Source organism: Rhodococcus kronopolitis (assembly GCF_042654025.1).
In the GTDB taxonomy this organism is placed as follows: Bacteria; Actinomycetota; Actinomycetes; order Mycobacteriales; family Mycobacteriaceae; genus Rhodococcus_G; species Rhodococcus_G kronopolitis.
Genome location: NZ_JBHSFO010000008.1, coordinates 57,291 through 166,598, shown reverse-complemented (window position 1 = coordinate 166,598; position 109,308 = coordinate 57,291). Strand labels below are relative to the sequence as shown.

109 protein-coding genes and 1 riboswitch (1 of these 110 cut by a window edge) are annotated in these 109,308 nt (G+C 71.0%); of the genes, 68 read left to right on the top strand and 41 right to left on the bottom strand.

From position 1 onward, the window contains the following. Window positions 1-531: 531 nt before the first annotated feature. Window positions 532-1,101, bottom strand: a complete 570-nt coding sequence (locus tag ACFO6S_RS14680; protein WP_378418145.1) for a hypothetical protein — start codon at window positions 1,099-1,101, stop codon at window positions 532-534. Window positions 1,102-1,420: 319 nt separating this feature from the next. Between ACFO6S_RS14680 and dnaK the strand changes: the two genes are divergently transcribed. From dnaK to ACFO6S_RS14625, 11 genes are all read left to right on the top strand, one after another. Continuing rightward, on the top strand, window positions 1,421-3,265 hold the full coding sequence (gene dnaK / locus ACFO6S_RS14675; protein WP_378418143.1) for a molecular chaperone DnaK: 1,845 nt from the start codon (window positions 1,421-1,423) through the stop codon (window positions 3,263-3,265). Next, window positions 3,262-3,825: a nucleotide exchange factor GrpE gene (grpE, locus tag ACFO6S_RS14670; protein WP_378418142.1), complete on the top strand. Its 564-nt coding sequence runs from the start codon at window positions 3,262-3,264 to the stop codon at window positions 3,823-3,825. Before dnaK ends, grpE begins: the two co-directional genes overlap by 4 nt. 35 nt (window positions 3,826-3,860) lie before the next feature. Then, entirely contained in the window at window positions 3,861-5,048 is a 1,188-nt protein-coding gene (dnaJ, locus tag ACFO6S_RS14665) for a molecular chaperone DnaJ (protein ID WP_378418140.1), read from the top strand. A gap of 42 nt (window positions 5,049-5,090) precedes the next feature. Next, a complete protein-coding gene (locus ACFO6S_RS14660) occupies window positions 5,091-5,495 on the top strand; it encodes a heat shock protein transcriptional repressor HspR (RefSeq protein ID WP_378418138.1) in 405 nt (134 codons plus the stop codon). Between the two features lie 316 nt (window positions 5,496-5,811). Continuing rightward, entirely contained in the window at window positions 5,812-6,975 is a 1,164-nt protein-coding gene (locus ACFO6S_RS14655) for an FAD-binding oxidoreductase (protein ID WP_378418137.1), read from the top strand. Between the two features lie 176 nt (window positions 6,976-7,151). Continuing rightward, window positions 7,152-8,756, top strand: coding sequence for a flavin-containing monooxygenase (locus ACFO6S_RS14650; RefSeq protein WP_378418135.1), 1,605 nt, complete (start codon window positions 7,152-7,154; stop codon window positions 8,754-8,756). Between the two features lie 4 nt (window positions 8,757-8,760). Then, the gene (locus tag ACFO6S_RS14645; RefSeq protein ID WP_378418133.1) at window positions 8,761-9,561 is read left to right on the top strand and encodes a mycofactocin-coupled SDR family oxidoreductase; all 801 of its coding nucleotides are present in this window, start codon (window positions 8,761-8,763) and stop codon (window positions 9,559-9,561) included. A 2-nt stretch (window positions 9,562-9,563) separates the two neighbouring features. After that, entirely contained in the window at window positions 9,564-10,397 is an 834-nt protein-coding gene (locus tag ACFO6S_RS14640) for a mycofactocin-coupled SDR family oxidoreductase (RefSeq protein WP_378418132.1), read from the top strand. A gap of 5 nt (window positions 10,398-10,402) precedes the next feature. Then, window positions 10,403-10,750 carry a hypothetical protein gene (locus tag ACFO6S_RS14635; protein ID WP_378418130.1) on the top strand — a complete coding sequence of 116 codons (348 nt, stop codon included), beginning with the start codon at window positions 10,403-10,405 and terminating at the stop codon, window positions 10,748-10,750. Next, a complete protein-coding gene (locus tag ACFO6S_RS14630) occupies window positions 10,743-11,378 on the top strand; it encodes a Dabb family protein (protein ID WP_378418128.1) in 636 nt (211 codons plus the stop codon). The genes ACFO6S_RS14635 and ACFO6S_RS14630 overlap by 8 nt, the downstream gene beginning before the upstream one ends. A 78-nt stretch (window positions 11,379-11,456) precedes the next feature. Continuing rightward, a complete protein-coding gene (locus ACFO6S_RS14625; RefSeq protein ID WP_378418126.1) occupies window positions 11,457-11,918 on the top strand; it encodes a DUF1801 domain-containing protein in 462 nt (153 codons plus the stop codon). A 27-nt stretch (window positions 11,919-11,945) separates the two neighbouring features. Here the strand turns inward: ACFO6S_RS14625 and ACFO6S_RS14620 are convergent, their stop codons facing one another. Next, a complete protein-coding gene (locus ACFO6S_RS14620) occupies window positions 11,946-12,701 on the bottom strand; it encodes an FAD-binding oxidoreductase (protein WP_378418124.1) in 756 nt (251 codons plus the stop codon). 160 nt (window positions 12,702-12,861) lie between these two features. Here ACFO6S_RS14620 and ACFO6S_RS14615 point away from each other — a divergent pair, with 160 nt between their 5' ends. Continuing rightward, window positions 12,862-14,439, top strand: a complete 1,578-nt coding sequence (locus tag ACFO6S_RS14615) for an AMP-binding protein (RefSeq protein ID WP_378418122.1) — start codon at window positions 12,862-12,864, stop codon at window positions 14,437-14,439. A 154-nt stretch (window positions 14,440-14,593) separates the two neighbouring features. On the opposite strand, the gene ACFO6S_RS14610 is transcribed toward ACFO6S_RS14615, so the two are convergent. After that, complete coding sequence (locus ACFO6S_RS14610; protein ID WP_378418120.1) at window positions 14,594-16,831, bottom strand: NADP-dependent isocitrate dehydrogenase; 2,238 nt, start codon at window positions 16,829-16,831, stop codon at window positions 14,594-14,596. 702 nt (window positions 16,832-17,533) lie between these two features. Between ACFO6S_RS14610 and ACFO6S_RS14605 the strand changes: the two genes are divergently transcribed. Further along, window positions 17,534-17,881: a hypothetical protein gene (locus tag ACFO6S_RS14605; RefSeq protein WP_378418118.1), complete on the top strand. Its 348-nt coding sequence runs from the start codon at window positions 17,534-17,536 to the stop codon at window positions 17,879-17,881. A gap of 34 nt (window positions 17,882-17,915) precedes the next feature. On the opposite strand, the gene ACFO6S_RS14600 is transcribed toward ACFO6S_RS14605, so the two are convergent. From ACFO6S_RS14600 to ACFO6S_RS14580, 5 genes are all read right to left on the bottom strand, one after another. Beyond that, on the bottom strand, window positions 17,916-18,338 hold the full coding sequence (locus tag ACFO6S_RS14600) for a hypothetical protein (protein WP_378418116.1): 423 nt from the start codon (window positions 18,336-18,338) through the stop codon (window positions 17,916-17,918). A 387-nt stretch (window positions 18,339-18,725) separates the two neighbouring features. Continuing rightward, window positions 18,726-19,520 carry a DUF1295 domain-containing protein gene (locus ACFO6S_RS14595; protein ID WP_378418114.1) on the bottom strand — a complete coding sequence of 265 codons (795 nt, stop codon included), beginning with the start codon at window positions 19,518-19,520 and terminating at the stop codon, window positions 18,726-18,728. Continuing rightward, on the bottom strand, window positions 19,517-20,800 hold the full coding sequence (locus tag ACFO6S_RS14590; protein ID WP_378418112.1) for a class I SAM-dependent methyltransferase: 1,284 nt from the start codon (window positions 20,798-20,800) through the stop codon (window positions 19,517-19,519). The genes ACFO6S_RS14595 and ACFO6S_RS14590 overlap by 4 nt, the downstream gene beginning before the upstream one ends. After that, window positions 20,797-21,564 carry a DUF1365 domain-containing protein gene (locus tag ACFO6S_RS14585; RefSeq protein ID WP_378418110.1) on the bottom strand — a complete coding sequence of 256 codons (768 nt, stop codon included), beginning with the start codon at window positions 21,562-21,564 and terminating at the stop codon, window positions 20,797-20,799. Before ACFO6S_RS14585 ends, ACFO6S_RS14590 begins: the two co-directional genes overlap by 4 nt. A gap of 17 nt (window positions 21,565-21,581) precedes the next feature. Continuing rightward, window positions 21,582-22,922: an NAD(P)/FAD-dependent oxidoreductase gene (locus tag ACFO6S_RS14580; RefSeq protein ID WP_378418162.1), complete on the bottom strand. Its 1,341-nt coding sequence runs from the start codon at window positions 22,920-22,922 to the stop codon at window positions 21,582-21,584. Window positions 22,923-23,179: 257 nt separating this feature from the next. Here ACFO6S_RS14580 and clpB point away from each other — a divergent pair, with 257 nt between their 5' ends. From clpB to galK, 10 genes are all read left to right on the top strand, one after another. Beyond that, window positions 23,180-25,732: an ATP-dependent chaperone ClpB gene (gene clpB, locus ACFO6S_RS14575; protein WP_378418108.1), complete on the top strand. Its 2,553-nt coding sequence runs from the start codon at window positions 23,180-23,182 to the stop codon at window positions 25,730-25,732. Between the two features lie 294 nt (window positions 25,733-26,026). Beyond that, window positions 26,027-26,764: a FadR/GntR family transcriptional regulator gene (locus ACFO6S_RS14570; RefSeq protein ID WP_378418106.1), complete on the top strand. Its 738-nt coding sequence runs from the start codon at window positions 26,027-26,029 to the stop codon at window positions 26,762-26,764. A gap of 104 nt (window positions 26,765-26,868) precedes the next feature. Then, window positions 26,869-28,029, top strand: coding sequence for an oxidoreductase (locus tag ACFO6S_RS14565; protein ID WP_378418104.1), 1,161 nt, complete (start codon window positions 26,869-26,871; stop codon window positions 28,027-28,029). 99 nt (window positions 28,030-28,128) lie between these two features. Then, the gene (locus ACFO6S_RS14560; RefSeq protein ID WP_378418102.1) at window positions 28,129-29,190 is read left to right on the top strand and encodes a DUF5666 domain-containing protein; all 1,062 of its coding nucleotides are present in this window, start codon (window positions 28,129-28,131) and stop codon (window positions 29,188-29,190) included. Between the two features lie 67 nt (window positions 29,191-29,257). After that, window positions 29,258-29,956 carry a type III secretion system chaperone family protein gene (locus tag ACFO6S_RS14555; protein WP_378418100.1) on the top strand — a complete coding sequence of 233 codons (699 nt, stop codon included), beginning with the start codon at window positions 29,258-29,260 and terminating at the stop codon, window positions 29,954-29,956. A gap of 20 nt (window positions 29,957-29,976) precedes the next feature. After that, entirely contained in the window at window positions 29,977-30,783 is an 807-nt protein-coding gene (locus tag ACFO6S_RS14550; RefSeq protein WP_378418099.1) for an SDR family NAD(P)-dependent oxidoreductase, read from the top strand. 107 nt (window positions 30,784-30,890) lie between these two features. After that, a complete protein-coding gene (locus ACFO6S_RS14545; protein ID WP_378418097.1) occupies window positions 30,891-31,421 on the top strand; it encodes a LemA family protein in 531 nt (176 codons plus the stop codon). Between the two features lie 99 nt (window positions 31,422-31,520). Continuing rightward, window positions 31,521-32,051 carry an orotate phosphoribosyltransferase gene (pyrE, locus tag ACFO6S_RS14540; protein ID WP_378418095.1) on the top strand — a complete coding sequence of 177 codons (531 nt, stop codon included), beginning with the start codon at window positions 31,521-31,523 and terminating at the stop codon, window positions 32,049-32,051. Window positions 32,052-32,118: 67 nt separating this feature from the next. Continuing rightward, window positions 32,119-33,237 (top strand): galactose-1-phosphate uridylyltransferase, encoded by a 1,119-nt coding sequence (gene galT / locus ACFO6S_RS14535; protein WP_378418093.1) that lies wholly within the window; start codon window positions 32,119-32,121, stop codon window positions 33,235-33,237. Beyond that, window positions 33,234-34,436 carry a galactokinase gene (gene galK / locus ACFO6S_RS14530; RefSeq protein ID WP_378418091.1) on the top strand — a complete coding sequence of 401 codons (1,203 nt, stop codon included), beginning with the start codon at window positions 33,234-33,236 and terminating at the stop codon, window positions 34,434-34,436. Before galT ends, galK begins: the two co-directional genes overlap by 4 nt. Window positions 34,437-34,482: 46 nt before the next feature. On the opposite strand, the gene ACFO6S_RS14525 is transcribed toward galK, so the two are convergent. Genes ACFO6S_RS14525 through ACFO6S_RS14515 form a run of 3 tightly spaced genes read right to left on the bottom strand, consistent with a single transcriptional unit; the run spans window position 34,483 to window position 36,161 of the window. After that, window positions 34,483-35,262 (bottom strand): enoyl-CoA hydratase, encoded by a 780-nt coding sequence (locus ACFO6S_RS14525; protein ID WP_378418089.1) that lies wholly within the window; start codon window positions 35,260-35,262, stop codon window positions 34,483-34,485. A 37-nt stretch (window positions 35,263-35,299) separates the two neighbouring features. Next, window positions 35,300-35,524 carry a hypothetical protein gene (locus ACFO6S_RS14520; RefSeq protein WP_378418087.1) on the bottom strand — a complete coding sequence of 75 codons (225 nt, stop codon included), beginning with the start codon at window positions 35,522-35,524 and terminating at the stop codon, window positions 35,300-35,302. Between the two features lie 34 nt (window positions 35,525-35,558). Beyond that, window positions 35,559-36,161: a phosphoribosylanthranilate isomerase gene (locus tag ACFO6S_RS14515; RefSeq protein WP_378418085.1), complete on the bottom strand. Its 603-nt coding sequence runs from the start codon at window positions 36,159-36,161 to the stop codon at window positions 35,559-35,561. A gap of 134 nt (window positions 36,162-36,295) precedes the next feature. On the opposite strand from ACFO6S_RS14515, the gene ACFO6S_RS14510 reads away from it, so the two are divergent. Beyond that, window positions 36,296-37,003: a lysoplasmalogenase family protein gene (locus tag ACFO6S_RS14510; protein ID WP_378418083.1), complete on the top strand. Its 708-nt coding sequence runs from the start codon at window positions 36,296-36,298 to the stop codon at window positions 37,001-37,003. A 15-nt stretch (window positions 37,004-37,018) separates the two neighbouring features. On the opposite strand, the gene ACFO6S_RS14505 is transcribed toward ACFO6S_RS14510, so the two are convergent. Next, window positions 37,019-37,465, bottom strand: coding sequence for a hypothetical protein (locus ACFO6S_RS14505; protein WP_378418160.1), 447 nt, complete (start codon window positions 37,463-37,465; stop codon window positions 37,019-37,021). Window positions 37,466-37,580: 115 nt separating this feature from the next. Here ACFO6S_RS14505 and ACFO6S_RS14500 point away from each other — a divergent pair, with 115 nt between their 5' ends. The 3 genes from ACFO6S_RS14500 to ACFO6S_RS14490 are packed head-to-tail and all read left to right on the top strand — an operon-like array spanning window position 37,581 to window position 40,075. Next, window positions 37,581-38,177 carry a DUF6636 domain-containing protein gene (locus ACFO6S_RS14500; protein WP_378418082.1) on the top strand — a complete coding sequence of 199 codons (597 nt, stop codon included), beginning with the start codon at window positions 37,581-37,583 and terminating at the stop codon, window positions 38,175-38,177. Window positions 38,178-38,193: 16 nt separating this feature from the next. Then, the gene (locus tag ACFO6S_RS14495; RefSeq protein WP_378418080.1) at window positions 38,194-38,856 is read left to right on the top strand and encodes a TrmH family RNA methyltransferase; all 663 of its coding nucleotides are present in this window, start codon (window positions 38,194-38,196) and stop codon (window positions 38,854-38,856) included. A 34-nt stretch (window positions 38,857-38,890) separates the two neighbouring features. Further along, window positions 38,891-40,075 carry a glycoside hydrolase family 76 protein gene (locus ACFO6S_RS14490; protein ID WP_378418078.1) on the top strand — a complete coding sequence of 395 codons (1,185 nt, stop codon included), beginning with the start codon at window positions 38,891-38,893 and terminating at the stop codon, window positions 40,073-40,075. Between the two features lie 85 nt (window positions 40,076-40,160). Here ACFO6S_RS14490 and ACFO6S_RS14485 read toward each other — a convergent pair whose 3' ends face one another. Together ACFO6S_RS14485 and ACFO6S_RS14480 are read right to left on the bottom strand one after the other, a co-directional pair. Then, a complete protein-coding gene (locus tag ACFO6S_RS14485) occupies window positions 40,161-40,856 on the bottom strand; it encodes a cation efflux transmembrane domain-containing protein (protein WP_378418076.1) in 696 nt (231 codons plus the stop codon). Next, complete coding sequence (locus ACFO6S_RS14480) at window positions 40,856-41,185, bottom strand: ArsR/SmtB family transcription factor (RefSeq protein ID WP_378418074.1); 330 nt, start codon at window positions 41,183-41,185, stop codon at window positions 40,856-40,858. Before ACFO6S_RS14480 ends, ACFO6S_RS14485 begins: the two co-directional genes overlap by 1 nt. 120 nt (window positions 41,186-41,305) lie before the next feature. On the opposite strand from ACFO6S_RS14480, the gene ACFO6S_RS14475 reads away from it, so the two are divergent. Next, the gene (locus tag ACFO6S_RS14475) at window positions 41,306-41,623 is read left to right on the top strand and encodes a DUF6194 family protein (RefSeq protein WP_378418072.1); all 318 of its coding nucleotides are present in this window, start codon (window positions 41,306-41,308) and stop codon (window positions 41,621-41,623) included. Window positions 41,624-41,739: 116 nt separating this feature from the next. On the opposite strand, the gene ACFO6S_RS14470 is transcribed toward ACFO6S_RS14475, so the two are convergent. Beyond that, window positions 41,740-42,390, bottom strand: coding sequence for a DedA family protein (locus ACFO6S_RS14470; RefSeq protein ID WP_378418071.1), 651 nt, complete (start codon window positions 42,388-42,390; stop codon window positions 41,740-41,742). A 74-nt stretch (window positions 42,391-42,464) separates the two neighbouring features. Then, window positions 42,465-43,244 carry a VTT domain-containing protein gene (locus tag ACFO6S_RS14465; RefSeq protein ID WP_378418069.1) on the bottom strand — a complete coding sequence of 260 codons (780 nt, stop codon included), beginning with the start codon at window positions 43,242-43,244 and terminating at the stop codon, window positions 42,465-42,467. Window positions 43,245-43,398: 154 nt separating this feature from the next. Here ACFO6S_RS14465 and fbaA point away from each other — a divergent pair, with 154 nt between their 5' ends. Continuing rightward, window positions 43,399-44,430: a class II fructose-bisphosphate aldolase gene (gene fbaA, locus ACFO6S_RS14460; protein ID WP_378418067.1), complete on the top strand. Its 1,032-nt coding sequence runs from the start codon at window positions 43,399-43,401 to the stop codon at window positions 44,428-44,430. A gap of 87 nt (window positions 44,431-44,517) precedes the next feature. Here the strand turns inward: fbaA and ACFO6S_RS14455 are convergent, their stop codons facing one another. Continuing rightward, complete coding sequence (locus ACFO6S_RS14455) at window positions 44,518-45,366, bottom strand: Rv0361 family membrane protein (RefSeq protein WP_378418066.1); 849 nt, start codon at window positions 45,364-45,366, stop codon at window positions 44,518-44,520. 80 nt (window positions 45,367-45,446) lie between these two features. Between ACFO6S_RS14455 and ACFO6S_RS14450 the strand changes: the two genes are divergently transcribed. The 3 genes from ACFO6S_RS14450 (at window position 45,447) to ACFO6S_RS14440 (ending at window position 48,024) form a co-directional block, all read left to right on the top strand. Then, complete coding sequence (locus tag ACFO6S_RS14450) at window positions 45,447-45,863, top strand: DUF3151 domain-containing protein (protein WP_378418064.1); 417 nt, start codon at window positions 45,447-45,449, stop codon at window positions 45,861-45,863. A gap of 48 nt (window positions 45,864-45,911) precedes the next feature. Beyond that, a complete protein-coding gene (locus ACFO6S_RS14445; RefSeq protein WP_378418157.1) occupies window positions 45,912-47,006 on the top strand; it encodes an FUSC family protein in 1,095 nt (364 codons plus the stop codon). Window positions 47,007-47,103: 97 nt separating this feature from the next. Continuing rightward, the gene (locus ACFO6S_RS14440; protein ID WP_378418062.1) at window positions 47,104-48,024 is read left to right on the top strand and encodes a cation diffusion facilitator family transporter; all 921 of its coding nucleotides are present in this window, start codon (window positions 47,104-47,106) and stop codon (window positions 48,022-48,024) included. Here the strand turns inward: ACFO6S_RS14440 and ACFO6S_RS14435 are convergent. Continuing rightward, window positions 48,014-48,478 carry a pyridoxamine 5'-phosphate oxidase family protein gene (locus ACFO6S_RS14435; RefSeq protein ID WP_378418060.1) on the bottom strand — a complete coding sequence of 155 codons (465 nt, stop codon included), beginning with the start codon at window positions 48,476-48,478 and terminating at the stop codon, window positions 48,014-48,016. The two genes, ACFO6S_RS14440 and ACFO6S_RS14435, sit on opposite strands and share 11 nt — an antisense overlap. A 290-nt stretch (window positions 48,479-48,768) precedes the next feature. Here ACFO6S_RS14435 and ACFO6S_RS14430 point away from each other — a divergent pair, with 290 nt between their 5' ends. Next, the gene (locus ACFO6S_RS14430) at window positions 48,769-50,163 is read left to right on the top strand and encodes a condensation domain-containing protein (protein WP_378418058.1); all 1,395 of its coding nucleotides are present in this window, start codon (window positions 48,769-48,771) and stop codon (window positions 50,161-50,163) included. 13 nt (window positions 50,164-50,176) lie between these two features. On the opposite strand, the gene ACFO6S_RS14425 is transcribed toward ACFO6S_RS14430, so the two are convergent. Together ACFO6S_RS14425 and ACFO6S_RS14420 are read right to left on the bottom strand one after the other, a co-directional pair. After that, complete coding sequence (locus ACFO6S_RS14425) at window positions 50,177-50,956, bottom strand: site-2 protease family protein (protein WP_378418056.1); 780 nt, start codon at window positions 50,954-50,956, stop codon at window positions 50,177-50,179. Between the two features lie 28 nt (window positions 50,957-50,984). Beyond that, window positions 50,985-51,659 carry a hypothetical protein gene (locus tag ACFO6S_RS14420; RefSeq protein WP_378418054.1) on the bottom strand — a complete coding sequence of 225 codons (675 nt, stop codon included), beginning with the start codon at window positions 51,657-51,659 and terminating at the stop codon, window positions 50,985-50,987. Window positions 51,660-51,855: 196 nt separating this feature from the next. Here ACFO6S_RS14420 and ACFO6S_RS14415 point away from each other — a divergent pair, with 196 nt between their 5' ends. The 4 genes from ACFO6S_RS14415 to ACFO6S_RS14400 all read left to right on the top strand — a co-directional run bounded on the left by ACFO6S_RS14415 (window position 51,856) and on the right by ACFO6S_RS14400 (window position 56,964). Then, window positions 51,856-52,380 (top strand): hypothetical protein, encoded by a 525-nt coding sequence (locus ACFO6S_RS14415; protein ID WP_378418052.1) that lies wholly within the window; start codon window positions 51,856-51,858, stop codon window positions 52,378-52,380. 99 nt (window positions 52,381-52,479) lie between these two features. Next, window positions 52,480-55,083: a helix-turn-helix transcriptional regulator gene (locus tag ACFO6S_RS14410; protein WP_378418051.1), complete on the top strand. Its 2,604-nt coding sequence runs from the start codon at window positions 52,480-52,482 to the stop codon at window positions 55,081-55,083. 92 nt (window positions 55,084-55,175) lie between these two features. After that, window positions 55,176-55,571 (top strand): hypothetical protein, encoded by a 396-nt coding sequence (locus ACFO6S_RS14405; RefSeq protein WP_378418049.1) that lies wholly within the window; start codon window positions 55,176-55,178, stop codon window positions 55,569-55,571. A gap of 103 nt (window positions 55,572-55,674) precedes the next feature. Continuing rightward, the gene (locus ACFO6S_RS14400; RefSeq protein ID WP_378418047.1) at window positions 55,675-56,964 is read left to right on the top strand and encodes an adenylosuccinate synthase; all 1,290 of its coding nucleotides are present in this window, start codon (window positions 55,675-55,677) and stop codon (window positions 56,962-56,964) included. 105 nt (window positions 56,965-57,069) lie between these two features. Here the strand turns inward: ACFO6S_RS14400 and ACFO6S_RS14395 are convergent, their stop codons facing one another. Then, window positions 57,070-58,752, bottom strand: coding sequence for a tyrosinase family protein (locus tag ACFO6S_RS14395; protein WP_378418045.1), 1,683 nt, complete (start codon window positions 58,750-58,752; stop codon window positions 57,070-57,072). Window positions 58,753-58,934: 182 nt separating this feature from the next. Here ACFO6S_RS14395 and ACFO6S_RS14390 point away from each other — a divergent pair, with 182 nt between their 5' ends. Further along, complete coding sequence (locus ACFO6S_RS14390; protein WP_378418043.1) at window positions 58,935-59,792, top strand: LysM peptidoglycan-binding domain-containing protein; 858 nt, start codon at window positions 58,935-58,937, stop codon at window positions 59,790-59,792. A gap of 77 nt (window positions 59,793-59,869) precedes the next feature. Here ACFO6S_RS14390 and ACFO6S_RS14385 read toward each other — a convergent pair whose 3' ends face one another. Together ACFO6S_RS14385 and ACFO6S_RS14380 are read right to left on the bottom strand one after the other, a co-directional pair. Then, window positions 59,870-60,409: a methylated-DNA--[protein]-cysteine S-methyltransferase gene (locus ACFO6S_RS14385; protein WP_378418041.1), complete on the bottom strand. Its 540-nt coding sequence runs from the start codon at window positions 60,407-60,409 to the stop codon at window positions 59,870-59,872. Between the two features lie 87 nt (window positions 60,410-60,496). Next, window positions 60,497-60,730: a hypothetical protein gene (locus ACFO6S_RS14380; protein ID WP_378418039.1), complete on the bottom strand. Its 234-nt coding sequence runs from the start codon at window positions 60,728-60,730 to the stop codon at window positions 60,497-60,499. Between the two features lie 164 nt (window positions 60,731-60,894). On the opposite strand from ACFO6S_RS14380, the gene yczR reads away from it, so the two are divergent. Continuing rightward, a complete protein-coding gene (yczR, locus tag ACFO6S_RS14375) occupies window positions 60,895-62,451 on the top strand; it encodes a MocR-like transcription factor YczR (protein WP_378418037.1) in 1,557 nt (518 codons plus the stop codon). Between the two features lie 75 nt (window positions 62,452-62,526). Here yczR and ACFO6S_RS14370 read toward each other — a convergent pair whose 3' ends face one another. After that, window positions 62,527-63,627 carry a CaiB/BaiF CoA transferase family protein gene (locus ACFO6S_RS14370; protein ID WP_378418036.1) on the bottom strand — a complete coding sequence of 367 codons (1,101 nt, stop codon included), beginning with the start codon at window positions 63,625-63,627 and terminating at the stop codon, window positions 62,527-62,529. A gap of 169 nt (window positions 63,628-63,796) precedes the next feature. On the opposite strand from ACFO6S_RS14370, the gene ACFO6S_RS14365 reads away from it, so the two are divergent. Further along, on the top strand, window positions 63,797-64,279 hold the full coding sequence (locus tag ACFO6S_RS14365; protein ID WP_378418034.1) for a DUF456 domain-containing protein: 483 nt from the start codon (window positions 63,797-63,799) through the stop codon (window positions 64,277-64,279). Window positions 64,280-64,408: 129 nt separating this feature from the next. On the opposite strand, the gene ACFO6S_RS14360 is transcribed toward ACFO6S_RS14365, so the two are convergent. Together ACFO6S_RS14360 and ACFO6S_RS14355 are read right to left on the bottom strand one after the other, a co-directional pair. Beyond that, window positions 64,409-65,164 (bottom strand): amidohydrolase family protein, encoded by a 756-nt coding sequence (locus tag ACFO6S_RS14360; protein WP_378418033.1) that lies wholly within the window; start codon window positions 65,162-65,164, stop codon window positions 64,409-64,411. Window positions 65,165-65,249: 85 nt separating this feature from the next. After that, complete coding sequence (locus tag ACFO6S_RS14355; RefSeq protein ID WP_378418031.1) at window positions 65,250-66,620, bottom strand: FAD-dependent oxidoreductase; 1,371 nt, start codon at window positions 66,618-66,620, stop codon at window positions 65,250-65,252. 300 nt (window positions 66,621-66,920) lie between these two features. Between ACFO6S_RS14355 and ACFO6S_RS14350 the strand changes: the two genes are divergently transcribed. The 9 genes from ACFO6S_RS14350 (at window position 66,921) to ACFO6S_RS14310 (ending at window position 75,664) form a co-directional block, all read left to right on the top strand. Further along, on the top strand, window positions 66,921-67,799 hold the full coding sequence (locus ACFO6S_RS14350) for an ABC transporter permease (protein ID WP_378418030.1): 879 nt from the start codon (window positions 66,921-66,923) through the stop codon (window positions 67,797-67,799). Then, complete coding sequence (locus ACFO6S_RS14345) at window positions 67,796-68,842, top strand: taurine ABC transporter substrate-binding protein (RefSeq protein WP_378418028.1); 1,047 nt, start codon at window positions 67,796-67,798, stop codon at window positions 68,840-68,842. The genes ACFO6S_RS14350 and ACFO6S_RS14345 overlap by 4 nt, the downstream gene beginning before the upstream one ends. A gap of 22 nt (window positions 68,843-68,864) precedes the next feature. Then, entirely contained in the window at window positions 68,865-69,638 is a 774-nt protein-coding gene (locus tag ACFO6S_RS14340; protein WP_378418155.1) for an ABC transporter ATP-binding protein, read from the top strand. A 32-nt stretch (window positions 69,639-69,670) separates the two neighbouring features. After that, entirely contained in the window at window positions 69,671-70,087 is a 417-nt protein-coding gene (locus ACFO6S_RS14335) for a rhodanese-like domain-containing protein (RefSeq protein WP_378418026.1), read from the top strand. Then, window positions 70,084-71,307 carry an O-succinylhomoserine sulfhydrylase gene (locus ACFO6S_RS14330; protein WP_378418024.1) on the top strand — a complete coding sequence of 408 codons (1,224 nt, stop codon included), beginning with the start codon at window positions 70,084-70,086 and terminating at the stop codon, window positions 71,305-71,307. The genes ACFO6S_RS14335 and ACFO6S_RS14330 overlap by 4 nt, the downstream gene beginning before the upstream one ends. A 140-nt stretch (window positions 71,308-71,447) precedes the next feature. After that, window positions 71,448-72,362 (top strand): ABC transporter substrate-binding protein, encoded by a 915-nt coding sequence (locus ACFO6S_RS14325; protein WP_378418153.1) that lies wholly within the window; start codon window positions 71,448-71,450, stop codon window positions 72,360-72,362. 22 nt (window positions 72,363-72,384) lie between these two features. Beyond that, window positions 72,385-73,440 carry a FecCD family ABC transporter permease gene (locus ACFO6S_RS14320; protein ID WP_378418023.1) on the top strand — a complete coding sequence of 352 codons (1,056 nt, stop codon included), beginning with the start codon at window positions 72,385-72,387 and terminating at the stop codon, window positions 73,438-73,440. Further along, on the top strand, window positions 73,437-74,258 hold the full coding sequence (locus ACFO6S_RS14315) for an ABC transporter ATP-binding protein (protein ID WP_378418021.1): 822 nt from the start codon (window positions 73,437-73,439) through the stop codon (window positions 74,256-74,258). The genes ACFO6S_RS14320 and ACFO6S_RS14315 overlap by 4 nt, the downstream gene beginning before the upstream one ends. Continuing rightward, window positions 74,258-75,664: a bifunctional adenosylcobinamide kinase/adenosylcobinamide-phosphate guanylyltransferase gene (locus tag ACFO6S_RS14310; RefSeq protein WP_378418019.1), complete on the top strand. Its 1,407-nt coding sequence runs from the start codon at window positions 74,258-74,260 to the stop codon at window positions 75,662-75,664. Before ACFO6S_RS14315 ends, ACFO6S_RS14310 begins: the two co-directional genes overlap by 1 nt. A gap of 42 nt (window positions 75,665-75,706) precedes the next feature. Here ACFO6S_RS14310 and ACFO6S_RS14305 read toward each other — a convergent pair whose 3' ends face one another. The 4 genes from ACFO6S_RS14305 to ACFO6S_RS14290 form a co-directional block, all read right to left on the bottom strand. Then, on the bottom strand, window positions 75,707-76,471 hold the full coding sequence (locus ACFO6S_RS14305) for an HAD-IIA family hydrolase (protein ID WP_378418151.1): 765 nt from the start codon (window positions 76,469-76,471) through the stop codon (window positions 75,707-75,709). Between the two features lie 220 nt (window positions 76,472-76,691). Further along, window positions 76,692-77,168, bottom strand: coding sequence for a VOC family protein (locus ACFO6S_RS14300; RefSeq protein WP_378418017.1), 477 nt, complete (start codon window positions 77,166-77,168; stop codon window positions 76,692-76,694). Window positions 77,169-77,322: 154 nt separating this feature from the next. Next, window positions 77,323-77,877 (bottom strand): C40 family peptidase, encoded by a 555-nt coding sequence (locus ACFO6S_RS14295; protein WP_378418015.1) that lies wholly within the window; start codon window positions 77,875-77,877, stop codon window positions 77,323-77,325. A gap of 139 nt (window positions 77,878-78,016) precedes the next feature. Next, window positions 78,017-78,604 (bottom strand): C40 family peptidase, encoded by a 588-nt coding sequence (locus ACFO6S_RS14290; protein ID WP_378418013.1) that lies wholly within the window; start codon window positions 78,602-78,604, stop codon window positions 78,017-78,019. A gap of 135 nt (window positions 78,605-78,739) precedes the next feature. Between ACFO6S_RS14290 and ACFO6S_RS14285 the strand changes: the two genes are divergently transcribed. The 5 genes from ACFO6S_RS14285 (at window position 78,740) to ACFO6S_RS14265 (ending at window position 84,299) form a co-directional block, all read left to right on the top strand. Beyond that, window positions 78,740-79,081 carry a YidH family protein gene (locus ACFO6S_RS14285; protein ID WP_378418012.1) on the top strand — a complete coding sequence of 114 codons (342 nt, stop codon included), beginning with the start codon at window positions 78,740-78,742 and terminating at the stop codon, window positions 79,079-79,081. Window positions 79,082-79,215: 134 nt separating this feature from the next. Then, window positions 79,216-80,223 (top strand): glucose-6-phosphate dehydrogenase (coenzyme-F420), encoded by a 1,008-nt coding sequence (gene fgd, locus ACFO6S_RS14280; protein WP_378418010.1) that lies wholly within the window; start codon window positions 79,216-79,218, stop codon window positions 80,221-80,223. A gap of 74 nt (window positions 80,224-80,297) precedes the next feature. Then, complete coding sequence (locus ACFO6S_RS14275) at window positions 80,298-80,888, top strand: suppressor of fused domain protein (protein ID WP_378418009.1); 591 nt, start codon at window positions 80,298-80,300, stop codon at window positions 80,886-80,888. A 118-nt stretch (window positions 80,889-81,006) separates the two neighbouring features. Then, window positions 81,007-83,106, top strand: coding sequence for a phosphate acetyltransferase (pta, locus tag ACFO6S_RS14270; protein ID WP_378418008.1), 2,100 nt, complete (start codon window positions 81,007-81,009; stop codon window positions 83,104-83,106). Beyond that, window positions 83,103-84,299 carry an acetate kinase gene (locus tag ACFO6S_RS14265; RefSeq protein ID WP_378418007.1) on the top strand — a complete coding sequence of 399 codons (1,197 nt, stop codon included), beginning with the start codon at window positions 83,103-83,105 and terminating at the stop codon, window positions 84,297-84,299. Before pta ends, ACFO6S_RS14265 begins: the two co-directional genes overlap by 4 nt. Here the strand turns inward: ACFO6S_RS14265 and ACFO6S_RS14260 are convergent. The 4 genes from ACFO6S_RS14260 to ACFO6S_RS14245 form a co-directional block, all read right to left on the bottom strand. Beyond that, on the bottom strand, window positions 84,296-86,392 hold the full coding sequence (locus ACFO6S_RS14260) for a peptidase (RefSeq protein WP_378418005.1): 2,097 nt from the start codon (window positions 86,390-86,392) through the stop codon (window positions 84,296-84,298). The genes ACFO6S_RS14265 and ACFO6S_RS14260 overlap by 4 nt on opposite strands. Window positions 86,393-86,523: 131 nt before the next feature. Continuing rightward, window positions 86,524-88,902 (bottom strand): serine/threonine-protein kinase, encoded by a 2,379-nt coding sequence (locus ACFO6S_RS14255; protein ID WP_378418004.1) that lies wholly within the window; start codon window positions 88,900-88,902, stop codon window positions 86,524-86,526. A gap of 2 nt (window positions 88,903-88,904) precedes the next feature. Then, window positions 88,905-89,900: a glutamate ABC transporter substrate-binding protein gene (locus ACFO6S_RS14250; RefSeq protein ID WP_378418149.1), complete on the bottom strand. Its 996-nt coding sequence runs from the start codon at window positions 89,898-89,900 to the stop codon at window positions 88,905-88,907. Between the two features lie 11 nt (window positions 89,901-89,911). Next, the gene (locus ACFO6S_RS14245; protein WP_378418002.1) at window positions 89,912-91,273 is read right to left on the bottom strand and encodes a hypothetical protein; all 1,362 of its coding nucleotides are present in this window, start codon (window positions 91,271-91,273) and stop codon (window positions 89,912-89,914) included. A 173-nt stretch (window positions 91,274-91,446) separates the two neighbouring features. Here ACFO6S_RS14245 and ACFO6S_RS14240 point away from each other — a divergent pair, with 173 nt between their 5' ends. Then, complete coding sequence (locus tag ACFO6S_RS14240; protein ID WP_378418000.1) at window positions 91,447-92,322, top strand: NUDIX hydrolase; 876 nt, start codon at window positions 91,447-91,449, stop codon at window positions 92,320-92,322. Between the two features lie 35 nt (window positions 92,323-92,357). Here ACFO6S_RS14240 and thiE read toward each other — a convergent pair whose 3' ends face one another. Then, entirely contained in the window at window positions 92,358-93,059 is a 702-nt protein-coding gene (gene thiE / locus ACFO6S_RS14235) for a thiamine phosphate synthase (protein ID WP_378417998.1), read from the bottom strand. 25 nt (window positions 93,060-93,084) lie between these two features. Beyond that, a riboswitch (TPP riboswitch) is annotated at window positions 93,085-93,196 on the top strand. On the opposite strand from thiE, the gene thiO reads away from it, so the two are divergent. The 6 genes from thiO to ACFO6S_RS14205 all read left to right on the top strand — a co-directional run bounded on the left by thiO (window position 93,193) and on the right by ACFO6S_RS14205 (window position 98,046). Beyond that, complete coding sequence (gene thiO / locus ACFO6S_RS14230) at window positions 93,193-94,266, top strand: glycine oxidase ThiO (RefSeq protein WP_378417996.1); 1,074 nt, start codon at window positions 93,193-93,195, stop codon at window positions 94,264-94,266. (Overlaps the previous riboswitch by 4 nt.) A 30-nt stretch (window positions 94,267-94,296) precedes the next feature. Next, on the top strand, window positions 94,297-94,515 hold the full coding sequence (gene thiS, locus ACFO6S_RS14225; protein WP_378417994.1) for a sulfur carrier protein ThiS: 219 nt from the start codon (window positions 94,297-94,299) through the stop codon (window positions 94,513-94,515). Next, a complete protein-coding gene (gene thiG / locus ACFO6S_RS14220) occupies window positions 94,508-95,269 on the top strand; it encodes a thiazole synthase (protein WP_378417992.1) in 762 nt (253 codons plus the stop codon). The genes thiS and thiG overlap by 8 nt, the downstream gene beginning before the upstream one ends. Window positions 95,270-95,376: 107 nt before the next feature. Then, entirely contained in the window at window positions 95,377-96,324 is a 948-nt protein-coding gene (locus tag ACFO6S_RS14215; protein WP_378417990.1) for an ABC transporter ATP-binding protein, read from the top strand. Further along, window positions 96,324-97,118 carry an ABC transporter permease gene (locus tag ACFO6S_RS14210; RefSeq protein WP_378417988.1) on the top strand — a complete coding sequence of 265 codons (795 nt, stop codon included), beginning with the start codon at window positions 96,324-96,326 and terminating at the stop codon, window positions 97,116-97,118. Before ACFO6S_RS14215 ends, ACFO6S_RS14210 begins: the two co-directional genes overlap by 1 nt. Before the next feature lie 175 nt (window positions 97,119-97,293). Continuing rightward, window positions 97,294-98,046 (top strand): adenylate/guanylate cyclase domain-containing protein, encoded by a 753-nt coding sequence (locus tag ACFO6S_RS14205; protein ID WP_378417986.1) that lies wholly within the window; start codon window positions 97,294-97,296, stop codon window positions 98,044-98,046. A 32-nt stretch (window positions 98,047-98,078) separates the two neighbouring features. Here ACFO6S_RS14205 and thiD read toward each other — a convergent pair whose 3' ends face one another. Beyond that, a complete protein-coding gene (gene thiD / locus ACFO6S_RS14200; RefSeq protein ID WP_378417984.1) occupies window positions 98,079-98,918 on the bottom strand; it encodes a bifunctional hydroxymethylpyrimidine kinase/phosphomethylpyrimidine kinase in 840 nt (279 codons plus the stop codon). A gap of 10 nt (window positions 98,919-98,928) precedes the next feature. Then, window positions 98,929-100,602: a phosphomethylpyrimidine synthase ThiC gene (thiC, locus tag ACFO6S_RS14195; protein WP_378417982.1), complete on the bottom strand. Its 1,674-nt coding sequence runs from the start codon at window positions 100,600-100,602 to the stop codon at window positions 98,929-98,931. Between the two features lie 292 nt (window positions 100,603-100,894). On the opposite strand from thiC, the gene ACFO6S_RS14190 reads away from it, so the two are divergent. After that, window positions 100,895-101,236: a GNAT family N-acetyltransferase gene (locus ACFO6S_RS14190; protein ID WP_378417980.1), complete on the top strand. Its 342-nt coding sequence runs from the start codon at window positions 100,895-100,897 to the stop codon at window positions 101,234-101,236. Between the two features lie 153 nt (window positions 101,237-101,389). Next, on the top strand, window positions 101,390-101,767 hold the full coding sequence (locus ACFO6S_RS14185) for a GNAT family N-acetyltransferase (RefSeq protein ID WP_378417978.1): 378 nt from the start codon (window positions 101,390-101,392) through the stop codon (window positions 101,765-101,767). Window positions 101,768-101,797: 30 nt separating this feature from the next. Here the strand turns inward: ACFO6S_RS14185 and ACFO6S_RS14180 are convergent, their stop codons facing one another. From ACFO6S_RS14180 to ACFO6S_RS14165, 4 genes are read right to left on the bottom strand one after another with little or no spacing between them, the layout of a single operon-like run. Then, window positions 101,798-102,988: a methyltransferase gene (locus ACFO6S_RS14180; protein WP_378417976.1), complete on the bottom strand. Its 1,191-nt coding sequence runs from the start codon at window positions 102,986-102,988 to the stop codon at window positions 101,798-101,800. A 2-nt stretch (window positions 102,989-102,990) separates the two neighbouring features. Beyond that, window positions 102,991-103,806 carry an exodeoxyribonuclease III gene (locus ACFO6S_RS14175; RefSeq protein WP_378417974.1) on the bottom strand — a complete coding sequence of 272 codons (816 nt, stop codon included), beginning with the start codon at window positions 103,804-103,806 and terminating at the stop codon, window positions 102,991-102,993. 42 nt (window positions 103,807-103,848) lie between these two features. Then, window positions 103,849-104,802, bottom strand: coding sequence for an N-acetylglutamate synthase, CG3035 family (locus tag ACFO6S_RS14170; RefSeq protein ID WP_378417973.1), 954 nt, complete (start codon window positions 104,800-104,802; stop codon window positions 103,849-103,851). A gap of 27 nt (window positions 104,803-104,829) precedes the next feature. Continuing rightward, window positions 104,830-105,420: a peptide deformylase gene (locus ACFO6S_RS14165; RefSeq protein ID WP_378417971.1), complete on the bottom strand. Its 591-nt coding sequence runs from the start codon at window positions 105,418-105,420 to the stop codon at window positions 104,830-104,832. A gap of 237 nt (window positions 105,421-105,657) precedes the next feature. On the opposite strand from ACFO6S_RS14165, the gene ACFO6S_RS14160 reads away from it, so the two are divergent. The 5 genes from ACFO6S_RS14160 to ACFO6S_RS14140 all read left to right on the top strand — a co-directional run. Further along, window positions 105,658-105,984, top strand: a complete 327-nt coding sequence (locus ACFO6S_RS14160) for a DUF3263 domain-containing protein (RefSeq protein ID WP_378417969.1) — start codon at window positions 105,658-105,660, stop codon at window positions 105,982-105,984. Window positions 105,985-106,022: 38 nt separating this feature from the next. Further along, window positions 106,023-106,580 carry a LytR C-terminal domain-containing protein gene (locus tag ACFO6S_RS14155; RefSeq protein WP_378417967.1) on the top strand — a complete coding sequence of 186 codons (558 nt, stop codon included), beginning with the start codon at window positions 106,023-106,025 and terminating at the stop codon, window positions 106,578-106,580. Window positions 106,581-106,835: 255 nt separating this feature from the next. Further along, on the top strand, window positions 106,836-107,534 hold the full coding sequence (sodC, locus tag ACFO6S_RS14150) for a superoxide dismutase[Cu-Zn] (protein WP_378417965.1): 699 nt from the start codon (window positions 106,836-106,838) through the stop codon (window positions 107,532-107,534). A 135-nt stretch (window positions 107,535-107,669) separates the two neighbouring features. After that, on the top strand, window positions 107,670-108,794 hold the full coding sequence (locus tag ACFO6S_RS14145; protein WP_378417964.1) for a glutamate--cysteine ligase: 1,125 nt from the start codon (window positions 107,670-107,672) through the stop codon (window positions 108,792-108,794). 89 nt (window positions 108,795-108,883) lie between these two features. Beyond that, window positions 108,884-109,308 carry the 5' end (the start) of a phosphatase PAP2 family protein gene (locus ACFO6S_RS14140; protein WP_378418148.1) on the top strand. 916 nt of this gene lie beyond the right edge of the window, so the window shows 425 of its 1,341 coding nt (coding positions 1-425); the start codon lies at window positions 108,884-108,886; the stop codon falls past the right edge of the window.

Genomic DNA, 109,308 nt, shown 5'->3' with positions numbered 1-109,308 from the left:
AGGGTGTGGGAGAGTAGGACACCGCCGAACATAATTTGCGAATGCCTCGCATCACGACTCCTCTTGAGGGGTTGTGGTGCGGGGCATTTCGCGTTTCCGGGGGTGTTTGGTGCGGCCCGGGTGTCGCCGGCCCTGGGTGTTGCCGGCCCGGTGCCGGCCTATCGAGTGAACGGTTCCGTTCATTCGATTGCATCGAGTGGATGTGCCGTTCACTCGGTTCTGGGCGGATGTGATCGGCCGGGGGACCGGCGAGCCCCGGCGACGGGCGTTCGGTTGCCGGCGGTGGGTCGGTGTCCTTCTGTGTTCGTGTCGGGTGTGCCCTCGTGCCGCGACCTCCGTGTGTGGGGTGGTGGTGTGGGGGCTTCTTGTGTTTTAGGGGTGCCGGCGGCTGCTCGCCCGCCGCCTCCCGCGGCTGCCCGCTCTTCGCCGCCGGTTGGTGGGCGAGTGAATGTGCCGTTCATTCGATTGCATCGAATGAACGCTTCCGTTCATTCGATGGCGGGGGAGGCGGGGGTGGGCTGTGAGGTGGGGTCAGCGGCGGAGGTAGTTGTTGACCGAGGGCATGAAGAGGGCCGCTACCGCGACGACCACCAGGCCCGCGTAGACGAACGGCGCCCACTGCAGGATTTCGACGCCGGCATCGGCCGTCAGGCCGCGGTAGGCGACCGCGGCGGCGACGGACGCCGCTCCGGTGGCGGCCAGCGCGATCCGGGCTATCCGCCGCCGCTGTCCGAGCAGGTGCAGGAAGACGAGTGCGGTCACCAGCAGGATCGCTGCGACGCCTGCGCTGACGAGCAGGGTCGCCGAGACGGTGTCCGCGATGTCGTGGTTCGCCACGTCCGGGCTTTGCTCCTGCAACGCCGTCGACATGCCGTCCCGGATCGAGGCCAGCTCCAGTGCCGTGACCGCGGCCAGGCCGCCCAGTACCGCGAAAGACGCGTACCAGGCCGACCGCGCAACCGTGACCGCGCGGGGCGTCGCCTCGGTGGGTTCCTCCCGCAACGGCGTCACCGTGAACTCCGGCCGCGGGGGCGGTGCCCGGTGCGCGACCGGTCGGGTGGTGTTCGGGTCGCCGGGCGTCGGCACTTCGGGTGTCTCCACGCCTCGCATCGTATCGACTGCGTCGTCGGCCGGTCGGTACTGCGGGCTTTCTACCAGCTAATTCTCCGGACATTGGAAGTTCGGTGCGGGGTCGGGAACAAACTTCGCAATCGTCCCGTTGAGCATCTCGACAGGCTTGAGTGAGCCTGGCTCAAGTTTGGCTTGACTTCGTACAATTGCACGAGGCAGACTTGAGCCGGAGACGCTCATTCTTGCTGTGTATCGGATTCACCAAGCACCTCAGATACATAAGCAACCCAGCATTACACCCCGGCCGACCTGTGGCCGGGGGGTGCTGCAACCAGTAGGAGGAATCACTATGGCTCGTGCGGTCGGAATCGACCTCGGGACCACCAACTCGGTCGTTGCCGTCCTGGAGGGCGGCGAGCCGGTAGTGGTGGCAAACTCCGAGGGCGCGCGCACTACCCCGTCGGTCGTCGCCTTTGCCAAGAACGGCGAGGTGCTGGTCGGCCAGCCCGCGAAGAACCAGGCGGTCACCAACGTTGACCGCACCATCCGCTCCGTCAAGCGTCACATCGGCACCGACTGGAACGTCGAGATCGACGGCAAGAAGTACACCCCGCAGGAGATCAGCGCCCGCATCCTGATGAAGCTGAAGCGGGACGCGGAGGCCTACCTCGGCGAGGAGATCACCGACGCCGTCATCACCGTCCCCGCGTACTTCGAGGACGCCCAGCGTCAGGCGACCAAGGAAGCCGGCCAGATCGCCGGCCTCAACGTCCTGCGCATCGTCAACGAGCCCACCGCTGCGGCGCTGGCCTACGGCCTGGACAAGGGCGAGAAGGAACAGACCATCCTGGTCTTCGACCTCGGCGGCGGCACCTTCGACGTGTCCCTGCTCGAGATCGGCGACGGCGTCGTCGAGGTCCGCGCGACCTCCGGCGACAACCACCTCGGTGGCGACGACTGGGACGAGCGCATCGTCAACTGGTTGGTCGACAAGTTCAAGGCGTCCAGCGGCATCGACCTGACCAAGGACAAGATGGCCCTGCAGCGTCTGCGTGAGGCCGCGGAGAAGGCGAAGATCGAGCTGTCGTCCTCGCAGTCCACCTCGATCAACCTGCCGTACATCACGGTCGACGCGGACAAGAACCCGCTGTTCCTCGACGAGCAGCTGACCCGCGCCGAATTCCAGAAGATCACCTCCGATCTGCTGGACCGCACCCGCGCGCCGTTCCAGGCCGTCATCAAGGACAGCGGCATCTCGGTCAAGGACATCGACAACGTCGTGCTCGTCGGTGGCTCCACCCGTATGCCCGCCGTCTCGGACCTGGTCCGCGAGCTGACCGGCGGCCGTGAGCCCAACAAGGGCGTGAACCCGGACGAGGTCGTCGCCGTCGGCGCCGCCCTGCAGGCCGGCGTCCTCAAGGGCGAGGTCAAGGACGTGCTGCTCCTCGACGTCACCCCGCTCTCCCTCGGCATCGAGACCAAGGGTGGCGTGATGACGAAGCTCATCGAGCGCAACACCACCATCCCGACCAAGCGCAGCGAGACCTTCACCACGGCGGACGACAACCAGCCGTCGGTGCAGATCCAGGTGTTCCAGGGTGAGCGCGAGATCGCCTCGCACAACAAGCTCCTGGGATCCTTCGAGCTGGCGGGCATCCCGCCGGCCCCGCGTGGCGTGCCGCAGATCGAGGTCACCTTCGACATCGACGCCAACGGCATCGTGCACGTGACCGCGAAGGACAAGGGCACGGGCAAGGAGAACACGATCAAGATCCAGGACGGCTCCGGTCTGTCCAAGGAAGAGATCGAGCGGATGGTCAAGGACGCCGAGGCGCACGCCGAGGAGGACAAGGCCCGCCGCGAGGAGGCCGAGGTCCGCAACCAGGCCGAGTCGCTGGTGCACCAGACCGAGAAGTTCATCAAGGACAACGAGGACAAGGTGCCGGCCGACGTGAAGGAGAAGGTCGAGGCCGCCGTCAAGGAGGCCAACGACGCCCTCGCCGGCAGCGACATCGCCGCGGTCAAGACCGCGGTGGAGAAGCTCTCCACCGAGTCCCAGTCGCTGGGCGAGGCGATCTACAAGGCGCAGGCCGACGAGGCCGCAGCGTCCGGTGACGGCGCTGGCCCGAGCCAGGACGACGACGTCGTGGACGCCGAGGTCGTGGACGAGCCGTCTGATCAGGACAAGAAGTGACCGAGTTCGACGCCGATCGCGACCCGTTGACGGAGGCCGCCCGCACGGCCGCCTCCGAGGCCGCCCCGGACACCTCGCAAGAGGCGGCCGGGGCCGGCTCGGCCGACCAAGCGGTCGACGAACTGGCCCAGCTCACCGCAGAGCTGGACAAGGTCGGTACGGAACTGGGCTACGCCAAGGCCGAGATCGCGAACATCCGGCGCAACAGCCTGGCCCGGATCGATCAGGCCGTCGCAACCGAGCGTGCCTCGGTGGTCGTCAAATTCCTGGACGTCGTCGACGACCTGGACCGGGCCCGTGCACACGGTGACCTGGAGGCCGGCCCGCTGAAGGCGTTGTCGGACAAGCTTGCCGGAGTCTTCGGCGGGCTGGGTCTGGAGGCGTTCGGCGACGAGGGCGACGCCTTCGACGCGGAGCTGCACGAAGCCGTGCAGATGGAGGGCGACGGCGGCAACCCGGTGCTCGCGGCGGTGCTCCGCAAGGGCTACCGTCTCGGCGACCGCGTGCTGCGCACGGCGATGGTGACCGTCACCGACGGCCCGCCCGCGCCGGTCGAGTAACTAGTAAGTGAAGTAGCGAGAGGAGGAGACGCCCGGTGAGTCAGCGGGAGTGGATCGAAAAGGACTTCTACAAGGAACTGGGCGTCTCTTCCGGCGCTTCGGCCGACGAGATCAAGAAGGCGTACCGGAAGCTGGCGCGGGACCTGCACCCCGACGCCAATCCCGGCGACACCAAGGCCGAGGAGCGGTTCAAGGCCGTCAGTGAGGCCTACGCCGTCCTCTCGGACACGGACAAGCGCAAGGAGTACGACGAGGCTCGTCGGCTGTTCGCCAGCGGCGGCTTCGGCCGTTCCGGGTATCCGCAGGACGCGGAGCACGGCGGCGGTTTCGGTGGCGGCGAGTTCAACATCAACGACCTCTTCGGTGGCGGTGCGAGTTACACCACCGGCGGCGACAGCGGACTCGGCGACATGTTCGGCGGGCTGTTCGGGCGGGGTGCGGGGCGCGGAACCGCCTCCGCGACGCGTCCCAAGCGGGGCGCCGACGTCGAGGCCCAGACGACCCTCCCGTTCCGGGATGCGGCGCTGGGCGTGACGGTCCCGCTGCGACTGACCAGCCCGGCCTCCTGCACCACCTGCCACGGCAGCGGTGCGAAGCCGGGCACCAGTCCGCGGGTGTGTCCGCGCTGCAACGGAAACGGCATCATCAGCCGCAACCAGGGCGCGTTCGGGTTCAGTGAGCCGTGCGACGACTGCCGCGGAACCGGCTCGATCATCGACGACCCGTGCGTCGACTGTCACGGCACCGGCGTGCAGAACCGGACCCGGAGCATCACCGTGCGGATCCCGCCCGGGGTGAGCGACGGACAGAAGATCCGGCTCGCCGGCCAGGGTGAGGCGGGTCTGCGCGGAGCGCCGTCCGGCGACCTCTATGTCACCGTGCACGTCAAGGCGGACAAGGTGTTCGGCCGCAATGGTGACGATCTGACGGTTACCGTGCCGGTCAGCTACGGCGAGCTCGTGCTGGGCACCACGTTGTCGGTGCCGACCCTCGAGGGTCGCGTCGGCGTCAAGGTGCCTGCGGGCACGGTGGACGGTCGCACTCTGCGAGTGCGTGGGCGAGGTGTGCACAAGCGCGGGGGTGGCGCGGGCGACCTGCTGGTCACCGTGAAGGTGGCCGTGCCGCAGCACCTCGACGAGGCCGCCACGACAGCGTTGCAGGCCTACCTCGAGGCCGAGAAGGCGAGCGGCTTCGACCCCCGAGCGGACTGGGCGGGAGCCTGATTTCCGCTTCGGCTTCCTCGACCGACTGGAGGTGAACCGTTGGTGCAGAACAGCTTTACGAATCCAGAGCCCAGGCCGGATCCGGACGCGCAGATCTTTGCGATTTCGGTCGCCGCGGAGTTGGCCGGGATGCACGCACAGACGCTGCGGAACTACGACCGCCTCGGCCTGGTCACCCCGCACCGGACCACGGGCGGCGGCCGGCGCTACTCGCCGCGCGACGTGGCACTGCTGCGCGAGGTGCAGCGACTCTCGCAGGACGAGGGCGTCAACCTGGCGGGCATCAAGCGGATCATCGAACTGACCAATCAGGTCGAGGCGCTGCAGCGCCGGGTCGGCGAGTTGTCCGAGGAGATCGAGGAGTCCCATTCGCCGGTGCCCAGGCGGGACCTGGTGCACATCCCGCGGAGCACCGCGCTGGTGGTCTGGAAACGCCGAAGTCAATGAATCTCGGCCTCCGCCGACGATCCCGAGTGGTGGCGTCGCCGCACGATTCGCGGCGTACGCCGCCCGCGGGTCGCCGGTCGCGGGGTGGGACGTCGTCGTCGGACCCCTCGGGGTGGTGCCGGGCTCCCTCGGGTGGTTGGCCTCGCGCTGGATCCGACCGCGCGGTCGGGGGCGGGTCACCCGTGTCGGTCGCGGTGTCGTTGCCCGCCGGGCTCTCGGCTCGCTAGACTTCGGTCAACCCTGCGGCAACCGCCGGGCCTCCGGCCTGCCAGGACCGCAGCAGATCGAAGCAGTGTGCGGAACGGGGACTTCAGTAGTGGACTCGACGACCGTTTCGCTCGTCCAGACAACCTTCAAGATCGTCACCTCGGCCGAGGACGGCCCAGCCCAGCTGACCCGGGACATCTTTGCGAATCTCTTCGCAGCGAGCCCCGAGACGCGGGAGCTCTTTCCGGCCTCCATGGACGTCTCTCGGCAGCGACTGCTCCAGGCGATCGGCTACGTGGTCGACAAGCTCGACACACCGCGCCGGATCCTGCCGTTCCTCGAGCAGCTCGGCCGCGATCACCGCAAGTACGGCGTCAAGGACGCGCACTACACCGCGGTCGGCAACGCGGTGCTCGATGCGCTGCAGAGTTTCACGGGAAACCAGATCTGGACCGTGGAGGTCGACGAGGCCTGGCGTCAGACCATCGCGCTCATCAGTGCCACCATGATGGGCGCCGCGAACTCCGAGTCCCGGCCGAGTACCTGGACCGGCACCGTCGTCGAGCACAAGCAGGTGCTGCGCGACGTCGCCGTCGTCCGGCTGCAGCTCGACCAGCCCATGGAGTACGGCGCCGGCCAGTACGTCAGCGTCAGTGTGCCCGGGCGGCCCCGGATGTGGCGCTACCTCTCGCCCGCGATCCCCTCGAACCCGCAGGGGCAGATCGAGTTCCACGTGCGGCAGGTCTCCGGGGGCTGGGTGAGCCCGGCGATCGTCGGGCAGACGAGCCCCGGAGACAAGTGGTCGATCAGCGCCCCGCTGGGTGCGCTCGGTGTCGACCGCACCGATGACCGCGACATGGTGATGATCGCCTCCGGTACCGGCATCGCCCCGCTGCGGGCGCAGCTGATGGAGATGGCGATGCGCGGCAGCAACCCGCGAGTGCACCTGTTCGTCGCCGGCACCTACCCGTGCGACCTCTACGACATCGAGACGCTGTGGCAGCTGTCGATGACCAACCCGTGGCTGACCGTGGTGCCGGTCTCGGAGGAGGCCGAGAACCCGTGGTGGCACACGGAGCCAGTTCCCGAGTCGCCGCCCGGAATGCACCAGCGGCTGATCGGGAAGGTCGGCCAGGTCGTCTCGGGATTCGGCACCTGGGCGGACCGGGACATCCAGATCGTCGGGTCCACCTCGATGGTCCAGACCACCAAGTTCCGGCTGCTTGCCGCGGGTACGCCTGCCGAGTGCATCAGGTACGACCCGCCGTCCTGACCTCCCGGCCGTGGCCGTGGTGGCGACCCGCTGAGCGGAACGTCGGTCACGGTGACCCGGTCAGCGGGAGGCGTTCTAGGCCCCGGCACGGGCGCCGCCATAGCGTCGACATCGAGTGATGTCCTCAGCGAAAGGCAGCCATCGTGAACGCAGTTTCCTCAGGGTCCGCCGGGCCCGTGCCCGCACAGGTTGACGTCGTCGTCGTCGGTGCCGGCTTCGCCGGGCTGTACGCCCTGCACCGACTGCGTGGCGCGGGCCTGTCCGTGCGGGTGTTCGAGGCCGGTGACGGCGTGGGCGGCGTCTGGTACTGGAACCGCTATCCGGGCGCGCGTTGCGACGTCGAGAGCGTGGACTACTCGTACTCCTTTTCCGAAGAGCTGCAACAGGAGTGGGACTGGACCGAGAAGTACGCCACCCAGCCGGAGATCCTCGCCTACATCAACCACGTCGCCGACCGGTTCGACCTGCGCCGTGACATCACCTTCGGCACCCGGGTCACCGAGATGGTGCTCGACGAGGCCGCGATGCGGTGGACGGTCCGTACCGACGGCGGCGAGACGGTGACCGCGCAGTACGTCATCACCGCGGTCGGGCCGCTGTCGAACGCGAACATCCCCGCCATCGCAGGCCTCGACGAGTTCACCGGCCCGATCTACCACACCTCGAGCTGGCCGCACGAGGTCGTCGACTTCACCGGCAAGCGGGTCGGCGTCATCGGCACGGGATCCTCTGGCATCCAGACGATTCCGCGCGTCGCCGAGCAGGCGGACGTGCTGCACGTGTTCCAGCGCAGCGCCAACTACAGCGTCCCGGCCGGCAACGTCCCGCTCGATGAGGCGACCCGTCGCGAGCACAAGGCCAACTACGCCGAGCGGCGACGACTCTCGTTCCGCAGCGGCGGCGGCTCGCCGCACCAGGCCCACCCCAAGTCCGCGCTGGACGTCTCCGAGCAGGAGCGGCGGGATGCCTACGAGACGCGCTGGGAACTGGGCGGTGTGCTGTTCAGCAAGACCTTCCCGGACCAGATGACCGATCTCGCGTCCAACGACACCGCGCGGGAGTTCTGGGAGGAGAAGGTCCGCGCGGTGATCGAGGACCCGGAGATCGCCGAGTTGCTGATCCCCAAGGACCACGCGATCGGCACCAAGCGGATCTGCACCGACTCGAACTACTACCAGACCTTCAACCGCGACAACGTGAACCTGGTGAACCTGCGGGCCACCCCGATCGACTCGATCGACGCGACCGGAGTGAACACCACCGCCGAGCGCTACGAGCTCGACGCGCTGGTGCTGGCAACGGGATTCGACGCGATGACCGGCTCGCTCGACAAGGTGAACATCGTCGGCCGCGGTGGCCAGACCCTCAAGCAGGCGTGGGCTGCCGGGCCGCAGACCTACCTCGGGCTCGGCTCGGTGGGGTTCCCGAACTACTTCAACCTGACCGGTCCCGGCAGCGTGTCGGTGCTGGCGAACATGGTGCTGCACTCCGAGCTGCACGTGGACTGGGTCGCGGACTGCATCGAGTACGTGGCACGGCAGGGCGCGCTCGGCATCGAGGCGACCGAGCCGGCCGTCGCCGACTGGGTGCGGCAGTTGACCGACCGGGCCGACGCCACCCTGATGCCGACCGCCAACTCCTGGTACGTGGGGGCGAACGTCCCGGGCCGACCGCGGGTGTTCATGCCGTTCGTCGGCGGGTTCGGCGTGTACGGCGAGATCATCGCCGAGGTGGCCGCGGCCGGCTACAAGGGCTTCGAACTGGTCGAGTCGGGCCGGTAGCGGCATGCCTCGGATGGCGGGCAAGGTCGCACTGGTGACCGGTGCCGGAAACGGAATGGGGCGCAGCCACTGCGTCCGGCTGGCCGCGGAGGGCGCCGACGTGATCGCGCTCGACCTGCCCTCTGCGGAGGAAGGGCTGCGCGAAACCGCCAGGCTGGTAGGCGAACTCGGGGCCCGTGCGGTGACGGCCCACGCCGACGTCCGCGACCTCGCCGCCGTGCAGTCCGGGGTGGACCTCGGCGTGGCGGAGCTGGGTCGGCTCGACGTGGTCGTCGCCAACGCCGGCATCTGTGACAACCCGGGGCCGGCCTGGACCATCGAGGAACCGGTGTGGCGGCGTTCGCTCGATGTCAACCTGACCGGGGTCTGGCACACCGTCAAGGCCGCGGCGCCGTCGATCGGCGCCGACGGTGGCTCGGTCGTCATCGTGAGTTCCACCGCCGGGACGAAGGCGGTAGCCGGCGCCGCGCACTACTCGGCGAGCAAGCATGCCGTGATCGGGCTCATGCGTACCCTGGCAAACGAACTGGGGCCCAGGTCGATTCGGGTCAACGCGCTGCTGCCGGGAGCCGTCGGCACCGCGATGACGCTCAACCCGGCGACCTTCTCCCGGCTCCGGCCGGACCTGGAGAACCCCACCGCGGAGGACGTGATGGAGGTGCTCTCCCGCAACCACCTGCTGCCGGTGCCGTGGGTGGAGTCGGTGGACGTCAGCAACGCACTGCTGTTCCTGGTGTCCGACGAGGCCCGGTACGTCACCGGGACGCAGCTGGTGGTCGACGCCGGCCTTACCCAGAAGGTGTGACGATGACCGGTCGAGTGGAAGGCAAGGTCGCGCTGGTCACCGGCGCGGCGCGGGGCATCGGGCGGGCGCAGGCGCTGCGGTTCGCGCAGGAGGGTGCGGACGTGATCGCCGTCGACCTGTGCGGGCCCGTGGAGACGGTGGTGATCCCGCCGTCGAGCTCGTCGGACCTCGCGGAGACGGTGGCGCTGGTGCGGGAAACAGGTAGGCGCATCGAGGCATTCGAGGTGGACGTCCGGGACCGGGCGCAGCTGGCGGCGGCCGTGGACGCGGGCGTCGCGGCCCTCGGCGGCCTCGACATCGTGTGCGCCACCGCGGGGATCACCTCCTCGGCGCCCGCGCTCGAGCTGGACGAGCAGACCTGGAACACCATGCTGGACGTGAACCTCACCGGGGTGTGGCACACCTGTGCGGTGGCGGCGCCGCACCTGATCGAGCGTGGCGGCGGGTCGATGGTGCTGACCAGTTCGATCGCCGGCCTGCGCGGGCTGGTCGGCGTCGCGCACTACACGGCGGCCAAGCACGGCGTGGTCGGGCTGATGAGGTCGATGGCAAAGGAGCTGGCGCCGCACAACGTTCGGGTCAACACGGTGCACCCGACCAACGTCGACACCACGATGATCCAGAACGACCTGGTGCGGTCCAAGTTCCGCCCCGACCTCGACCGACCGCCGACTCGAGAGGAGTTCGCGGCGGCGGCGGTGTCGATGAACATGCTCGAGGTGCCCTGGATCGAACCGGTGGACGTCGCCAACGCCGCGCTGTTCCTGGCGTCCGACGAGGCGCGCTACGTCACCGCGGTTGCCCTGCCGGTGGACGCCGGCAGCACGGCCCGCTGACCGACATGGCGGGCCCGACGGTGTACGTGATCGACCGGGTGGTCACCCGGCCCGGTCGCGCACGCGAGTTCGTCGACGCCTACCTGGCGGAGTACGCACCCGGCGCCCGGGAGCGGGGCATGACGCTCGAGCGGGTGCTGGTGAGCCCGCCGGTCTGGTTCGACGACGAGTCCAACACGGTCACCGCCACCTGGGCGCTCGACGGCGCCGACGCCTGGTGGCAAATGACGTGGCAGGGGCGCCCGGACCCGGCCCTGGGGCGGTGGTGGGCGCGGATGGACGAGCTTCTCGTGGAGCGGTCCCGCTCGGTGGCCTCGGCCGCGGGGGACGTCGACGGGCTGTCCGATGTTTAAGGTCACCAAGCTGATCCACTTCTTCGGCGGCGCCGACGCGAGTGCGCGCGAGCGGTGTGCGGACGGGCTGCGCGCGGCCGCGGCGGGTGCCGGGCGGGTGCTGGTCGCCCCGACGCTCGACGGCGTCCGCAACGGTGGCGACCTGCTCGCCCACTTCCAGTTCGACGACGAGGACGAGTGGCACGGGGTGGAGCGGGAAGTCGCTGCCGCACTGGATACTTCCGCAGTCGCGCACGTCGACGGCGTCGAGTACCGCGGCGAGGCAGACGGGACCACCGGGCCCGGAACCGCCGGCGGGGTGTACCGGACGCTGCTGCTGCGGGTGGACCCGGATGCGTCGGACGCCGCCGTCGCGCGGTTCGAGGACGACCTGCTGCGGATGCCCCGGCACGTGCCGGCGATCCGGTCGTGGCAGCTCTCTCGGGTGCTGCGGGCCGAGGGCACCTCGGCGTGGACTCACGTGTGGGAGCAGGAGTTCGCGGACCTGGACGCGCTGACGGGGCCATACCTCATGCACCCGGTCCACTGGGCCCACGTCGACCGCTGGTTCGACCCCGAGTGCCCGGAGATCATCGTCCGGGACCGGGTCTGCCACAGCTTCTGCGAGTTCGAGGGCCGGGTGCTCTAGCCGAAGGGATGCGAGTATGGGACTCGCCGTACACGCGGCGACAGGCACCTGACACCGATCACGGAGGAGGGGACCGCGATGAGCGCGAACGCCGGCCCGAACGAGACGAACAGCGACGGATTCTCCACGGCGGAGCGCGCCGCCATGCGGGAGCGCGCCGCGGAACTGAAGAAGCAGGCGAGCGACGGTCGCGGGGGCAAGGCCGCCGCCGCGGAGCTCGACGTTCTGTCGAAGATCGCGGAGATGGATGCGCCGGATCGCGCAGTTGCCGAACGGATCCACGCGATCGTCACCACCACGGCCCCCGACCTGTCGCCGAAGCTCTGGTACGGGCAGCCTGCCTATGCCAGGAAGGGGAAGGTCGTGTGCTTCTTCCGCAGTGGGCACGCCGACAAGGAGCGCTACTCGACGTTCGGCTTCACCGCCGAGGCACACCTCGACGACGCGACCGGGCTGTGGCCGACGTCGTACGCGGTGACCGAGTTGAGCGCCGAGGCAGTAGCGGTGATCACCGCACTCGTCAGGAAGTCCGCGACGTGAGCTGACGGCCGAGCGTGTTCGGCCGGCTCAGCCGACCTGAATCGACCCGGCCGGGGTGCCGGTGTCGACCAGCGCGCGGACGGTGGCCCGGACCATGGCGGGCGAGCCGCTGATCAGCACCTGGTGGTTGGTGTAGCCGCCGTACGAGCTGACCACGTCCGCGAGGGTGCCCTGGATCAGGTCGTCCTCGCCGAAGCCGATGTCCACCTTGGTGCGCTCGTGCCACTCGTCGGCCCAGTCCGGGTCCTCGATCTGCTCGACGATCGGGACCACGGTCAGCCAGTCCAGGTGGTACGCCAGGATCGTCAGCATGTCTGCGGCGTACAGGTCGCGGGGGTGGCGGCCGCCGACGAACAGGTACACCAGTGGCGGGTTGGGGCGCCGGGTCAGTTCGAGCAGCATCGAGCGCATGGGTGCGAGCCCCGTGCCGCCCGCGATCATCACCACCTCGGTGGTGGAGTCGTCGATCCGCAGCCGGCCGGTCGGAGAGCTGATCCGCCACTCGTCGCCCGGCGCGGTGTCCGCCACGATCGAACCGCTGACCCATCCGGCGGGCACGGTCCGCACGTGGAACTCGAGCTTGCCGTCGAGCGACGGCGGCAGCGCGGGGGAGTAGCGCCGGGTGACGCTCGGCAGCTGCGGGACGGCGACGGACACGGACTGACCAGCCGTGAACGGGACGTACTCGCCCTCCAGTCGGACGACCGCCAGATCTCGTCGTAGACGATGATGCTCGACGACCGTCGCGAGCCACTCCCGGTCCCGCTCCACGTCCACGCTCATGGGGCGTAATCGTAGTCGTGCGGCGCGGCGCTCAGGACAAACGGCAGAAAGACTAGAACATGTGTCAGTTTTGGTTCTAAGGTGACAAGCACACCACGCATCCGTGGGCCGGTGTCCACTGCCGTGGCGGGCCGTATCCACAGTTCAGAGCGGAGAACACATGACCACCGACGAGCACGCCGACCTGCACCGCCCGCAGTTCCTGGCGGACCTGCTGATCACGGCACTCGATCGCAACGCCGACCGGCCCGCCCTCTACCTCGGCGACGTGGTGCTCACCGGCGGCCAGATGCGCGACCAGATCAGCAGTTTCTGTCAGGCGCTCACCGGGCAGGGCCTCGGCAAGGGCTCCAGCGTCGCGATGCTCTCCAAGAACCGTCCCGAGGTGCTCATCAGCGTCGGCTCGCAGATGATCCTCGGCTGCCGCAACACCGCGCTCGCGCCGATGGGCTCGGTCGACGACCACGCCTACATCCTCGGGGACGCCGAGATCGAGACGCTGATCTTCGACCCGACCGCCTTCGAGGCGCGCGCGGCCGAGCTCAAGGCGACGGTGCCCACGCTCAAGAACTTCCTGTCGCTCGGGCCGTCCGAGGTGGGCATCGACATCCTCGCCCTGGCCGCGACCTTCACCCCGACCCGCCTGGTCGCCGCGGACGTCGACGGCGGCGACCCGTCGAGCATGGTCTACACCGGCGGCACCACCGGCAAGCCCAAGGGCGTCGTCAACACCTTCGCCTCCGGCGTGACCCTGCCGCAGATCCAGGCGGCGGAGTGGCAGTTCCCCGACGAGATGCGCTTCCTCGCCTGCACCCCGCTCTCGCACGCGGGCATGGCGTTCTTCGTGCCGACCCTGCTGCGCGGCGGCTCCCTGGTGGTGCTCCCCGCGTTCGAGCCGGCCGCGGTGCTCGAGGCGATCGAGAAGTACAAGATCACCTCCACCATGCTGGTGCCGACGATGATCTACATGCTGCTCGACCACCCGGACCTCGCCACCCGCGACGTGTCGAGCCTCGAGACGCTGTTCTACGGCGCCGCCGCCATGTCGCCGACGCGACTGGCGGAGGGCATCGACAGGCTCGGCCCGATCTTCTTCCAGTACTTCGGCCAGTCCGAGTGCGGCATGACGATTTCGGTGCTGCGCAAGGAGGAGCACGATCCGAAGGATCTGGAGCGGCTCGCGTCGTGCGGGCGTCCGGTGCCGTGGCTCAACGTCAAGCTCCTCGACGACGACCTCAACGAGGTCCCCCGCGGCGAGCTCGGCGAGATCTGCGTACGCGGCCCGCTGGTGATGAAGGAGTACTGGAACAAGCCGGAGGAGACGGCGGAGGCGCTGCGCGGCGGCTGGCTGCACACCGGCGACATCGCCCGGGCGGACAAGGACGGCTTCCTGTTCATCGTCGACCGCAAGAAGGACATGATCGTCACCGGCGGGTTCAACGTCTTCCCGCGGGAGATCGAGGACGTCCTCTCCGCGCACCCGGCGGTCGCGTCGGTCGCAGTGGTCGGGGTGCCCGACGAGAAGTGGGGCGAGGCCGTCAAGGCCTGCGTCGTGCTGCGCGCCGGTCAGACCGTCGAGGCCGCGGACCTGTCCGCGATGGTCAAGGAGGCCAAGGGCGCCGTGCACGCGCCGAAGACCGTGGACTTCGTCGACACCCTGCCGCTGACCCCGATCGGCAAGCTGGACAAGAAGGCGCTGCGGGCGCACTACTGGGCGGGCGCCGCACGCTCGGTGTAGGCGCCGCGCCCGTGCGCAGTCCGGGTCCCCGTACCCGGAGACCGCGCACGGGCCTGACGGACCCGTAGCCGGGGCCCAGAACCCGCCTGGTGCTCGACGAGTAAGGCCCGCGCCCCTAAGGGGCGCGGGCCTTACTCGTCGAACACCGTACGACTCAGCCGCGTGCAGCCGCCAAGGTGTCGTTGAACGTCGCGCTCGGGCGCATGACCGCGGTGGTCAGGTCGGCGTCGGGCGCGTAGTAGCCGCCGATGTCGACCGGGTTGCCCTGCACGTCGTTGAGCTCACCGACGATTGCGTCCTGGTTCTTCGCGAGCGCTGCCGCGAGCGGAACGAAGCGCGCACGCAGCTCCTCGTCCTCGTTCTGCGCGGCGAGCTCCTCGGCCCAGTACATGGCCAGGTAGAACTGGCTGCCGCGGTTGTCCAGCTCACCGGTGGTACGGGACGGGCCCTTGTCGTTCTCGAGCAACTTGCCGGTCGCGGCGTCGAGGGCCTTGGCCAGGACGGTCGCCTTCTTGTTGTCGGTCTTGATACCGAGGTCCTCGAGGCTGACGGCCAGTGCGAGGTACTCGCCGAGCGAGTCCCAGCGCAGGTGGTTCTCCTCCAGCAGCTGCTTGACGTGCTTGGGAGCGGAACCGCCCGCGCCGGTCTCGTACAGTCCACCGCCGGCCATCAACGGCACGATGGAGAGCATCTTCGCGCTCGTGCCCAGTTCCAGGATCGGGAACAGGTCGGTGAGGTAGTCGCGCAGGATGTTGCCGGTGGCCGAGATGGTGTCGAGCCCACGGATGAGCCGCTCCATCGTGTACCTGATCGCGCGCACCTGCGACATGATCTGGATGTCGAGGCCCTCGGTGTCGTGATCGAGCAGGTACGTCTGCACCTTCGAGATCAGCTCGTTCTCGTGCGGACGGTACGGGTCGAGCCAGAAGACGACCGGCATGCCGGAGTTGCGGGCGCGGGTGACGGCGAGCTTGACCCAGTCCCGGATCGGCTCGTCCTTGACGATGCACAGGCGCCAGATGTCGCCCTCCTCGACGTTCTGGGTGAGCAGAACCTCTCCGGTGGCGAGATCGGTGATGTTGGCGACGCCGGCCTCGGGGACCTCGAAGGTCTTGTCGTGCGAGCCGTACTCCTCCGCCTTCTGCGCCATCAGGCCGACGTTCGGCACGGTGCCCATGGTGGTGGGGTCGAACGCGCCGTTGGTCTTGCAGAAGTTGATCATCTCCTGGTAGATCCGGAAGAACGTCGACTCGGGGCTCACCGCCTTGGTGTCCTTCTGCCTGCCGTCGGCGCCGTACATCTTGCCGCCGGCGCGGATCATCGCGGGCATGGAGGCGTCGACGATGACGTCGCTGGGCGAGTGGAAGTTCGAGATGCCGCGCGCCGAGTCGACCATCGCCAGCTCGGGCCGGTTCTCGTGGCACTTGTGCAGGTCGTCGATGATCTCCTCGCGCTTCGACGCGGGGAGCGACTCGATCTTCGCGTAGAGGTCGGAGAGCCCGTTGTTGACGTTCACGCCGAGCTCGTCGAACAGTTCGCCGTGCTTGGCGAACGCGTCCTTGTAGAAGACCTTCACGGCGTGCCCGAAGACGATCGGGTGCGAGACGCGCATCATCGTGGCCTTGACGTGCAGGGAGAACATCATGCCCGTCTTGCGGGCGTCCTCCATCTCGTCCTCGTAGAAGTCGATGAGCGCCTTCTTGCTCATGAACATGCTGTCGATGACGTCGCCGTCGCTGAGCGACACCTTCGGCTTGAGGACGATGGTCTCGCCGCTGGTGGTCAGCAGCTCCATCTTGACCTCGCGGTCGCCGTCGACGGTCATCGACTTCTCGCCGTTGTAGAAGTCGCCGTGGCGCATGTGGGCGACGTGCGTGCGCGATGCCGGCGACCATTCGCCCATGCTGTGCGGATGCTTGCGGGCGTACTCCTTGACCGCCCGGGGCGCTCGGCGGTCCGAGTTGCCCTCGCGAAGGACGGGGTTCACCGCGCTGCCCAGGCACGTGGTGTACCGGTCCTTGATCGCGGTCTCCTCGTCCGACTTCGGGTTCTCGGGGTAGTCCGGGATGCCGTAGCCGTGCGCCTGGAGTTCCTTGATGGCCGCGAGCAGCTGCGGGACCGAGGCACTGATGTTCGGCAGCTTGATGATGTTCGTGTCGGACAGCTGCGTCAGCCGGCCCAGTTCGGCCAGGGTGTCCGGTACTCGTTGCGCTTCGGTCAGGTGGTCGCCGAACTCGGCGAGGATGCGGGCGGCGACGGAGATGTCGCGGGTCTCGACGTTGATCCCGGCTGCCTCGGCGAATGTCTCGATCACTGGCAGGAAGGCATACGTGGCGAGCATCGGCGCTTCATCGGTCAGCGTGTAGATGATGGTTGGTTGGTCCACGCTCATATTCTGTTCATTGCTCCGATATCGGCTAGACGCGATCTGTGTTCGCGTCTCATCTGGGCCACGGGGTGGTTGTAGTGGCACCTATCTCCTACCACGTCGTGCGTGTTGTCCGCGAGGTTCTTCCCCGGCTGGGGGTGCGAGACCGGCCACAGCTGGCTCGCGGAGTCGCATGGAGTGGACTCGGTCTCCGGCGTTTCGGGAGGTCCAGTCTGCGGACACGGTGACCCGGGCGTCCGGCCGGACCGTCCTCCCGCCGGTGTGCGCGAAACGTCAAGTTCCGGTGCTCGAAATGCCGGTGTTCGGTGATGTGTCGGCGGCCTGAAACGCGCTTGATCTGGTGTGATTCGGAGCATGGACACCCCGAGAAAAGGCGAGACATGGTTCTGTTGAAGGTTCTCAGAGCACCGGATCCGGTGCAGGATCTCGCGGTATACCCGTGCGCTGACGCACGCGACGTGACCGACCGACTGCCACTCACATTCTGTCGGAACTGCCCGGTCGCCGGGGACTGCATGGAGGTCGCGCTGAGTCGTGACGATCGATGGGGGCTGCGCATCACGTGACCGCCCCGAGCGCAGGGAATCCGAACGCAAGGTGACGCCACAGGGCAACGAAGGATCCCGGGCCGCAAACCCGAGCATCCTCCGATGGGGCAGACGCTGTCATCGCCTGATCAGGGGCCTGGATTGAGCAAGGGAAGATATGGAATCGGGCTTTGACGCGGCGTTGGCCGCCTTTCAGGAAATCGCCGCCACCACCGCCGAGTGCGGGGTGTTGACAGTGTCAAGTTGTGGCCACCCGGCCCTGCTCGATCGCGGTGTGATCATCGCGTGGTTGGGGGCCGAATGGATGGCCTTCCGGCTCCACCGCGGGACGGCAGCGCGCGCCGGTGCGCTCGCCCTGCCGCTGTCGGAGCAATGTCTCCCGCCCAAATCTGCGGTACTGCGAGGCGACTGGGTATCGGTCCACGTGGCGGACTCGGTCCACTGGTATCGATTCACGGAGCAGGCCAGGGAGCAGATCCGAGAGGATGCCGCGCTCGCCGGGTAGCGGCGTTCGCCGTGCCGTTGCGGCGATCCGCCGGCTACGGCACGAGGAAGGTTGCGACTCCCGGGACGGTCGTTCCGCCCGTCGCGGGGAGGACGGTGACCGCGACCTGCCCCGCCCCGGTCTGCAGCGTCGCCGCGGCCGGTATTCCGTTCAGCCCGTCCGACAGCCGGGCGGAACCCGACGCACCCGTCGACAGGTTCAGCCAGAGCACCTCGGACGAGAGCATGCATCCCCATCCGCCCGCCAGACCGCCGGTGATCGTCACCTCGCCGGGTTGTTCGCCCACCACTGCCGCACAGCGGATCGGGAGCACGTCGAAGCTGCCGTTCGGGTTCCCGAACGGCGCCGGGGGGATCTGGAACGGCACGGTCACTGCCGCGGCGGCGACGGCCACCGGCGACAGGGCCGCGCCGGCTACGACGGCGGCGCAGACGGCCAGTCGGTGAGCGGGATTCATCAGGGAACCTCCTGTGGTCGGCTAACAGATGTGGCGCCCATCCTGCACCCGGGGCGTCGCTGTCGCAGGGGCGCCACGCCGACCCCGCCTGGTTGCCGGATCTCGGCAGGATCGGCCCCGCATTCCGGGGCGGATCCTGCCGAAGTGGTGGGTGGGCAGGTCGTTGTCTGTGCCGGCCGCGCGGGCCAGACGGGCGCAGAGTTGGCCACCATGGCCACCTACGTCCCGGTGCCCGGTGCCCGGTGCCCGGTGCCCGGTGCCCGGTGCCCGGTGCCCGGCGCCCGGTGCCCGGCGCCCGCTCCGACTCGTCCCTGCCGCTGACCCCGATCGGCAAGCTGGACAAGAAGGCGCTGCGGGCGCGTGGTACCTGGGAGGGCGCTGCGTTCGTCACCGCCGGGGTGGGCGGGGCAGGAAGTACGCGGTGCGGGCCTGGTACTCGCGGTAGCCCGGCCGCCGCGACATCGTCTGCTCGAGCAGTCGCGCCCCCGTCGCGTAGACCAGGAAGTACGTCATCGCAATCGGGGATGCCACCGTCACCACACCGGGCCAGACACCAGCGCAGACGAGCCAGAGCCCCCACCACACGCAGGCGTCGCCGAAGTAGTTCGGGTGGCGGGTCCACGCCCACAACCCCGAGTCCATGATCCGACCTCGGTTGGCCGAGTCCGCCTTGAACGCTCGGAGTTGCCGGTCTCCCACCGCCTCGAAGTACGCGCCCACCGCCCAGAGAGCCACTCCGACCGCCATGACAGCGCGACCCGCGCCGTGCGCCGGCCCGAGCACCGCCGAGAGCTGGACGGGCAGCGAGACGAACCACTGGGCCGCGCCCTGGGTCGCGAAGATCTTGCGGGCGACCGTGCCGAGGGAGGCGCCGCCGGCGCGGCCGAGCAACTCCCGGTACCGCGGGTCCTCGCCGCGCCCCGCGGACTTGCGGTGCATGTGCCAGCTCAACCGCAGGCCCCACACGGCGACCAGCACGAGCAGCAGGACCCGGCGGCCGGGGTCGCCGTCGCCGAGCACGGCGGACACCGCGGCGACCAGCACGAAGCCCAGCCCCCAGGACACGTCCACCACGTTGTACCGGCCGATCCGGTGTCCGACGGCGAACGTGACGGCCTGCAGGGCGGCGAGCAGCAGCGCGCTCACCACGGTGATCGTCCCGAACTGCTCCCACGCGGTCACCGGCCCGACTCCTTACGGAACACCAACTGCTGGACGTCGAGGTACCCGCTGCGGAAGCCGGCCTCCGAGTACGCCAGGTAGAACTCCCACATGCGCCGGAAGACATCGTCGAAGCCGAGTGCGGTGACCTCCGTGCCGCGGGCGCCGAAGCGCTCACGCCACAGCCGCAGGGTCTCCGCGTAGTGCGCACCCATCGCGAACCGGTCGACGACCCGCAGTGACGTCTCCCGGCGGGTCACGGCGTCGATGGCCTCCGCGGAGGGCAGCAGGCCGCCGGGGAATATGTACTTGTGCACCCAGGTGTAGGTGTTGCGGGAGGCCAACATCCGATCGTGCGGCATGGTGATCGCCTGCAGTGCCACCCGGCCGCCCGGAATCAGCAGCCGGTCGAGGGTTCGGAAGTAGGCGGGCCAGTAGTCGAACCCGACGGCCTCGATCATCTCCACCGACACGATCGCGTCGTAGGTTCCCGTCACCGCGCGGTAGTCGAGCAGGTCGACCCGCACGGAGTCGGAAAGCCCCGCGTCGGCCACCCGGCGGCGAGCCAGCAGTTGTTGCTCGCGGGAGAGGGTGACCGAGCGGACCCGGGCGCCCCGCGCCGCGGCACGCAGGCTCAATTCTCCCCAGCCGGTACCGATTTCGAGCAGGCGGGTGCCCGGTCCGACCCGGGCGGCGTCGAGCAGGCGGTCGATCTTGCGGTGCTGGGCGGCGGCCAGGTCTGCCCGCCGCGCAGGCAGCTCGTCGAACAGGGCGCTCGAGTAGGACATGGTGCGGTCGAGGAACAGTTCGAAGAGCTCGTTGGACAGGTCGTAGTGGCGGGAGATGTTCGAGCGGGTGTTCTCCGGGGTGTTGCGCTCGGCGGCAGGGTGTTTCGCCGTGACCAGGGGGCGCAGCCATTGCAACGGGCGAGGGATCAGGGTCGCGGCCTGCGCCGCGAAGGGGGTGAGCACCGCCGCCGGCTCGGGGGATGCCCAGTCGCCGGCCATGTAGGACTCGCCGAAGCCGATGAGTCCGCCGGTGCCGAGCCGTCGGGCGAACTCCTCGGGCCGGTGGATGATCATGCGGGGCAGGATCCGTTCCGTCTCGTCGGATCCGACGACGGTGCCGTCCGGGTACTCCACCCGCACGGCCAGTCTCGACGCGGCCCGCCGGAACAGGCGGTCGGCCACCGCGCCCGCCACCCGCGCGCGGGCGTCGGTCCGGACGTGGGCAATGCCGGGCCACAGGTCGGCGTCGACCTCGAGTGTGCGGTCGGCGTTCTCGGTGCCAGCGGTAGTCATCTGTCGGCCTCCTGGTGAAGTCGAGGGGAACGAGTCGGGCGAGGGACGAGGGGCAGTCCGCGCAGCCACAGGGCGACGCCCTGGATGCGGATCCGCGCCGCCACCACGAGCGGGGCCATCGGCGCCGACAACTGCATCCGCGCCACCGCGGCCGTGGTGGCACGGTGTCCGTGCCCGCGCATCGTCGCGGTGAACGGCGGCTGCCCGTCGCGGTGCAGGGTGACCGACACGGAGAGGTCGCGGTCCGGTTCCGGCACCCGCAGCGTGTAGCGCCCGTCGACCTCGTTGAAGGGTGAGACGAAGAACGCCTTGTCGGTCTCGGCCCGGCCGGAGTCGTCCGGCATGAGCAGATAGCAGTGCCGCCCGCCGTAGGTGTTGTGGACCTCGGCGACCACGCACCACAGGGCGCCGGCCCGGTCGTGGCACCAGAACAGGCTCAACGGGTTGAAGACGTGGCCGAGTACCCGGGCGTTGAGCAGGGCCGTGACGCGGCCGCCGTGCAGGTCGACACCGTGCGCGGCGAGGTAGCCGTCGAGCCGTCCGCGCAGGGTTGCCGCGTCGTAGTCGGGAATTCCGTCGGCGGTGAAGTGGTCGCTCGCCTCGAACCGGGCGAACGGCCGCAGCCACGCCGGCAGGCGGGGCAGCTCGTCCAGATCGACGAACCAGCTGTAGCTGCGGTACTCGAAGGAGTGCCGGACCGGTGCGGCGCGGACGTGCCGGATGCGGGTGCGGTAGATCGTCGGCGGGGACACGGGCGGGGACATCATGGGAGGGGACATGATCAGCGCACCGTCGCGGCGCGAGCGGACGCGCTGTCCCAGTCCACCCCGAGGCGACGCGCGGCCAGCACCCCCGAACGGGCGCCGTCCTCGTGGAACCCCCACCCGTGGTACGCCCCCGCGAAGGTCACCGTGTCGCTGTCGAGTTCGTGCAGGCGGGTCTGCGCGGCAACGGATTCCGGCGTGTAGATCGGGTGCTCGTAGGTCATCTCGGCCAGGATCGACGCCGGGTCGACGAGGCCCTCGCCGCCGAGGGTGACCAGGAAGCGTCGGTCGGTGTCCTCGGAGATCCGCATCAGCCGGGTCATGTCGTAGGTGACCACCACCGACTCCGGGCCGAGGGTGCGGCGCGGTATCAGGTAGTTCCAGGACGCGCGGGCGCGCTCGGCGTGCGGCAGGACGGAGGTGTTGGTGTGCAGCAGGGCACGGTTGACCGAGTACGGCATCGCCCCGAGCAGGGCGCGTTCGAGAGGGGTGGGATCGGCCAGCAACCGCAGGGCCTGAGCGGGGTGCACCGCGATCACCGCGGCGTCGAACCAGCGGAGGTCGCCGTTGCGGGCAATGACGCACACCCCGTCCTCGACCCGTTGGAGGCTGTGCACCGGGGTGCCGACGAGCACCTCGTCCAGCGTCGCCGCCACTTTCTCGACGTAGCGGGCCGAGCCGCCGGTGACGGTGCGCCAGGTGGGGGAGCCGAACACGGTGAGCATCCCGTGATGGTCGAGGAAGGTGAACAGGTACCGCGCCGGGTAGCGGCCTGCGGTCGACGGGGCGCACGACCACACGGCAGCGACGAGCGGGGTGACGAAGTGCCGGGCGAAATAGTCCGAGAACCGGTGCCGGGACAGGAAGGTGGCGAGCGGCTCGTCCCGGTCGCCGGCAGGGCTGTCCAACAGGGCCCGGGCAGCGCGGTGGAACCGGACCACCTCGCCGAGCATGCGCAGGTATCGCGGTCGGGCCAGCGCGCGCGGCGTCGGGAACAGCCCCGCCAGGCCCTTCGCGCCTGCGTACTCGAGGCCGTTCGCGTCCGATCGCACGGACATCGACATGTCGGTGTCCTGGGTGGCGACGCCCAGTTCGCCGAACAGCCGCAGCAGGGTGGGGTAGGTGCGGTCGTTGTGCACGATGAATCCGGTGTCCACCGACACCAGGGCCCCGTTGTCGAGTTCGAGGTCGTGGGTGTGGGCGTGCCCGCCGAGCCGCTCGTCGGCCTCGTAGAGAGTCACCCGGTCGCGTTTGGCCAGCACGTACGCGGCCGTGAGGCCGGCGACGCCGCTGCCGATCACGGCGACGGTGCGAGGGGGCGCGGAAGGGCGTGGTTGCGAGTTCGCGGGACTGTCCATGCCGGGGGTTCGGCGCCACGGGGCCGGCGGATGGGTCCGCGGGGTGGATGCCCTCGGAGCAGGCATTGAACGCACCGTCGAGATTGGCGACGCGGACACGTTGAGTTCTCTGGCGGGCGCGCCCGAAAATCGGTCCATTGTGTGTCAGACTTGAGCGGAACAGACTCAACTTTTCGTGTGTTGGGACATGTGACAGCGCCGACCGGCCACACCTAGGCTCGACGGCGACGAACATACGTCTTCCGTTAGGGGTGACCATGGACTCGTTTTCTCCGACTACCAAGACTCAGGCGGCCTTGACTGCGGCTCTGCAGTCCGCGTCCGCCGCCGGGAACCCGGACATCCGTCCGGCACATCTCTTGGTGGCCCTGCTCGACCAGACCGACGGTATTGCCGGACCGCTGCTCAAGGCGGTCGGCGTCGACCCCACGGTGGTGCACCGCGAGGCGCAGACCATGGTCGACCGGTTGCCGAAGGCGACCGGTGCGACCACCACTCCGCAGCTGGGCCGGGAGGCGCTTGCTGCGCTGACCGCCGCCCAGCGCCTGGCAACCGAGCTCGACGACGAGTACGTGTCCACCGAGCACCTCATGGTCGGACTCGCCGAGGGCGACTCCGACGTCGCGAAACTGCTTGTCGGGCACGGTGCGACGGCGCAGGCGCTGCGCGACGCCTTCACCGCGGTGCGCGGCAGTGCCCGGGTCACCAGCCCGGATCCCGAGGGCTCGTACCAGGCCCTGGAGAAGTACAGCACCGACCTCACCGAGGCCGCCCGCTCCGGCAAGCTCGACCCGGTCATCGGGCGTGACACCGAGATCCGGCGCGTGGTCCAGGTGCTCAGCCGCCGCACCAAGAACAACCCGGTGCTGATCGGCGAGCCGGGCGTCGGCAAGACCGCGATCGTGGAGGGCCTGGCCCAGCGGATCGTGGAGGGCGACGTCCCGGAGTCGTTGCGCGGCAAGACCGTTGTCTCACTCGACCTCGGATCGATGGTCGCGGGCGCGAAGTACCGCGGTGAGTTCGAGGAGCGGCTCAAGGCCGTCCTCGACGACATCAAGAACTCGGCCGGACAGGTCATCACGTTCATCGACGAGCTGCACACCATCGTCGGTGCGGGTGCCACCGGTGAGTCCGCGATGGACGCCGGCAACATGATCAAGCCGATGCTGGCCCGCGGCGAGCTGCGGCTGGTCGGTGCGACCACGCTCGAGGAGTACCGCAAGTACATCGAGAAGGACGCGGCGCTCGAGCGCCGGTTCCAGCAGGTGCTGGTCGGGGAGCCGTCGGTGGAGGACACCATCGGCATCCTGCGCGGTCTCAAGGAACGCTACGAGGTGCACCACGGCGTGCGCATCACCGACTCCGCTCTCGTTGCGGCGGCGACCCTTTCGGATCGCTACATCACCTCCCGGTTCCTGCCGGACAAGGCCATCGACCTGGTGGACGAGGCGGCGTCGCGGCTGCGGATGGAGATCGACTCGCGGCCCGTCGAGATCGACGAGATCGAGCGGATCGTGCGCAGGCTCGAGATCGAGGAGATGGCGCTCGCCAAGGAGACCGACGACGCGTCGAAGGCGCGGCTCGACAAGCTGCGGCAGGAGCTCGCGGACGCCCGCGAGAAGCTGGGGCAGCTGAGCACCCGGTGGCAGAACGAGAAGCAGGCCATCGACTCGGTCCGCGAGGTCAAGGAGCAGCTCGAGACGCTGCGCCGCGAGTCGGAACGGGCGGAGCGCGACGGCGACCTGGGCAAGGCCGCCGAGCTGCGCTACGGCCGGATCCCCGAACTGGAGAAGCAGCTCGCGGCGGCGGTCGAGGCGTCCGGCGGCGCCAGCGACGGCGACGTCATGCTCAAGGAGGAGGTCGGACCCGACGACGTCGCGGACGTGGTGTCGGCGTGGACCGGCATCCCGGCCGGCCGGATGATGGAGGGCGAGACCGCCAAGCTGCTGCGGATGGAGTCCGAGCTCGGCAAGCGGGTCGTCGGGCAGGCCGACGCGGTGCAGGCCGTCTCCGACGCGGTGCGCCGGGCCCGGGCCGGAGTCGCGGACCCGAACCGGCCGACCGGCTCGTTCCTGTTCCTCGGCCCGACCGGCGTGGGCAAGACCGAGCTCGCGAAGGCGTTGGCGGACTTCCTGTTCGACGACGAACGCGCGATGATTCGGATCGACATGTCCGAGTACGGCGAGAAGCACTCGGTGGCACGGCTCGTCGGTGCGCCGCCCGGATACGTCGGCTACGAGGCAGGCGGCCAGCTCACCGAGGCGGTGCGGAGGCGTCCGTACTCGGTGGTGCTCTTCGACGAGGTGGAGAAGGCGCACCCCGACGTGTTCGACGTCCTGCTGGCCGTCCTCGACGAGGGACGCCTGACGGACGGCCAGGGCCGGACGGTGGACTTCCGCAACACCATCCTGATCCTGACGTCCAACCTTGGTGCCGGTGGCACCAAGGAGCAGGTGATGGAGGCGGTGCGGCACGCGTTCAAGCCGGAGTTCATCAACCGGCTCGACGACGTGGTGATCTTCGACCCGCTCTCGGAGGAGCAGCTCGAGTCCATCGTCGACATCCAGCTCCAACAGCTGGCCAAGCGGCTCGCCGCCCGGCGGCTCACGCTGGAGGTCTCGAAGCCGGCGAAGGAGTGGCTGGCCAAGCGCGGGTACGACCCGCAGTACGGTGCGCGACCGCTGCGCCGGCTGGTGCAGCAGTCGATCGGCGACCAGCTCGCGAAGCTGCTGCTGGCCGGCGAGATCAAGGACGGTGACGTCGTGCCGGTGAACGTCTCGGCGGACGGCGACGGCCTGATCCTCGGCTGACGGCGATCCGCACCTGCGCCCTCCCCACCGTCTCGGCGGTGGGGAGGGCGCACGCGTCGGGGCGGGCGGCCTCCGGGTCGGACTGCGGCGAACCATTCGCATCATTCGGATCGGAAATCGGCGGCCCGCACCCCCCTCGCCGGTGATGCCTATCACAAACCGGGCGGTACCGCATTCGAGCGATGATGATTACCGATTACGCCCGTGCCAGGGCGTTTGGTCAGTAGGGTTCAACCACTGACCAGTAGGTAGGGCTAGTTGCGGTGACCGTCTCAGGGGGGCGTTTTCAATATGATGGACAGGTTCGATCGGCCGCAGAAGACCGCGATGATCGTCGCGCGGCGCATTGTCTCGGACATTGCCGATCGAGGCCTCGGTCCGGGTGACCGGCTCCCTCCGGAGAAGGTGATGCTCGAGGAGTATCGCGTCGGCCGGGGCACCCTGCGCGAGTCGCTGCGGTTCCTGGAACTCTCCGGTGCGATCTCGCTCAAGCCGGGCCCCGGCGGCGGGCCCACCGTCGAGAAGCCCGAGGCGTCGCACCTGATGAACAGCCTGGGCCTGCTCCTTCAGTTCGAGGGCGCGAAGTTCGCCACCATCGTCGAGGCGCGAATCGGGCTCGAGCCGCTGATGGCGCGCCTGGCGGCGGAACGGATCAGCGACGAACAGCGGGTCCAGCTCAAGGAAACCGTCGACCTCATGCGGGACAGCATCCGGGACCTCGACCGCTTCCTCGAGGCGAACCGCGAGTTCCACAACATCGTCGCCTGGGCGTCGGGCAACCCGCTGTTCGGGTACCTCATCGACGCGCTGGACGGGGTCTTCGCCGGTGCCGCGCTCGGCGTCGACTACCCGGAGAGCGCCCGCGCCGCGGTGTTCGACGCCGACGTCGCGGTGTTCGACGCCATCGTCGCCGGCGACTCGGCCGGTGCCGCGGAGGCCATGCGCGCGCACGTCTCGCAGTGGACCGAGTTCCTGCAGAAGAAGTTCCCCGAGGCGCTGGACAAGCCGATCACCTGGGAATCGATGCTCTAGGTCTCACGCAGCGGAACCGGGTCAGCGCGTCCGCGACCCCGGGCGTTAACGTCGAACGCGGCCGGATTCGGCCGGGTGGCGACGCGGCGTATGCGGAGGTTGAGATGGCGCAAGTGACTGAGGGCGCAGCGGTGGCGGCAGGTCTCGACACGGCGGCGCTGTTCCGCCCGCTGCGGGTGCGCGGACTCGCACTGCCGAACCGGATCGTCATGTCGCCCATGACCCGGCACCGCTCGCCCGGGGGCGTGCCCGCCCCCGAGGTGGCCGCCTACTACCGGCGCCGAGCCGAGGGCGGTACCGGGCTGGTGATCACCGAGGGGACCGCCATCGAGCACACCGTCGCGGTCGACGATCCCGACGTCCCGCACATGTACGGCGCCGCGGCACTCGCCGGGTGGCGCGAGGTGGTCGAGCAGGTGCATGCCGCCGGTGGCCGGATCATCCCGCAGCTCTGGCACGTCGGACCGCTGTGGGGCGCGATGTCCGGAGTCGACGACGGCGCCGTCTCGATGCGCCCGTCCGGGAACTGGGGGCACCTCGGCAAGACCACGTACACCGCCGACTACCTGGACTGGGCGACCCGGCCCGGCGCCGCGATGACCGAGCGGGACATCGAGGACGTCATCGCGGCGTACGTCGCCGCGGCCCGCAACGCCGTCGACGTCGGCTTCGACGGCATCGCCCTGCACGGCGCGCACGGCTACCTGCTCGACTCCTTCCTCTGGGCGTCGACGAACACCCGCGACGACCGGTGGGGCGGAGACCTGGAGCGCCGCACCGCGTTTCCCGCCGCGGTGGTGGGGGCGATCCGCGACGCGATCGGCGACGACCTGCCGATCGTCTACCGGTTCTCGCAGCACAAGCAGCAGGACTACGGCGCCCGGCTCGCGGCGACGCCGGAGGAACTCGGCGTCGTTCTCGGTGCGCTGGTCGACGCCGGCGCGGACGTCCTCGACGCCAGCGGCCGTTACTTCGACCGGCCCGCGTTCGAGGGCTCGGACCTGTCCCTCGCGGGCTGGGCGAAGAAGCTCACCGGCGCGACGGCGATGGCCGTCGGCGGCATCGGCTTCCCCCTCTCGGCCGACGAGCCCACCGGCCCGGACAACCGGGACGAGGTGCTGCGCCGACTCGAACGCGACGAATTCGACCTGGTGGGCATCGGCCGGATGCACCTGGCCGACCCGGCGGTCGCGATGCGCGCCCGGGCCGGTCGGCCGCTGGCCCAGTTCGACCGACCGGTGCACGAGCTGGGGCCGCTGCACTGACCCTGGGCGGCCGTCACGGAGGGTCGTTCAGCTGGGTCTCAGGTTGTGGATCTACCCTGCAGGGTCGGACCGAACCCGGCGGAAGAGTAGGGCCGTGACATGAGCAATCCTGACGATGACCGGACCGCGCAGCAGCGTGAGCCCGACGCCACCGCGCAGTGGTCGAGGGACGCGGGGTCCAATCCGGACCAGCGGACCGAGCAGTTCCCCGGCGCGCAGCCGTCGTACACCACCGACCCGACGCAGGCCTACGGCCCGGTAGCCAACCCGACGCAGGCCTACCCGACGTACCCGGGTGCGGACGCGACGCAGGCGTACGGCCAGCCGTCGAACCCGACGCAGGCGTACCCGACGCAGGCCTACGGCCAGCCGTCCGACCAGACGCAGGCGTACGGCCAGCCGTCGAACCCGACGCAGGCGTACCCGACGTACCCGGGTGCGGACCCGACGCAGGCGTACGGCCAGCCGTCGAACCCGACGCAGGCGTACCCGACGTATCCGGGTGCGGACGCGACGCAGGCGTACGGCCAGCCCTCGAACCCGACGCAGGCCTACCCGGGCCCGGGCTACGAGCAGAACCAGTGGCAGGGTCCGCCCGGCCCGCCGACCGGACAGGTCCCGGTGCCGCCGGAGGGCGACCCGAAGGGACCCAGCAAGGGAGTGCTGATCGCCGCGTTCACGGTGGCCGGCCTGCTGGTCGCGGCGGTCGTCGGGTTTGGCGTGATGCTCTTCTCCGGCAACTCCGACCAGAGCCCCTCGGCCAGCGGTCCGGCGACCACCACCACAGCGCCCCGGGCCACCACCACGCCGCCTCGGGCGACCACGACCACGACTACGCCGTCGCCGCAGGCCACCGAGGCGCCGGACCTGTCGAAGATTCCCGGCGGGATCGGTGAGGCGCTGCAGGGGGCCGGAGGCACGGTCGGCACCGTCGACTCGAACGACGACGGCACGCTGATCCTCGACGGGATCGGCGGCTCCAAGGTCACCGTCACCACCACCCCGGACACCAAGCTGATCTCGTTGACCGCGAAGAAGGTCAAGGACCTCGCGCCGGGTGAGATGGTGGTGGTCCAGGGCGACACCGGGCCCGACGGCACGGTGGTCGCACGGGTCATCATCGGTACCTCGCTGCCGGATCTGGGCACCTTCGGAAACTGAGAATCTGGGCGTGGCAGGAGAGCCGAGTGGCCCACACACGCCGTTCGCTCGATAAGGTGAGGGCACGATGACGCTAATCTGGTTCGCTCTCTCAGTGATCGCGCTGGCCGGCGCGCTCGCACTCCTGTATGTCGATCGCAGCCGCCGCGAACAGTTCGGCAAGGTCCGGCAGATCTGGGCACGGGCCCAGGGCTACGTGTACAGCGACGTGGATCCGCAACTGCCCTCGCGGTGGCATCGGGCCGCGATGGCGAAGCAGGAGTATCTCGGTGCCGTCGACGTGGTCGAGGGCACCCGGCGCGGCGAGAGCTTCCTGCTCTTCGACCTCGAGGACACCGCGACGGTGGTGGCGGTGCACCGCGCGGTCGGCTCGGACGTCGACGTGGACCTGCGGCTCAAGTCGACGCCGCCGCCCCGGGACTCCGACATGAACCTGCTCGGCGCGATCGGTCCGCGGGTGGTCTTCGCGACCGACCTGGAGATCGCCCGGCGGGTGTGTGACCAGCGGATGGTGCACTTCACCGAGTCGGTGCCGCCGCAGGTGCAGATGCTCTGGAGCGAGGGGGCCTGGACCCTGGGCACCCTGCCGATCACCAGCACCGGCCGCGACTGGGACGCCGCGATCGACGCCGTCGCCCGGCTCTCCGGCCTGCTGCACGTGCTGCCGCCGGTCGCCGAGCCCGCCGACATCCCCGCGGGCGCCAACCACGATCCTGGCCGTCCGCGTCCGCACGGCGATTCCGCCGGCAGCTCCCGGCGCGGCTGACCGGTCGCTAGCCTGTGGGCATGACGCCTCCAGGTGACCGAGACCACCCGTCCGCCCGCCCCGTCGCCCTGGTCACCGGGCCGACCTCGGGCATCGGTTCCGGATTCGCGAGGAGGCTCGCCGAGTCGGGTCACGACCTGGTGCTCGTCGCCCGCGACGAGAACGCCCTCACCGAGCTGGCCGCCGAGCTGAAGTCCCGGTACGGCGCCGCGTCGGAGGTCCTGCCCGCGGACCTCGCCACCGAGAGCGGACGCGCGGTCGTCGTCGACCGACTGCATGCCGGGGTGGACGTCCTGGTGAACAACGCCGGGTTCGGTACGTCCGGCGAGTTCTGGACCGCGGACCCCGCTCAGCTGCAGGCACAGCTCGACGTCAACGTCACCGCCGTGATGGTGCTGACCAGGGCCGCGCTGCCGTCGATGATCGCCGCCGGATCGGGTTCGGTGGTCAACGTCGCCAGCGTCGCCGGGCTGCTGCGGGGTCGGGGCTCGACGTACTCGGCGAGCAAGGCCTACGTCGTCTCCTTCACCGAGGGGCTGTCCGGCGGCCTGCACGGCACCGGGGTGCGAGTCCAGGCGCTGTGCCCGGGCTTCGTGCGCACCGAGTTCCACCGGCGCGCGGGCATCGAGATGGGGTCGATACCGAACGCGATGTGGCTGACGGTGGACCAGGTGGTCGGCACCAGCCTCGCCGACCTCGGGAAGGGCAAGGTGGTGAGCATCCCGGGCGTGCAGTACAAGGTCATCACCACCGCCTCGCGGCTGGTTCCGCCTGCGCTCGCCCGGACCCTGGCCAACACGTTCGGGCGGGGTCGCGGCCGCACCTAAGTGTCGTGCGACCGGGGCCGGCCCGGTTTGGGTAAGTTTCCACCGTGAACGTTGTGATTGTTGTGGCGATAGTGGCTCTTGTTGTAGTTGTTATCGCGTGTCTCTGGGTGGTGTCCGTCGTGCGGCGGCTGCGCCGGACGCAGGCGAGCCTGGATGCGAGCCGGAGGCTGCTCGAGATCGAACTGAACCGTCGCTACGAGCTGGCCGGCGAGCTGGTGGTGGCGGCGCGGCGCGCCGGGGTGCCGACCACGACGCTCGGCCCACTGGCCGGGGCCCGCTCGCTGGCGCTGGGATTCCGCGAGCAGCAGCTCGCCCTCTGCGAGCAGGCCGGCTCCGAGAACGCTCTGTCGGTGGCGCTGCACCGGGTGCTGGCCACAGTGTCCGCCGACTCGACGTTGCGCAACGACTGGTCCGTGCAGCGGCCGGCGCTCGATGCCACCACCGTCGAGCAACGGCTGGCTGGCGCGGTCCGCGTCTACAACGGCGTGGCCACCTCGATGAACGCCCTGGTACGAGCGCTGCCGGCGGGTCCGGTGGCGTCGGCATTCGGCGGTCGGACCGCGGCGCTCTTCGAGGCGGCCGCCGCCGTCGTCGTCGACGAGTCGGAGGCGCCGACCACCGTGTTCGCGCGGGTCTGACATCGGCGGGTCGCGGGCGGTGGCCCACACCGGAGCGTCGCCGGAACTTCGGCGCGACTACGCTCGACGCCGACACTGGCTTGCGAGAAGGAGCGTTCGATGACGGAGAAGGCGGAGCTCGCCGGGCTGGTACGGGAGCTGGCCGTGGTGCACGGCAAGGTGACCCTGTCGTCGGGCAAGGAGGCCGACTACTACGTCGACCTGCGCCGCGCGACGCTGCACCACCGGGCCGGACCGCTGATCGGCGTCCTGCTGCGGGAACTGGTCGCGGACTGGGACTTCGACGCCGTCGGCGGCCTGACCATGGGCGCCGACCCGGTGGCCATGGCCGTCATGCACGCGCCCGGCCGTCCGATCGACGCATTCGTGGTGCGCAAGGCCGCCAAGGCGCACGGCATGCAGCGGCAGATCGAGGGCCCGGACATCGTCGGCAAGCGGGTGCTCGTGGTCGAGGACACCACCACCACCGGAAACTCCCCGCTCACCGCGGTGCAGGCGCTGCGCGACGCCGGCGCCGTCGTGGTGGGCGTGGCCACTGTGGTGGACCGCGCGACCGGTGCGGACGCGGTCATCGCGGCCGAGGGTCTCGAGTACCGCTCGCTGCTCGGGCTCGGCGACCTCGGCCTGTAACCGCCCGTACAGGCACGAAATGCCCGGTGACGTCCGACGTCACCGGGCATTCGCCTATCTTGATCCGATGGCCATCAGGAAGACACCGACCACGCTCGCAGACGGTCGGGCGTTGCTGTACTTCGACGACACCGAGCCGTACTCGAGCGGCGCCGCGACCCGGCAGTTGAGCGACACCCGGGAGTTGCCGGCAGTCGCGGTGGACTCGACCATGCGTTACGACGTGCTCACCGGCGAGTGGGTGACACTGGCCTCGCACCGGATGGACCGCACCTTCCTGCCTGCGGCGGACGCGTGCCCGTTGTGCCCGACCCGGCCGGGACGCGCGGCCACCGAGATCCCCGCCGACGGGTACGACGTCGCGGTGTTCGAGAACCGCTTCCCGTCCCTGGCCCTGTCCGCGGCCGATCCGGCGACGGAATGTGTTGACGGAGAACCGCTCTGGCCGCATCGCGCCGCCGCCGGCCGGTGCGAGGTGGTGTGCTTCACCAGCGACCACGACGGGTCGTTCGCGCAGTTGCCGACGTCGCGGGTGCGGACGGTGCTGACGGCGTTGGCCGACCGGACGCGGGAGCTGTCCGCGCTGCCGGGCATCGCGCAGGTGTACTGCTTCGAGAACCGCGGTGCCGAGATCGGTGTCACCCTCGAGCACCCGCATGGCCAGGTGTACGCCTACCCGGCGCTGCCCCCGCGCGCTGAAGCCCAACTCCGACAGGCGGACCGGCACTTCCGGCAGACCGGACGGTCGCTGCTGCGCGACGTGCTCGACGCGGAACGCCGGGCCGGCACCCGGGTGGTCGCCGAGACCGAGCACTGGACCGCCTACGTCCCCGCCGCAGCACGCTGGCCGGTGGAACTGCACGTCGCGCCGCACCGGGACGTCGCGGACCTGACCGAGCTGACCGGCCCGGAACTCGACGACCTCGCACCGCTCTACCTCGACGTCCTCGGCCGGCTGGACCGGTTCTTCGACGGCGTCGAGAAGCTGCCGTACATCGCGGGCTGGCACCAGGCCCCCACCGGCGAGGGCCGGGAGCTGGGAAGGCTGTACCTGCAGCTGTTCTCGCTGATGCGGTCGCCGCACCGGATGAAGTTCCTGGCCGGCTCGGAGTCCGGGATGGGCGCCTGGATCAGCGACACCACCCCCGAGCGGATCGCCGCGCGGTTCCGGGAGGTCGCGCCGTGAGCGGCGCGGTGTGGGTCGACCCGGTCTCGGACGCGGCGCTGGTCGGCGCCGTCACCGCCGGGTTCCGCGGCGAGTTCGGCGACGCACCGGAGGGCATGTGGGCGGCGCCGGGCCGGGTGAACCTGATCGGCGAGCACGTGGACTACGCGGACGGGCTGTCGTTGCCCGTCGCGCTGCCGCACCGCACGGTGGTCGCGGTGCGACGACGCGGCGACGGGGTGCTGCGGTGTGCGTCGAGCCTCGGCGGGCCTGCGTGGCACGGCCGGGTCGAGGAGATCGGACCGGGGAACCCGTCGGGCTGGGCGTCGTACCTGGCGGGCGTGGTGTGGGCGATGGGTCGGGCGGGCCTGCTGGGCAACGACTTCGGCGGCGCGGACGTGTTCGTCGAGTCCTCGGTCCCGGTGGGGGCCGGGCTGTCGAGCTCGGCGGCGCTCGAGTGCGCCCTGGCGCTGGCGCTGGCCGAGCTGTCCGGGCTGCCCACCGACGACGCGGGCCGCGCGGCGCTGGCGGCGTGCTGTGTGCGGGCCGAGAACGAGATCGCGCTGGCCCCCACCGGCGGCATGGACCAGGCGGTCGCGTTGCGGGCCCGGGCCGGTCACACCCTGCTGGTGGACTCGGCGGACGGCTCCGCGACGCCGGTGCCGCTCGACCTGGCGGGGGAGGGACTGGCCCTGCTGGTGATCGACACCCGCGCCCCACACCGGCTGGTCGACGGGCAGTACGCGCAGCGCCGAAAGTCGGTGGAGGATGCGGCGGCCCGGCTTTCGGTGGCGTCGCTGCGCGAGGCCGCGGACGCGGGCACGGACCTGCGCGGGCTCACCGACCCGACCCTCGCCCGGCGGGCCCGGCACGTGGTCAGCGAGATCGAGCGGGTGCGGGAGACGCTCTCGCTCATGGCATCCGGGCGGTACCGGGAGCTCGGGCCGGTACTGACCGCCTCGCACGTATCGCTGCGCGACGACTTCGAGGTCTCGTGCGCGGAACTCGACTGCGTGGTGGAGGCGGCGCTGGCGGCGGGCGCGTACGGCGCGAGGATGACCGGAGGCGGGTTCGGCGGCTCGGCGATCGCACTGGTCGAGGCGGCCGAGATCGATGCCGTGGCGTCGGCGGTCCTCGCCGCCGCCCGCTCCAGGGGCCTGACCGAACCGCGTTTCCTGCCGGCACCGGCGTCGTCGCCGGCCCGTCGGGTCCTCGGGTAGCCGTTTGGTCGTCGGGTGGCGGTGCGGAGCCGGCAGCCGCTGCGCGTCACTTGCCGCGCCACACCGGCGTGCGCTTCGTCAGGAAGGCATCCATGCCCTCCTGCGCGTCGCAGGTGACCGCGTTGGCGGCCATCGTCTCGACCGTCAGCTCGTATGCCTCGTCCTGCGGCAGATCGATCTGCCGGTAGAACGCCTGTTTGCCGATCGCGACCGTCAGGGGGCTCGCACCGACGATCTTCGCGGCCAGCGCTCCTACTGCCGTGTCGAGTCGATCCGGTTCGACGACGAGGTTCACCAGGCCCCAGTCGGCGGCCGTGTCGGCATCGACGGTCTCGCCGGTGAGCAGCATCTGCATCGCGCGTTTGCGGCCGATCGCACGGCTGAGCGCGACCATCGGGGTGGAGCAGAAGAGCCCGATCCGCACGCCGGGTGTCCCGAACACCGCGGTTGACGCGGCGACCACCAGGTCGCAGGATGCGGCCAGCTGGCAACCGGCCGCGATCGCCGGCCCCTGGACCGCGGCGATCACAGGCTGCGGGATCTGCTGCACGGTGTCCATCATCTCGGTGCACACCTCGAAGACCAGCCGTTCGTCCTCGATCGTGCGGTCGATCAGCTCGGACAGGTCGTGGCCGGCGGAGAACACCGGACCGGCCGCGGCGACTACGACGACGCGCACGGCGTCGTCCGCGGACAGCTCGCGCAGCGCTGCGGTGATCTGTCGCATCATCGACGTGGACAACGGATTTCGCTGGGCGGGCCGGTCCAGCACGACGGTCCCGATACCCGCTTCGGCATCGATCGTGGTTCTGACGGCATCGTCCATGGCGCACCTCACGGGTTCCGGAGACTGTGACCCGATGCTACTCACGGGCCGCGGTCGTCGGCCTCGCGTCGATGCCGATCAGTCCTCGCGTGCGGCCGTCATCCGCGACGCGAAGGCGGCGCAGCGCGCGCGGCGCGATCAACTTGCCGAACCCGTGCCGTCGAGGACCGGGCGCGGTTTCCCGGGCCGTCCAGTCGGAGCTGGCGGTGACGGCGACGGCTTCGTCGACGCTGTAGTCGTCGAGGTGGCCCAGGGCTCGCATCCACGCGCGCGGTCGGTCGGGACTGCGCGAGCGGTCAGGGCTGGGGGGCCCGCACCGCCGTCGCGAACGCTGCCATCAGGGCCGGGTCCTTGACGCCGCGGCTCGACTCGATGCCGCTCGACACGTCGACGCCCCAGGCACCGCTCGAAGCCACCGCCCGCGCCACGTTCGCCGGGGTCAGCCCGCCCGCCAGCACCCAGCGCCGGTCCGGCAGCGCGCTGCGGTCCTGCCAGTCCCAGGTGACGCCGGCGCCGGCGACCGCGCCGTCCACCAGCAGCAGGTCCTCGCCGAGGTCCGAGTTCAGGTCGGCCGCACCGCCGGTGTTGAGTGCCCGCACCACCTTCAGGCCCGCGTCGTGCAGCGTCGTCACGTCGGCGGCGGAGCGCAGATCGTGCACCTGCACCGTGTCCAGTCCCGCCACCCGCGCGGTCTCGACGATCTCGTCGAGGCCGATTCCCACGTACACGCCGACGGCGAGGGTGCCGTCGGGGACGTGGGCCCGCAGTCGGGCGGTCAGCTCCGGCGTCACCTGACGCGGGCTCCGGGCGAGCACGAACCCGACGGCGTCCACGCCCAGGCCCACCGCGAGGTCGACGGTGGCCTCGTCGCGCAGTCCGCACATCTTGATGAAGGTCATGGCAGGTGGAGATCCTCACGTCGGGTGTCGGGTCCAGGATATTCGGTGCGATCCCGGGTAGCTCGTCACGGCCGGGGTCGGGAGCCGATACGCTCGGCCCGCACACGGACACTGGACCCACGGAGGATGTCGACATGAAGCTCGAGCACGCGGTGTTCCTCGCGGCCACCGGGGCCACGGTCGCCGGCGCGGTCACCGGCAACGAGCGGCTCCAGCAGGTCGCAAAGCCACTGATGGCACCCGCCCTGGCGGCCCGGGTGTGGCGGCGCCGCGACGAGGTGGACCGGGCCGACGCCGGGCTGCTGCTCGCCGCGCTGGCCGCCGCGACCGTCGGCGACGTGTTCATGATCGACCCCGACGACGACGCCCGGCTGGTGCGCGGCGCGTCCTCGTTCGCGGTGATGCAGACGGGCTACTCGACGCTGCTGGCCCGGCACGGCGCCCGCCCGACGGCCCCGGCCCTGGTGCCCAGGCTGCTGGGTTGGCTCGGCGCGGCCGGGCTGCTGCGGGCCCGGGCGCGCACGGTGTCCACCACGCTCACCGGCTACGGGGCCGTGCTGGCCACCACCTCCACCCTGTCCGCGGACCCGGCCCTGGCGCCCGGGGCGCGGGTGGTCGCCGGCACCGCCCTGCCGAATGCGGACCGTCGCAGCTGGCTGGCCCTCGGCGGGTTGCTGTTCACCGGATCCGATGCCCTGATCGTGGTGCGCCGCTTGTTCGTTCGTGGCGAGACCGGCCGCCGCGTCACGGAGGGCGTGGTCCTGGCCAGCTACGGCGCCGCGCAGGTACTGCTGGTGGAGGGAATGCTCGCCCTCGGTGCGTCCCGGCGTCGCGAAAGCTGACCCGGCCGTCGACATTCAGGGGCACAGCATGATCCGGGCGCGGTTCTTCGGGTCCACCATGACCGTGACCGTCGCGCCGGGAACGAAACGGTCGAGGTCCTCCTCGGCGACCTCGTAGACCACCCGGCCCGTGTAGCTCTCCTCGCCGGGAACCACCAGTTGCAGTTGCAGCGCGGTGAGTTGGCCGTGGTCCGCGGTCCGGGCCAGGGGCTGGGCGCTGGTGACGGTGGCCCAGCCCTCCATCCCGTGCTTGGCCAGCTTGCGGTCCGCGTGGCTGGGCCGATTCGCCCACATCATCCCGGCCCCGAGGGTCGCCCCGTAGGCGGCGAGCAGGCCGCCGATCTGGTACGCGGCGGTGCCCTCCTCGGTGTACCGGTACAGCCAACCGAGCCAGACCGCCAGGACGATCACGTACCCGGCGGTGACGGCGAGCACGGTGCGAACGATGCGGTCGTGGAACATCACAGACTCTCCTGCCGTCCAGGATAGGCGCGAGTGACGGGCGACGACCGTGCGACTTTCGGCTCCGCAGACTCAGGCCCTAGGGTTCATGGTGACGAAAGGGGACGGTGTGCGCGTGGGTTCACGTCGAGTGTTGCCGGTAGTGATTGCCGGTCTGGTGGTGACGGTGGCGGCGGCCTGCGGAACGTCGTCGGCCGAGGACGCGGCGGCGCCGAGCAGCACGGTTCCGGTGGTCACCAGCGCGCCGGCCGCGGTCGTCGCGGCCCCGGTCACCAGCACGCCCGAGCCGACCACCACGACACCGGAGCCGACCAGCAGCGCGCCCGAGACCACCGTCGAGTTCGTCCGGAACGAGGCCGTCTACTTCTCCTCGGCCGACGGCCGATTCCAGTGCGGCATCGTCGAGTTGGCCTCGCGGGTGGAGGCCGGATGCCAGGGCACCACCACGCCGGTGCCGCCGCGTCCGGACGACTGCATGGTCGGCTGGGGCAACGGCATTCGCATCACCGGAGAGGGCCGCGGGGCATTCATGTGTGCGGGCGGGCCGATCTACCTCACCGCGACCGACGCCCCCGGCGCCCCGCTCGCCGCGGGCCAGCAGGTCAGCTCGTTCGGGTACACCTGCGCGTCCGAGGCGGCGGGCGTGACCTGCCGCAAGGACGACACCGGCCACGGCTTCCGGATCGCCGCGGCATCCAACGAAGTCTTCTGAGAGCGGGCACCACGACATGACCGAACACGAGCCCGGACCCACCGAGTGGGGCGAGCACCCGCACGGGGTGGGGCCGTGGACGGCCGAGCACGACGAGCCCGTGCCCGTCGACCCGCGCTACGACCCGGAACTGCTGGCGTCGGGCGACCGGCGCAATGTCGTCGACGCCTACCGGTACTGGACCAGGGAGGCGATCGTCTCGGACATCGACAGCCGCCGTCACCCGTTCCACGTGGCGATCGAGAACTTCGGGCACGACGCGAACATCGGCACCGTGGTCCGCACCGCGAACGCCTTCGCGGCAGCGGCCGTGCACATCGTCGGCCGCCGACGCTGGAACCGCCGAGGTGCCATGGTCACCGACCGGTACCAGCACATCGTCCACCACCCGGACGCGGCGACGCTGTTCGAGTACGCGGCGCTGGAGAAGCTCGCTGTGGTCGCCGTCGACAACACACCGGGTTCGGTGCCGATCGAGACGGCCACCCTGCCGCGGGAGTGCATCCTGCTCTTCGGCCAGGAGGGCCCGGGCGTGACCGAGCACGCGAAGCGGTCGGCGGTGATGACCGTCTCGATCGCCCAGTTCGGCTCCACCCGAAGCATCAACGCGGGAGTGGCCGCCGGCATCGCGATGCACGCCTGGATCAGGCAACACGCGGACCTGAGCCAGTCGTGGTAGCAAATCGGCGGGCGAGTAGGCAGGATCGGTAGGCATGCGGGACGAGTGGTCGGCCAGGGCGGATGCCGCCGAGGACGCCGTGGTCTCTCGGCACGTGCGGCGGCTGTGGGCGCTGCCGGGTACCGCGCTCGGGGTGGTGGCCTGGCCGCCGGTGCGTCGGGAGCGGATTTTCGTCAACTGGCACTACTGGTGGCAGGCGCACCTGCTGGACTGCATGATCGATGCCGCCGGCCGGGAGCCGAACGCCAAGCGGCGCCGTCGGATCGCGAAGACCGCGCGGGCACACCGGCTGCGGAACCTGACCGGTTGGACCAACAGCTACTACGACGACATGGCCTGGCTCGGCATCTCGCTCGAACGCGCGCAACGTCTCCAGCACGTCGACCTCCGGGCACCGATCCAGGCGTTGGAGTCGCAGGTCTACGACTCCTGGGCGCCCGAGAGCGGCGGCGGCATCCCGTGGTGCAAGCGGTCGAACTTCTACAACACCCCCGCGAACGGCCCGGCCGCGATCATGCTGGCCCGGACCGGTCGGCTCTGGCGCGCGCAGGAGATGGCCGACTGGATGGACGCCACGCTCCGGGACCCGTCGACCGGGCTGATGTTCGACGGCGTCCGGACCGGGATCAGTGTCAGCGGCATCGACCTCGCCGCCCAGGCGCTGCTCGGCGGCGGTAGCGGATCGGTCGCGGACAAGCGGGTTCTGGACCGCGAGATCTACACCTACTGCCAGGGCGTGGTGCTCGGCCTGGAGACCGAACTCGCGGTGCGGTTGGGCGAAGCGCGGCACCGCACCCGGGTGCATGCGCTGGTCGATGCCGTCGACCGGCACCTGACCGTGGACGGCGTCATCGCAGGCGGCGGGGGCGGCGACGGCGGACTGTTCGACGGCATCCTGGCCCGCTACCTGGCGCTGGTCGCGGCCGAACTTCCCGGGAACACCGCGGCCGACCTGCAGGCGCGGCGGACGGCCGGGGCGATCGTGCTGGACTCCGCGGACGCGGCCTGGGACCACCGCCTGCAGGTGGAGGGGCTGCCGCTGTTCGGGCACGACTGGTCGAAGCCGGCGCAGATGCCGGGGCTCGGCGACGGCATCGCCACCTTCACCGGCGGCACCGTCCGGTCCTCGGACATCGCGGAGCGCGATCTCTCGGTGCAGGTGGGGGGATGGATGCTGATGGAGGCCGCATACGTCGCGGCCGGGGCGTTCGGCCGCTAGGGGCGAGGTTCGACGCGCTGCCGGTCGGGCGCCGCGCGCGGCCGGTCGCCGTTGCGTCGCACAGCCGTCGACGGGTCGTGCGCCCTCAGTCGCAGCAGGCGCACTCGTCGTCGGGGTCCGGTCCGGGGCGCCCCGTCGGCGCGGGACAGCAGGGATCGCCCCGCCAGGCATTGAGGCCCTCCTTGACCGCGATGACGGCGATGACCAGCGCCGCGATCGGATCCGCCCAGGCCCAACCGAAGAGGCTGTTGAGCAGCAGTCCGACCAGTAGGACCGCCGAGAGGTACGTGCAGAGCAGGGTCTGCTTCGAATCCGCTACGGCCGAGAGGGATCCGAGTTCCCGGCCGGCGCGCCGTTGCGCCCAGGACAGGACCGGCATGATCGCCAGGCTCGCTGCGGCCAGCGCGATCCCGACCGTCGAGTGCTGTGCGTCGCCGATGCCGAGCAGGCCCCGCACGGCGTCGACAGCGACGTACCCGGCGAGGGCGAAGAACGAGAACGCGATGATCCGGAGGGTGAGCTTCTCCCGGGACTGCGGGTCCCGGCCGGCGAACTGCCAGGCGACCGCCGCCGCCGAGGACACCTCGATCACGGAGTCCAGTCCGAACCCGATCAGCGCGGTCGACGAGACCCGGGCGCCCTCGGTCAGGGCGATGACCGCCTCGATCACGTTGTAGCTGATGGTCGCGGCGACGAACCAGCGGATCCGTTGGGCCAGGATCCGTCGGCGTTCGGGGGAGGGGCCGGTCCGCAGTCCGGGTTGCTCGAGTTCGGCGGCCATCAGCAGCAGGCTTCCGCGTCGGAGGCCGGGCAGCACGCGGGGTCGACGGCGAGGACCAGGCCGATCAGGTCCCCGAGCGCGCGGACGATCGCGGGGTCCGCGAGCTCGTACCTGCTGCGTCGGCCCTCGGGTACCGCCACGACCAGTCCGCAGCCGCGCAGGCAGGCCAGGTGGTTCGAGAGCATCTGCCGGGAGACGCCGATCTGCTCGGCCAGTTCGGACGGGTAGCCGGGGCCGGTGCGCAGGCTCAGCAGGATCTGGGCGCGGGTCGAATCCGACAGGGCATGGCCGAAGCGGGCGAGGGCGTCGCGATGAACCAGGGTCTCCATTCCCTGACGGTACATCAGATTCTGTATCAATTGAAGGCCTGTCCGGCCGATGCCGAGCGACGCCGGGCGGGCGGGCGGAGCGGGCGTGCACCGCACCCGGGGTGCTCATAGCCTGGGGGCATGACTGAGGGCGGCAGGGAACGGGCAGGTGGAGAGTCTCGACGTGGGGAGCTGAACAGGCCGGGCGTGTTCCGGCTCAACATCTCGGTCGGCCGGGAGCGCTTCCGTGACCTCGTCGGACACCCGCCCGCCGCGCGCGCGGCCCACCACGGCGAGTTCGACTATCGCGCACTGGACACGGTTCTCCCGCACCCGGCGTACGCGGCCCAGTCGTGGGTCTCGATCCTCAACCCCGGCGAGTCGAGCACAGATCGGGTCCGGTCGCTGCTCGTCGAGTCGCACGAGCGGTCGGCCTCGCGGTACCGCCCGCGCAGCTGAGCGCCGTCGGCCGCCGCGGCACCGCATGAACGGTACGTTCATTCGATCTGATCGAATGAACGCTTCCGTTCATTCGATGCGGGCGGCGGGGCGGGTGCGGGGCGGGACTGCGTGCGTCACTCGACGGTGTAGTCCTCGGCGGGTCTCGCCATCTCCTGCCGGTACTGCCGGACACCGATGACCGTGCCCACCGCCAGCGCCACGACCATGGCCCCGAGCACGGCCGGCATCAGCCACGACACGCGTTCGAGGAACTCGCCCGCGTAGAACCCGAGCAGCAGCAGCACCGGGGCCCAGGCGAGCGCGCCGAGGGTGCTCGCCACGGTGTAGGTGCGGTGGTTCATCCCGGCGGCGCCGGCGACCAGCGGGCACAGCGTGCGGACCCACGGAATCCACCGCGCGATCAGGATCGACCAGAACCCGTGGCGGTCCAGCAGGGCGTTCACCTTGTGCAGGTGCTCGACGGTGACGTACCGACCGCCGCGCCGGGCGATCAGTCGGTGCCCGGTCCGGTGCCCGATCGCGTACCCCACCTGGTTGCCGGCGATCGCGGCGACCGCGGCGCTGCCGGCCAGCGCCCACACGTGGGTGGCGCCGGAGGAGTGGGCGGCGAGGACGATGCCCGCGGTCAGGAGCATCGAGTCGCCCGGCAGGAACAGCCCGATGATGAAGGCGCACTCGAGGAAGACGAAGGTGACGACGATGAACCACACCAGTACGGGCCCCGCTGTCATCAGCGGTTCGAAGGTGCCTGAAGCGAGTGTCACCGAGTCCGGTCCGTAGCAGGACTCGGGCCGGTGACCACGTCTCGAAGCGTCACAGCGCTGCGGGGGTCATCGGATCAGGACGTGCGCTCGTCTTGCGTGACGGCGGCGGGCTCGGTCTCCGCGCCACCGTTCTGGCGGGACGCCAGGAACCGCTTGCCGACCTCGATGATGATCGGGATCACCGAGACGAACACGATGAGGATGAAGATGATGTCGACGTTCTCCTGGATGAACGTGATCTGGCCCAGGAAGTAGCCGAGCAGCGTGACGCCCGCGCCCCACACGATGCCGCCGACGATGTTGTAGGTGAGGAACACCGAGTACTTCATCTTCGCGGCGCCCGCCACCAGCGGGGCGAAGGTGCGCACGATGGGCACGAAGCGGGCCAGGAAGATGGTGATCGGGCCGTGCTTCTCGAAGAAGGCGTGCGACTCGTCGAGGTACGCCTTCTTGAAGATCTTCGAGTCGTTCGACTTGAAGAGCGCGGTACCGCCCTTCGCACCGATTACGTAGCCGACCTGGTCGCCGAGGATCGCCGCGATCGGGATCGTCACCATCAGCACCCACAGCGGGGCGAACGGCTCGATCTCCGTGGACTTCGACGCTGCGATCAGACCCGCCGTGAACAGCAGCGAATCGCCCGGCAGCAGCGGGAACAGCAGTCCCGACTCGATGAACACCACCAGCAGCAGGCCGACGAGGACCCAGGTGCCGAACGAGTTCAGCAGGTTTACGGGGTCGAGGAATCCGGGCAGCAGCGCCAGATTCGTGGTCACGGACTCTGATGCCGCCTGCACAATCACCCGTCCCACAGTACCGGTGCCTGCTGAGAGCACGCTGAGGCCGGTGGTCATTGCCGACGGAATCCGAACTGGTCAGCGGGTGGCTTCCTCGTCGGAGGACGCAGAGGAGACTATCGGCGGTCGGGTTGCCATACTGCATGTACCCAACCGGAGCACCGACACGATCGGTGCCACCCACCGACTCGTCTTATGGAGGACAGCCGCCGTGCCTATCGCAACTCCCGAGGTCTACGCCGAAATGCTCGGCCGGGCCAAGGAGCACTCCTTCGCCTTCCCCGCCATCAACTGCACGTCCTCCGAGACGATCAACGCCGCGATCAAGGGCTTCGCGGACGCCGGCAGCGACGGCATCATCCAGTTCTCGACCGGTGGCGCGGAATTCGGCTCGGGGCTCGGCGTCAAGGACATGGTCACGGGTGCTGTGGCGCTGGCCGAGTTCGCGCACGTCATCGCTGCGAAGTACAACGTCACCGTCGCGCTGCACACCGATCACTGCCCCAAGGACAAGCTGGACACCTTCGTCCGCCCGCTGCTGGCCATCTCGCAGGAGCGCGTCAACGCCGGCCGCAACCCGCTGTTCCAGTCGCACATGTGGGACGGCTCCGCGGTGCCGATCGACGAGAACCTGGTCATCGCGAAGGACCTGCTGGCGCTCTCGCGCGCGGCGAAGATCGTCCTCGAGGTGGAGATCGGCGTCGTCGGCGGCGAGGAGGACGGCGTCGAGGCCGAGATCAACGACAAGCTGTACACCAGTGCCGAGGACTTCGCGAAGACGGTCGACGCGTTGGGCGCGGGCAACGGCTACCTGCTGGCCGCGACCTTCGGCAACGTGCACGGCGTCTACAAGCCGGGCAACGTCAAGCTCAAGCCTGCCGTGCTCGCCGAGGGCCAGCGCATCGCCGAGCAGAAGCTGGGCCTGGCCGAGGGCTCGAACCCGTTCGACTTCGTCTTCCACGGCGGCTCGGGCTCCTCGGTCGAGGACATCGAGGAGTCGCTGCGGTACGGCGTCATCAAGATGAACGTCGACACCGACACCCAGTACGCGTTCACCCGCCCCCTCGCCGCGCACATGTTCACCAACTACGACGGTGTGCTCAAGGTCGACGGCGAGGTCGGCAACAAGAAGGTCTACGACCCGCGCAGCTACCTCAAGAAGGCCGAGGCCGGCATGACCGCCCGCGTCATCGAGGCCTGCAACGACCTGAAGTCGGCCGGCCGCTCGGTGTCCGCCGGATAGCCTCAGCTCGCCTCGAACGGGCGGTTGCCGGGCAGGTCACTCGACCGTTGCCCCGGTAACCGCCCGTTCGCGTTGGCGGGCGACCGGTCAGCAGACCTTCCAGGTGTCGCCGTCGCGCTGCAGGCTGAACGAACGCTCCGAGCGGACCGACGGCGCGGCGCCGGTGTGGACGGTGACCTGCGCGATGGCGCTGTCGTCGGTGACCGAGACGGCATCGATGCTGTCGATCACCGGGATCGAACCCTGGTCCACCGAGGCCTTGTAGACCTGGGCGAACTGGGCGTCGTGGATCTGCTGGTAGTAGCCGCCGAGCTCGCCGCAGGTGGCGGTGCGCAGGGTGGCGAGATCGCCGCCGGCGACGGCGTCGGTGAAGCCGTGGATCGCGGTCTCGACCTCGCTCTGCGTGTTGTCGGACCGCAGGACGGAAAACAGGACCGCCGCGCCACCGGCGACCAGCGCGAGGACCGCGGCGAGGGCGACCCAGAGCGGCCAACGGCGCCGACCCGTCGAGTCCGGCTCGGCCGCGGGAATCCGCGTCGGCCGCACCGTCGGTGCCGGGCCCGCGGGTGTCGGCGGGACGGCCGCGGTGGCGACTGCGGTGGGGGCGACGGCTGCCGGGGCGCCCTGAGCCGGGTCGGTGGGCGCCGGGTTCCCCGGGGCAACCGCGGGCGCGACCCGAGTGGGCGTCGGCAGACCTGGCCCCACCCGCACCGGAGTGGCCCGGACCGTGTGCGGGATGACCGTGGTGACGGGCTGGTCCGCCGCCGCGGGTTCCGGTCGGTCTATTCGGGTGGTCGGGCTCTCGGATCCCGAACCCGCGAGGGCGGGACTCGGGGCGCCGGAGACGGGGGCGCCGGGGACCGGGGCGTCAGGGGCCTGGGCCTCGGGGCCCCTGGCGTCCGACGTCGTGGGGTCAGGCGTGGTTGAGTCCGGCACGTGCGCCCTTTCGTTCGTCGATCCGTGTCTTGCCGTGGGCAGCCTATCGACCGGGCGGGCTCGGGGGCACAATGGTCGCCATGACCTCATTCGGTGATTTGCTCGGCCCGCAGCCCACCCTCCTGCCCGGCGACGAGGACGCGGAGTCCGAACTGCTCAATCACGCCGATCCCAAGCAGGTGGCGGCCACGCACCCGACCGCCTCGATCGCCTGGGCGTACCTGGCGGAGGGGGCTCTCGCCGACGGCGAGACCATCACGGCCTACGCCTTCGCCCGCACCGGCTACCACCGCGGCCTGGACCAGTTGCGTCGCAACGGCTGGAAGGGCTTCGGGCCGGTCCCGTACAGCCACGAGCCCAACCGCGGATTCCTGCGCTGCGTCGCGGTACTGGCGAAGGCGGCGTCGGCGATCAACGAATCCGACGAGCACGCACGCTGCCTTGACCTGCTCGAGGACTGCGACCCACGGGCCGCGGAAGCACTCGGTCTCGGCTAGCCGGTGGAGGCCCGCCGGCGTCGGTTAACCGATCGGGGTCGCAGGCGCCTGCGGGCATCACGGGCACGGCTCCGCGCCTCCGCGTTCCCGGTGCTGCAGTGCGCGCTGGCGGCGGGCCTGGCCTGGTGGCTTGCCAACGACCTGTTCCACCATTCCGACCCGTTCTTTGCCCCGATCGCAGCCGTGGTCTCACTCGGTGTGGCGATCGGGGCGCGCCTGCGCCGGTCCCTGGAACTGGTGGCCGGTGTCGCCGTCGGCATCGGCGTGGGCGACCTGCTGATCTCCCAGATCGGGGTCGGCGCCTGGCAGATCGTGCTGGTGGTGGCGCTGGCCATGTCCACCGCGATCTTCGTGGACGGCGGCCCGATCATCTCGATGCAGGCCGGTACCTCGGCGGTCTTGGTGGCGACCCTCATTCCGCCGGACCGCGGCGGCGGTCCCGACCGGATGATCGACGCACTGATCGGCGGGCTCGTGGGGATCCTGGTGGTGGCCTTCGTGCCGACCCATCCGGTGTTGCGTGCCCGGGTGAGTGCCGCCGAGATTCTCGGCACGGCGGCCGAGGTGCTGCGCCTGGTCGCGGACGGCCTGGTCGCCAACGACCCGGAACCGATCGTGACGGCCCTGAACAAGGCCCGCAGCACGCAGCAGGAGATCGACGCGCTGCGCGCCCAGATCAGCGGCGGCGAGGAGATCAGCCGTGTCTCGCCGCTGTACTGGCGGTCCCGGCCCCGCCTCGAACGGCTCAGTGCCACCGCGGACCCGATCGACAACGCGATGCGCAACATCAGGGTGCTGGCCCGGCGGTCGCTCACGCTGGTTCGAGACGACGAGATCCTCGATCCGCGGTTGGTCGACGTGATCGAGCGACTCTCGCACGCGGTGGACGTGCTGCGCAGGACGGTGCTGGCCGATCCGGGGCAGCAGCCGGACCGGGCGGAGGCGGCCCGAGTGCTCCGCTCGGTGGCGGCGGCGGCCAAGCCGGAGCTGGTCCATGACGCCGGCATCTCCGCGACCGTGGTGTTCGCGCAGATCCGGTCCCTGCTGGTCGATCTGCTGCAGGTAGCGGGGCTGACCCGGATCTCGGCGAGCGCCACCCTGCCGCCGACGGTGGCGAACCCCGCGTACCGGCCGGACCTGTGATCTGACCGCGCCGACCCATATCTTTCGATATATGCGAATGTATGCATATTATGGTCGCGGGACGGCGGCACAGCCGGTCCGCGCGAAGGAGGAAATCATGGGAGTGGGGCACGGCCACAGTCACGGACCCAGCCCGACCGCGGTCGGGCCGGGGCGTTCGCGGATCCGCAGGATGGTGTTCGCCCTGGTGATCCTGCTGGCGTTCCTGCTGCTCGAGGTCACCGTCGGAGTCATGATCGACTCGCTGGCACTGCTCGCGGACGCAGGCCACATGCTCACCGACGTGGTGGGGATGTCGATGGGTCTGGTGGCGCTGCTGCTGGCGAGCAAGGGCTCGAAGGCTGCCGCACGGACCTTCGGCTGGCATCGCGCCGAGGTGCTGACGGCGATGGCCAACGCGGTACTGCTGCTCGGTGTCGCGGTCTGGGTGATGTACGAGGCGATCGGCCGGATCGGTGACGCCCCCGACGTGCCCGGACTGCCGCTGATGCTCACCGCGGCCGCGGGTCTGGCCGCGAACCTCGTCGTGATGCTGATGCTGCGCGCGGACGCGAAGGACAGCCTCGCGGTGCGGGGCGCGTACCTCGAGGTGCTGGCGGACGCGGTCGGCAGCGTCGGGGTGCTCCTCGCCGGCGCGGCGGTGCTGGCCTTCAACTGGGAGTACGCCGACATCGTCGTGGGCGTGCTGATCTCGCTGTGGGTGGTGCCCCGCGCGATCAAGCTCGCCGGCGCCGCGCTGCGCATCCTCACGCAGGCCTCACCTGCGAACATCGACATCGGTGCCGTCCGCGCCGACCTGCTGGCCCTGCCCGGGGTCCAGGACGTGCACGACTTGCACGTGTGGACGCTGACCACCGGGATGGACGTGGCGACGGTGCACCTGACCAGCGAGTCGGACGCCGGCCGGATTCTCCTGTCGGCCAAGGTCGTCCTCGACGGGCACGGTCTCGGTCACGCCACCGTGCAGGTGGAGTCCGGGGTCGAGGGTTCGCGCTGCCAGCAGGACCTCACCTGGTGAAGCGGGTGACCGGCGAACCCGGCCGCCAGAGGTCGACATGCAGCTTGTCGTCGTCGACCGTGGTCAGGACCGCCTCCTCGATGTCGAGCGCGAAGATCTCCGCATCGTCCCCGGGGTCGTTCGGGTAGGCGTCGCGGATCGCCCGCTTCTCGGCGTCGAGGAGCTCGCGGGCGCGGCCGGAGATCTTGGCGTCACCGCCCGCCATGGTGTGGTCGCCGGGGTTGCTGTGCAGGGCGTACCGCGGATCGCGCCGCAGGTCGAGCACCTTTCGGGCGCCCGGCATCGAGCCAAGCACCAACAGCGGGCCGAACAGCTCCACCTCGGTACCGCTGACCCGCGGTGAGCCGTCGGCCCGCAGGGTGGCCAGGACGTGGTGTTTGTTGGCTCGGAGCCGGGCCTCGATCGCGGCCGACAGGTCGGGAGCCTGCTCTGCGAAGAGCTTCCAGTTGGTCATCGGCGGGTGCGGCGCCGCCGCTTCCGTGCGGACACGGGAGACGAAAAGCGCCTTCTCCTCTCGTGGTGACGGACATTTCGAGCTGGTGGACGACAGTGTGCACGGGGCCACCGACACCGCTCCTGTCCTGGGGAAAGTCCGTGCACTGTAAGGAAACAACTTTGTGCACCGTAAAAGACAGGTAGTCGGTACGCATGTGAGTGTCGTCGCCAGCCGATAGCGTGTCGGGAGTGAACACAGTGAGCATCTTCCGCCGCGGCCGAAGGGCCGCTCGGGCGGACGTTGCCCACGTGGTCGAAGGACAGGCGACCGTCGTCGGCGAAGTCCGCCGTGAGGTGCTCACGGCGGAGGCCGTCCCGCTCTCCTCGGTCCAGGCGCAGCTCTGGCGGGAACAGGCAGGTCGGCCGGACCTGCCGATGTGGGTGGCGCACTGTGTGGAACTGAGCCGCGACGAGACGAACGGCGATGCATTGGGCGCCGGCGAACTCGACGTGGCCCGGCTGCGCGAGGCCAGTCGACTCGCCGCCGCCGAACTCGGGTCCGGACTGCTCAGGCTGGTGACAGTCGACGGGACGCCGCACCAGGTGCTCGATCCGACGCTCGACGCGGACCCCGACTATCTCGACCTGCGCGGCGAGCCGGCCCCGCGGGCGGCGGCCGAGGCTTGGATGCGCGCCGAACTGGACACGCCGGACCCGCAGCTCGCCCGGATCGCGGTGCTCCGCGTCGACGACACCCGGTACCTGTGGTTCAGCCGGTTCCACCCGACGATCCTGGACGGCTTCGGCGCGGTGACGCTGCTCGCCCGGGCCGCCGAACTGTACGACGCCGCGGTGACCGGCACGCAGGCCCGCCCGGACCGTGCCCTCGGTCCGGCGGCGATCGCGGACCTCGAACGCGACTACGAGGCGTCCGCCCGCCGGACCGCGGACGCCGCCTACTGGTCCGAGCGGCTGGCCGGAGCCCCGGCAGGCACCAGCCTCGCCGACGCCGCGCAGGCTGCCGAATCCGGCCCGGCCTCGGACCCGGTACGGACCGGCGACGACCGGTACGTCCACGCCGAGCGGCCCGGAATGGCAGGCCTGCTGGTCGACGCCGAGCGACGGTACGGGACGGGGGCCGCGGCGCTCGCCGCGTCGGCGCTGGCGGCCTACCTCGCACGCGTGACCGGCCGCTCGGACGTGGTGCTCGACCTTCCGCTGCCGGCCAGGATGAGCGCGGGCCTGCGGTACTCGGGGGGCGCCCTCGAGAATGCCGTCCCGCTGCGGCTGCACGTGGCAGCGGGTGCCACGGTCGCCGAACTCATCGTCGACACCCACCAGGCACTGGTCGGGGCCGTGCAGCATCAGCGGTTCCGGTTCGCGCCGGACCGCGCCAGCCGGCCGGTCGGCCCCGTTCTCCGGGTCGCCCTGGCGACCAGGGTGCTTCGACTGCACGGCCAGCAGGTCGAGCTTCGTGAGATGTCCACCTCGGCCGTCGAGGACCTTCGGGTGGAGCTGGCCGAACGACCGGACGGCAGCGTCCGAGTGGCGTTCACTGCCAACCCGAACCGCTACGACGGGGCGGAGCTGGTCAGGCACCACCGGCAGTTCACCCGACTGTTCGCGCGGATGCTCGAGGCCGATCCGTCGACCGAGATCGGTGACCTGCGTATCGAGCCCAGGGTGCGGCTGCACGTGGTCTGACCACCGCCGTCGCCTACAGCCAGAAGCGCATCAGGTAGTTGCCGTACTGCGGCCACGACTCGGGTATCCCGGACAGGCCGAAGAGCCAGTAGATCGTGTCGAAGAACGCGACGTTGATCGCGGGCACGAACAGCAGCGCCACCAGGAACATCAGGCCCAGTCCCTTGAACTGGTCGAGCGAGCGGCGGACCCGCGGGGACAGCGAGGGCTCGAGGGCCGCATAGCCGTCGAGGCCGGGTACCGGAAGCAGGTTCAGCACCGTCGCCATCACCTGGAGGAATGCCAGGAAACTGAGCCCGTACCAGAACACCGGCTGGCTGCCGGCGTCCCCGAAGATCCGGATCACCAGGAGCAGCACCGCCGCCGCGACTGCGTTCACCGCCGGGCCGGCCAGCGAGATCCGCCGCGCCGCGCTCGCCGACATCAGGTCGGTGCGTAGGTACACCGCACCGCCGGGCAGCCCGATGCCACCGAGCGCGATGAACAGGACCGGAAGCCCGATGGAGAGCAGCGGGTGGCTGTACTTGAGGGGGTTGAGGGTCAGGTAGCCGCGGGCGGCCACCTCGTGGTCGCCGTACCGCCACGCGGTGTACGCGTGCCCGAACTCGTGCAGGCACACGGTGACCACCCAGCCGGCAACCACGAGCAGGAACACCCCGACATGCGCCGTCGTCGACCGCGGTTCGGCCTGCCAGGCCACCACCCCGCCGGCCGCGGCGAGCGCAAGGACGCCGAGGAACACCGGGCTCGGGCGGATCGAGGCCCGTCTGATCGAGGCGTCGGGGAAGGTCATGGGTCCAGTATTGCCCGGTGCCTGTCGGTCACCGCCGAACCAGCAACCACTCACGGGTGTCGCGGTAGAAGCTCGACCGCTTCAGCGCCCGCGGGGTGGTCACCGAGTCCCGGGTGACCACCGCGCCCATCGCGCCGAGTTGGATCGCCCGGCCCGGCAACCACCGGGTCGGGCTCAGTGCCCAGCGGCGGGGGACGGCGGCACGCAGCCCCGGCAGCTCGAGGGTGGGGGTGATCCGGAGCATCGGGGTGGATCCGGAGAACAGGCGGACGGAGTCGACGTACGCCTCGCCGACGAGTTCCGCGCCCTCGGGCCCGGTCACGGTGGCCTCGCCGACCAGGGCACTGCCGGCATCGTCGCGGATCAGTGGCAGCGGCCTCGCGCTGCCGGTGCAGGCGAGTGCGGCCGCGCGGTCGCCGACCGGCAGCCGGTACAGCCGGGTGGCGGGCGAGCGGGTCGCGCTGACGAAGGCGAGTTCGACGTGCAGGCGATCGCTGCGCATCAGCCGGGTCAGCGCCGCGGCCAGCGCTCCGTCGCCGCCCACCACCACCAGCCGCGACGCGGTGTCGCCTGCGTCGTCCAGCCGGGGCAGCAGGGCGTCGAAGTCGGGCTTTCCGGGGACGGCGGGCGCGGTCACCGTGGTCAGCGCCGCCAGGGCGGAGGGGACGGCCGCGTCGCCGCAGGCAAGCACGAGGGTGGTCACAGGTCGGCTCCCGCTGGGTGTGGATGTCTCGGTGGTGTGTTCCGACGATACGAAAATGGCATCCGTCGGACGGCGCCGGTCGGTACCTGACAACGGAGTAGGTAGTGCATTACGCGTGTGTACCGGCGGCAACGCTTCTAGCGTAGAGGTGTGTAGTCGCCACCTCATCCAGTCGCTACCGACATCGGAGTGCATGATGCAGATCACCGAGACGCAGATCGCCGATCCTGCCCGGCCGAGATCCCGTACCCACGCCCGCGTCACCAGGTTCTGCAGATCCGGCCTCGCCGCGGTGGTCTCCGACCTTCGCCGGGACGGTGTCGTCGAGTCCTCCGACGAACTGGCCGCGGCCCGGGTGTTGCTCGCGCTCGGGATCGGCCAGATGTCCACCCCGACCCTGCTGCACGAGCACCCCTTCCAGGTTCAGCCGGTGCTCGGGGCGACGAGCGTGCACGCCGACATCGGACGGCTCGAGATCCACCCGGACCGGGTGCAGTTCTCCGCCGACCTGCCCGCGGACACGCACGGGCCGGTCCGGGTCATCTGGTTCAACATGGACTCGCTGACGGGCGGAACCAAGACCCTGCACCCGCATCCCACCGACAGCGGGTACCGGGCCGAGGGGGAGGTTCGGGCCGGGGTCGGTGTGGTGGTCGCGGGTCTGGTCCCGGCGGCCGACGACGAAGGGTGCCGGGCCGGGTTCGCACTGGTCGCAGAGTGAGCCGCGGCGCGGCCGCGGCACGTCGGCGCCCTGCCGCGCGGGGCGTCTGCGGCGCCGGATCGGGTCGCGTTACGCCGCACCAGGTTCTAGGCTCGATCAATGGTCGTCGCATGGTCCACGATGAACCGGGATGCCCAGCTGCGCACGGTGTTGTCGGCGCTGCGGGGCCGTCGTGGTCCGTGGGGCGCCGTGCTGACCGGTGCGGCCGGGGTGGGCAAGACCACGCTGGCCCGCCGCGCGGTCGGGGCGTTCGCCCCACAGAGCAGGTGGACGGCCGGAACCGAATCCGCGCGTAGCGTCCCGCTCGGCGCGTTCGCGCACGTGGTGGAGATCGACACCCCGAGGGATCCGGCGTCGGTGCTCCGCGCTGCCCGGGTGCGCCTGGCCGAGCTCGGCCCCGACATCGTGATCGGAGTCGACGACGCGCACCTGCTCGACAAGCTGTCGGCCACCTTCGTGCACCAGTTGGCGGTCAACCGTGTTGCCCCACTCGTGGTTACCGTCCGCACCGGTGAGCCCGTGCCGGACGCGGTCACCGCGCTGTGGAAGGACGGACTGCTGACCCACGTGGAGTTGGCGCCGTTCACCCTCGACGAGACCCGGAAACTGGTGGAGTCGGCGCTCGACGGCCCGGTCGAGGAGTCGAGCATCGCGCGGATCTACACGATGTCCGAGGGCAACCCGCTGTTCCTGCGTCACCTGGTGGGCGGCGCGGTCGAGGCCGAGCGGCTGCGTCAGGTTGCCGGGGTGTGGCAGTTGCGCGGGGAGACCGTCGTCAACCAGCACCTCAGCGCGCTGATCGAGTCCCGTATCGAACTGCTCGATCCTGCGCTGCGACATGTGTTGGAACTGTTGGCCTTCCAGGAACCGCTGTCGCTGGAGGTGCTCACCACCCTGAGCGATCCGGAGTCGGTGGAGGCGGCCGAGAACGCGGGGCTGATCCGGGTGCGCCTGCGCGACGACACCGGGCTGACGGTCAAGATCGCGCACCCGCTGTACGGCGAGGTGGTGCGCGCCGGCACCGGCGTCCTGGCCGCCCGTCGGCTGCGTGGTGAGCTGGCCCGGCAGATCGCCGCGCAGCCGCCTGCCAACGTGAGTGACCGAATCAGGTTGGCGGCGTTGGCACTCGACAGCGACTCACCCCCGGAGCCCGAGCTGCTGATCTCCGCCGCGCGCGACGCCCTCGTGCTCGGTGAGCTGGTGCTGGGGGAGCGGCTGGCGCGCGGCGCGATGGCGATGGGTGCCGGGTTCGCGGCCGCGCTGCCGTTGGCGAACACCCTCGCCTGGCAGGGCCGGGGCGCCGAGGCCGAGGCGGTACTCGGCCCGATCGACACCACGCACCTCGACGAGTTCGAGTTGCTGCTGTGGTGCATGCCCCGGGCGGCGAACCTGTTCTGGATGCTCAGCCGGCCCGACGACGCGGCGGCGGTGATGAAGTCGACGCGCGCGCGACTGACCCAACCCGCCGCGCTCAATCTGGTGGATGCGTTGGAGGCCATGTTCGCGGTGTACCGCGCGCAGACCGCCTGGGCGCTGCCCAGGATCTACGAGACCGGTGGCGCGCCGGAGGCGCTGCCGCTGGCGAAGGCCTGGACGGGGGCCAGCGGCGCGCTCGCCGCCGCGTACATGGGTCGGTTCGACGAGGTCCGGCCGTTCGCGGAGCAGGGCCTGGCGGCGTCCGCGGAGTCGGAGACCGGGAACCTGCGCTTCACGATCGGGCTCGGACAGGTGTACACGCACAGCATGCGCGGTGACCTGGAGGCCGCCGAGACGACGGCCCGCGAGTACGTCGACTTTGCGGAACTGCAGCAGCCGGGCCGCTCGCTGGGCGGCGTGCTGCTCGGGCGGGTGCACTACCTGCGGGGCGATCTGGCGGCGGCGGAGTCGGAGTTCCGGCAGGCCGCGGCGGTGCTGGAGGGGACCGGGTACTCGTGGGCCTTCCTGTCGGCGGCGTTCCTGTGCCAGACGCTGGCGGTCGCCGGTCGGGCCGAGGCGGCGCGGGAGGCGCTGGTCCGAGCCGAACGGCTCTTCGGCGTCAACACCGAGCTGTTCCGTTCCGACCTCGAGATGACGCGGGCGTGGGTGGCGGCCGCGGAGGCCGACCGCTCCCGTGCGGTGGCACACGCCCTGGCCGGGGCGCGGGCGGCGGCCAAGTCGGACCTGCGTGCTCAGGAGATGCTGTGCCTGTACCTGGCGGTCCGGTTCGGCGACGGCGGCGTCGCCGACCGGCTCGAGCAGCTCGCGGCGCAGGTTGCCGGCACGCTGTTCGGCGCTGCCGCCGTGCACGCCCGGGCGCTGGCCGACCGCGACGGGGACCGGCTCGACGTGCTCGCCGGGAAGCTCGAGTCGGTGGGCGCGCTGCTGGTGGCGGCGGACGCGGCCGCGCAGGCCGCGACGGTGCACGGCGCGGCAGGCAACCGGCGGGCCGAACTGGCGGCCGCGGCCGCGGCCAAGCGACTGGCCCAGCGCTGCGCGGGCGCGTCCACTCCGGCGCTGACCGCGGTGTCGAATCCGCTCCCGCTGACCGGTCGGGAACTCGAGGTCGCGTCGATGGTGGCGCGGGGGCTGTCCAACAAGGAGATCGCGGACCGGTTGGTGGTCTCGGTGCGCACCGTGGAGGGCCACATCTACCGCTCCTGCACCAAACTCGACGTGCCGGATCGGACCGCACTGGCGGCCGCGGTCCGGATGGAAGGCGAGTAGCCGACTACTGGTGTCGGCGCGGTCCTTACGGTGGCATGCTGGAGGGCAGGCGGGAGACATTCGTGGCACGGATGAGTCCGAGGTGAGTTGCGATGACAACGGTGACGCTCACGATGGTCAACTCGACCAACGAGGAACTGCTCCTCGATTCCGTCACCCAGTCGCCGCCCGGCCCGGCCCGGACCGACCCTCCAGATCGCGTCGGCCCCCACGACTCTGGTCAGTTCCGGATGAGTGGTTGCCTGAACTTCCTGATCGGCGGTGACGCCGACCGCTCGATCTACGTCCAGGCAGACGGCGCGGTGTGGGCCCCGCCGACCTGCGTGATCCGGTCTGCCGTCGGGGCGTCGGGACTCGAGGTCCAGGTGAGCCCGGCGCCCTGGGCGCACACCAACGGGCGTCCCGGACGCGGTGTTCGCTGGGCCCGTCAGGTGCGGGCAGCCACCGGCTGGGGCGGCGCCAGCGGTCGCGTCAACGTACTGGACTGAGCGTCCAGAAGACTCTGGACTAAACTTTCCTTTCGGCCACTGTCCACGGACGGCTGGCCTCTGCGCTGAGATGTGCAGAAGCCCGTCAACCGTAGGAGACGTCATGCCGGCAATCGTCCTGATCGGAGCCCAGTGGGGCGACGAGGGCAAGGGCAAAGCCACCGACCTGCTGGGCGGCCGCCTGCAATGGGTGGTTCGCTACCAGGGCGGCAACAACGCCGGTCACACCGTGGTGCTGCCGAACGGTGAGAAGTTCGCGCTGCACCTGATCCCGTCGGGCATCCTCACGCCCGGAGTCACGAACGTCATCGGCAACGGAGTCGTCGTCGACCCGGGTGTGCTGCTGACCGAACTGGCCGGGCTCGAGGCCCGCGGGGTGGACACCACAGGCCTGCTGATCAGCGCCGATGCGCACCTGATCATGCCGTACCACGTGGCCATCGACAAGGTCACCGAGCGCTTCCTCGGCGCCAAGAAGATCGGCACCACCGGCCGTGGCATCGGCCCGTGCTACCAGGACAAGCTCGCCCGTGTCGGGGTTCGAGTCGCCGACGTCCTGGACGAGAAGATCCTCACCCAGAAGGTCGAGGCGGCCCTGGAGTTCAAGAACCAGGTGCTGGTCAAGATCTACAACCGCAAGGCCCTCGACGCCCGTCAGGTCGTCGACGAGGTGCTCGAGCAGGCGGAGGGCTTCAAGCACCGCATCGCCGACACCCGGCTGCGGCTGAACCAGGCCCTCGAGGTCGGCGAGACGGTTCTGCTGGAGGGCTCGCAGGGCACGCTGCTCGACGTCGACCACGGCACCTACCCGTACGTCACCTCGTCGAACCCCACCTCCGGCGGCGCCGCGGTGGGTTCGGGCATCGGTCCCACCAAGATCACCACGGTGCTGGGCATCCTCAAGGCGTACACCACCCGCGTCGGCTCCGGCCCGTTCCCCACCGAGCTGTTCGACGAGTTCGGCGAGTACCTGGCGGACAAGGGCGGCGAGGTGGGCGTGACCACCGGCCGCGGCCGTCGCACCGGCTGGTTCGACGCCGTGATCGCCCGCTACGCCACGCGCGTCAACGGCATCACCGACTACTTCCTCACCAAGCTGGACGTGCTCTCCAGCCTCGAGACCATCCCGATCTGCGTCGCCTACGACGTGGACGGCGAGCGGGTCGAGGAGATGCCGATGACGCAGACCGGCGTGCACCACGCCAAGCCGATCTACGAGGAGATGCCCGGCTGGTCCGAGGACATCTCGGGCGCCCGCACCTTCGAGGAGCTGCCGGCCAACGCGCAGGCGTACGTGCTGCGGCTCGAGGAGCTCTCCGGCGCGTACATGTCGTGCATCGGCGTCGGGCCGGGCCGCGACGAGACCATCGTCCGCCGGGACATCCTGCGCTGACATTTCCGGACCGAGCACCCGGTGCACGAGCCTGCCCCGCATCGCGAGATGCGGGGCAGAGTCGTTTCCGAGACCGATTCCGGTCGTCGGTGCGGGCAGGCGGCGTCAGCAGACGAACAGGGCGAGCCGTCCGATCTGCAGCGGCTGCGCGGTCGCGGTCGGCCGCCCGCACTCCGCGATCCGCGCCTGCGTCCCGGTAGTCGGCAACACCGCCTGGACGGTGACGGCGAGAGGCTGCGGGTCCCACGCCCCCGCCGCCGCGAGCGCCTGGACCAGCGCGGTGACGTCGAAGGTGACCCCGACGCCGCCGGCGGACATCCCCGGGGCCGGCTGGGCGTCGAGCCCGAACGCGGCGAAGGTGCCGGCCAGGTGATGGTCGGGGAGGGCGTCGGCCGTCGGGTCCGGGACGTTGAGGTACACCCGGTAGACGACGCCGGGCGGGCACTCGGCGGCAAGCTCGTCGACGGTGAGCAGCACCGCGCCGAAGCCCGCCGCCGCCGCCGCCTCGGGGGCGTGAGCCACCGCCGCTCGGTCCGACTCGGCGACGACGAGACGCGTGGTGACCCGCGCGGTCACCTCGACCGGACCGGTCGCGGCGGCGAGCACCGGCGTCGGCGTGACGGGCACCGGCCGCGGTGACGGAGCCGACGGCTGCGGCTGGTCGTCGTACCGGTAGTCGAGCTGGTCCACGTGGTCGAGGACGTCCGCGACCCGGCACCGGACCGGTGCGCCCGCCGCGTCGTAGAACTCGAACTCGGTGCCCAGCCAGAACTCGTCCGTCGGGTTGGCGTGCCGCTCGAGCCACTGCACCCACAGCCGGTCCAGGTTCGCGTGGTGCAGCCAGTAGACCGGGTCCAGCGCGCACCGGGCCGAGCTGGACATCAGCGAGCCCGCGCGGTCGCCGCCGACCGCGACCTGCACGCAGCCGTGCGGGGCGTTCTCGAGCTGCCCCGAGAACCCGGTGCCGGTCGGATCGGAGAACGACGGCCGCCACATGGCGGTGGAGGTGGAGGTGATGCCCAGGCTCAGCGGCGCGCCCGCCATGACCTCGGCGCTGCGCAGCGGTGCCGGCAGCGCCAGGGGGTTCGGGGCGCCGCCGGGCAGCAGCAGCCTCGGGTCGCGGAACGGGTGCGGCAGCGTGTTCTGCGGTGCCGGGTTGCCGTAGTTCCAGTACGGCAGGGCGAAGTCGGCCGGCCCGCCGTCGGCGGCGACCGCGTCCCGGACGATCGCCTCGAAGTAGTGCAGGTGCATCCGGTGCCAGGGCAGGAAGAGCCAGTTGCCGCGGCCGCGGTCCGCGGCGGTGGCGTCGGCGTAGCGGGACCGTAGCCCGGCCTGGAAGGCCCAACTGGTGGGGTCGTGCGGCGGTCGCGACTGCATGGTCCGCACCGCCCGGGCGTAGGCCAGCAGCGTCGGGTCCCAGGCCGCGTCGTGGCTCAGCCGCCACACGTTGCGGCGGATCCGTGGCAGTGGGCCCGTCGTTCGGCCCTCCGCCGTCGCCTGCAGGCGGTCCAGGTGCAGGACGATCTCCGGTCCCGTCACGTCCGTCGCGCTGGCCTCCGGCTCGCCGAGCATCGTGACCTTGAACCGGCGGACGGCCGCGGCGGTGTGCGCGCAGTAGGTCGGTGCCGCATTCGGCGCGGGCAGGCAGTGCGGATCCCAGTTGCGCAGCGCCGTCTGCAGCTTGCCGACCGCGTCCCCCGACGCGTTACGCGCACTCGACATGCGGTCGCGTCCGCCGGCGATGGCGGTCAGCACGACGTCGCCCTGGAACAGGACAGAAGAGATCATCAACAGGCTCCCCGGCATTTCTGGGACAGGTGCGGTTCCGCAGTTCCTCAATCCTGGTTCCGGACCCGTCCGCGGTCGCGGGTAGTCCACTACCTGTTACGCCCGCGGGGCGTGTGCGAGAGCACTTCGGCGTCCGGCGTTTCGCGGTCGGTGCCCGGCCACACGGGTACTACGGTCGCGGAATGCGCAAACTTACGGCCGGTGTCGGTGCCCTGTCGGTAATGCTGGCCTTGGCCGGTTGCTCGTCGAGTTCCGATGACTCCGAGTCGGTGACGGCCCCGGTGACCTCGTCGGTCGCGGCATCGGTGACGTCCACGACCTCCGCACCCGAGACCACGACGCCCGAGACCACGACGCCCGTCACCAGCGCACCCGAGACGAGTGCGCCGCCGACCACGCCGCCGTCCAATGCCGGGAGCTACACGGTCGCGCCGGGGGACACGCTGTCCGGCATTGCCGCGCGGCACGGCATCCCGCTCGGCGCGCTGCTCCAGGCCAACGGACTGACCGTCGACTCGGTGATCCAGCCCGGCCAGGTGCTCGACGTGTCCGGCAGGCCCGGACCTGATCCCGTCAACCCGGCCCCGACGCCGGGCACCACGACGTACACCGTGCAGCCGGGCGACGGCCTGTCCGACGTGGCCCTGCGGTTCGGCGGCGACCTCGGTGAGATCCTGCGGCTCAACGGCTTCACCGCCGTCGACACCGTCATCTACCCGGGCCAGGTGCTGATCGTGCCGGACAAGCCGGGCGTCGGACCGTACTTTCCCGGGGCAGGCAACGGCGGCGCACCGCAGCCCGAGGACGCCACCTGCGGTCAGTTCTCGATCGGCGCTACCTCGTTCAACCTGGTCGCGGTGAGCACTCCCGCCGGACGCGTCGGCTGCGGCGAGGCCTTCAACGTGATGGAAGGCTTCATCGCCACGCCCGGTGCACCCGGTACGCCGGCGTCGGTTCGTGGTTGGGACTGCCGTCCGCGGGAGAACAACTTCCCGGAGTGCACCAAGGACGGTCTGCTGATGTACGGCACCCCGGCCTGAGGGCGCGCCCTAGCCGCGCAGCCGCGGCAAGCTGGGGCGTGTCTCCCAGTTCCGAAACCGGGATGGGGTGACACGCCCTAGAAGAGCGTCGGCTCGTCGAAGCCAGGCGCGCGCTCGATGGCCAGCAGCACGCGCTTGGTGACGGCGCCGCCGTGGGCGGAGAACCCGCCGACCCTGCCGCCGGCGGCAAGCACCCGGTGGCACGGCACCAGCAGCGGAATCGGGTTGCGCCCCAACGCCTGTCCGACTGCCTGCGCGGCACCGGGACTACCGAGCAGGTCGGCCACCTGCCCGTAGGTGAGGGTGGATCCGGCCGTGATCGTCCTGGTGACGGCGTACACCCGGGCATCGAACTCGGGTACCTCGCTCAGGTCGAGCGGCACCGCTGCGTCGGGGGCCCGGCCGCATTCCAGCAACTCGGTGACGGCCTCGACGGCCCGCCCTCCGGCGGCGTCCGGCGCCGACTCGACCGCGGCCGGGCACGCGGCCCGGATCCGGTCACGGGTGGCGTCGTCGCTGCCCTCCGGCAACTGGACCCCGATGACGCCGCGATCGCCCCAGGCCAGTGCGCACCGGCCGATCGCGGTGTCGAAGAGGGTGTATCGGACGTCGGGCACGACCCCAGTATGCGTCAGGGGTACGACGTCGAGAGATCTTTGCAGTCCAGTTGAGACAAACTGGACTCCTCGATGTCGTGGTCGGCGCTAGTGGTGCGGGGCGGACTTGTTCAGGAACTCGATGTCCTGCCGAGTCCGGACGGCATCGAGGTCGTGGCGGGCTCGGGTGGCGTCACGTTCCTCCGGAAGCGTTCCGACCAGCGGTGCAGCTGGACGGAACTGTTCGAGCCGGAAGATCCGGCTGCCGTTCGAGCGGCGTGCGGCGACGTAGAGCAGGGCGGCGCCGAGGGTGAGGGCGAGGATGGTCAGCGCGGGGATCATGTGCCCATCCTCCGGCCAACTGGACTTATTGAAAATATCCAGTTAGGCGGATCTGGACCCTTCGATTGTCCGGGTGGTTGTCGCGAGATCGCCACGAGGGGGTTTCCGTGGATCGCCGGGCACTGGCATTGAAATCAAGGGCCATTCGCTCGATACTGGCCTCTATGGCAGTGAGAGTGCTCGGCGCAACCACCCTGGCCCGCGACCTCGGCAAGTGGCAGGGCGACGACGGGCCCGGCGGCGGACCGGGGGACGCGGACGGGGCCGGCGACGACCGGGGCGGCCGTCGCCGGCTGGGCGTGCCCGCGTACCGGGCGCTCGCGGACAGTGTCCGGCTCCTGGTCCTCGACGGCCGGATTCCGATCGGCGTCGCGCTGCCCAGCGAGCGGGACCTGGCGGCGGTCCTCGAGCTGAGCCGGACCACCATCACCTCGGCCTACACCGTCCTGCGTGAGGAGGGGTATCTGCAGAGCCGGCAGGGCTCGCGCAGCACCGTCGCGCTGCCGGCCGTCGTCGGCGGGGCGGGCCGGTCCGGTGGAGCGCGGGCCGCGACGTCGCTGCACGCGGTGCCCGCCGGCGAGGAGGGCTCGGCGCCACCGGTGGACCTGACCTGTGCGGCCATGTCCGCGGCCGTCCCACAGGTGCAGGCCGCGTTCGCATCGGCCCTCGAGGAACTGCCGGCGCACCTGGCCGGTCACGGGATGGAACCGGCCGGCGTCGAGGTGCTCCGCAGGGCGATCGCCGACCGCTACTGCCGGCGCGGGCTGCCCACCGAGCCCGATCAGATCATGATCACCTCCGGCGCGCAGCAGGCGCTGGTTCTGCTCCTCGGCCTGCTCACGGCGCCCGGCGAGCGGGTGCTGATCGACCACCCGACCTACACCAATGCCATCGAGGCGATCAGACGCGCGGGAGCCCGGCCGGTGCCGGTGCCGCTCCGGCTGGCTGAGCAGGGCTGGGATCTCGACGGAATCCGTAGCAGCGCAAGGCAAACCGCGGCCAGGCTGGCCTACCTGGTACCGGACTTCCACAACCCGACCGGTTTCTGCCTCGACGAGCCGGGCCGGGCGGCGCTGGTCGAGATCGCGCGCGAGACGTCGATGACGCTGATCATCGACGAGACGATGACGGACCTGGGCCTCGACCTGGATGCGCCTGCGCCGGTGGCCTCGTTTGCGCGGGGTCCCGGACGTGCGCAGGTGATCACCGTCGGCTCGGCGTCCAAGTCGTTCTGGCCGGGGCTGCGGATCGGCTGGATCCGGGCCGAGGCGTCGATGATCGGGGCCCTGGTCGCGACCCGGTCCGCGCAGGATCTCGGCACCGCGGTGCTCGAGCAGTTGGCCACGGTGCCGCTGATCGAGGGGGCCGAGCTGGTGCTGCCGCAGCGTCGCGAGCAGCTGCGCAGGCGGCGGGGCGCCCTGCTCGAGGCGGTGGCGGAGGAGCTGCCGCAGTGGCGGTGCCAGGTCGGCAGCGGTGGGATGGCGCTGTGGTTCCAGCTGCCCGCCCCGATGTCGACGGCGCTGGCCGCGACCGCGCCGTACCACGGCGTGCTGCTCGCCGCGGGACCCCGATTCGGCGTCGAGGGCGCCTTCGAACGCTACGTGCGACTGCCCTACGCACTCGACGAGGAGTCCCTGCGGGCCGGGGTGCGGGGCGTCGCCGCCGCGTACCGGGCGCTGGACGGCGGCGTGGAACGGGTGCGCCCGGCCATGGTGGTGTGAGGCCTTCCCCGGACAGCAGAACGCTCGGCTGGGATGTCCCAGCCGAGCGTCAGGCGTGAGCGGCGGTGCTGCGGCTCAGCTCCAGACCGTGTCGATGTCGGTCGCCTCGACGGCAGGCGGCGTCGGCAGGTCCGGCTCGGAGCGGGAGAACCGCGGCGCGGGCCGGTGCTGGACGACCTTGTCCAGCTCCACCAGCGACCCGCGAGCAGCGATGTGCGGGTTGTCCGGGGCCTCGGCGAACGTGAGCACCGGGGTGACGCAGGCGTCGGTGCCGTCGAAGATCGCGGCCCACTCGTCGCGGGTCTTGGACAGGAAGCGCTCGGTGAAGAGCTTGCGCAGCACGGGCCACGCCTTCGCGTCGTTCTGTCCGGGCAGGTCCGCGGGATCGAGCTCGAGACCCTCGAGCAGCACCGCGTAGAACTGGCGCTCGATGGCGCCGACGGCCATGTACTTGCCGTCCGCGGTCTCGTAGGTGTCGTAGTACGGCGCGCCGGTGTCGAGCATGTTCACCCCGCGCTCGTCCGACCAGAAGCCCTGGCCGCGGAAGCTCCACATCATGTGCGAGAGGGCGACGGTGCCGTCGACCATCGCGGCGTCGACGACCTGGCCCTGGCCGGAGGTCTGCCGCTCGATCAGCGCGGCGAGGATGCCGAAGATCAGGAACATCGATCCGCCACCGAAGTCGCCGACCAGGTTCAGCGGCGGGACGGGGCGCTCGCCCTGACGGCCGATCGCGTGCAGCACGCCGGTCAGCGAGATGTAGTTGATGTCGTGGCCGGCGACCTGTGCGAGCGGGCCGTCCTGGCCCCAACCGGTCATCCGGCCGTAGACCAGCCGGGGGTTGCGGGCGAGCGCCGCGTCGGGGCCGAGTCCCATCCGCTCGGTGACGCCGGGGCGGAAGCCCTCGATGAGCACGTCGGCGCGCTCGATCAGCGTGAGTACCTTCTCGATGTCGGCGGGATCCTTGAGGTCCGCCTCGACGATGCGGCGGCCGCGCTGGGTCTGGTCGTGCCGCTGGTCCGGGCCGGGGATCATGCCGGCGCGCTGCACCCGGATCACGTCGGCACCGAGGTCGGCGAGCAGCAGTGCGGCATGCGGGCCGGGGCCGATCCCGGCAAGTTCGACGACTCGGACACCCGCGAGCGGGCCCTTGGCTGACACGTTTTCAGCGGACACGGTTCTCCTCGATCTGCGGTGGAACTTCTCGAACAGACGTTAACTCGCTCATCCCGTCCGATGTGCTCCGGGTCACGGTCGGGTCGGCGGGTTCGGAAGGATCGGCCCCGGATTGCGGGGCCGATCCTTCCGGACTGTCGCCCGACGGCGGTCTGGCAGAGTGGCGCCGGTGAGCACGGGTGCGCAGGTCCTGGTCGGGTTGGCGATCGTGGTGGGACTGGTCGGGATTGTCCTGCCGATCCTGCCGGGGGCGCTGTTGATCTTCGGTGCGATCGCGGTGTGGGCGGTCCTGACGGGCACCGGCACGGCGTGGGCGGTGTTCGCCGTCGCGACGGTCCTGCTCGTGGTCTCGGGCGTCGTCAAGTACACCTGGCCGGGCCGCCGGATGCGGGACGCCGGGGTACCCAACCGGTCGCTGATGGTCGGCGGGCTGCTGGGCATCGTCGGGTTCTTCGTGGTGCCGGTGATCGGGCTGCTGATCGGCTTCCTGCTGGGCACCTACCTGGCCGAGGCGGCCCGGCGGCGTACCCACGCCGACGCCTGGCGGGCGACGGTGCACGCGACCAAGGCCGTCGGCCTGTCGATCCTGGTGGAGTTGCTCGGCGCGCTGATCGCGGCCGGCATCTGGTTCGGCGCGGTCCTGTTCGCCTGACCGGCTCCGCGGCCGCGGCCGCGGCGTGGACGCGAGCTCGGCCGAGCGGACCCGAGCGCGCCCGAGTGAACGCGAAAGCGCCCGAGTGAACGGCACGTTCATTCGATTACATCGAATGAACGCTTCCGTTCATTCGGTGGGGCGGGGCGGGGTGATGCGGTAGAAGGCGCGGGCGTTGCCGCCGAGGACGGCGTCGAGGTCGTCGCCGACGGCATCGGCGATCAGGTCCAGGTCGGCGGCCTCGAAGGCCCGACGGGCCCGGGTCCCGGGCAGGTCGGTGCCGAACATCAGCGCCTCCGGGTTGACGGCGTGCACCCGACGCAGGGCGTCGCCGACGTCGTCGATGGTGGCGCGGCCGAAGCCGGTGGCCTTGACCTTCGCGCCGCGTTCCACCAGGTTCAGCAGGTAGGGCAGGCCGCGGGTGGACATGCCGAGGTGGTCGATGCTCACCGCGGGCAGCTTCTTGAACACCGGCTCGAGCGAGAGCAGCAGCGAGGCGTCGACGTAGAACTCGGCGTGCCAGCCGACCAGGTCCCAGGCGCGCAGGGCCTGGGTGGTCAGCCGCTGCATGTCGGTCGCGCTGCGCCGCAGGTTGAACCGCAACGCACGGACACCGGCGCGGTCGAGCGCCAGGATGTCCTCGTCGGTGGCGTCCGCGTCCAGTTGGCACACGCCGACCCAGCCGGGGCCCAGCTCCTGCAGCGCGGCGAACAGGTAGGCCTGGTCGGTGCCCTGGTACGACGCCGTCACCACCGCGCCGCCGTCCACCCCGAAACCGTCGACCCGGGCCCGGTAGTCGGCGATCGTGTAGTGCTCGGGGAGGTAGCCGTTGTTCTCGACCAGCGGGAACCGGGGGTCGAGGATGTGCACATGCGCGTCAAACACGCTCCGAAGTGTGCCACCTCGGGCGTGACGCACCGCGGCGCCCGACCGGTGGGTCGGGCGCCGCGGTGGTTCGAACGGGCTTCGGCTACTGCTTCGAGGCGCGCAGCATGTCCTCGCGCTCGACGACCTTGATGCGCTCGCGGCCCTCGGGCTCGCCGAGGGAACGCTCGTGCGCGTCGAGGCGGTACCAGCCGTCCCACGTGGTGTACGGGACCTGCTTCTCGTCGAGGAACTTCACCACGGCGTCCTCGTCGGGCTCGGTGGCGCCTGCGAAACCGGGCGCGTCCGCGAGGAGGTTCGCGACGGTCTCGTTGGCGTCGCCCTTGGTGTGGCCGATGAGGCCGACGGGGCCGCGCTTGATCCACCCCGTGACGTAGGTGCCGGGCAGCTGCGAGCCGTCCTCGGCGGTGACGCGTCCGGCCTCGTTGGGGATGACGCCGGCCTGCTCGTCGAACGGCAGCTTGGCGATGTTCTGCGAGAGGTAGCCGACGGCGCGGTAGACGGCCGTCACGTCCCAGTCGTTGAACTTGCCGGTGCCCTTGACGTTGCCGGTGCCGTCGAGTGCGGTGCGCTCGGTGCGCAGTCCGACGACCTTGCCGTCCTCGCCGAGGACCTCGGTGGGCGACTCGAAGAAGTGCAGGAACAGCTTGTGCGGGCGGTTGCCCACGTCGCGGATCGCCCAGTCCTGGAGCGTGTTCGCGACCATGTCGACCTGCTTGGAACCGCGACGGGCGGCCTCGGAGCCCTCGTCGTAGTCGATGTCCTCGGGGTCGACGATGACCTCGATGGTCGGCGAGTGGTCGAGCTCGCGCAGCTCCAGCGGGGTGAACTTGGCCTGGGCCGGGCCGCGGCGCCCGAAGACGTGCACCTCGACGGCCTTGTTGTTCTTCAGGCCCTCGTAGACGTTGGCCGGGATCTCGGTCGGCAGCAGCTCGTCACCGGTCTTGGCCAGCACCCGGGCCACGTCGAGGGCGACGTTGCCGACGCCGAGGACGGCGACCTTCTCGGCGTCGAGGGGCCACTCGCGGGGGACGTCGGGGTGGCCGTCGTACCAGGACACGAAGTCGGCGGCGCCGTGGCTGCCCTCGAGGTCGATGCCCGGGATGTCCAGCGCGCGGTCCGCGTTGGCGCCGGTCGAGAAGATGACGGCGTCGTAGAAGCGGCGCAGGTCGTCGAGGGTGATGTCGGTGCCGTAGTCGATGTTGCCGAGCAGGCGGACCTGGTCCTTGTCGAGCACCTTGTGCAGGGCGGTGACGATGCCCTTGATGCGCGGGTGGTCGGGCGCGACGCCGTAGCGGATCAGGCCGAAGGGTGCCGGCATGCGTTCGAAGAGGTCGATCGAAACGCCGCGGTCGGCGGCGGTGTCTGATTTCATCAGCGCGTCGGCGGCGTAGATGCCGGCGGGGCCGGCGCCGACGATGGCCACGCGCAGTGGGCGGGCGGGGTTCTGAGTCATCGGAAACGAACTACCTTCTCGATTGGCGGACAGGCGGCGCGGTGCTACGGAGCAGCCGTACCGGCGAGCTTCAGCTTAGGCTAAGGCCTGCCTAACAGGGCTTCTCGGTTCAGTCCTGGCGGACAATCTCCGATTGTCCCCCGTCGGATGGCGCACCGGTAGGCAGCCCGCGTTTGAGGGGGCACAAACAACGTTTGTGCCAAGGCATTGTTGTGGGGTCGGACGCCGGCCGCAACCGTTGGCGTCACGGCTGAGCGAAACCCTTCTCCGCGCCGCGGACACCGCGTAGCAATGCTCCCCATGACCGAGACGCTCGCCCGCCGCGCCCCGGCCGCCGCCACCCGACCCGGCGCGGCGGCTGCCGCCCCCACCTCGGGTGCCCCGGCGCGCTGGCTCCGCCGCGGCGGCCGGGCCGCGGTGCCGCTGCTGCCCGTCCTGGTCTTCCTGGGGTTGTGGCAGCTCGCCGCCGTCAGCGGGCTGTGGAACGAGATCTTCGTGCCGCACCCGGCGACCGTCTGGCGCGCCGCGGTCGACGCCTCCACCACCCACGACGGGGTCCGCGGCTACCAGGGCTACCTGCTGTGGGAGCACCTGTACATGACGCTGCGCCGGGTCGCGGCGGGCGTGGCGATCGGCGTGGCCGTCGGGGTCGCGCTCGGCCTGGCGATGGGCACCGTCGGCTGGTTGCGCCGCATTCTCGAACCCTGGCTGACGTTCCTGCGGGCGCTGCCGCCGCTGGCCTACCTGTTCCTGCTGGTGATCTGGCTCGGGATCGACGAGGCGCCGAAGATCGCGTTGCTCGCGCTCGCCGCGCTGCCGCCGACCGCCGTCGCCACGACCGCCGCGGTGCTCGCGGCCCCGGTCGGCCTGATCGAGGCCGCGCGGGCCCTCGGCGCCACCCGGGCCCAGGTGATCCGCGACGTGGTGGTGCCCGCGGCGCTGCCGGAGACCTTCACCGGGGTGCGGCTCGCGGTCGGTGTCGCCTACTCGTCGGTGGTCGCCGCGGAACTGTTCAACGGCCTGCCCGGGATCGGCGGCCTGGTCAAGGACGCCTCGAACTACAACAACACCCCGGTCGTGCTGGTGGGCATCGTCGCCATCGGCCTGTCCGGACTCGTCATCGACGTCGCGCTGCGTGCCGCCGAACGGCGCGCGGCACCCTGGAGAGGAAATCTATGAGTAACCCCGTTCGTCGCGCCCGCCGGGTGCTGGCCGTCGCCGTGGCCGGAGCGGTCCTCGCGCTGGGCGTGACGGCCTGCTCGGTCGACTCGTCGGCGAGCAACGACAAGCCCACCATTCGCGTTGCGTACCAGTCCTTTCCGAGCGGCGACCTGGTGGTCAAGAACGGCCACTGGCTGGAGGACGCGTTGCCCGGCTACCACGTCGAGTGGACGAAGTTCGACTCCGGAGCGGACGTCAACACCGCGTTCGTCGCGGGCGAGGTCGACTTCGGGGCGATCGGGTCGAGCCCGGTGGCGCGCGGACTGTCGGCACCGCTGAACATCCCGTACCAGGTCGCGTTCGTGCTCGACGTGGCCGGTGACAACGAGGCGCTCGTCGCCCGGAACGGCACCGGCATCGAGTCCGTCGCCGACCTGCGGGGCCGGAAGATCGGCACCGCCTTCGCCTCCACCGCCCACTACAGCCTGCTGGCCGCGCTGAACCAGGCCGGCCTGTCGGCCTCCGACGTGCAGTTGGTGGACCTGCAGCCGCAGGCCTCGCTCGCGGCGTGGCAGCGCGGCGACGTCGACGCCGTCTACACCTGGCTGCCGACGCTCGACGAGCTCCGCAAGGATGGCAAGACCCTGGTCACGAGCCGTGAGCTGGCCGCCGCGGGCAAGCCGACCCTCGACCTGGGCGTGGTGTCCGCGGCCTTCGCGGACGCGCACCCCGAGGTCGTCGACGCCTGGCGGACGGCCCAGTCGCGGGCCCTGACCACCATCGCCGACGACCCGGCCGCGGCGGCCAAGGCGGTGGCGGCGGAGATCGGCGGCACCGAGCAGGACGCGGCCGCCCAGCTGAAGCAGGGCGTCTTCCTCGCGCCCGCCGCGCTGTCCTCGCCGGAATGGCTCGGCACCGACGGCGCCCCCGGCAACCTGGCGAACAACCTGCACAGCGCCGCGCAGTTCCTGGCCGAGCAGCAGCAGATCGGTGCCGCGCCGGACCTGGCCGTCTTCCAGCGGGCGCTGTACCTGGAGGGACTGCCCGGTGCCGTTCAGTGACGCCGTGCCGTCCAGTGAGGCGGTGCCGTCCGGTGACGCGGAGCCGCACGTCCGGCTCGGCGACGTCACCCACTCGTACGGGGCGGTCACCGCGGTCGGGCCGCTCTCGCTCGACGTGCCGGCCGGGGAGTTCCTGGTGCTGGTCGGGGCGTCCGGTTGCGGCAAGAGCACCCTGCTCCGGCTGATCGCCGGCTTCGAGCGACCGACCGCGGGCGTGATCAGCGTCGCGGGCCGGTCCCCGGAACCGGGCGTGAGCGCGGGCGTGGTGTTCCAGCAGCCGCGGCTGTTCCCGTGGAAGACCGTCGGGGGCAACGTCGACTTGGCGCTCGAGTACGCGGGGGTGCCGCGGTCGGAGCGGGCCGAGCGGCGCGAGGAGCTGCTCGCGCGGGTCGGCCTCGACGCCATGTCGGGCCGACGGACCTGGGAGATCTCCGGCGGCCAGCAGCAGCGGGTGGCAATCGCGCGGGCCCTGGCGGCGCAGACCTCGCTGCTGCTGCTCGACGAGCCGTTCGCCGCGCTGGACGCGCTGACCCGGGAGCGGCTCCAGGAGGATCTGCGGGCGGTCAGCGCGGCATCTCGTCGAACCAGTGTGTTCGTCACGCACAGCGCGGACGAGGCGGTCTTCCTCGGATCCCGCATCGTCGTACTCGGCAGGCGGCCGGGCCGGATCGCGCTGGATCTGCCGGTGGACCTGCCGCGTTCGGGGGTCGACCCGGACGAGTTGCGGGGGTCGCCGCGATTCGCCGCGCTGCGTGCTCAGGTGGGGCACGCGGTCAAGGAGGCTGCCGCCGCGTGAGCCGCTCCGGGAGGTTGTGAAAAACTGTCCCCATGAGCTACGCAGGCGACATCACTCCCGAGCAGGCATGGGACCTGCTGCGCGAGCATCCCGGGGCGGTCCTCGTCGACTGCCGCACCGACGCGGAGTGGCGGTTCGTCGGGGTTCCGGACACCTCGGACCTGGGCCGGGCCCCGGTGTTGATCGAGTGGGTCAGCGTCAGCGGCGCCCGCAACGACAACTTCGTCGACGAGCTCAAGGAAGCCGGCATCACCGGCGGCGAGGCGCGCGAGGTCGTGTTCCTGTGCCGCTCGGGCCAGCGTTCCATCGGCGCCGCGACGGCGGCGACCGCGGCCGGCATCGGCCCGTCCTACAACGTTCTCGACGGCTTCGAGGGCGACCTCGACGCGAACGGCCACCGCGGTGCGGCCGGCTGGCGCGCGGTCGGACTTCCCTGGAGGCAAGCATGAGTGGCATTCCCCAAGGCGGCGCGTTCCACAAGGAGCTGCCCCCGAACGTCGGCCTGGGCACCCTCGGGGTGCGCGGCGGCGTGATGCGCACCGGGTTCGAGGAGACCTCCGAGGCGCTGTTCCTCAATTCGGGGTTCGTCTACGAGTCCGCGGGCGCGGCGGAGGCCGCGTTCACCGGCGAGGTCGACCACTTCGTGTACTCGCGCTACGGCAACCCGACCGTGAAGATGTTCGAGGAGCGGATGCGCCTGATGGAGGGCGCCGAGGCGTGCTTCGCCACCGCCAGCGGCATGTCCGCGGTGTTCACCGCGCTCGGCGCGCTGCTCGGTGCCGGCGACCGCCTGGTCGCCGCGCGCAGCCTGTTCGGCTCCTGCTTCGTGGTGTGCAACGAGATCCTGCCGCGCTGGGGCGTCGAGACCGTGTTCGTCGACGGCGAAGACCTCGAGCAGTGGGAGCAGGCCCTGTCCGTGCCGACCACGGCGGTGTTCTTCGAGACGCCGTCCAACCCGATGCAGTCGCTCGTGGACGTGCCCCGGGTCGCCGAGCTGGCGCATGCCGCCGGCGCAAAGGTGGTGCTGGACAACGTGTTCGCCACGCCGCTGCTGCAGCGCAGCCTCGACCTCGGCGCGGACGTGGTGGTCTACTCCGGCACCAAGCACATCGACGGCCAGGGCCGGGTGCTCGGCGGCGCGATCCTCGGCAGCGAGGAGTTCATCGACGGACCGGTCAAGAACCTGATGCGCCACACCGGTCCGGCGCTGAGCCCGTTCAACGCCTGGACCCTGCTCAAGGGGCTCGAGACCATGCCGGTCCGGCTGCGGCACACGGTGGCCTCCACGCTGCAGATCGCGAAGTTCCTCGAGGGACACAAGGCGATCCGCTGGGTGAAGTACCCGTACCTCGAGTCGCACCCGCAGTACGAGCTGGCGACGCGGCAGATGAGCGGCGGCGGCACCGTCGTCACGTTCGAGCTCGACGCACCCGAGGGCGAGGCCAAGAAGCGGGCCTTCGAGATGCTCGACGCGCTGCGCGTGATCGACATCTCGAACAACCTGGGCGACGCCAAGTCCTTGATCACCCACCCGGCCACCACCACGCACCGCGCGATGGGGCCGGAGGGTCGCGCGGCCGTCGGGATCACCGACGGCGTGGTGCGACTGTCGGTCGGACTCGAGGACACCGAGGACCTGCTCGCGGACCTGGCCGGCGCGCTCGACTGATCGGTTCGTCCCGGCGGGCGGCAGCAGCCGCACCGCCAGCAGCAAGCATCTCGGAGGTCAGTGTGTCGGTGGCGGGTTCGGTTCCGGTGGCGAGCGGTCGGCGCCGCGGCCGGGTGGTGGCCGCGGCCCTGCTCGCCGCGATGGTTGCGGTCGCGTCGGCGGCGTGCGGCGGCACGACGCCGGTCGAGGGCGCAGGGGAGTCCGGCGGCGACGGCGCCTTCCCGGTGAGCGTGCAGTCCGGGGCGTCGGGCGAGGGTGCCGCGGTGACGATCCCCGCCCGGCCGAAGTCGATCGTCTCGCTCAGCCCCACCGCGACCGAGACGCTGTGGGCGGTCGGCGCGGACGAGCAGGTGGTGGCCGTCGATGCACTCTCGGACTACCCGGCGGGCGTGCCGACCACCGACCTGTCCGGCTTCTCGCCGAACGTCGAGGCGATTCTCGGCTACGAGCCGGACCTGGTGATCGCGATGGACGACACCGGCGAACTGGCGGCCGGGCTGAAGGCGGCCGGTGTGCCGACCCTGCAGCTGCCCGCGGCCGCGGACCTCGACGAGGCGTACTCACAGATCGAACGGATCGGCACGGCCACCGGGCACCTGCCCGAGGCGACGTCGTTGGTGGCGGACATGCGCGGCAAGATCGACGCCGCGGTGGCCGCGGCACCGACGCGGACCGAGCCGCTGACCTACTTCCACGAGCTCGACGACACCCTCTTCACGATCTCCGGGCGGACCTTCCTCGGGGAGATCTACGGACTGTTCGGGCTCGAGAGCATCGCCGACGCGGGCGCGGCGGGCGACGCCTACCCGCAGCTCTCGGCCGAGTACGTGGTGGCCGCCGATCCCGACCTGATCTTCCTGGCCGACGGCCAGTGCTGCGGCGTCACCGCGGCGAAGGTCGCGGCCCGGCCCGGCTGGTCGTCGATGGCGGCGGTCCGGAACGGGCAGGTGCACGTGCTCGACGAGGACATCTCGAGCCGCTGGGGCCCGCGGGTGGTGGACCTGGTGACCACGATCGGTGGCGTGGTCGCCGCGCAGCCGGCGCCGGTCGGGTGACCACGACGGCTCGGGCGCCGGAATGACCGCGCCCGTCGCGCGAGCGGACGCCGGGCCGCGGCCGACTCGGTCCGCGCTGGTCCTGACGGTGGCCACGGCGGTCCTCGTCGGGGCGCTGCTGGTCGGGGTGCTGGTCGGACCGGCCGGGCTGACCCCGCGCTCGGTGCTGCTGGACCTGCTCGACGCGATCCCCGGGGTGCGGGTGGACTCCGGGCTCTCGGCGCAGCAGCACGCGATCCTCTGGCAGATCCGGCTGCCGCGGGTGGTGCTCGGCGCGCTCGTCGGTGCGACGCTGGCCGTCGCAGGCGCCGCCTACCAGGGCGTGTTCCGCAACCCGCTGGCCGACCCGTACCTGCTCGGCGTCTCGAGCGGTGCCAGCCTCGGCGCGACGGTGGCCATCGTCGCCGGTGGGGCCGGTCTGGCGTACGGGGTTCCGGTTGCCGCGTTCGTCGGTGGAGTGCTTGCGGTGGCCGCGACCTACCTGCTCGGACGCAGCATCGGCGGGGTGCGCAGCGAGGTGGTGATCATCCTCGCCGGCGTCGCGGTCGCGGCGTTCGCGAATGCGATCCAGACCTTCCTGATGCAGCGCTACGACGAGACCCTGCGGCAGGTCTACAGCTGGCTGCTGGGCCGGCTGAGCACCGACGGCTGGACCGACGTCGAGGTGGTGCTGCCGTACGTGGTGGTCGCCGCGGCGGTGATCCTGCTGCATCGGCGGACGCTGGACGTGATGGCGGTCGGTGACGTCGAGGCCGCCAGCCTGGGCGTCAACCCCGGCCGGGTGCGGCTGGTCCTGGTCGGTGCCGCCACCCTCGGCACCGCCGCGGTGGTCAGCGTCAGCGGGCTGATCGGCTTCGTCGGCATCGTGGTGCCGCACGCGATCCGGCTGGTGGTCGGGCCCGGACACCGACTGCTGCTGCCGCTCTCGCTGCTGCTGGGCGCGGCGTTCCTGGTGCTCGCCGACGTGGTGGCCCGGACCGCGGTGGCGCCAGCCGAACTGCCGATCGGCGTGGTGACGGCCGCGATCGGCGCGCCGTTCTTCCTGCTGGTGCTGCGGCGGACCCGGGGGACCGGATGAGCGCCGCCGTGGAGTGCGCCGGCCTGGCGGCCACCCGTGGCGGCGCCACGGTGCTGGACGGAATCGACCTGCTGGTCCGGCCCGGCGAGTGGGTCGCGATGGTCGGGCCGAACGGCGCAGGCAAGACCACGCTGCTGCACGCCCTGGCCGGGCTGGTGCCGGTGACCGCCGGGACCCTCGCCGTCGGCGGACTCGACCCGGCGCACGCGTCGCGACGGGCAATGTCCCGGGTGGTCGCGCTGATGCCGCAGCGGCCGGTGGTCCCGGACGGGGTGACGGTGACCGAGCTGGTGCGCCTGGGCCGGACCCCGCACGTCTCGCGGTTCGGCACCGAGTCCGCGCACGACCGCGCCGTCGCCGACGGTCTCCTCGAACGGCTGGACCTGACCCGGCTCGCGCACCGCCCGGTGAACGCGCTGTCCGGCGGGGAGCTGCAGCGGGTGGGACTGGCCCGGGCGCTCGCGCAGGAGCCGCAGGTGCTGCTGCTGGACGAGCCGACCAGCGCCCTCGACATCGGCCACCAGCAGCAGGTGCTGGACCTGGTGGAGGGGATGCGGGTGGCGGACGGCCTCACCGTGGTCGCGGCGATGCACGACCTGACCCTCGCCGCCCAGTACGCCCGGCGGCTGGTGCTGCTCGACGGCGGCCGGGTGGTCACCGAGGGGACGCCACGAGAGGTGCTGCGGGCGGAGACGATCGGCCGCGTGTACGGCGCCCGGGTGGAGGTGCTGGACCGGCCCGGTGGGCTGGCGGTGCTGCCGGTGCGCGGCCTGCCCGGCGCGGACGGGCTCGGCACCCCCGACCGGCCGGAGGCCTGATGGAACTCGTGTTGCTCGGTACCGGAGCGGCGGACGGCTGGCCGAACCCCTTCTGCACGTGCGCATCCTGCAGTCTCGCCGCGGAACGGGGGGAGATCCGCGGGCAGACCGCCGCGCTGGTGGACGACGTGCTGCTGCTCGACTGCGGACCGGAGGCGCCCCGGGCCGCGCTCCGTGCCGGCCGCACCCTGGCCGGGGTGCGGCACATCCTGCTCACCCACGCCCATCCCGATCACGTCGGCCCGGCGGCGCTGCTGTTCCGGTCCTGGGCCGGCCGGCCCGAGCCGTTGGACGTCGTCGGGCCGCCGGAGGCCCTGGAGTTGTGCCGCGACTGGGTCGGCCCCGACGACCTGGTGCGCTTCGTGCCGGTCGCGGCAGGCGAGACGGTCCGGGTGGGCGGGTACACCGTGCGGGTGCGGGCGGCCGCGCACTGGGCCGTGCGACCGGGCGAGGTGCCGGGGGACGGCGACGCGGTCCTCTACGACCTCACCGGCCCGGACCGTCGAAGGTTGTTGTGGGCCACCGACACCGGCCCGTTGCCCGACGTCACCCTGGCCGCGGTTGCCGGCGCCGAGTACGACGCGGTGTTCCTGGAGGAGACCTTCGGCGCCAAGACCGACCACGGCGCCGACCACCTCGACCTGGCCAGCTTCCCGCGGGCCCTGGCGGCGCTGCGCGAGGCCGACGCGATCACCGACCGGACCGACGTGGTGGCCGTGCACCTGGGTCACCACAATCCGCCGCTTCCCGAACTGGCCGAGCGGCTCGGCCATTGGGGCGCACGGGTTCTCGACGACGGTGCCGTGCTCGAGATCGGTCCGGGGCCGGACCGGTCGGCGGTGGCCCCGGTGTCGGCGCCGTCCCGGACGCTGGTCCTCGGCGGCGCTCGGGCCGGCAAGTCCACCTATGCCGAGGGGGTGCTGGCGGCGGAGCCTCGGGTGCTCTACCTGGCGACCGGGGTGGTGGACGACGGCGACGCCGACTGGGCGCGGCGGGTGGCCGCGCACCGGGCCCGCAGGCCCGCCGGCTGGCACACCGTGGAGACCACCGACGTCGCGGCGGCGCTGCGGGCGGCGCGCGAGCCGGTGCTGTTCGACTGCGTCGGCACCTGGCTGGCCGGCCGGATCGATCACCACAAGGCTTGGGACAGTGGAGATTTCGCCGACGTGGAGGCGGATGTCGCGGACCTGTTTGCGGCCTGGCGCGGCGCGCCGGTGCGGGTGGTCGCGGTGAGCAACGAGGTGGGCAGCGGCGTGGTGCCGGCGACGGCGTCCGGCCGCCGGTTCCGGGACCTGCTGGGGCGGGTCAACGCCGCGTTGGCCGCCGAGTCCGAGACGGTGGTGCTGGTGACCGCCGGACTGCCCGCCGCGCTGCGTGGGACAACTCCCGGACAGCGGGCGCGGTAGCGGAACCCGCCGCGGACGCCGCGGCCGCCGGGTCGGCGCCTGCTACCGCCCGAACGGATCCTGGGTCCGGCCGACCAGGTCGGCCACCGAGTTCAGCACCAGCGTCGGGCGGTACGGGAACATCTCGACGCTCTCGCGGGTGGAGATCCCGGTGAGCACCAGGATGGTCTGCAGCCCCGCCTCGAGGCCGGAGACGACGTCGGTGTCCATCCGGTCGCCGATCATCAGGGTGTTCTCGGAGTGCGCGCCGATTGCCCGCAGCGCGGAGCGCATCATCAGCGGGTTCGGCTTGCCGACGTAGTACGGCTCGCGCCCGGTGGCCCGGGTGATCAGCGCCGCGACGGCACCCGTCGCGGGCAGGGATCCGTCCCGCGACGGACCGGTGGCGTCGGGGTTGGTGGCGATGAAACGGGCGCCGCGCTCGACCAGGCGGATCGCGGTGGTGATGGCCTCGAACGAGTACGTGCGGGTCTCGCCGAGCACCACGTAGTCCGGGTCGTTGTCGGTGAGTACGTAACCGATCTCGTGCAGCGCGGTGGTCAGGCCGGACTCACCGACCACGTAGGCGCTGCCGCCGGGGCGCTGGTTCTTCAGGAACGTCGCGGTGGCCAGCGCCGAGGTCCAGATGGACTCCTCGGGGATGTCCAGGCCCGAGCGCACCAGCCGGGCCCGCAGGTCGCGCGGGGTGCGGATGGAGTTGTTGGTCAGCACCACGAACGGCGTTCCCGCGGCCTGCAGTTCGGCGAGGAACTGATCGGCGCCGGGTACCAGGTGTTCCTCGTGGACCAGTACGCCGTCCATGTCCATCAGGTAGGTCCAGTTGGCGGGGGACTGCTGCTCGTCGCGGCTCACGGCTCAAGTGTGCCGCCTGGCCGGGGTACCGGCCAGCCCCGGAGGTCGTGTGCCGCGTCACGTGGTCGGGGCCGCGGGCGAAAGGGGCTGCGGCGCGAGGGAGTTGCGGCGCGAGGGGGCCGCGTCGCGAGGGGCGCTGCGGCGCGAAGAACGCCCCGCGTCGCGAAGAACGGACTCAGGCCTGCTCGTACGCCTGCCTGATCACGTCGATGTCGAGCTTGCGCATCTGCATCATCGCCTGGACGGCTCGGTGCGCGCCGTCGGTGTCGGGGCCGCCGATGTACTTCTCGAGGTCACTCGGCACGATCTGCCAGGACATCCCGAACTTGTCCTTGAGCCAGCCGCACTGCGACTCCTCGCCGCCGTCGGCGGTGAGCCGGTTCCAGTACTCGTCGACCTCGGCCTGGTCGCCGCAGTCGATCTGGAACGAGATCGCCTCGGAGAAGGTGAACTGCGGACCGCCGTTGAGGGCGGTGAACTCCTGTCCGTCCAGGGTGAACGCTACGGTCAGCACGGTGCCCGCGGGCATCGGCATGCCCTCGGAGTAGCGGCTGACGGCGCCGATGCTCGAGTTCTTGAACACGGACGTGTAGAACTTCGCGGCGTCCTCGGCCTGGTCGTCGAACCACAGGCAGGGCGTGATCTTCTGCATGGCGTTCGGTCCTCTCGGTAGCTCCGGTGGGTGCGTATCGATGTAGACCAGCCTCGCAGGCCGAACTCATCGCTGCCAGCGCGCGCGAACGGGCGGTTGCCGGGGTCGACTCCTGGTCGTTGTCCCGGCAACCGCCCATTCGTCGGGTACGGCGTCAGAAGCGGCGGATCTGGTTGATCGGCGGCAGCTCGGACAGCGGGGTCAGCCCGACCGGGACGCCGGCGCCGTAGGCATTGAGCACCTGGCCGCCGCCCGCGTAGATGCCGACGTGGTCGTTGATGGTCCGGAACGTGATGATGTCGCCCGGCGCCATCGCGGCGAACGGGATCGACTGGCCGACCCACGCCTGGTCCTGACTGACCCGGGGCAGCTTCACCCCGGCCTGGCGGAAGGCCCACTGCGTCAGGCCGGAGCAGTCCCAGGCGTCCGGCCCGGTGCCGCCCCACAGGTAGGGCTTGCCCGTCTGGGTGGTCGCGGCGGCCAGCGCGATCAGTCCGGCGGGGCTGGGGATGGGCAGCGCGAACTCCGAGCTGCCGGATCCGCTGGAGCTGCCGGAGCCGGAGGAACTGCCGGCGCTGCCCGACGCGGGCGCGGCGAAGGCGGGTGCGGCGGGCAGGGCCACCACGCAGGAGGCGAGTGCAGCCGCGACGAAGGCGCGGCGGAGGTTCTTGGTGCGGTTACCGCTCACAGTCGATGGGGTCACGTGCATGTCCTCCTGGCCGGCATTGAGTAACGGTCAATTGTTAGATAACAATTCGGCCGGGAAGTGTTACAGCTCACTCTCTGCGCGGACTCGGTGAATCACGTGGCCCCGGGGCATCGCGTCCAGGTCAGGCGGCCGGTCGGCCTCAGAACCGCTGGACGTTGTGGATCGGCGGCAGGTCGGCGAGCGGGGTGAGGCCGATCGGGACGCCCTCGTCGTACGCGTTGAAGACCTGGCCGGAACCGGCGTAGATGCCGATGTGGTCGGCGGCGTCGCGGAAGGTGATGACGTCGCCGGGCGCCATGTCGGCGACGGGCACCTCCGCGCCGACGAGGGCCTGGTCCTCGCTGACCCGGGGGAGTTCCACCCCGGCCGTCCCGAAGGCCCACTGGACCAGTCCGGAGCAGTCCCACTCGTCGGGCCCGGTGCCGCCCCACTGGTACTCCTTGCCTGCCTGGGTGTGCGCGGCGGCCAGGGCCACCAGCCCGGCCGGGCTCGACGACGGACTCGACTCCGGCGTCCAGACCGGCACCGTGACCTCGGTGTCGGTGGACTCCACGGTGTCGGCGACCTCGGTCTCGGCCGCGGTGAGCCTGCCGAGCTCGTCCGTGGTGGACCTCGCGAGCGCCGGTGGGATCAGCACGGCGCCCGCGGTCAACACGGCCAGCCCGGTGACGCCGAGTGCGGTCCGGACACGGTTGCGTCTGCGGTCGGCCGCGGTCGTGGGCGTCATTGTCGGTGTCCTTGTCGTCTCTGGCGCCGGCCGCGGCTGGTGATCCGGTCTTGGCTCCGGGCAGGGTACTACGCGGTGCTCACCGGCAGGGTGTCTTGCCCTCCCCTCGGCGACCCGCGATGCGAGGATGGTCGAGTGGTGGAACCCGACCGGCCCGACGAACGATTCACCCTCGCCAGCGAGCGGACCTTCCTGGCCTGGATGCGCACCGCGCTGGGCCTGCTGGCAGGCGGCATCGCGATGGTGCACCTGGTGCCGGAGTTCAGCACCGGTTGGGTCCGGACGACGCTGGGACTGATGCTGATCGTGCTGGCGGTTCTCGCGCCGATCGCCGGGTTGCGGCGCTGGCTGCAGGTGCGGCACGCGCTCGAGACCGGCGCGACGATGCCCGAGGACCGGGACCTGTGGGTGTTCGCGGTCGCGATCTCGGTGATCGCCGGGCTCGCCGTGGTGGTGACGGTGATCGGCGCACTCTGAGGCGCGCACGCGAGTGCCCACCGGGCGGGTGTACCGCTCCCGCCCGGCGCCGATCGGGACCGGCCCGCCGCGGCGTGGCCGTGATTGGTTAGTTTCAGCGGAAGCACTCACTAGGCACGTCATGAGGAGGAACGGTGGCTCTCAAGCTCGGGTACAAGGCGTCGGCGGAGCAGTTCGGCCCGCGCGAGCTCGTCGAACTGGCGGTGGCCGCGGAGGCGCACGGCATGGACTCGGCGACCGTCTCCGACCACTTCCAGCCGTGGCGGCACAACGGTGGGCACGCGCCGTTTTCGATCTCCTGGATGACCGCGGTGGGCGAGCGCACCAGCACACTGCAGCTCGGCACCTCGGTGATGACCCCGACCTTCCGCTACAACCCGGCCGTGGTGGCGCAGGCGTTCGCGACGATGGGCTGCCTGTACCCGGGCCGCGTCATGCTCGGTGTCGGCACCGGCGAGGCGCTCAACGAGATCGCCACCGGCTACCAGGGTGAATGGCCGGAGTTCAAGGAGCGTTTCGCCCGTCTGCGCGAGTCCGTGCAGCTGATGCGGGCGCTGTGGACCGGCGAGCGCACCGACTTCGAGGGCGAGTACTACCGCACCACCGGAGCCTCCATCTACGACGTGCCGGACGCCGGGATCCCGGTCTACATCGCCGCAGGCGGACCGGTCGTGGCCCGGTACGCGGGCCGCGCAGGCGACGGCTTCATCTGCACCTCCGGCAAGGGCATGGACCTCTACACCGAGAAGCTGATGCCCGCGGTCGCCGAGGGCGCCGCGAAGGTCGGCCGCGACGTCAACGAGATCGACAAGATGATCGAGATCAAGATCTCGTACGACACCGATCCCGAGCTCGCGCTGGAGAACACCCGGTTCTGGGCCCCGCTCTCGCTCACCCCCGAGCAGAAGCACTCCATCGAGGACCCGATCGAGATGGAGGCCGCGGCCGACGCCCTGCCGATCGAGCAGGTGGCCAAGCGCTGGATCGTCGCCTCCGACCCGGACGACGCCGTCGCGCAGGTCAAGCAGTACACCGACGCCGGCCTGAACCACCTGGTCTTCCACGCCCCCGGCCACGACCAGCGCCGTTTCCTCGAGCTCTTCCGGCGCGACCTCGAGCCGAGGTTGCGGGCGCTGGCCTGACCAGGGCCCGCACGCCGGACCGGCCCCGGGCCTGACCCGGGCGGGCGGCGGGCGGAACACTAGGCTCGTCCGTCATGGACGCCAAGGAATCCGCCCGCCGCATCGGCCTCGTCTTCGGGGCCACCCGGGTGCTCAAGTTCCGTGCCCCCGTCGACCCCGACGCCCCGGACGCCGAGGGCCCCGACGAGGTGGCGATCGCGGTCGGCGACGGCTGCCCGGGGCCCGGCTACGCGTCCTACTCGACCCTGGACATGGCCAGGTTCCCCACCAACGTCACCACCGACGACGGCGCGAAGATCCGCACCGAACTGGTCACCGTCGGCCGCGCCGACTACCGGCCGCTGGCCGACGTGCTGGCCCGCTGCGCGTTCGCCGTCGCCACCGGCTCGTTCCACGTGACCCCGAACGCGATCATCCCCAACGCCGTCCGCGAGGTGGACCCGGACGTGGCGATGAAGCACGCGCTGCTGGTGCCCCCGTTCATCTGGCCGGACCTGGAGATCCTCGTCGAGGACGACGACGGCGTCACCACCTGGCTGCAGGCGGTGCCGATCAGCGACAGCGAGCTGGAGTTCGCGTCGGGCAGCGGCGCCGACGCGCTGTTCCGGCGGCTCGAGGCGGCAGGCGCGGACGTCTCCGACATCAACCGCGCGTCGGTGGCCTGAGACCGCCGCGTTCTCGGCAGGATCCGCCCCGCATTCCGGGGCCGATCCCGCCGAACCCGGCGCGACCGGCCGGTCCGCGGCCGGGCCCGGACGGCCGGACCCCCATTAGGGTGGCACCATGGCTTCCGGTGAATCGGCACTCTCGAGCATCTACATCGCCTCCCCCGAGGGGGACACGGGAAAGTCGACGGTCGCACTCGGCGTCCTGCAGATGCTCGCAGGCAGCGCCGCCCGGGTGGGGGTGTTCCGGCCGATCGCCCGGTCCACGGACGAACCGGACTACATCCTCGAACTGATGCTGGCCCACACCACCGCGGAACTCGGCTACGACGAGTGCCTCGGCGTGACCTACGAGCAGGTGCACGCGGACCCCGAACTGGCGATCGGCGAGATCGTCGCGCGGTACCACCAGGTGGCGCGGCAGTGCGATGCGGTGGTCATCGTCGGCAGCGACTACACCGACGTCGGCAGCCCCTCCGAGCTCGGCTTCAACGCGAGGATCGCGGCCAACCTCAACGCCCCCGTGCTGCTGGCGCTGCGCGGCGCCGAGCGCAGTCCCGACGAGGTCCGCCAGCTCGCCGAGATGTGTGCGGCCGAACTGCGCGCCCAGCACGCGCACCTGGTCGGTGTGGTCGCCAACCGGTGCGACCCGGACCGCCTCGACGAGGTCATCACGGCGCTCGCGTCGATCGGGGTGCCGGTGTGGAGCCTGCCCGAGGTCCCACTCCTGTGGGCGCCCACGATGGACGAACTGCTCACCGCGGTGGACGGCGAGCTCTACAGCGGTGACCGCGACCTGCTCCAGCGCGAGGCGTTGCACGTGATGGTCGGCGGGATGACCGCCGAGCACATTCTCGAGCGGCTCACCGAGGGACAGGTGGTGATCGTGCCCGGCGACCGGTCCGACGTGCTGCTCGCGGTGGTCAACGCGCACGAGGCGGAGGGCTTCCCGTCGCTCGCGGGGATCATCATGAACGGCGGACTGCTCCCGCACCCGGCGGTGGCGCGGCTGATGGCAGGCCTGCGCCGACGGCTGCCGATCCTGAGCACCACCCTGGGCACCTTCGACACCGCGTCCGCGGCGGCGCGGGTCCGCGGCCGGGTTGCGGTCGGCTCGCAGCGCAAGGTCGACACCGCGCTGGGGCTGATGGAGCGGCGGGTGAACTCGGCGGACCTGTTGGCCAGGCTGCAGGTGCCCCGCCCCGAGGTGATGACACCGCAGATGTTCGAGTACCAGCTGATCGAGCGGGCCCGGGCGGACCGTCGGCACGTGGTGCTCCCGGAGGGCGGCGACGACCGGATCCTGCGGGCGGCCGGTCGGCTGCTGCAGCGGCAGGTTGCGGACCTGACCATCCTCGGCGAGGAGGCCGCGGTGCGGCGCCGCGCCGCGGAACTCGGCGTCGACCTGTCCGCCGCGACGGTGCTGGACCCGACGAACTGCGAGTACACCGAGGAGTTCGCGGTCGAGTACGCCCGACTTCGCGAGCACAAGGGGATGACCCTCGAGCGTGCCCGCGAGGTGGTCGCGGACATCTCGTACTTCGGAACGATGATGGTGCACAAGGGAATCGCCGACGGCATGGTCTCCGGTGCCGCGCACACCACCGCGCACACCATCCGGCCGTCCTTCGAGATCATCAAGACCGCACCCGGAGTGTCGACGGTGTCGAGCATCTTCCTGATGTGCCTGGCCGACCGGGTGCTCGCCTACGGCGACTGCGCGGTGGTGCCGGACCCGACGGCCGAGCAGCTCGCGGACATCGCGATCTCTTCCGCGCACACGTCCGCGCAGTTCGGCATCGAACCGCGGATCGCCATGCTGTCCTACTCCACCGGCGACTCCGGCTCGGGCGCGGACGTGGACAAGGTGCGTGGGGCCACGGCGCTGGTCCGCCAGCGCCGACCGGACCTGTTGGTGGAGGGGCCGATCCAGTACGACGCCGCGGTGGAGCCGAGCGTCGCGAGCACCAAGATGCCCGACTCCGCGGTGGCAGGCCGGGCCACCGTCTTCGTCTTCCCCGACCTGAACACCGGCAACAACACCTACAAGGCGGTACAGCGCAGTGCCGGTGCCGTCGCGATCGGCCCGGTGCTCCAGGGCCTGAACAAGCCGGTCAACGACCTCTCCCGGGGGGCGTTGGTCGAGGACATCGTCAACACCGTCGCCATCACCGCAATCCAGGCGCAGGGCCTGAGCCCGCAGGAGGTCCGGTCGTGAAGGATTCTGTCCTGGTGATCAATTCGGGGTCGTCCTCGATCAAGTTCCAACTGGTGGATCCGTCCGGTGGCGCGGCCGTCGCCGACGGGATCGTCGAGCGGATCGGCGAGCCGGACGGGCTGGTGACGCTGCGGCACCGCGACGTCGACGCCGAGCACCGCGGTCCGATCGTCGACCATGCGGAGGGATTGCGGCTGGCGTTCTCGATGCTCGCCGAGGTGGGTCTGGACCTGGCCGGCGCCGGTATCGCCGCGGTGGGGCACCGGGTGGTGCACGGCGGCGAGGTGTTCTACCGGCCGACGGTGATCACTCCCGAGGTGCTGGCCGAGGTGTCCCGACTCTCCGCCCTTGCCCCGCTGCACAACCCGGCGAACGTGATCGGCATCGAGGGCGCGATGCGGGAGCTGCCCGACGTCCCGCACGTCGCGGTATTCGACACCGCGTACTTCCACACTTTGCCGCCGCGGGCCAGGACCTACGCCATCGACCGGGAGGTGGCGCGCGCGCACTCGGTGCGCCGCTACGGATTCCACGGCACCTCGCACGAGTACGTCGCCGGGCAGGTCGCGACCGTGCTCGGCCGCGACCTGGGCGAGCTCAACCAGATCGTGCTGCACCTCGGCAACGGGGCGTCGGCCTCGGCGATCTCCGGTGGCCGGGCGGTGGACACCTCGATGGGGCTGACCCCGCTCGAGGGCCTGGTGATGGGCACCCGCAGCGGCGACATCGACCCCGGGATCGTGACGCACCTTCGCCGCAGCGCCGGCATGGACATCGACGAGATCGACACCCTGCTCAACCGTCGCTCCGGGTTGAAGGGGATGTGCGGGGTCAACGACTTCCGCGAGTTGAGCCGGTTGATCGACGCCGGTGACGAGGACGCGGTGCTGGCCTACCAGGTGTACGTGCACCGGCTGCGCAAGTACATCGGCGCCTACCTGGTCGAGCTGGGCCGGCTCGACGCGATCACCTTCACCGCCGGTGTGGGGGAGAACGTGGCGCGGGTGCGGGCGGACGCCCTGGCCGGACTCGAGGGCCTGGGCATCGAGGTGGACCCGGTCCGCAACACCGCGAAAGGCCGTGGGGCCCGTCTGATCTCGACCGACGGCTCGGCGGTGGCCGTGCTGGTGGTGCCCACCAACGAGGAACTGGCCATCGCCCGCCAAGCCGTCGAACTGGTGCGGGCCGGCTAGCGCGCGACCCGCTCCCACATCTGCAGGAAGCCCTCCGCGCCGCGGCTGAGGTCCTCGACGAGCTGGTCGCCCTCCGCCCCGGCGACCAGGCGCGCGTCCGCGATCCAGTCGGGGATCAATCCGTACTGCGCGGCGCCGTCGGTGTTGATGTCGAAGACGCGGTCGCCGGTCCGCTGCCGGTCCATCACGGTGCCACCGTCGAAGGTGGTGAACGGGTAGCGCAGCGGGTTCTCGTCGGCGTCCTCGCGCGGCGCCACCTGCGGGGCGAATCCGTTGGTGTCCGCGCCGAATCCGAGGCCGAAGTAGTAGTCGTCGCTGCGCTGCGCCCGGGTCTCGCGCCAGGTTTCCACGAAGCCGGGCAGGGTGCCCGCGTACTGCGAGACGAACCCGCCGAGCGCGTAGATCCGCGGGACGTTCGTGTCGTCGGTCCAGCCGTGGCTGGACACCACGCCCGAGTACTTCGCTGCCTCCAGGATGGCCAGGGCGGCATCGGATGCCTTGGCGCTCATGTGGTCGACGTCGACGATCATGCCGCGGCTCATCATGGCCCGGACGGCGTGCTCGCCGAGGTCGGACAGGCCGCGCACGTTGCAGTGCGGTCCGGCCGGGTAGTCGGCCGCGCTGCCGGTGGGCAGCAGGCCCGCCATGCTCCCGAGGTCGCCGGGCGAGATCGACTCGAGCGTCTTGTCTTTCGCCGCACCCCGGCAGGGCTCGACCTGCCAGAACGTTCCGGTACCGATGAAGTTCCCGACGTTGATCGCCATGCCGGTCGTGCCGGGATCGAATCGCGTTCCGCCGAGCGCATTGTCGAACTTGTGGGTGAGGATCATCTGGCGCACCCCCATCGCGTAGAGCTCGTCCAGGCCGCGGTCGATGTCCTCCGCCGTGCACTGCGGCACGTTGTTGCGCAGGGTGCAGCCGAACGGTTCGGAGACCTCGACGCCGAGGGTGACGGCCAGCTTGCCCTCGGCCGCAACCTGGCGGACCTGTTCCGGCGAGCTGACGATCCGGAACCAGCCGCGGCCGGGGCCGCCGTGCTGGGCGTCGATGTAGTCCTGCATCTCACGGACCTGGGCGGCCTGGATTCGGACGGTGTCCATCTCGTCGCACGAGTTGCGTTTGGTCGGATACAGCTCGCACAGCACACGGTTGGCGACGAACATGTCGGTGAAGATCCGCAGTCCGCCACGCCAGGCCCGTTCCACCCACTTGTAGTAGGTCTGCTCGTGGGTCATCGAGTCGTTGGCCGGCCAGTCCGCAAAGCTGGGCCAGCCGGTGGTGTCGTGCTCGGTGAACGGGTCGCCGTACGAGAGCACGTTCTCGAGCAGCGCGGGCATCCCGTCGGTGCCGTGGTCCGGGCAGTCGACCAGCGCGGCGGTGATGCCCTGCGGGTCGAAGGGCTTGCCGCAGTGCACGTTTCCGCCCATGAATTCGGACGCATCGAGGTGGACGTGGTTGTCGATGAAGCCGCGCACCTCCCCGTTCGGCCCGGTGGCGGTCGACGGCGTCCCGGTGGCGTTCACCTCGGCCTCGGGGAAGTCGGCGCAGCCGCCGGTCGGGGAGACGGTGAACCGGTCGGCGGTGGCGCCTACGCCCTGCACGCTCCCCGCGACGGGGCTCGCGCCGGGGTCGGTCAGTGCCAACGCACCGTCCGCGGTGCCCAGCTGGCGGCCGTTCGTGGTGGCGGTGACGGAGTAGCTGCCGTCGGTGTGGGTCAACGTCCAGTCGGTGGTCGGCACGGCGTCGCGCGTCGGGACCACCGCGCGGGCGTCGTCGTGGGCGAGCAGGTCCCCGCCCGGGCCGTAGAACATGAAACGGCCCAGCTGGGCGGCGTGCAGTCGGAACGGTTCGGCGTCGGTCTCGGCGGCGCCGTCGGCGCGGTAGCCGGCTCCCTCCCGCCGGACGAACTTGCCGGTCTGCTCGGACTTGACCGCGTAGCAGCCGTTCGCGAGCCCGAAGACGGGGTTGTCCACGAGGGGGTCGGGGGTGGTCGCGGGCTGGGCGACGGCCAGGCCCGCGGCGGAGACGACGAGTACGAGTGAGGCTGCGAGCGCCTGCACCAGGTGGCGCGTGCGCCGCGCGAGGAAAGTCATGTGGTTTCCGATACCTTGTCCGGGCCAACGACTTGGCCCCGCCAGGCAGCGTAGATGATCTTGGACGAACGTCCAGGGGTTTCGGGGGGTCCGAATTGTCCGGTTGGTTGCCGCCGTCGCTCCGGTTCCGCTCAGAACAGGGTCTTGGGCCGTACCGAGTTCGCCGTGTCCACCAGGGCGTAGCGGTGGCTCGCCTCGACCGCGTTGCGCGCCAGGGCCCGCAGGCCCGCCTCGGTGCCGGTGCGCAGTCCCCGCTCGGTGAACGGCACCCCGAGGATCGGCCCGAGCGCCGTGTCGGCGCGGTGCCCCGTCAACACCCAGTCCAGCGCGGTGCCGAGCACCAGGGTCCGCATCTGCAGCGCCCGGCCCTCGTCCGGCGGCAGCAGCTCGACCCGGCGGGCCGCCTCGCGCAACGCGTCCTCGCCCATCTCGTCGATCGGGGTGCCGGACAACCGGGTGAGGATCGCGGTCATCCGGGCGACGCTGAAATGTCTGGAGCTGTGCGGGACCTGGTCCAGGGCGGCGATCGCGCCGACGGTGTCGCCGCGGTCCGCGAGCTGGCGGGCGAGGCCGAAGGCGGCGCTCACCGCGCCGCGGTCGGTGCGCCAGACGGTGCGGTAGTAGCGCTCCGCGAACGCCCGCCACTGCGAGGGATCCTCGCTCTCCCAGTGCTGCAGGACCAGCTCCGCCGTCGCGGCCAACGCGAGCGTCGGCGCCGCCTCGCCCGGCAGGGCCGCCATCGTGGACTCGAAGTGGGTCATCGCGGCCTCGTACTCGCCGTCGATCAGGGCCGCGACGCCGCGGAACCAGTCCACCCGCCAGTGCAGCCCGGTCTCGCCGAGGCCGTCGAGCACCGCCCGCGCCGCGGCGCCGTCGCCGAGGTCGAGGTGGGCCTTGGCCTCGACCAGGCTGACCTGCAGGGCGAACCCGGGTGCCGACGGCCCGGCGACCCGTTCGATGCCGTTCTCCCGGGCCAGCCGCAGCGAGTCGAGCGTCTGGCGGGGTTCGGTCTGGATCGCGGCAGCGAGCAGCGCCGCGCCCGGAACGGTGCGGTCGATCAACGGAACCGCGAGTGCCGCGGTCACGTCCCGCGCGTCGAGGGTGACGTTGCGACGATGCCCGTGGACGTAGACGTCGGTGGCCAGCACGGCCTCGTCGGTCCCGAAGGTGGTGCGGGACGGGCTGAACAGCTCGGAGAGGCCGGGGTGCTCCTCGCCGGTCTGCTGGGCGCGAATCTCGCGCAGCACCCCGAACAGCTGACCGGCCATCTCGTCGGCGGACTGGAACCGGCGGGTCGGATCCGGGTCGGTGGCGCGGAGCAGCAGTCGGTGGAAGAACTCGTACTCGGCGAGCAGCGGCGCCTGCTCCGCGGTCGGCAGTCCGTCGGTGTATCGCCCGTCGGCCGAGGGCATCGCGATGGTCAGCACTGCCAGGGTGCGGCCGACGGTGTAGATGTCGGAGGCGACGGTGGGACCGGTCCGGATGATCTCCGGCGCCTGGTATCCCGGGGTGCCGTAGAGGTAGCCGTAGTCCTCGATGCCGGCGACCGCCCCCAGGTCGATCAGCTTGAGCTGGTCATCGGTGACCATGATGTTCTCGGGCTTGAGGTCGTTGTAGACCAGCCCCATCGAGTGGAGGTAGGACAGCGCGGGCAGGATCTCGAGGATGTAGCCGATGGCCTGCTCGACCGGGATCCGTTCGGGCCGTTGGTGAGCGCTCAGCACGTCGCGCAGGGAGTGGCCGCCGACGTACTCCATGACGATGTAGCCCATCGGGCTGCCGTCCGGCCGGGGGTGCTCGACGAAGTTGAAGATCTTCACGACGCCGGGATGCTCGACCTCGGCGAGGAACTGCCGTTCGGCCAGGGCGATCGCGTGCGCCTCCTCGTCGCCGAAGTGCAGCAGGCCCTTGAGCACCACCCACCGGTCGCTGACGTTGCGGTCGATGGCGAGGTAGATCCAGCCGAGTCCGCCGTGTGCGATGCAGCCCTGCACCTCGTACTGGCCGGCCACCAGGTCCCCGGCAGACAGCAGCGGGGTGAAGTCGAAGAGGGTGCCGCAGGAGGGGCAGGTGCCCGCGGACGGTCCGGGCACGTCCGGGGTGTCCGGAGAACTGCGGCCGACCGGCTTGCTGCACTTCCAGCAGACTCGTTTGTACTCGGCCACAACTGGATTCGTCATCACCGCGGTGCTGGGGTCGCGGGTGGGGACTGGGGGCACCTCCACCAGCCCGCCGGCGATCCGCCGGCGCAGCGACGGCCGGGAACGCTGCGACCGGGCCCGCCGACCCGTGGGTACCGAGGCGCTGCCGCTGGTGCCCGGGGTCTCGGTGGGCAGCGAGGCGGCGGTGGGGGTGTCGACCGGCAGCGAGGCGGCGGTGGGGGTGTCGACCGGCAGCGACGCGGCGGTGGGGGTGTCGACGGGCCTCGTCGCCTGGGTGGGGGCGTCGACGGGATCTCGATCCCGGCTCGGGTCCCCGTGCGGGCGGTCCTGTCCTCCGGTGGTGGTCATGCTCAGTCCTGGTAGGTGGGGGCGGGCGGGCCGGGAGACGACTCGAGGACGCCGAGCCACCGGTCGTAGAGCCGGGACCAGGTGCCGTCCTGCCGGATCCGCTCCAGGCTCGCGTTGACCGACCGGACCAGGTCCGGGTCGGACTTGTTGATCCCGATGCCATACGGTTCCGAGCTCAGGGAGCCGCCGACGATCTGCAGGTAGGGATCCTGCGAGGCGAGTCCGGCGAGAATGCTGTCGTCGCTGGTGGCAGCGTCGGCCTGACCCTGCTGCAGCACCACCAGGCAGTCCGCCCAGCTGGGCACGGTGAGGACGGTCGCGGCCGGCTGGGCCTGCTGCAGGTGGGTCAGCGAGGTGCTGCCGGCGGCGGTGCAGACCCGCTTGCCTGCGAGGTCGGCGACGTCCCGGATGTCGGAGCCCTTCGTGGTCAGGATTCGTTGTTGCGCAAGGAAGTACACGGTCGAGAAGTCGACCTGCTCGCGGCGCTCGCAGGTGATCGACATCGTCTTGACGACCACGTCCACCCGGCGGTCCTGCAGGGCCGGAATCCGGTCCGCGGAGGACATGATTCGGAACTCCACCCGGTTGGGGTCGCCGAGCAGGTCGCGCGCCACCTCCCGGGCGATGTCCGCGTCGAAGCCCTCGACGGTGCCGGTGATCGGGTCCCGGAAGCTGAACAGGTTGCTGCCGGTGTCCAGCCCGACGACCAGGCGGCCCCGTTCCCGGATTCGGTCGAGCGACGGACTCGGCTGCCCGGTCCCGCCGGGGAACGGGCGGAGGCTGGCGGTCGGGTTGGCGCACTGTTCGGGGACCGGCGGCGCGGTGGGACTCGGTGCGACCGCCGCACCCTCCGGCAGCGGGGCCTCGGTCGTGTGGGGCGCCGTGGTGCCGCCGGGCGGGACGTGGCCGGCCGTGGGTGAGTTCTCGGTGCACCCGGTGACCAGCCCGCCGCAGACCAGGACGGCGGCGGCCGCGACCAGCGCCCGCCGTCCGCGCATTCCGTTTCCCGTCATTGGTACTCCCGCCAGCGGGGCCACAGGCCCACGCCGATGCCGACGACTGCCAGTACCGACAGTACGAGGCTTCCGGAGGCGAGGCCGGAAAGGATGGAATGGGCGTGGGTGAGATTTCCGCGCAGCTCGGCGCGGGCCTGCTCGATCGCGGTGTCGAGGGCCGCGTCGGCGCCGGCGAAGTACGCGGCGGAATCGTCGCTGCCTCGTCCGACGGCCACGTCGGCCGCCCCGGACCAGTCGCCGATCCCGAGCAGCGCGTCGATTCGTTGGTGCGCCGCCGCCCAGCCGGCCCGGGCCTCGGACGCGGCCTGGATCTCGTCGATCCCGACCCTCGTCCCGCCGTGCGGGTAGTCGTCGAGCAGTGTCCCGAGGCGGTCGAGGTGATCGACGAACTGGTCGTGGTAGCGGCCGCTGACGTCCCGGCGAACCAGCGCGAGGGTCTCGTCGGCGCGGGCCTGCTGGGCCAGGATCCGGCCGTTGGTCAGGACGGACAGCGGTCGCGCGCCCTCGTCGAGGGCGTGGTTGGTGGCGGTTGAGGAGACCAGTCCGGCGATCAGCAGCCAGCCGAGCAGTGCCGCGACGGCGGCCGCGGCCAGCACCAGGCCCAGGTTCAGGGTCCGGCGGGTCCAGCGGGCCAGCAGCACCAGTGCGACGACCAGCGCGGCCAGTGCCGCCAGCAGCAGCCCGATCGCCGGCCACGGCGGGGTGGCGAACTCGGCCTGCGTGGACACCACCGTCGCGGCCTGCGCGGAATGCAACTGTTCGGCCGCGGGCAGCAGGGTGGTCTGCATGAGCGTCGACGCCTCGCGCAGGTAGGCGGCGCCGACCGGGTAGCCGATGCGGTTGTTGGCGCGGGCCGTCTCGATCAGGCCGGTGTACACCGGCAGCGATTCGGACAGCTCGGTGAGCAGCGCATGCGCGGTGGTGTCGGTGACGGGAATGCCTGCCGACGCGTCGACCAGATCGTGGCCGGCGTCGTCGATGGCACGGGTGTAGCGGTCCCGCACCTCCGTCGGTTCGAGGCCACCGGAGATGAATGCGGTGGCCGCGGCGGCGTCGGCGATGGACAGGGAACTGTAGAGATCCTGCGAGGCGTAGGCGATGGGCTCGATCTGGGTCAGCAGCGAGTCGAGGGTGCGCTGCCGGTCCGTGACCTGGGCGGCGGCGACGCCGCCGGCGACCAGGGCGAACACGGTCAGTGCGACCGCCATCAGGACCAGTCGGTACGGGGTGGTGCGCAGGCGGGCCCGGAGGTCGGCGGCGCGGCCGGCGGCGCGGCGCTCGGGCGCGTGGCGATCGTCCGGCTCGGGCGCGTCGTCACCCGGCGGCTCCGTCGACGGTACGACGCGATCAACCACCACGGACCCCTTCTATCTGGCCTGAGTGCCCGATACAAGGCAGCATATAAGCAGTAATCGCGCATCGGGGTCGGCGACTCGCCTATGTTCGGTGGCCAATAGGACTTGGTCGGCGTGAGGTGCGACGGTGGTCTCGACGACACGGTCTGAGGTGGAGCGGGTGAACGTAGTCGATGCGTGGTGACGGAGACGGCTGGGCACAGAGCGAGGACGGCAGCCGCCAGTGGGGGCGGTTCGGTGCGGCGGGGTTGTTGCTGCGCGCGCCGACCGCGGACGGACGACCCGCGGTGCTGCTGCAGCACCGGGCCGCGTGGAGTCATCAGGGCGGCACCTGGGCGCTGCCCGGCGGTGCCCGCGACAGCCACGAGAGCACCACCCTGGCCGCGGTCCGGGAGGCCGAGGAGGAGACCGGGATCGCAGGCAGCGCACTGCGGGTGCGGGCCGAGCGGGTCACTGCGACCTCCGACAGTGGCTGGAGCTACACGACGGTGATCGCCGATGCGGCCGCCCAGCTGTCGACCGTGCCGAACGGCGAGAGCACCGAGCTGAGGTGGGTGCCGGAGGAGCAGGTGGCGGAGCTCCCGCTGCACCCCGGCTTCGCGGCGAGCTGGCCGTCGTTGCGGGCGGTGCCGGTGCGGCTGCTGCTCGACACCGCCAATGTCCTGGGCTCGCGCCCGAACGGCTGGTGGCGGGACCGGGTCGGGGCCACCGGCGCACTGCTGGCCGAGCTGGCCGCGGCGCTGCCGCGGACCATCGAACTGCCCGGCGGCGGGTTCGGCTGGCTGCCCAGGATCGAGGCGGTGCTCGAGGGGCAGGCCAGCGAGGTGGCCGACACCGACGCCCGGGTGCCGGTGTACGTGGCGTCGGGTAGCGGGGACGACGCCTTGGCGGCCCTGGCCGGCGCCGGGGTGCCCGCGGGTGGCGCGGTGCTCGCGGGGGTGGACACGCACCTGACCGCGGTGGTCACCGCGGACCGCGGGCTGCGCGAGCGGTTGCCCGAGACGGTGCTGCGGCTCTCGCCGTCGACCGTGCTCGGTTGGCTCGACTGACCCGGCCGCTCACCCGCCGGGTCGGCCGGGGTCGGTCAGCGGGCGTTGCGCGCCAGGGCGTCCGCCAGCGACCGGGCGGCCGCCTGCGGGTCGGCGGCCTCGGTGATCGCACGGACCACCACGATCCGCTCGGCGCCTGCGTCGAGCACCGCGGGCAGACGCTCCTCGTCCACGCCGCCGATCGCGAACCACGGCCGGACCGGGTGCGAGTCGGCGGTGCTGCGAACGAGCTCGAGGCCCGATGCCGCCCGGCCGGGCTTGGTCGGTGTGGCCCACACCGGTCCGGTGCAGAAGTAGTCGACGCCGTCCTCGATCGCGGCGAGCTGGGCCTGGGCCCGGCTGCCGGTGGAGCGGCCGATCACCACGTCCGGTCCGAGGATCTGTCGGGCGTAGTGCACCGGCAGGTCGCCCTGCCCGAGGTGCAGCACGTCCGCGCCCGCGGCCAGGGCCAGGTCCGCGCGGTCGTTCACGGCCAGCAGCGCGCCGTGCCGACGGGCCGCGGCGGCCAGTTCGGCCAGCGCGCCGAGTTCCTCGCGGACCTCCATGCGTCCGTACTTCTGCTCACCCGCCGAACCCTTGTCGCGCAGTTGGATGATGTCGACGCCGCCGGACAGCGCCGCCTCCGCGAACCGTGCGAGGTCACCGCGCTCCCGACGGGCATCGGTACACAGGTAGAGCCGGGCGCTCGCCAGGCGTTCTCGGGGGGTCGGTGGCTTACCGGAATGCGGGGGGTGCACGCGCACAACGGTAGTCTGGTGACGAACAAAGTGACACGGGAGTCCCGGCGAACGCGGGGCTGAGAGGGGGCCCGCGAGCCTCGACCGTCATACCTGACCCGGATCATGCCGGCGCAGGGAGTGAGGTGGAGTGGTGAGCAGAACTCTCGCGGTGGTCGGCGGCGGCGCGATCGGGCTGGCGGTCGCCTGGCGGTCCGCGCAGGCGGGCTGGAAGGTCACGGTCCACGACCCGGCGGTCGGCTCGGGTGCGTCCTGGGTGGCAGGCGGCATGCTGGCCCCGCTCTCGGAGGGATGGCCCGGCGAGGACACGCTGCTGCAGGTCGGCGCCGCGTCGCTGCAACGGTGGCCGGACTTCGGCGGCGAGCTCGCGGCGTTCGCCGACGAGCCGCTGTTCACCTCGCACAGCTCGCTGACGGTCGCGCTGGATGCGGCCGACGCCGCGGACCTGCGCACCGTCGCCGAGTGGATCGAGACCCAGGGGTACCGGCTCGAGCTGCTGGGCCGGGCGCAGATCCGGGCTGCGGAGCCGTCGCTGGCCCCCAACATCCGGCTGGCGATGCTGGCCTCGACGGAGTCCGCGGTGGACAACCGGGTGCTGGTGCGCGCGCTGCGGCTGGCCTGCGAGGCCGCCGGGGTGGCGTTCGTGACCGAGTCGGTGCGCTACCCGGAGGCGCTGCCCGCCGACCAGGTGGTGGTGTCGGCAGGCACCGGCGCGGCCGCCCTGTGGCCGGGGCTGCCGGTGCGCCCGGTCAAGGGCGAGATCCTGCGGCTGCACCACCGGCCCGGGGTGGCCCCGGCGCCCACCCAGACCATCCGCGGCAGCGTGCACGGCAGGCCCGTGTACCTGGTGCCGCGCGGCGACGGCCTCGTGGTCGGCGCGACGCAGCACGAGTCCGGGCTCGACACCCAGGTGACCGTCGGCGGGGTGCGGGACCTGATCGCGGACGCCCAGACCCTGATGCCGAGCATCGGCGAGTACGAACTGCACGAGACCGCGGCGGGCCTGCGGCCGATGAGCCCGGACAACCTGCCGATCATCGGCCGGGTGTCGGAGAAAGTGGTGCTCGCGGCCGGGCACGGCCGCAACGGCATCCTGCTCACCCCGCTGACCGCGGACGCGGTGGTCGCCGAGCTGTCCGGCGCGACGCTGCCCGAGGCCAAGTACTGCACGCCGGACCGCTTCGGCCCGACCGGCCCCGCCCACTGACCTGTTCCCTCCACCGACAATGAGGAATTGATGACGAACATCCCGGTGAACATCGGTATCACCGTCAACGGCGAGGACCATCAGCTGTCCGAACCGCTGACGGTCGCGCAGCTGCTCGACCACCTCGGCCTGCCCGCCAAGGGCATCGCCGTCGCGGTGGACGGCGCGGTGCTGCCGCGCGCCTCGTGGGACACCCCGGTGGGCAAGGGCTGGGAGATCGAGATCCTCACGGCGGTCCAGGGTGGCTGAGTCGACGGGCACCCTCACCATCGGCGACCGCAGCTTCGGCTCGCGCCTGATCATGGGCACCGGCGGCGCCGCCAACCTGACCGTGCTCGAGGAGGCGCTGGTCGCCTCCGGCACCGAGCTGACCACGGTGGCGATGCGCCGGATCGACGCCGCGGGCGGCACCGGTGTGCTGGACCTGTTGCGCCGGCTCGACATCGCGCCGCTGCCGAACACCGCGGGCTGTCGGGGCGCGGCGGAGGCGGTGCTCACCGCCCAGCTCGGCCGCGAGGCGCTCGAGACCGACTGGGTCAAGCTCGAGGTGATCGCCGACGAGCGCACCCTGCTGCCCGACGCCATCGAACTGGTCTCGGCGGCGGAGCAACTCGTCGACGACGGATTCACCGTCCTGCCGTACACCACGGACGACCCGGTGCTGGCCAAGCGCCTCGAGGACGTGGGCTGCGCGGCGGTGATGCCGCTGGGGTCGCCGATCGGGACGGGCCTGGGCATCTCCAACCCGCACAACATCGAGATGATCGTCGAGGCGGCCGGGGTGCCGGTGATCCTCGACGCCGGCATCGGCACGGCCAGCGACGCGACGCTGGCGATGGAACTCGGCTGCGACGCGGTGCTGCTCGCGACGGCCGTGACGCGGGCGAAGGACCCGGCGCTGATGGCGTCCGCGATGGCGTCGGCGGTGGTCGCCGGGTACCAGGCCCGCCGCGCCGGCCGGATTCCGAAGCGGTTCTGGGCGCAGGCGTCGTCACCCATGTAGGGGTGGACACGGGGGAAGTCTCGGGGTGGGTGTCATCCCAGGGGACGACACGCGAATGAGACTCGCGGGTGATGCATTCGGCCCCGGTGTGCGGCAGAGTTCCCCCCATGATTGAAGTGAGGGGTTTGACGAAGACGTTCGGGCCCACGAAGGCGGTCGAGGACCTGACCTTCACCGTGAAGCCGGGGATCGTGACCGGATTTCTCGGGCCGAACGGTGCAGGCAAGTCGACGACGATGCGGATGATCCTGGGCCTGGACCGGCCCACGTCCGGCACCGCGTTGATCGACGGTCAGCGGTACCACGACCTGAAGCAGCCGCTGCGCACCGTCGGCGCGCTGCTCGACGCGAAGTGGGTGCATCCCAACCGGTCCGCCAGGGCGCACCTGCAGTGGATGGCGGCATCGAACGACATCCCGTCGTCGCGCGTCGACGAGGTGCTGCGACTGGTGGGGCTGACCGAGGTGGCCGGCAAGAAGGCCGGTGGGTTCTCGCTCGGCATGTCGCAGCGGCTCGGCCTGGCCGCGACGCTGCTCGGGGACCCGAAGGTGCTGCTGTTCGACGAGCCGGTCAACGGTCTCGATCCGGAGGGCATCGTCTGGATCCGGAAGTTCATGCAGCGCCTGGCCGCCGAGGGCCGCACCGTCCTGGTGTCGAGCCACCTGCTCTCCGAGATGGCGCTGACGGCCGAGCACCTGGTGGTGATCGGTCGGGGCAGGCTGATCTCGGACACCACGGTCAAGGAGTTCGTCGACCGGTCCTCCGAGTCCACGGTCCGGGTCCGCAGCCCCCAGCTGGACGCGCTGCGCAGCGCGCTCACCTCGCACGGGTTGACGGTCCGCGAGGACGGCAGCGCGGCGGGCGCGGCGGCGGCGCTGGTGGTGCTCGACTCCACCACCGACGCGATCGGCCAGATCGCGGGCAGCAGCGGAATCGTGCTGCACGAGTTGGCGTCCCAGCAGGGATCGCTCGAGGACGCGTTCATGAAACTGACAGGTGACGACGTGCAGTACCACGCTGCGGGCATCGACGAAGTGATGGGAGGGACGCTCTGATGGGTGTTCTGGCAGCAGAACGAATCAAGCTCACCTCGACCAAGTCGCCGTGGTGGTGCACGGCGACGATCGTGGCGCTGGGCCTGGGCCTGGCCGCGGTGATCGGGCTCAGCGCCAAGGCGAGCGTGAATGCCTTCGACAACCAGCGCGCGAGCGGCGACGGGCCGGACTTCGATCCGTTCCTGCCGCAGCTGGCGGACGCCGTCAGCGGTGTGTCGGGCTTCGGCGTCCTGGTGCTGATGATCATGGCGGCCCTCGCGGTCACGAGCGAGTACCGCTTCGGCCTGATCCGGACCACCTTCCAGGCCGTGCCGCGGCGGGACTCGGTGCTGATCACCAAGGCCGGCCTGATCGGGGTGTTCGGCGCGGTGCTCACCTTCGCGCTCACCTTCGGCGCCTACGCGATCGCCAAGGTCACCGCGGGCGAGAAGGCCGGGGCGGCCCTGACGCTGACCGGTGGCGACGCGTGGCGGGCGATCTACGGGGTGCCGATCTACGCGCTGCTCTGCGTGTTCCTCGCGGTGGCGGTGGGCACGCTGGTACGCCAGTCGGCGGGCGCGATCACCCTGCTGCTGCTGTGGCCGCTGCTGATCGAGAGCCTGTTCAACCTGTTCGGCTCCTTCGGCCGCAACGTCCTGCCGTTCCTGCCGTTCACGAACGCGAACCACTTCCTGGGCTCGGACCAGGGCATCGACTGGCACTGGGGACCGTGGGGCAGCCTGGTCTACTTCGCGGCCTTCGTGGCGGTCGTCTTCGGTGCCGCGCTGTTCCTGGTGAACCGCCGCGACGCCTGACCGTCCGCCGCGGACCGACGTTCCGCGGTGACCGTGCGCGATCGTCGCCCCGACTGTGGGGTGGCGGTCGCGCACTGTCGTCTGCGGACCCCGGCATTGTCTGTAACCCTCGGTTACACTTCGGAGGGTGAGCGAGGACCCCGCGCCCCAGCCTGTGGTCGACTGGTTTCGAACGATGAACCGCCGACCCGCGCTCGTCGACGCCGTCCGCCGGGCGCGCCGGGCGCTGCCCGGTGACCCCGCCTTCGGCGACCCGCTCTCGACCGCCGGACCCGGCGGCGTGCGCGCCATGGCCCGGGTCGCGGACCGGCTGCTCGAGGACGGTCCCGGGGCGTCGCGGGAGGTGAGCCTCGGCACCCTGCAGGTCTGGCAGGCCCTGCTCGAACGCACCGGCCGGGGCCGCGGCACCGGCCAGGTCACCATCGTGTTCACCGATCTGGTCGGGTACTCCGGTTGGTCACTCGGTGCGGGCGACGAGGCCACCCTGACGCTGCTGCGGCAGGTGGCCAGCGCGGTGGAACCGCCGTTCGTGGAGCGCGGGGGACAGGTGGTCAAGCGGCTCGGCGACGGGCTGATGGCCGTGTTCGCCTACCCGGGGCGTGCGGTGGAGGCGGTGTTCGAGGCCCGCGACCGGCTCGCCGAGGTGGAGCAGGAGGGCTTTCGGCCGCGGATGCGGGTGGGCCTGCACACCGGGACGCCGAGACAGTTGGGCGACGACTGGCTGGGCGTGGACGTCAACGTCGCCGCCCGGGTGATGCAGGCCGGGGCGGACGGCAACGTCGTCGCGTCCGCGCACACCCTCGACGCGCTCGACCCGCAGACGCTCGAGACCCTCGGACTGCGGGCCAGGCCGTACCGGCGCGGGTTGTTCGCGCCTGCCCCGCGCGGCGTCCCCGACGACCTGCGGATGTTCACCCTGACGCGGTAGGCGCCGGTGGCACTCGTGCGCGGGAAGCTGCACTAGTGCAGGCGCCAGAGGGGGGACACCGGGCCGTGGCCGGCGCCGAGGTCGTACGACGCCGCCAGGCACCGGGTCACCCACTGCTTGCCGAACTCGACGGCCTCGGGCATCGGGTACCCGTTGGCCAGCGCGCAGGCGACCGCGGCGGCGAGCGTGTCGCCGCCGCCGTGGTCGTTGCCGGTCTCGATCCGCGGGCTGGTGAACTCGTGGAAGGTGTCGCCGTCGAAGAGCAGGTCGGTGCTGTCCGGCGAGGTGCGCAGGTGCCCGCCCTTGACCAGCGACCACTGCGCGCCGAGCCCGTGCAGGGCCTCCGCGGCCCGGCGCGCCGACGCGTCGTCGACCACCTCGATGCCGGTGATCAGCCGGATCTCGTCGAGGTTCGGCGTCACCAGCGAGGCGATCGGAATCAGGGTGTGACGGACCGCGTCGAGCGCCTCGGCGTGCAGCAGCGGGTCGCCGTGCATGGACGCGCAGACCGGGTCCACCACCAGGGGCACGGCGTGGTCGCGGCCGATTCCGACCTCGCCGCACACCTGCGCCACCGCCTCGATGATCGCGGTGGACGCCAGCATCCCGGTCTTGGCGGCGCTCACCCCGATGTCGGTGACCACGCTGCGCACCTGGTCGGCCACCACGTGCGGGGGAATCTCGTGAAACCCGCTGACCCCCACCGAGTTCTGCACCGTCACCGCGGCCACCGCGACGCACGCGTGCACCCCGCACAGGGCCATGGTGCGCGAGTCGGCCTGGATGCCGGCGCCGCCGCCGGAATCGGTGCCGGCGATGGTGAGGACGCGGATCGGGGTCTCGCCGTCGGGGGTCAGGGGCAGGAGATTCACGCGGTCGAGCCTATCTGTCGGCCTGGACGAGGGGCAGGTACACCTGGTTGCCGGTCTCGGCGAACTCGGCTGACTTCTCGGCCATGCCCGCGGCGATCATCGCGTCGATGTCCTCCTGGGTCTCGAGACCGTGCTGCGCGGCGTACTCGCGGACGTCGGCGGAGATCCGCATGGAGCAGAACTTGGGACCGCACATCGAGCAGAAGTGCGCGGTCTTGGCGGGCTCGGCGGGCAGCGTCTCGTCGTGGTACTCGCGGGCGGTGTCCGGGTCCAGGGACAGTGCGAACTGGTCGCGCCAGCGGAACTCGAAGCGCGCCTTGGACAGTGCGTCGTCGCGTTCCTGTGCCCGCGGATGCTGCTTGGCGAGGTCGGCGGCGTGCGCGGCGATCTTGTAGGTGATCACCCCGACCTTCACGTCGTCGCGGTTCGGCAGGCCGAGGTGCTCCTTCGGCGTGACGTAGCAGAGCATCGCGGTGCCGGCCTGCGCGATGATCGCGGCGCCGATCGCGGAGGTGATGTGGTCGTAGGCGGGCGCGATGTCGGTGGCCAGCGGCCCGAGGGTGTAGAACGGGGCCTCCTCGCACAGCTCCTCCTCGAGCCGGACGTTCTCCACGATCTTGTGCATGGGTACGTGCCCCGGGCCCTCGATCATCACCTGCACGCCATGGGATTTCGCGATCCTGGTGAGCTCGCCCAGGGTGCGCAGCTCGGCGAACTGGGCCTCGTCGTTGGCGTCCGCGACGGACCCGGGGCGCAGGCCGTCGCCGAGCGAGAAGGTGACGTCGTACTCGCGCAGGATCGCGCAGAGCTCCTCGAAGTGCGTGTACAGGAACGACTCCCGATGGTGCGCCAGGCACCAGGCCGCCATGATCGAGCCGCCGCGCGAGACGATGCCGGTCACCCGCTTGGCGGTCAGCGGGATGTACCGCAGCAGCACCCCGGCGTGCACGGTCATGTAGTCCACGCCCTGCTCGCACTGCTCGATCACGGTGTCGCGGTAGATCTCCCAGGTCAGTGCGGTCGGGTCGCCGCCCACCTTCTCCAGTGCCTGGTAGATCGGCACGGTGCCGACCGGCACGGGTGAGTTGCGCAGGATCCACTCGCGGGTGGTGTGGATGTCCTTGCCGGTGGACAGGTCCATGATGTTGTCCGCGCCCCAGCGCGTCGCCCACACCATCTTCTCCACCTCTTCGGCGATGGAGGAGGTGACCGCGGAGTTGCCGATGTTCGCGTTGATCTTCACCAGGAACCTCTTGCCGATGATCATCGGCTCGGACTCGGGGTGCTTGTGGTTGGCCGGGATCACGGCGCGTCCCGCGGCGACCTCGGCCCGGACCAGCTCCGGGTCGACGCCCTCGCGGGCGGCGCAGAAGCGCATCTCGGTGGTGACGATCCCGGCCCGGGCCCACGCCAGCTGCGTGCGCGCGCCCGACACCGCGTCGGGCTTGGCCCAGCCGTCACGGGTCTTCGGCAGGCCGGCCTCGAGGTCGATGTGCGCGTCGGCGTCGGTGTACGGGCCGGAGGTGTCGTACAGGTCCAGGTGTTCGCCGTTGCTCAGATGCACGCGCCGGACGGGCACCGCGAGTCCGTCGACGCGGAGGTACTGCTTGCTGCTGCCCTGGATCGGGCCGGTGGTGACGGCGTCGTTGGCGACGGACGTGTCGGTGACAGGGGTGTTCCCCATGTGTGCTCTCCCTACGCCGGCATTACCCGGTCAGGTTCAACGGTCGACGGCCCTGTCGCTTCGAGAAGCTAGCCGTCATCTCAGCCCGCTGGTGCGAGCCCCCGTGGGTTGTGTAGTTGTCGAGCAGACCATAGCCCCCCGCCGCCGCCCGTGCCGCGCGAGCCGGTTCCTTGTGGGATCCCCACCGTCCGGGCCGATGGAACTTGTTCCAGAAACGGGTGACCGACGGCCCGTGGTGTCATACAGTGGCGTAGATCACATTTCAGTGACGGTAACGCGAGGGAGTTGTCGGATGATCGCGGAGACGCCTACGGCGGAAGTGACGAACAATGCTGGTCAGAATCGTTTTGAGCTCTGGCTCAACGGCGACCTCGTCGGCATTCTCGGCTATTACGATTTGGACTCGACGGCGCGCGGAGTCGGGCGCGGGGCGCGGTCCGGACCGCCGGTCGTCTCTTTCATGCACACCGTGATCGTCGAGGACTTCGGCCATCGCGGGCTGGCGGCGGTGATGGTCCGACGGGCGCTGGACGCCGCCCGTGAGTACGGCTGGAAGGTCCGCCCGGTGTGCACGTACCTGCAGCGCTTCGTCGTGGCCAATCCGGAGTACCGGGACCTGCTCGCGCCGCTCTGAGGGTGTCCGCGCGGGCGCCGCAGGTGCCAATTCGGCCACGATCGGGCGAACAGTGGGCTACAAATTCCGTCGCGGGTTCGACAGTGCTCGGGGAGCTGTTTACATGGTGGTGTGGATCACATCTTCTGGCGGCATCGAGCCCAGGCCACGTCGGTGACAACACCCGTCGTGGCACCCGCCGACCCGGCGCGCGCCTGCGTCGAGGACAACCCGTCGCACTCGCGCTTCGACCTGTGGGTCGACGGCGAGCTGGTGGGGATCCTCGGTTACCGCGCCGCTGACGGCGTCACCGAACTGCCGGGTGGCGTCGGCGCCCTCACGGACGGCGACGTCATCGCGTTGATGCACACCGTGATCACGGAGGACTTCGGCGGTCGCGGCTGGGCCGCGGTGCTGGTGCGGGAGGTGCTCGAGGAGGTCCGGGTCCGGGGCGTGCGGATCCGGCCGGTGTGCACCTACCTGCGGCGCTACCTGGGCACGCACCCCGAGTACCTGCCGCTGCTCGACGACGGGCTGGGCGAGCTGGACTGAGCGGTCACCGCACCTACTGCCGCGCCCGCGTCAGGCGTGCCGCGACGCCAGCCGCCACAGCGAGACCACCTCGGCGGTGCGGGCCGTGGCCAACGGGTCGCGTCCCGCCCCGGTGCCCGCGTCGCCCTCGACCGCCCGGGGGTGACGAGGACGGGTGTCGACACGGCCGAGCACCGTGAGCCCGGACCCCTCGAACAGGTCGGTCAGCTGCTCGCGGGTGCGCAGCCCGAGTCGCTCCGCCAGGTCGGAGAGCACCAGCCAGGCCTCGCCCCCGTCGGTGAGGTGGCCCGGGATGCCCCGGACGAAGTCGGCGAGCATCTGGCCCCGGCGATCGAAGACACCCATCTCGAGCGACGAGGTGGGGGAGGCCGGCACCCACGGCGGGTTGCACAGCAACAGGTCGGCGCGGCCGTCCGGGAACACGTCGGTCCGGACCACCTCGACCCGGTCGCCGTATCCGAGACGGTCGACGTTGTCGGCGGCGCACGCCACCGCCCGCGCCTCGATGTCCGTGGCCACCACCCGGGCGACGCCACGCCGCGCCAGCACGGCGGCCAGCACCCCGGTCCCGGTGCCGATGTCGAACGCGACGGACCCGGGGGCGGTCGCGGCGGCGGGCAACTCGGCCTCGGCGACCAGGTCGACGTACTCGTTGCGGGTGGGCGCGAAGACGCCGTAGTGCGGGTGGATCCGGGCGCCGAGGGCCGGTATCTCGACGCCGCGTCGGCGCCACTCGTGTGCGCCGACCGCGCCGAGCAACTCCTGGAGCGAGGCCACTCCGGGCGCCGCGTCGTCGCCGTACGCGGCCCGGCAGGCAGCCCGGATGTCGGGGGCGCGCCGCAGGTCGACGGCGAAGTCGTCGCCGAGTTCGATCAGCACCATGCCGAGGATGCGGGTGCGGTGCCCCCGGGCCTGGCGATGCCGGTGGAAGGTGACCGCGGGATCCGGATCGGCCTTGACCCGCAGGCGGTCCAGCCGCCGCTTGAGCGCGTCGAGCAGCTGTCGGGCGCCCTGGTAGTCGCCGCGCCACAGCAGCGCGGCGCCCTCGGAGGTCAGCCGCATCGCATCGTCGGCCCGGAGGGCGTCGTCGACGACCACGACCTTCTTCGGCGGCTTCTGGCTTCCGGTGGTCAGCCACGGCGCCGACCTGGATGTGCCGTCCTCGACCCAGGTGACGGCGTCGGCCGCCGCGGAGTCGCCGGGCTCGGGTGCGGTGGTCACGCTCAGTTCAGCTCCACCACGACGGGCGCATGGTCGCTGGCGCCCTTGCCCTTTCGCTCCTCGCGGTCGATCGAGGCGCCCGTCACCCGGGCCGCGAGGGCGGGCGAGGCCAGCGCGAAGTCGATCCGCATGCCCTGCCGCTTCGGGAACCGGAGCTGGGTGTAGTCCCAGTAGGTGTAGACGCCGGGCCCGGGGGTGTGGGGGCGGGTGATCTCGGCGAACCCGGCCTCGGCAAACGCCTCGAACGCGTCCCGCTCGGGCTGGGAGGTGTGCGTCTTGCCCTCGAACAGCGCGGGATCCCACACGTCCTCGTCGGTGGGCGCGACGTTCCAGTCGCCGACCAGCGCCACCTGCGCGTCGGGATCCTGGGCCAGCCACTTCGCGGCGTCGTCACGCAGGGTGGCCAGCCAGTCGAGCTTGTAGCGGTAGTGCGGGTCGGACAGTTCCCGGCCGTTCGGCACGTACAGGCTCCACACCCGGACGCCGCCGCAGGTGGCGCCGATCGCCCGCGCCTCCACCACCGGGGTGGCGATCTCGAGGCTGTCGGGGACGGCCTTCGCGAAGCCCGGCTGGCCCTCGAAGCCGACCTGGACGTCCTCGAGGCCGACGCGGGAGATGATCGCGACCCCGTTCCACTGGCTCAGGCCCACGTGCGCCACCTCGTAGCCGAGGTCGGTGAACCGCTCGGTGGGGAACTGGTCGTCGCGGCACTTGGTCTCCTGGATCGCCAGGACGTCCGTCTCGGTCCGCACCAGCCAGTCCACGATCCGGTCCGTGCGGGCCCGCACCGAGTTCACATTCCACGTCGCCAGTCGCATGGGGGAAGCGTAGTGCGCGGCGGTGACAGGCCCGAACCGGCGTCAGCCGGGTGCGGTCGCGTAGCGGTACCGGTGGTGCTCGACCATCCCCAGCGTCCGGTACAGGTTGAGCGCGGGCGCGTTGTCCGCGACGACCTGGACGTAGGCGTGGGTGGCGCCCAGGTCCGCGCCCCAGCGGATCATCTCCGCGCAGATCAGCATTCCCAGTCCGCGACGACGGTGTTCGGCGGCGACCTCGACCGCGGCCAGCCCCACCCAGCGCCTGCCGTCGGGGGCGCCGGTGACCACGCCGCGCGTGACGGCCAGCGGTTCCGGGCCGCCGAGGGAGCCGAACCCGACCCGGCCGCCCCGGACGGCGCCCAGCACGGCCGGGGCGGACGGCGGCAGCGCCGCACCGTGGTAGCGGTAGAGCGAGAGCCAGCGTTCGTCCGGGGCGGCGTCGACCCGGACCATCGACTCACCGTCGGGCAGCGTGAGGTTGGCGATGTCCGCCGCCATCACCTGCACCGCGTCGGAGGTCTGCCAACCGTCGGGGGCGGCACCGAGCCGGTCCGGCAGCAGCAGTGTCAGTGGCTGGCCGCGCTCGGCATACCAGTTCCGCAACCTCGCCAGGGTGTCTCCGACGCGCAGGTCGCCGACCTCCTCGGCCGTGCCGAGCGGGGCGGCGGCGTTGGCGCGGCGGGTGAAGCCGTCGCCGCTGCGGGCCAGCCAGCCGTCGATCCAGGCCTGCTCGGTGCCGGGCCAACCGTCCACGGCGGTGAGCTCGAGGGCCCGGATCTCCCGGGTCCGCACCGGGCGTGGGCCGACCGCCTTGAGCGCCAGCACCTGGTCGGGTGTCACCTGGACGGTCCGGCCGTCGGGCGCGCGAACCACGACGACGGGATCCAGCGCGACGAGTTCGCCGATCACGTCCGTCATCGGTCGGGGGTAGCCGGCCGGCAGCTTGTAGCGCAGCACCACCCGGTTGCCCGGAACGGGGCGGCCGTCGGTGCTCATCGTCGGTGCCCGCGCGTCGTCAAACCGTCAGTCCTCGTCGTGCCCGAAGGGATCCTCGACCGTGCCCGGGATCCAGCTCTGGCCCGGCACGCCCCAGCCGGAGCGCTTGATGACCTTCTTCGCGGCGCGGGCGTGGCGGCCGATCAGCACGTCGGTGTAGAGGAAACCGTCGAGGTGGCCGACCTCGTGCTGGAGCATCCGGGCGAAGAAGCCGGTGCCCTCGACGACCACCGGGGAGCCGTCCGCTTCGAGGCCGGTGACGCGGGCCCAGTCGGCGCGGCCGGTGGGGAACTGCTCGCCCGGCACCGACAGGCAGCCCTCGTCGTCGTCCTCGGGGTCCGGCATGGTCTCCGGGATCTCGGAGGTCTCGAGCGTCGGGTTGATCACGGCGCCGCGGCGACGCTCGCCGTCGGGGTTGCCGTCGTAGTCCGGGCAGTCGTAGACGAACACCCGCAGGCCGACGCCCACCTGGTTGGCGGCCAGGCCCACGCCGTTCGCCTCGTCCATGGTGTCGTACATGTCGGCGATCAGTTCGGCGACGTCGGACGGGTTGCTCACGGGCGTGGTCGGCTGGTGCAGCACGGGGTCGCCGACGATCACGATGGGAAGGATTGCCATGTTGACCAAGGATAGTGGGCCTGCGCGTGGCGACGCGCCCGCGTCCGATAGCCCGTGTCGGGATTGATTACCGTGGTTCAATATTTGCGGAAAGCACAACGGTGTAGTTCGTATACATGGTGGTCGCCTCCGTCGCCGACGCGGGGCGGTCGCGGACCGGTCGCACGGCCGGTGTCGTACCGCTGGTGTTTGGTAGTACCGCTGATGTTGAGCGAGAGCTCGAAGTGGGGAGTGAGTATGGACGGCGCAACCGCGCGCAGCCAGAGTGTCGAGGGCACCGAGGTGTCGGGTGGCACGGAGGCCGGCGCCGACGGACTCACCCGACGCGATCACGACATTCTGTCCTTCGAACGCCAGTGGTGGAAGTACGCGGGCGCGAAGGAAGACGCCATCAAGTCGCTCTTCGACATGTCCGCGACCCGGTACTACCAGGTGCTCAATGCGCTGGTCGACAGGCCCGAGGCGCTCGCCGCGGATCCCATGTTGGTCAAGCGGCTGCGTCGGCTGCGGGCCAGCAGGCAGAAGGCCCGGGCCGCCCGTCGCCTCGGATTCGACATCACCTAGATGTCGGCAACCACCCGGCGACAACTAGGCTTGTCGTTGTGAGCACCCCGAATCCCGAACCGTCGGGCCCTCCGCTTCGCGCGCTCGCCATGGTGCTGATCGCCCTCGCCATCGCGTTCGCGGGAATCGGCGCGATGACCCTGTCCGGCTCGGACACCGAGACGCAGGCACCCACGGTGGTGCCGAGCGTGGCGCCGGTCAAGGGATCGGCGAACACCCCGGCCGGTTCGGCACGCCCGACCACACCGCCGCCCAGCACCGTCTCCGCGGCCCCGACCACCTCCGCCGCCCCGGCCTCGGTCGCGGAGGTCGACCGGTCGGCCGTGCCGGTGCGGGTGTTCAACAACAGCGTCGTCAGCGGCCTGGCCGCCGAGACCGCCGAAACCCTGGAGTCGGAGGGGTGGACGGTGTCCGAGACCGGCAACTACGCCGACGGCACGATCGCCAAGACCACCGTCTACTACCGGCCCAGTTCCGCCAGCGAGAAGCAGGCCGCGACGGAGATCGCCGCGGCGATCGGCGCACCCGCGGAGCCCCGATTCGCCGGCATCGCGGGTTCCTCGCCCGGCGTGATCGTGATCGTCACCGAGAAGTAGCCGGACCCGGAGTCGTCCCGGCCGTATCCGAGCGGCGGCCGTGCCCGTCCGGCGGCCGTGCCCGACCCGAATGAACGTGCCGTTGCTTCGATCTCATCGAATGAACGGAAGCGTTCATTCGATCTCATCGAATGAACGTGCCGTTCACTCGGTCTCCGCACTGACACCTACGCCGTACGGCGTACACCCGGTCGGCCGGATCGTCCCGGCTGGCTATGATCAGTGCACTTCCAGCCCACCTGAAGGAGCGGTTTGATGGCCACCCACACCCGACGCGACGCGCAGACCCGCAGCCGCAAGTCCTGGCGCGTCGTTGCCCCGATGGTCGCGCTCGCGGCCGTTGGCCTCACCGCGTGCAGCAACGGCGAGTTCCCCAGCGACGTCCCCGGCACCACCCCGCCGGTGTGGACCGGGGTCTCGGCACCCGCGCACGGCGAGGGCACCGGCTCCGCCGACCAGATCCGCACCAGCCTGCGGAACGCCGAGGGCACCAACGTCGGCGCCGTCACCTTCGCCTCGGTCGGCGACCACGTCACCGTGACCGTCGTCGGATCCGATCTCACCCCCGGCTTCCACGGCCTGCACGTCCACTCGGTGGGCAAGTGCGAGACCAACTCGGTGGCCCCCAGCGGCGGCGCGCCGGGCAACTTCCTCTCCGCGGGCGGCCACCTCCAGGTCAAGGGCCACACCGGTCACCCGATGAGCGGTGACCTGCCCTCGCTGTACGTCAACGAGGACGGCACCGCCGAGCTGAACTTCTCGACGAGCGCGTTCACCCTCGAGGACCTGAACAACGACGGCGAGGGCACCGCGATCGTGGTGCATGAGGGCATGGACAACCACGGCAACGTCCCCGGCCGGTACACGCTGCCCGGCGGCGCGCCCGTGCCGGACCAGACCACGCTGGACACCGGCGACGCGGGCTCCCGCGTGGCCTGCGGCGTGCTGAAGTAGCACCCCGCAGCACCCGTTCGACACGACGGCCCCGACGGCCGCCGAAGCCCGCCCGACGCCGCACCGGAATGACGCTGGCCACATGCCAGTTCCCGGTCGCGGCGTCGGTGCGTTTGCTGTGATTGGATCAACCCCGTGGCAGTGCAATTCGCCGGCTCTCCCCGGCCGACGCTCGGCGTCGAATGGGAGATCGCGCTGGTAGACCGGACCACCCGGGACCTGTCGAACACCGCTCCGCAGGTCTTCGAGGCGCTGCACTCGATCGACGGCTTCGATCCCGCCCGCCTGCACAAGGAGTTCCTGCGCAACACCGTGGAACTGGTCACCGGGGTCTGCGACACCGTCGCCGAGGCGATGGGCGACCTGGACGAGACGATGGGCCTGCTGCGGCGGGCGTCGGCACCGCTCGGCGTCGAGTTGCTGTGCGCAGGCACCCACCCGTTCGCGCAGTGGAGCGCCCAGCAGGTCACCCGCGCCCCGCACTACGACGAGATGATCGAGCGCACCCAGTGGTGGGGTCGGCAGATGCTGATCTGGGGCGTGCACGTGCACGTCGGGGTGTCCTCCGCGGACCGGGTGTTCCCGATCATCAACGCGCTGCTGGTGAAGTACCCGCACCTGCTGGCGCTGTCCGCGTCGTCGCCGATGTGGGCGGGGGTGGACACCGGCTACGCCAGCAACCGGGCGCTGATGTTCCAGCAGCTGCCCACCGCCGGGCTGCCCTTCCAGTTCGAGACGTGGTCGCAGTTCGAGGGCTTCGTGCATGACCAGATGAAGACCGGGGTGATCGAGCGGCTCGGGGCCCTGCACTGGGACATCCGCCCCGCACCGCAGTGGGGCACCATCGAGGTCCGGGTCTGCGACGGCGCCTCCACCCGCGCCGAGCTGGAATCGCTCGTCGCGCTGATCCACTGCCTGGTCGTGCACTTCGACCGGTGCCTCGACGCGGGGATCGAGCTGCCCGGGATGCCGCCGTGGCACGTGCAGGAGAACAAGTGGCGGGCCGCCCGCTACGGCCTCGACGCGGAGATCATCCTCGACGCCGACAGCAACGAGAGGCTTGTCACCGACGACCTGGACGACCTGCTCGAGCAGCTGGCGCCGGTCGCCCGTGATCTCGGCTGTGCCGACGAGCTGGCGCGGGTCGCGGACATCCCGCGGCGCGGCGCGTCGTACCAGCGGCAGCGCGCGGTGGCGGCCGCGACCGGCGGCGACCTGACCGCGGTGGTGGATTCCCTGGTGGCCGAACTCCGCGGTTAAGTCGCTGTTCATGCACCGTTTACTATGTACGGGTGCTGAGCAGCCCCACGCCCGTGTCGGTCCCCGGGCGGAGCTGGACGCAGCCGCGCCTGCTGGTCGCGATCGGCGCGTCGGCGCTCGCCCTGGTGCTGGTGGCGCTGCAGGTGCTGGCCGCCCGCAACGGGTTCGAGGGGCCGTTGCAGAGCCTGGCCCGTGACTTCGTCGGGACGCCGAAGTCGATGTCCGTGCCGTGGGCCGGCTTCGCGCTCGCGCTGGTCGGTCTGACCAACCGGCAACGGCTGCTCGCGGTGGGCTGTGCGGTCGGGCTGGACGCGGTCTTCGCGGCCGGCCGGCTGCTCACCGGCGGTCCGGCTGCCATCGGCAACGGACCGACCTGGGTGCTGGTGGCGATCGGGGTGATCGCCGCCGTCCGCTGGACCGGTTCGCAACGCGCCGACGCGCTGCGGGGCGCGGCGCTGGGCGCGCTGCTGATCCTCGCCACCAAGTTTGGCGACGTGTGGCTCGAGATCACCGT

Bases quoted from the DNA above. Each gene is read 5' to 3' on its own strand.
- dnaK (WP_378418143.1), top strand. From the start codon at position 1,421: ATGGCTCGTGCGGTCGGAATCGACCTCGGGACCACCAACTCGGTCGTT.
- ACFO6S_RS14645 (WP_378418133.1), top strand. From the start codon at position 8,761: ATGCCTCGGATGGCGGGCAAGGTCGCACTGGTGACCGGTGCCGGAAAC.
- ACFO6S_RS14640 (WP_378418132.1), top strand. From the start codon at position 9,564: ATGACCGGTCGAGTGGAAGGCAAGGTCGCGCTGGTCACCGGCGCGGCG.
- ACFO6S_RS14635 (WP_378418130.1), top strand. From the start codon at position 10,403: ATGGCGGGCCCGACGGTGTACGTGATCGACCGGGTGGTCACCCGGCCC.
- ACFO6S_RS14630 (WP_378418128.1), top strand. From the start codon at position 10,743: ATGTTTAAGGTCACCAAGCTGATCCACTTCTTCGGCGGCGCCGACGCG.
- ACFO6S_RS14625 (WP_378418126.1), top strand. From the start codon at position 11,457: ATGAGCGCGAACGCCGGCCCGAACGAGACGAACAGCGACGGATTCTCC.
- ACFO6S_RS14620 (WP_378418124.1), bottom strand. From the start codon at position 12,701: ATGAGCGTGGACGTGGAGCGGGACCGGGAGTGGCTCGCGACGGTCGTC.
- ACFO6S_RS14615 (WP_378418122.1), top strand. From the start codon at position 12,862: ATGACCACCGACGAGCACGCCGACCTGCACCGCCCGCAGTTCCTGGCG.
- ACFO6S_RS14610 (WP_378418120.1), bottom strand. From the start codon at position 16,831: ATGAGCGTGGACCAACCAACCATCATCTACACGCTGACCGATGAAGCG.
- ACFO6S_RS14605 (WP_378418118.1), top strand. From the start codon at position 17,534: ATGGAATCGGGCTTTGACGCGGCGTTGGCCGCCTTTCAGGAAATCGCC.
- ACFO6S_RS14600 (WP_378418116.1), bottom strand. From the start codon at position 18,338: ATGAATCCCGCTCACCGACTGGCCGTCTGCGCCGCCGTCGTAGCCGGC.
- ACFO6S_RS14590 (WP_378418112.1), bottom strand. From the start codon at position 20,800: ATGACTACCGCTGGCACCGAGAACGCCGACCGCACACTCGAGGTCGAC.
- ACFO6S_RS14585 (WP_378418110.1), bottom strand. From the start codon at position 21,564: ATGTCCCCGCCCGTGTCCCCGCCGACGATCTACCGCACCCGCATCCGG.
- ACFO6S_RS14580 (WP_378418162.1), bottom strand. From the start codon at position 22,922: ATGGACAGTCCCGCGAACTCGCAACCACGCCCTTCCGCGCCCCCTCGC.
- clpB (WP_378418108.1), top strand. From the start codon at position 23,180: ATGGACTCGTTTTCTCCGACTACCAAGACTCAGGCGGCCTTGACTGCG.
- ACFO6S_RS14570 (WP_378418106.1), top strand. From the start codon at position 26,027: ATGGACAGGTTCGATCGGCCGCAGAAGACCGCGATGATCGTCGCGCGG.
- ACFO6S_RS14565 (WP_378418104.1), top strand. From the start codon at position 26,869: ATGGCGCAAGTGACTGAGGGCGCAGCGGTGGCGGCAGGTCTCGACACG.
- ACFO6S_RS14560 (WP_378418102.1), top strand. From the start codon at position 28,129: ATGAGCAATCCTGACGATGACCGGACCGCGCAGCAGCGTGAGCCCGAC.
- ACFO6S_RS14555 (WP_378418100.1), top strand. From the start codon at position 29,258: ATGACGCTAATCTGGTTCGCTCTCTCAGTGATCGCGCTGGCCGGCGCG.
- ACFO6S_RS14550 (WP_378418099.1), top strand. From the start codon at position 29,977: ATGACGCCTCCAGGTGACCGAGACCACCCGTCCGCCCGCCCCGTCGCC.
- pyrE (WP_378418095.1), top strand. From the start codon at position 31,521: ATGACGGAGAAGGCGGAGCTCGCCGGGCTGGTACGGGAGCTGGCCGTG.
- galT (WP_378418093.1), top strand. From the start codon at position 32,119: ATGGCCATCAGGAAGACACCGACCACGCTCGCAGACGGTCGGGCGTTG.
- ACFO6S_RS14525 (WP_378418089.1), bottom strand. From the start codon at position 35,262: ATGGACGATGCCGTCAGAACCACGATCGATGCCGAAGCGGGTATCGGG.
- ACFO6S_RS14520 (WP_378418087.1), bottom strand. From the start codon at position 35,524: ATGCGAGCCCTGGGCCACCTCGACGACTACAGCGTCGACGAAGCCGTC.
- ACFO6S_RS14515 (WP_378418085.1), bottom strand. From the start codon at position 36,161: ATGACCTTCATCAAGATGTGCGGACTGCGCGACGAGGCCACCGTCGAC.
- ACFO6S_RS14510 (WP_378418083.1), top strand. From the start codon at position 36,296: ATGAAGCTCGAGCACGCGGTGTTCCTCGCGGCCACCGGGGCCACGGTC.
- ACFO6S_RS14505 (WP_378418160.1), bottom strand. From the start codon at position 37,465: ATGTTCCACGACCGCATCGTTCGCACCGTGCTCGCCGTCACCGCCGGG.
- ACFO6S_RS14495 (WP_378418080.1), top strand. From the start codon at position 38,194: ATGACCGAACACGAGCCCGGACCCACCGAGTGGGGCGAGCACCCGCAC.
- ACFO6S_RS14490 (WP_378418078.1), top strand. From the start codon at position 38,891: ATGCGGGACGAGTGGTCGGCCAGGGCGGATGCCGCCGAGGACGCCGTG.
- ACFO6S_RS14485 (WP_378418076.1), bottom strand. From the start codon at position 40,856: ATGGCCGCCGAACTCGAGCAACCCGGACTGCGGACCGGCCCCTCCCCC.
- ACFO6S_RS14480 (WP_378418074.1), bottom strand. From the start codon at position 41,185: ATGGAGACCCTGGTTCATCGCGACGCCCTCGCCCGCTTCGGCCATGCC.
- ACFO6S_RS14475 (WP_378418072.1), top strand. From the start codon at position 41,306: ATGACTGAGGGCGGCAGGGAACGGGCAGGTGGAGAGTCTCGACGTGGG.
- ACFO6S_RS14465 (WP_378418069.1), bottom strand. From the start codon at position 43,244: ATGACCACCGGCCTCAGCGTGCTCTCAGCAGGCACCGGTACTGTGGGA.
- ACFO6S_RS14450 (WP_378418064.1), top strand. From the start codon at position 45,447: ATGACCTCATTCGGTGATTTGCTCGGCCCGCAGCCCACCCTCCTGCCC.
- ACFO6S_RS14440 (WP_378418062.1), top strand. From the start codon at position 47,104: ATGGGAGTGGGGCACGGCCACAGTCACGGACCCAGCCCGACCGCGGTC.
- ACFO6S_RS14435 (WP_378418060.1), bottom strand. From the start codon at position 48,478: ATGACCAACTGGAAGCTCTTCGCAGAGCAGGCTCCCGACCTGTCGGCC.
- ACFO6S_RS14425 (WP_378418056.1), bottom strand. From the start codon at position 50,956: ATGACCTTCCCCGACGCCTCGATCAGACGGGCCTCGATCCGCCCGAGC.
- ACFO6S_RS14415 (WP_378418052.1), top strand. From the start codon at position 51,856: ATGCAGATCACCGAGACGCAGATCGCCGATCCTGCCCGGCCGAGATCC.
- ACFO6S_RS14410 (WP_378418051.1), top strand. From the start codon at position 52,480: ATGGTCGTCGCATGGTCCACGATGAACCGGGATGCCCAGCTGCGCACG.
- ACFO6S_RS14405 (WP_378418049.1), top strand. From the start codon at position 55,176: ATGACAACGGTGACGCTCACGATGGTCAACTCGACCAACGAGGAACTG.
- ACFO6S_RS14400 (WP_378418047.1), top strand. From the start codon at position 55,675: ATGCCGGCAATCGTCCTGATCGGAGCCCAGTGGGGCGACGAGGGCAAG.
- ACFO6S_RS14395 (WP_378418045.1), bottom strand. From the start codon at position 58,752: ATGATCTCTTCTGTCCTGTTCCAGGGCGACGTCGTGCTGACCGCCATC.
- ACFO6S_RS14390 (WP_378418043.1), top strand. From the start codon at position 58,935: ATGCGCAAACTTACGGCCGGTGTCGGTGCCCTGTCGGTAATGCTGGCC.
- ACFO6S_RS14380 (WP_378418039.1), bottom strand. From the start codon at position 60,730: ATGATCCCCGCGCTGACCATCCTCGCCCTCACCCTCGGCGCCGCCCTG.
- yczR (WP_378418037.1), top strand. From the start codon at position 60,895: ATGGCAGTGAGAGTGCTCGGCGCAACCACCCTGGCCCGCGACCTCGGC.
- ACFO6S_RS14355 (WP_378418031.1), bottom strand. From the start codon at position 66,620: ATGACTCAGAACCCCGCCCGCCCACTGCGCGTGGCCATCGTCGGCGCC.
- ACFO6S_RS14350 (WP_378418030.1), top strand. From the start codon at position 66,921: ATGACCGAGACGCTCGCCCGCCGCGCCCCGGCCGCCGCCACCCGACCC.
- ACFO6S_RS14345 (WP_378418028.1), top strand. From the start codon at position 67,796: ATGAGTAACCCCGTTCGTCGCGCCCGCCGGGTGCTGGCCGTCGCCGTG.
- ACFO6S_RS14335 (WP_378418026.1), top strand. From the start codon at position 69,671: ATGAGCTACGCAGGCGACATCACTCCCGAGCAGGCATGGGACCTGCTG.
- ACFO6S_RS14330 (WP_378418024.1), top strand. From the start codon at position 70,084: ATGAGTGGCATTCCCCAAGGCGGCGCGTTCCACAAGGAGCTGCCCCCG.
- ACFO6S_RS14325 (WP_378418153.1), top strand. From the start codon at position 71,448: ATGGTTGCGGTCGCGTCGGCGGCGTGCGGCGGCACGACGCCGGTCGAG.
- ACFO6S_RS14320 (WP_378418023.1), top strand. From the start codon at position 72,385: ATGACCGCGCCCGTCGCGCGAGCGGACGCCGGGCCGCGGCCGACTCGG.
- ACFO6S_RS14315 (WP_378418021.1), top strand. From the start codon at position 73,437: ATGAGCGCCGCCGTGGAGTGCGCCGGCCTGGCGGCCACCCGTGGCGGC.
- ACFO6S_RS14310 (WP_378418019.1), top strand. From the start codon at position 74,258: ATGGAACTCGTGTTGCTCGGTACCGGAGCGGCGGACGGCTGGCCGAAC.
- ACFO6S_RS14305 (WP_378418151.1), bottom strand. From the start codon at position 76,471: ATGGACATGGACGGCGTACTGGTCCACGAGGAACACCTGGTACCCGGC.
- ACFO6S_RS14300 (WP_378418017.1), bottom strand. From the start codon at position 77,168: ATGCAGAAGATCACGCCCTGCCTGTGGTTCGACGACCAGGCCGAGGAC.
- ACFO6S_RS14295 (WP_378418015.1), bottom strand. From the start codon at position 77,877: ATGCACGTGACCCCATCGACTGTGAGCGGTAACCGCACCAAGAACCTC.
- ACFO6S_RS14290 (WP_378418013.1), bottom strand. From the start codon at position 78,604: ATGACGCCCACGACCGCGGCCGACCGCAGACGCAACCGTGTCCGGACC.
- ACFO6S_RS14275 (WP_378418009.1), top strand. From the start codon at position 80,298: ATGGACGCCAAGGAATCCGCCCGCCGCATCGGCCTCGTCTTCGGGGCC.
- pta (WP_378418008.1), top strand. From the start codon at position 81,007: ATGGCTTCCGGTGAATCGGCACTCTCGAGCATCTACATCGCCTCCCCC.
- ACFO6S_RS14260 (WP_378418005.1), bottom strand. From the start codon at position 86,392: ATGACTTTCCTCGCGCGGCGCACGCGCCACCTGGTGCAGGCGCTCGCA.
- ACFO6S_RS14255 (WP_378418004.1), bottom strand. From the start codon at position 88,902: ATGACCACCACCGGAGGACAGGACCGCCCGCACGGGGACCCGAGCCGG.
- ACFO6S_RS14250 (WP_378418149.1), bottom strand. From the start codon at position 89,900: ATGCGCGGACGGCGGGCGCTGGTCGCGGCCGCCGCCGTCCTGGTCTGC.
- ACFO6S_RS14240 (WP_378418000.1), top strand. From the start codon at position 91,447: ATGCGTGGTGACGGAGACGGCTGGGCACAGAGCGAGGACGGCAGCCGC.
- thiS (WP_378417994.1), top strand. From the start codon at position 94,297: ATGACGAACATCCCGGTGAACATCGGTATCACCGTCAACGGCGAGGAC.
- ACFO6S_RS14215 (WP_378417990.1), top strand. From the start codon at position 95,377: ATGATTGAAGTGAGGGGTTTGACGAAGACGTTCGGGCCCACGAAGGCG.
- ACFO6S_RS14210 (WP_378417988.1), top strand. From the start codon at position 96,324: ATGGGTGTTCTGGCAGCAGAACGAATCAAGCTCACCTCGACCAAGTCG.
- ACFO6S_RS14205 (WP_378417986.1), top strand. From the start codon at position 97,294: ATGAACCGCCGACCCGCGCTCGTCGACGCCGTCCGCCGGGCGCGCCGG.
- thiC (WP_378417982.1), bottom strand. From the start codon at position 100,602: ATGGGGAACACCCCTGTCACCGACACGTCCGTCGCCAACGACGCCGTC.
- ACFO6S_RS14190 (WP_378417980.1), top strand. From the start codon at position 100,895: ATGATCGCGGAGACGCCTACGGCGGAAGTGACGAACAATGCTGGTCAG.
- ACFO6S_RS14175 (WP_378417974.1), bottom strand. From the start codon at position 103,806: ATGCGACTGGCGACGTGGAATGTGAACTCGGTGCGGGCCCGCACGGAC.
- ACFO6S_RS14170 (WP_378417973.1), bottom strand. From the start codon at position 104,802: ATGAGCACCGACGGCCGCCCCGTTCCGGGCAACCGGGTGGTGCTGCGC.
- ACFO6S_RS14165 (WP_378417971.1), bottom strand. From the start codon at position 105,420: ATGGCAATCCTTCCCATCGTGATCGTCGGCGACCCCGTGCTGCACCAG.
- ACFO6S_RS14160 (WP_378417969.1), top strand. From the start codon at position 105,658: ATGGACGGCGCAACCGCGCGCAGCCAGAGTGTCGAGGGCACCGAGGTG.
- sodC (WP_378417965.1), top strand. From the start codon at position 106,836: ATGGCCACCCACACCCGACGCGACGCGCAGACCCGCAGCCGCAAGTCC.